Raw genomic sequence first — 115,343 nt, 5'->3', positions numbered from 1 at the left:
CAATGTGAGCGTCGATGGGCTGCCGGTGAACATGGTGTCACACGCTCACGGGCAGGGCTACGCCGATTTTCACTTTACTATTCCCGAGACGATAGAAGCCCTGAAGGTGTACAAAGGGCCGTATACGGCGCGGTTCGGTGATTTTGCTACGGCGGGCTCGGGTGAATTCATCACCAAAACCAGCCTGGAGCAAAGCCAGGTGAAGCTGGAAGTTGGCCAGTTTGACACGCGCCGCGCCTTAGTTCTGCTCGACGTGCTGCCCAAGGACAAGCATCTGTTTACGCAGAACTCCGAGAGTGCCTACCTTGCCACCGAGTACTATTTCTCCAACTCTTACTTCGACGCCAAGCAGCACTTCAAGCGCTTCAATGGCTTGGGCAAATACACCGGGCTGCTCTCCGAGCGCACGTCGCTAACGGTGTTGGGGTCCCATTTTACTTCCAACTGGGATGCCTCCGGCCAAGTGCCGGAGCGGGCTATTCGGGAGGGCACGATTTCGCGCTTCGGCAGCATCGACCCCAGCGAGGGTGGCAGCACCAACCGCACCAATGCCTCGGCGATTCTTACCACGACCTTGTCCCACGATGCCGTGTTGCGGCAGCAGGCCTACTTCGTCAACTACAATTTTAATCTGTACTCCAACTTCACCTTCTTCCTTGATAAACCCGAAGACGGCGACGAAATCCGGCAGAACGAGCAGCGCAATATTTACGGCTACACCGGCTCGTATGAGCGCGACACGCCGCTGGGCGGTCGCACGCTGCATTCGGTGCTGGGGGTGGGCACCCGCCTCGACGACCTGGACCTGGCCCTGCGCAACACCGTGAACCGGGAAGTGCGGGATACCATCGTGTCGGGGCATATCTACGAGCAGAACTTCAACGCCTACCTCGACGAAACGCTGCCGCTGACGGACCACCTGACGGTGAATGCTGCCCTGCGGGTCGATTACTTCCGGTTCAACTTCCGGGAGCAGCGCGACCCGGCGCTGTCGGGCAAAGCGGGTAAGGGCCGGGTGAGTCCCAAGCTGAACCTGTATTACGACCTGACGCCCAACGTGCAGTTTTTCGCCCGCTCCGGCTTTGGCTTTCACTCCAACGATGCCCGCGCCGTAGTCTTGGACCCGCGGGCGAACGTGCTGCCGCGCGCCATTGGCTACGAAGTCGGCAGCACCTTTAAGCCGGTGCCCAGCCTGGTGGTAAATACGGCCCTGTGGGCTCTGCACCTGCAGGATGAGCTAGTGTATGTCGGCGACGGCGGCTTCACCGAAAGCTCGGGCCGCACCCGCCGCTACGGCGTCGATCTGGCCCTGCGCTACCAGCTCACCCGCACCTTGTTCGTGGATGCTGACCTGAACTACAACCACGGCCGGCTGGTCGAAGCCCATCCCGATTCCAACCGGATTCCTTTGGCGCCTACCTTCACCAGCATTGGTGGGCTCACGCTCAAGCAGCCATCGGGCCTGAGCGCCAGCCTGCGCTACCGCCGCATCAACGACCGGCCGGCCAACGAGTTTAACTCGGTGCGCGCCCGGGGCTACTTTCTGCTCGATGCGGTGGTGAGCTACACCCGGTCCCGCTTCCAGGTAGGAGCCAGCATCGAAAATCTGCTGAACGTGGAATGGAATCAGGCCCAGTTCGATACCCAGAGTCGTCTGCCTACCGAACCGGCTGAGGGCTTTTCGGAGCTGCATTTCACGCCCGGCACGCCCTTCTTTTTGAAAGGTAACGTCAGCGTATTTTTTTAAGAGCACCGCTAACCGAAGCCCCTGCCGGGGTATAGTTGGCAGCCGAAACGCTACCTTCCGAAAAAGATAGCTGCTCGGCTGTGTGGACAGTAAGGAGAAAGAACGTCATGTCGAGCAAGGCGAGACATCGCGTGTGCTGACGTATGAGTAGTACTCCAATGACCGCACGCGAGATGCTGCGCTGCTCGCTGCATGACGTTCTTTTTCTTTACTGTCCACACGCTCTAGTGAGCCATGTCGTTGTTTCCGTCTAAATCAGCATTCTGCTTAGGGTATGCGCCCCATAAGCGGCATTTTCGGCTTCTGCTGCCGCTTGTCTTTCTGTTGGCCTTGGTAGGCTGCCAGTCGATGGGGGAGAAGGCGGGAAGTAAAGCCGCTCCCAGTCGGTCCATCCCGCAGGGACAAGCTCTGCTACCAGACACCACCGCCGTTGCCGCCGACTCTCTCCAGCCAACTGCTCTGGCGGCATTGCCCGGTCTACCCGATTCGGTGCGGCGGCAGGTGGCGGCGCTGCACCAGGCCTTAGGACCAGAAGCACGCGCCCTGCGGCTGTCGGTGCTGGAGCGGGCCTGCGTGGGCTACCTCACGCTCCGCCACGCCGGGCGCATTCGTCGGCCGGCGGTGCTGGCCGTTGCCGATATGGATTTGCCTTCCACTGAAAGACGGCTATGGGTGCTGGATCTGGCGCAAGGAAAAGTGCTGCATCATAGCTACGTGGCCCACGGCCGGGGCTCGGGCCAGCTGCTGGCCCGCCGGTTTTCCAACCGCATCAAATCGGCCTGCACGGCCCTGGGCTTCTACCGCACTGCCGACACCTACGACGGCAAGCATGGCCTCTCGCGGCGGCTGCACGGCCTCGACCCCGGCCAAAACAGCAATGCCCTGGACCGCTACGTCGTTTTGCACGGCGCCGACTATGCGGGCCAGCGCTATTTGAGCCAGCACGGACAGTTGGGCTACAGCCGAGGCTGCCCGGCGCTACCGCCCGAGCAATACCGCGCCATCATCACGGCGGTGGGCGCTGGCGCCTGTTTGTTCGTGAGTGGCCCTGGCCTGGAGTCCCGGTGGCTGAATGGCAAGGCGGCGGGGCGGCAGTTGGCTGCCAATGGGTGGCATTAGCGCTGAAAGCGTACTACAAGCTAGTTGATACATGCCCGCTCCGGTAAGCAAGCCGACCACAAAAAAGCCCCGCCGGTTATCGGCTTGTCCATACCCAAATATTTTTCCGGCTTCCCGGCGGTAATGCCAAGGACCTTTTTGTTAGCTGACCACGCTTGAAAAGCGGTAAACCAGATAGTCAACCGCACAAAAACGCCCTTCCAGCCACATGGCTGGAAGGGCGTTTGAGTTTTGGGTCAGGACAAGCCGGTTATCGGCAGCGCTTTTTTGTGGTCGGCTGCTGAAAATTACTTTAGCACCAGTTTGCGGCTAATGCCAAATTCGGCTACCGTAAGCTGATAGATGCCAGCCGGGAGTTGTTTCTGCGGAGCCAGATGCACCTGGTTGGAGCCGCTGTAGAGCCGGATGCTTTCCTGATGCACGAGGCGGCCCGTCAGGTCGAACAGTCGCACAGTGGCGGGCTGCTCGGCCGTAGTCTGCAGTACAAACTCGATGCGTTCGGCCGTGGTAGGGTTCGGATAAAGCTCCATTTCCGCTTTTGCCGTAGCCGCTGTAGCGGTAGCAGCCGCGGTGGCCAGCACGGCGCGGGCCGTCATCGAGCCCGCCACTACCGTGGGGGCCGTGTACGTAGCTTTCACGAAAGCGCGCTGGGCGGGGTTCGTCGCTACGGCGTTTTTGGCTTTCAGCATAATCCAGCCGGCGGTAGTAGGCGTGTAAGTGCCGGTAAGGTTGCCCGTGCCCGTTTTGCTGCTCACCATCGTGCCAGCGTTGTTATACAGCGCTACAGTCAGGCTGCGGGTCGCATCGGTGGGATAGAGTGCGTAGGTAATGGTCTTGTTGGCTTCCGAATAGATGCGGCCGGCCGTGCGCAGTGCCGTAGAGCTGGCGGGGAGCTGCCCGCCCTGCTTCAGCGAGCGGGCGTCGTTGTCGCCGAGGTCATCGGCCAGTTCCCACTCCTGCGAGGTAGCCATAGCGGCCCGCACGTAGTTGGTCGTGATGCCCACGGGAGCCCACACCGAGTAGCCCCGGCGACCTGCTGCCGCCGTGCCGTTGCAGGGCGGCGTATTGATGACCACCGTCTGGCTGCCGCTCACCGTTACTGTAGTCGTCCCGTTGGCTCCCGAGTAGTCCTTGAGCACCGTGCCCGGCGCGAAGTCACACGACACGGTACTGTTCTGCCAAGTGTTGAAGTTGTCGTTGATGCCAATGAGGGCCTTGGTGCTGCGCTCAATCACGAGGTGGTCGGCGGCCTGCCAGCGCACTTTATAAGCGCCGTCTTTAAAGCGCAGGTTCTGGTGGCACCAGATCAGGTTTTCCAGGTCGCTGCGCACGGGCAGGTCGGTGGTGCTTTTAGGGCTGTGCGAGTAGCGCTTGCCGGTATTGCCCACGTTAAACAGGTCCTCGAAGAAAATCTGGGGCGAGCCATCCACGGCCAGCGCGGCAGCATAGGTTGGCGAAAGGCGCGGATCAAACGGGTCGATGTGGGGCGCTAGCTCCGAGCCGGTATTCCAGCCGGTGTAGTCGCCGGCACCGCTCACCTGGGGCCGGAACGTGTCGTGGTTATTCACGAAAGGCACCGTGCGGTGCACGTATTGCCCGTTAATGAGCACCGTGCGGGTGCCTTGCTGGTAGCCGGGCAAGCTGCCAATGTCGAAGTTGCCCCCACCGCTGACAATGCTATACAAGCCATTGCGCAAAGAGAAGTCGAAGGTGCCCGCGCGGTTTTGCACGTTGCTTACCCATCCATCCATCTGGCCGCTGGAGCCCACCCATTCGCCCACGGCATACATCGTAGCGCCGCCATTGGCCCAGCCCGCATTCGACTGCATATTGTAGAGGAAGTCCTCCATGGCGAAATCGGGGAAATGCTTTACCGCATCAAGCCGGACGCCATCGAAGCCCACTTGTTTCTTGTACCACACCAGCCAGTTGCGGGTGTTGTTGCGCATGTAGTCGGCGCTTTGGGCCGGGTTGAAGGTAGCGTTGGAGCTGGTGCCGTAGGAGCCGTTGTAGTAGCTCACATCGGGGCCGAAGTACACGGCATTCCAGTCGCCGGAAGTGGAGTTGTTGCCGGGGTTAGGGTTGAAATTCTGCCAGTTTTTGGAGAATCGGCCATTACGGGCCAGGTAGTTGGCCGCCGTTTCGTCGGTGGCGGGCTTGGTGTAGCTCACGTACCGGAAGTTCTTGTATTTGCCGGTCGTGAAATCATCCCAGGCCGCCGGGTCCTGCCCGCCCTGGCCCGTGCCCGAGCCGGCATTATCGACGTGGTTGAGCACGATATCCTGCACCACTTCGATGCCGTTGGCGTGCAGAATAGCTACGCCGCGCAGCAATTCATCCTTGGTGCCGAGGCGCGTCGGCAAAAACCCTTTCTGGTACTTATCTCCGAGGTCGTAGTTGTCGAAGGGCGAGTAGCCATTGCCTTGGTTGCCATTTTTGATGGAAGGCGGCATCCAGACCGCGTCGATACCCATTGCTTTGAGGCGTGGGGCTAGATCGGCCATGTAGTTGGCCCAGCCGTTGGGGTAGTTGGTATTCCAATAGTCCCACCAGAAGCCCTGGAGCACTACTTTTTGGGCGCGGGCCGGGTTTCCGGTCAGCAGCAGGAATAGCGAGAGTGCGACCAACAGCCAGCGGCTGGGTCGGAGAGTAGAGTTTTGCATGCGTATTGTGGGAATTGGGTTGGAAAACGGAGCGAATGAAAAACGAATTACTTGCGTAATATTTTTCGATTGTAAGGTAGGAGGTTATAGGAATAAACCAATACCCATTGCTAGATAAAAGATTATGGCTTACTAGCTGCCCGCCAGTGAAGCCCACCCGGGGAATTTATTGAGTATAGATATTGTTAGATATCCTGTGCGCCGATTATGTTCACCATTGGCGTCTCTTTTGCGTATAGTCTTTTATACAAAGCTCCGGCTCTGTTGGGAGACTGTATTTTATTAACCGAAACCTATCCGTATTCATGGAAAAGCCAAGTGTAACCCAGCGTAAGCGACTCAAACTCCGGGCCCGTCGGCTGACGCGCCGGATGCTGCCGTTTGTGGCTTCGCTGTTTATGGCGACGCCGCTGGCCTCGCCCGTGGCAAACTCCACGGCTGCCGGAATGGAAACCAAGATGCCAACGGCTAAGGCTCTGCAAAACGCTTTTTTTAACCAGCGTCTGCACGATCTGTACAGCGACCTGCAGGTAGAGCAGCAAGGCCTGCGCTTCGACGTGTTCGAGAAAGCCGTGACAGGGTATTTCAACCTGAAAAATGACGGCAAGCTCAACGACAAGCAACTGCTAACCGTAGTCGATTTCACGCTTCCGTCCACTGAAAAGCGCCTGTGGGTGCTCGATCTAAACAGCAAGCAGGTTGTGTTCCACACGTTGGTGGCCCATGGTCACAACTCCGGCGAAAACGTGGCCACGAACTTCTCCAACGAGAATGAGTCGAACATGAGCAGCCTGGGATTTTACGTGACGCAGGCCGAATATACCGGCAAGCACGGTCGCTCACTAAAGCTGGAAGGCGTCGATGAAGGCTATAACACCAACGCTCTGATCCGCTCGGTAGTAATGCACGGAGCCGACTACGTGAGTGAGGAGTTCATTCGTCAGAATGGTCGCCTGGGCCGTAGCTTGGGCTGCCCGGCCCTGCCGATGGACATGCACGAGCAGATCATCGAGACGGTTGGTAACGGTACCTGCCTGTTCCTGAACGGCAACGACACTTCCTACTCTTCCAAGTATCTGAATGAGGATGTGGCGATGAGCAGCCTCCTCGGTCCCAACCAAATGATATAAGCTTTTTTTAAGCTCGGTTCTTCACAAGAAAGCCCCACTGCGTTATGCAGTGGGGCTTTTCTGGCTTTATACGGCAAGTGATTATAACACTACGCCAAACTTTTTGCCTACGGTTTCCAGATCCTGTATCACGGCGTCGAGCAGCGGGATACCGCCTAGCAAGCGCTGTTGGGCCATGATACGCTCCGGGTCGCCGGGAATAATAACCTGACGGCCCTCCACGGCTTTGGCATTGCGGAACGTGCTGATCCAGTTATCCATGTGCGCTTTAAACTCCGCTGCGGGCCGGAAAGCATCGACGCGCATGGCACCGAAAAAGTGGCCGATGCCCTGACCTACCGGGTCGGCGGGCGGCTGCAGAAAAGCCACAAAAGGCGGCACCCACGGCCCATAGTTGGCCCCCGACAGCACCGCCGAGAAAATATCCACAACGCTGCCCAGGCAGTAGCCTTTGTGCGAGCCGGTGTCGCCGCCCAGGGGGAGTAGGGCGCCGCCGTTTTTCACCGCGTTGGCGTCGGTCGAGCCGGAGCCATCGGCATTCTGCACCCAGCCTTCGGGCACGGGCAGCTGTTTGCGCTGCGCGATTTCCAGCTTGCCGTTGGCGGCGGTGGTAGTAGCGAAGTCGGCCACGAAATCGGGCTGCTCACCGGCCGGAATAGCCACCGCAATGGGATTGGTGCCCAGCAGCCGGTCGAGGGAATACGTAGGGGCCACTAGCGGGCTGGCATTGGTCATGGCCATTCCAATCATATCGTGGGCCAGGGCCTTCATGGCGTGGTAGCCGGCGATACCGAAGTGGTTGGAGTTCTTCACCGAAACCCAACCGGTACCGGCCACGCGGGCCTTCTCCAGCGCTATGTTCATCGCCTTGGGAGCCACCACCAGGCCCAGGCCTCCATCGCCATCGACCACGGCGGTGCTGGGCGTTTCATACACCACGCCTACTCTGGGCGTAGTATTGATGCGCCCGGCTTCCCAGAGGCGCACATAGCCAATAAGCCGCGCCACACCGTGCGAATCGATACCACGCAAGTCTGCCGAGAGTAGGGCTTCGGTGGCCAGAGTTGCATCTTCGGGGGGGCAGCCGATGCTGAGGAAAACGGACTCCGTGAAGGTGAAAAGCTGGTTGTAGGGAAAGGTCATTGGGGAAGAGGGGAAGGTAGGAGGCAGAACGTCCTGTCGAGCCGTAGCGAGATATCTCGCGTGCTGAAGCTGCAATGCCAGTGACTACGGTTGAGCTACCAGGAATTAGCAGTGCACGCGAGATGTCTCGCTACGGCTCGACAGGACGTTCTGTTGGCGCGTTGTTTTTAGCACTTACTGCGTCAGCATTTCCTGCAGCAGGCCTTCCTTGAGGGCATACGCCGAGGCGCGGATGTGCAGGAAGTCGTAGGTCTTGAGCACGAAGTCAATCAGCACGCAGGCCACTACAATCATGTCGGCGCGCATAGGTGTCATGCCGGGCATGGCCAGGCGCTGGTCGTGGGTGCTGTGCAGCAGATCGTGGTAGCTGCGGTAGAAGCTGTCGAGCGAAATCGGGGTTTCCGGGGGCGGGTTTGTGCCGCGTGGCTGCCCGTCGCGGGCCGCTTGCAGGTCGCCAAGCGTATCGAAGGTGCCGGACGCGCCCACCAGAGCCGACGGGCGGAAGTGCTGCACGGCGGCCGTGAGGGCCGTGAGCTGGGTGGTGAGGTAGTCGCGCAGGTCGCGCACGTCGTCGGTCGTGAGCGGGTCGTGCTTGAAGAACTGGTCGAGCAGGCGCTGGGCCCCGATTTCGAAGCTCTGCTTCCAGAAAATCGTCTCCTGGTTGGCCACGATAAACTCTACGCTGCCTCCCCCGATATCCATGAGCAAGTGCGGCTCGGTACCCAGTGGCACGGCCTGGCGCACGCCCTGGCAAATCAACTCTGCCTCGCGGGCACCGGGAATAATTTCGACCCGAATGCCGGTCTGCTCGAATATGTCGCGCACCAGCGCCTGCCCATTGCTAGCATTGCGTACGGCACTGGTGGCTGTAGCGCGTACTTCCGTTACTTGGTGCAGCTCAATTTCCTCCTGAAAAGCGGCCAGCGTGTGTAGCGCCCGGGCGTAGGCTTCGGTCGCAATTTCGCCCTTGCTGATGCCGTCTTCGCCCAGCCGCACGCCTACTTTGGTCCGCAGCAACACCACGGGCTCTGGGTGGCGGGCCTCGGGCAGCTCTACGATCATCAAATGAAACGTATTGGTGCCCATATCAATCAGGGCCAGGCGTCGGTGTCTTGTCGTAATCATTCGGGCAAGGCAATAGGCGGTAGTAGAGCTGGCGCTACGTGGTGGCGCGGGCGCAGGACAATGTACGTAGCCTCCAACTAAGGAAGCAGGATTTAGTTTCCGGTGCTGAAGCGGCAAAACGTGCCCAGCGGCAGCTTACGCTGGCTCTGGTCGTGGAGGTATATTTCCCCGATTTCGCGCTGCCCCTGCGTTTTGGGGAAAATCCCCGTCACCAGATTATCCAGAATCAGAGCCGAAAAGCCCAGGGAATACAAGTTGATAAGAAAGAAGTGGTCTGCAGGGTCGAGTAGCTGCTGGCAAAGTTTCATCAACTCGTTCAGCTCGTCTTCCAGCTGCCATTTTTCGCCGTTGGGGCCCCGGCCGTAGGCGGGAGGGTCCAGAATGAGACCCTGGTATTTGCTGCCGCGCTTCACCTCGCGCTTCACGTATTTCATGGCGTCTTCCACCAGCCAGCGCACGCCATCGAGGCCCGAGGCTTCCATGTTGTCGCGGGCCCAGAAATTGACCTGCTTCACCGAGTCGAGGTGAGTGACATCGGCCCCGCCGGCGCGGGCGGCCAGCGTGGCGGCCCCGGTGTAGGCAAACATATTCAGCACCCGTGGCACCGCGGCCCGGCGCTTTTTGGTTTGCTCGTAAATAAACTGCCAGTTGGGGTCTTGCTCCGGAAACAGGCCCACGTGCTTGAACGACGATAAACCCAGCCGAAACCGCAGCTTCAGGTCCTCCTGGCCGTAGTTGATGATCCACTGCTCGGGTGTGCCGGGCTTTATTTTCCATTGCCCGCGCTCCTGGCTGCCTTTTTCGCGGGTGAACGTGGCATCAGCCCGCTGCCACTCACTGGCCGGCAGGTGCGGGTCCCAGATGGCCTGGGGCTCGGGCCGCGCCAGAACATGCTTGCCAAATCGCTCGAGTTTCTCGAAGTTGCCCGAGTCGATGAGCTCGTAATCAGGCCAGTTGCCGGTGGTCAGAAAAGAATACATACAGATCAGCTAAAAAGCCGCGCAGCGGCTCGCCAAAGGTAGGGCATCCGCACGGAACGGCGCTCCTGCTGTGGCAACGCCAAAAGGGGAAGCGGCACGAAATGCTCGCCCACTATACCCAACCCCTCCTTTCCTACTGCCCTGCTATGAATGAAGCCCAACGAACCCAGAACTGCCTCGCCCGCGTCTTCATGTCGCCAGCTGGCCTTTGCTGCCCGTAACTCTCTGTGAAAATGAGTGGCACCAAACGCTACGGCAGCAGTGTTTGGCGTATGAGCAGCCGTTCCGGAATCTGGCGTTGCTGACCGATGACGACCACGTCAGCTGTTGTGCGGGGAGCCGCTTACCGAACCGGATGATGCCACCACGCTGCATGGGCTGTTGTGCGGTGTAGCACGACACAACTTGTACCACGCCGGCCAGATTGCCTTATTGCGTAAAGTTCCGGGCGGGTACCGCCACCCCCGCCTGCCTTCCGATCCGTCCATTCCTACCATCTTTGCAACATCATGACCCCGACCACGCTTACTTTTCATAAATACCAGGGCACCGGCAACGACTTCGTGATGCTGGATGACCGCAACCGGCAGTTCGACGAGCACGACAGTCGCCTCGTGCGCCACCTCTGCGACCGGCACCTGGGCATCGGGGCCGATGGCCTGATTTTGCTGCGCAGCCACCCTGAGTACGACTTCGAGATGGTGTATTTCAACGCCGATGGCTTTTTGGGCTCCATGTGCGGCAATGGTAGCCGTTGCACGGTGGCCTTTGCGCACTATCTGGGCGTGATACAGGAGAAAGCTACTTTCCAGGCCACCGACGGACTACACGAGGCCCACATCGACGCCGATGGGCTCGTGCATCTGCGGATGCAGGACGTGCACGGGCAGCAGGACGTGGAAGGACACGGCGTGTTTCTGGATACCGGCTCGCCTCACCTGATTCGGTTTATGCCGACCAGCTCACTGGTCGATTTGAACGTGTTTGCCGAAGGCCGCGCTATTCGCTACAGTGAGCTGTTTCGGGACAAAGGCACTAATGTCAACTTCGTGGAAACGCCCGTCGCGGCCGACCAGCCCTGGCAGGTGCGTACCTACGAGCGCGGCGTGGAAGACGAAACCATGTCGTGCGGCACGGGCGTCACGGCAGTGGCCCTGGCGGCCTCGCGGCGCGGCGCGGTGAGTCCGGTGCACCTGCGCACCCGGGGTGGCGACTTACGGGTATCCTTCGACGCCCGGCCCGATGGCTCCTTCACGAGCGTGTACCTCACTGGCCCGGCCGTGCGCGTATTCGGCGGGGCTATTGCCCTATAGGATACAAGCTCACGTTTTACACACTCAGAGGAATGCCGCAAGCCGCAAGCCTGACGCTGCGGGCGTTGGAAGAGTCGGATCTGGAGTTTCTGTACGCCCTGGAAAATGACCCTGCTATCTGGGGCGTTTCCGATACGCTGGCTCCCGTTTCGCGCCACACGCTGCGCCGGTATCTGGAGCAGGCCGGAGCCGATTTTTATGAGGTGCGGCAGTTGCGCCTGGTCATCTGTGCTTCGGCTGGCATGCCGGTTGGCACGTTGGACTTGTTCGACTTTGACCCCTTGCACCAGCGGGCGGGCGTAGGCATCACCATTCTGGCGGCGGCGCGTCGAAAAGGCTACGCCCGCGCCGCTTTGACGTTGGTAGAGGTATACGCGCGCCAAACGCTGCGGCTGCACCAATTGTACTGTACCGTGGCTGTCCCCAATAAGGCCAGCTTGCGGCTGTTTCGGCAGGCCGGCTTTCGGCGGGTAGGTATTCGCCACGAGTGGCTGCGTATGGCCTCGGGGTGGCAAGATGCCGTGGAGATGCAGTGCTTACTGCGCCACGCTCCATTAAGCGGCGAAATGACTGATCAATAGTAGCCAAGCAGCCAGGGCGCTAGTGTTGAGCTTGGGTTTTTGCCCGGTCAGACCGCCGCACCGTCGGCTGTATCCTTTTTTGGGGGCGCTGCGTAAAAGATAGACGCTGCGGAAATCAGGATTGTGCCGAACAATTTTCCGCCGTCAAATCTACCTTCCTAGCTTCTTTTCTATGCCGCTCTCTACTCCGGCGGAGGCCTCCCTGCGCGCTTCCGCCATTACCACAACCTCCTCTGCCGCCGCCGCTGAAACCAGTCTTTCCCGCTCTACCTTCACGTACTCGTTGCCTGATTTCGTCTGCTTTGCTCACCTGCACTGGGACTTTGTGTGGCAGCGTCCGCAGCACTTACTGTCGCGCTTCGCGCAGTATGGCCGCGTATTTTACGTCGAGGAGCCCTTTGTTCACCACGACCAGCTAGACCCCGGGTTTGCGCACATTGAGGTAAAGGAACGTCAGAATGGGCTTAAAGTAGTAGTGGCCCATTTGCCTGCTGGCCTTTCGGAAACGCAGAGTGACGACATGCAGGCTGCGCTACTCACGCGGTACTTTGCCGAGAATACTATCAACAAATACGTTTTCTGGTACTATACCCCGATGGCACTGAGCAAGTCGCGCCACCTGCAGCCGATACTGACTGTATATGACTGCATGGACGAGCTGGCGGCTTTTAAGTTTGCGCCGCCCAAGCTGCGTGAGCTGGAGCAGGAACTGTTTCGCAAAGCTCACCTCGTGTACACGGGCGGCCAGAGTTTGTACGAAGCCAAGAGTTTGCAGCACGCCGAGGCGCATTCTTTTCCCAGCAGCATCGATAAAGACCATTTTGGCCAGGCCCGTACTGCCCTGCCCGAGCCTGTCGACCAGGCGAGCATAGCCCACCCACGGGTTGGGTTCTTTGGGGTGGTCGATGAGAGACTGGATATAGATTTATTAGGACAATTAGCGGAGGCTCATCCGGAGTGGCAATTCGTCATTATTGGCCCCGTAGTCAAGATTGATGCTGCTGTATTGCCCCGTTCAGCCAACATTCATTATCTGGGTGGTAAGAGCTATCAGGAACTGCCTGCGTATTTGCGGGGTTGGGATGTAGCGACGCTGCTTTTCGCCGACAACGAAAGCACGAAGTTTATCTCACCCACCAAGACGCCCGAATATCTCGCGGCCGGTAAACCAGTGGTGAGTACTCCCATCCGCGACGTGGTGCGCCCGTACGGCGAGCTGAATCTGGTACAGATAGCCGCTACCGCCGATGAGTTCGGGCAGGCTATTGCCACAGCGCTCCACCAAAAAGAGGATGCCGACTGGCAAACCCGCACCGACGATTACTTGGCCACCATTTCCTGGGACCTTACCTGGCAGCGCATGGTAGAGCTTATGCAGGCTAAGCTGCAGCAGAAACCACCAGCTTAAGCCAACTGAGAATCAGCCGCGTCCGTATTGTCCTTACCTATTCTTTCCCTCACTGCCCATTTCAGCCACCAAGACACACAACGCTATGTTTGACTATCTCATCGTTGGGGCCGGGTTTGCCGGCAGTGTGCTAGCCGAGCGGCTGGCTACGCGCTCGAACAAAAAAGTGCTTATCCTGGATAAGCGCAACCATATTGCCGGCAATGCTTACGACCATTACAACGAGGATGGCATTCTGGTCCACAAATACGGTCCGCATATTTTCCATACCAACGCCAAAGACGTATTCGAGTATCTGTCTAATTTCACCGACTGGCGTCCGTACGAGCACCGCGTACTGGCGTCCGTCGATGGGCAGTTGGTGCCGATGCCCATCAATCTCGACACCATCAACAAGCTCTACGGACTGAGTCTGAATAGCTTCGAGGTAGAGCAGTTTCTGGAATCTTTGGCTGAGCAGGTGCCTGTCATCAAAACGTCGGAAGATGTGGTGGTGAGCAAGGTAGGCCGCGAACTGTACGAGAAGTTCTTTCGCAACTACACCCGCAAGCAGTGGGGTATGGACCCTTCGGAGCTGGATAAGTCGGTGACGAGCCGTGTGCCGACCCGCACCAACCGCGACGACCGCTACTTCACCGATACCTACCAGGCGATGCCGCTGCACGGCTACACCCGCATGTTTGAGCGCATGCTGGACCATCCCAACATCAGCATCATGCTGAACACGGACTATCATGACGTGATTGATTTTATCCCGTTCAAGGAAATCATATTCACGGGCCCGGTTGATGAGTATTTCGACTTCAAATTCGGTAAACTGCCTTACCGCTCGCTCGAGTTCAAGCACGAGACGCTGAACGTGGAGAAATTCCTGTCTGCGCCGGTCGTAAACTACCCCAATGAACACCTCTATACCCGTATTACGGAGTTCAAGGCTCTCACGGGCCAGCAGCATCCCAAAACGAGCGTGGTATATGAATATCCCAAGGCAGAAGGGGACCCGTACTACCCAATTCCCCGGCTCGAAAACGCGGATCTGTACAACAAATACAAGAAGCTGGCCGATGAGACGCCAAACGTTCACTTCGTAGGTCGTCTGGCTACTTATAAGTATTACAACATGGACCAGGTAGTGGCCCAGGCGTTGACGCTCTACAAGAAACTCACCGATAAAGCCGAGAAAGTAGCCGCCACGCCTTCCATCACCGGCTCCACGTCGATTATGGATAAGCTGGTGCCTCGCGACCCGGCCAAAGAGTAGGCAAAGTGGGAAGTGAGGGCTGTCTTGTGTCTTTTTCTCCCCTTCCTGCCAGCCTGCCAACATTGCACTTTTCAAAACCCCGCACACTCTTTGAGGTGCGGGGTTTTGTCGTTTTAAGGTCGTAGCGACGATATGGCCGGGAATTTCCCAAAAAACGCCGTAAATTTGAGGTACGCCCCGGCGTTTCAGTTTAAAACTAACAGCATGTTTGATTTTTTAGGGAAGACCGTCGCCAAGATTTTCGGAACCAAATCGGACCGGGACTTGAAGGAGCTTATCCCATACGTGGCACTCGTGAGTGCCGAATATGCCAAACTGGCACAGCTATCTGACGACCAGCTCCGGCAGCGCACCGATGAGGTGCGTAGCCGTATCGACGAGCGCCTGAAAGGAATCGACGACCAGATAGCCGCCCTGCACCAGCGCATCAACGACGACCCGAGCCTTGACATCACGCAGAAAGAGCAAGTTTTCGACCAGATCGACGCGCTGGAAAAGCAGCGCAACAAAGATCTGGAAGTGGTGCTGCTGGAAGTGCTGCCCGCTGCATTTGCCATCGTCAAAGACACGGCGCGCCGCTATAAGGAAAATGGTCAGCTGGTAGTAACCGCTACCGATTTTGACCGTGAGATTGCCACCCGCAAAGGCAACGTCACCATTACCGGCGAGCAGGCTGTCTGGTCGAACAAGTGGCTGGCCGGCGGGGCCGAAATTACCTGGGATATGGTGCACTACGATGTCCAGATCATTGGTGGCGCGGCGCTGCACCAGGGTAAAATTTCGGAAATGGCCACGGGCGAGGGTAAAACCCTGGTTTCGACGCTGCCCTCCTTCCTCAATGCCCTGGCGCGCCGGGGTGTGCACGTGGTGACGGTGAACGACTACCTGGCCAAGCGTGACTCCGAGTGGAATGCGCCGCTGTTCGAATTTCACGGTATCACTGTGGACTGCATCGATAAGCACCAGCCGAACACTGATGCCCGCCGCCAGGCCTACGCGGCCGACATCACCTACGGCACCAACAACGAATTTGGCTTCGACTACCTGCGCGACAACATGGCGCGCGAAACCCAGGAGCTGGTGCAGCGCAAGCATCACTACGCCATGGTCGACGAAGTGGACTCCGTGCTGATTGACGACGCCCGGACCCCGCTCATCATCAGCGGACCGGTGCCACGCGGCGACGTGCATGAGTTCTATCAGCTGAAGCCCCGGATTCAGCTGCTGGTAGATGCGCAGCGCAAGCTCGTGCAAGACTACTTAGTTCAGGCCCGTAAGCTGATCAAGGAAGGCAAGGAAGGCGTGAAGGAAGGCGAAGGCGGGTTGATGCTGTTTCGGGCCTACCGGGGCCTGCCCAAGAGCAAGCCGTTGATTAAGTTTCTGTCGGAAACCGGCATGCGCGCCATTTTGCAGAAGGTGGAAAACCATTTCCTGCAGGACAATTCCCGCATGATGCCCGAGGCCGACCTGCCGCTGTTCTTCACCATCGACGAGAAGAACAACCAGATTGAGCTGACCGAGAAAGGCATTGACCTGATTACGGCCCAGGGCGAAGACCCGCACCTGTTCATCATGCCCGATATTGGGATGGAAATTGCGGCCATCGAGAAAAACGTAGCCATCAACAACGAAGACAAGCTGCACCAAAAAGAGCAGCTCATGTCGGACTACAACGAGAAGAGTGAGCGGGTGCATACCGTAAATCAGCTCCTGAAGGCCTACACGCTGTTTGAGAAAGATGATCAGTACATCCTGACCGAGGATGGCAAGGTGAAAATCGTGGATGAGCAGACCGGCCGCGTGATGGAAGGTCGGCGCTACTCCGATGGTTTGCACCAAGCTATTGAGGCCAAGGAAAATGTGCGCGTGGAAGACGCCACCCAGACCTACGCCACCGTTACGCTCCAGAACTATTTCCGCATGTACCACAAGCTTTCGGGCATGACGGGCACGGCCGAAACAGAAGCCGGGGAGTTCTGGGAAATCTACAAGCTCGATGTGGTCGTGATTCCGACCAACCGCGGCATCTCCCGCAAAGACGAGCACGATAAGGTATACAAGACGGTGCGCGAGAAGTACAACGCCGTAGCCGACGAAATTCAGACGCTGGTACAGGCCGGCCGGCCGGTGCTGGTGGGTACCACTTCGGTGGAAATCTCGGAGCTGGTGAGCCGCATGCTTAAGTTCAAGGGCATTCCGCACCAGGTGTTGAACGCCAAGCAGAACCAGCGCGAAGCCGAAATCGTGGCCGCTGCCGGCTACCCCGGCACGGTGACTATTGCCACCAACATGGCTGGTCGTGGTACGGATATTAAGCTGCGCGAAACGTCGAAAGAGTCGGGTGGTCTGGCCATCATCGGCACGGAGCGCCACGAAAGCCGCCGCGTTGACCGGCAGCTGCGGGGCCGCGCCGGCCGCCAGGGCGACCCGGGCTCCTCGCAGTTCTTCGTGAGCCTGGAAGACAACCTGATGCGTCTGTTCGGCTCCGACCGGATTGCCAAGCTCATGGACCGCATGGGTCTGGAGGAAGGCGAGGTGATTCAGCACTCCATGATTACGAGCAGCATTGAGCGGGCGCAGAAGAAAGTGGAAGAGAACAACTTCGGCACCCGTAAGCGCCTGCTGGAGTACGACGACGTGATGAACGCCCAGCGCGAGGTGGTGTATAAGCGCCGCCGCAATGCCCTGTTTGGCGAGCGGCTGGAGCTGGACATCTGGAATATGATTTATGATGTGTGCGAAGATGTAGCCGCCATCCATAAGGTGTCAAACGACTTCGAAGACTTCAAGCTGGCCATCATCCGGGTATTCGGCTACGATACGCACCTGACGCCCCAGGAGCTGAGCGGCCTGCAACTGCCGGCCCTCACCCAGAAGCTGTACGACGAGGCCCTGGGTTATTACCAGAGCAAAAACGACCACATTGCCGGCAACACCCTGCCGCTGGTAAACGACTTGCTGAGCCAGAACGCGCCCTACGAGAATATCGCCATTCCCTTCACCGATGGTCGCAAGCAAGTGACGGCCGTGGCCAACCTGCGAAAAGCCCAACAGAACGGCGGCCACGAAGCCATCCGGGGTATGGAAAAGGTGGTGGTGCTGTCTATCATCGACGAGGCCTGGACCAAGCACCTGCGCGCCATGGACGACCTGAAACAGGTGGTGCAGAACGCCGTGTACGAGCAGAAAGACCCCTTGCTGGTCTACAAGTTCGAGTCGTTTGAGCTCTTCAAGCAGATGATTGGCAAAGTGAACGAGGAAACGGTGTCGTTCCTGTTCAAGGCTGATGTGCCGATGAGCCAGCAGGCCGGGCACGCCGACGAGGTAGAGTATTTCGTGGAAGACGACTTGCCCGCCCCGGCTCCCGCGCCCAAGCTGAAGGCGCAGAAAGAAGTTTCGTCGGTTTCGCTTGGGGCCGGCCCCGAAGACATGGGTCCCGAGCCCATGCCGGTACTGGAAAAGCAGGTGCCCGCCCGCAGCCAAAAAGTGGCCAACCGCAACGAGAAGGTGAGCGTGCAGTATATGGACGGCCGCATCGTGCGCGACGTGAAGTACAAGAGCGTGGAAGAAGACGTGCTCAACGAGCGGTGCGTACTAATTGATTAAGCCTATATGAAACGTAAAAAGGCCGGTAAATTCATTCGTGGTTACCGGCCTTTTTTATGCATCTTAATTTTGGGTTTCGCTTTTTATACAATCAGATAATACACTGCATTGCTATGAAAAACATCTATTCATGTTTTCCCGCTTCCCTTCTGATTTTGGTCCTGTTACTGCTTTGCCCCGTGGCTGTGCAGGGCCAAGCTCCGGCTTAGCAAGCCGTTGTTACGCCCACGCAGGCTTACAGCCAGAATAATACTTTTGTAAGGGCTACTACGGCCGATGACAACGGCAACGTGTATATGTTCGGGTCATTCTCGGGTACAGTGCAGTTTGGCAGCATTGCCTTGGTAAATGGTAATGCCGCTACCAGTCGTCTCTTTATTGCCAAATGGAGTAAAGCCAGTAATGCATTCGTGTGGGCACAGGCTATAAATGGTAGCAGCGCTAATATCTATGCGAATGGCCTGGCAGTCAACGGCAGCAACATATATCTTACAGGTTACTTCGCACAAGGCACCGTACAGTTTGGGACTATTACGTTGACTTTGGCGAGTTCTTTTCCAGCCAAAGCGTTATTTGTAGCCAAGCTTACAGATGCCGGTACCACAGCGAGCTTCACTTGGGCGCAGCAGTCTGCCAGCCCAAGCACAGGGGCTATTACAAGGCTCGGCTCAATCGCCGTGGCTGGTGCTAATGTGTATGTGGCTGGCACGTTGGGCGGCACCATTGACTTTGGTGGCGGAAACCTGAGTACATCCACGCCGAATGATGTCAACGCAGATACTGAAGGCTTTATCGTTAAGCACACGGATGCCGGGGCCACGGGACGTTTCGTATGGGCCCAACAGGTCGGCGGGGCATCGAGCGACTATATTACCAAAGTAGCCGTGGGCAGCGCTGGGCGCGTTTACGTATGTGGCTCGTTTGATAGTCGGGCTAACTTTGGGCCCCTGAGTCTGACCAGCGCAGGGGGCGAGGATGGGTTTATTGCTAAACTCACGGATAGTGGGACCAGCAGCAGCTTTGCGTGGGCCCAGCGCCTGGGCGGCACCGTGACAGACGCAGTAAGAAGCATGGCTGTGAGTGGCCCAGCGGTATACATTACGGGCCAAGCTCAACAAGATGCTGATTTTGGAAATATTCGTCTGAGTAATTCAGGCGCAGAAATGTTTGCGGCCAAGCTCACGGATAGCGGGACCAGCAGCAGCTTTGTCTGGGTGCAGGCCGCTTACGCAGATGCTGTTGATATAGCCGTCAAGGGTACAAGTGTTTATCTAATCGGTAAGACCCGTTTTCCAGGGTATTGGGGCACAATTTACTCCCCGCATTACACCGGAGAGATGTATCTGGCCAAGATTAGGGATAGTGGTACCACCAGTGTCTTTAGTTGGCTGCAGACCACTAGCCAAAGTTTTAATCTGACTGCGAGCAGCCTAGTCGTAAGTGGGGCAGATGTATATGCCAGTGGCCTGATTGCCGACTACGCCACGTTTGGATCTATTCCCAAGGTTACTACGGCACACTTGCAGGCGTTGAGCTTTCTGGCCTTCGTTACCGACAATACGTTACTGGCCAGTAAGGCTGCGTCCCCAGTGCACTTAGGCATCTACCCGAATCCAGCACAAGGGTCAGTGCATGTGGTCAATGCCGGTGTAGCCACCCAACTCAGCTTACTCGATAACCTAGGTCGCGCAGTACGTCAGGGCAGCGGCACCACGCTGTCTGTGCAGGGCGTTGCGCCAGGATTCTATATGCTACAGGCCACTACTCCCGGCCAAGCTACCCGTACGGCCCGCATACTGGTAGAGTAGTGTGGGCGGCCTTATCTTTGTGCCGGGCGGTTTGCCCCGCCCCAGGAACTCACCACCGCTTCCAGATCCGGCCAGCCGGAAAATGAGTAGTATTAAGTGGCAGGCGGCTTTGTAAGAAGCTGTCTGCCACTGTTTGTTTTACTTTCCACCGCTCTATGAGTCAAAAATCTACCAATGAATTAGCTGCCCGCATCGACCACACGTTGCTGCGGCCTGATGCTACCGAAGCCCAGATTGCCCAGCTTTGCACGGAAGCGGCCCAGGCGCGGTTTGCCTCCGTTTGCGTACCGCCCTGCTACGTGCGCTTTGCTGCCGAGCGGCTGCAGGGCTCCGGCGTACCAGTTTGTACCGTGGTGGGCTTTCCGCTGGGCTACCAGATTACCAAAGTCAAGTTTTTTGAAACCCACCAGGCCCTGGCCGACGGCGCAATGGAGATTGATATGGTTATCAACGTGGCCGCTTTTAAGTCGGGGCGGCTGACGGAGGTGCAGGATGAAATCGGGCAGCTAGCTGAGCTGTGTCACGTCAAAAAAGCCATTCTGAAAGTCATCATTGAAACTGCGCTGCTCACGGACGAGGAAATTATTACGGCCTGCCAACTATGCGAATCGGCGGGAGCTGACTTTGTGAAAACCTCCACCGGGTTTGCCAGCCGGGGCGCCTCCGTGGAAGATATTCGGCTGATGCGCCGCCACTTGCCAGCGCATATGCGTATCAAAGCGGCCGGGGGCATTCGGACGCGCACGGCGGCGCTGGCTTTGGTTATGGCCGGGGCCGACCGTCTGGGTTCTTCGAATAGCCTAGCTTTGCTGGAAGAAAATGATATACCTGCTTCGTAACGTGCTTTTGTTCTCCGCTTTGTTATCGTTGGCGGCCTGCGCGGCCACGGCTCCGGCCGCTACCCGCGCCGTGGCCGCTCCTGATACTACCCGCAAGCCGGCCGCACCGGTGTCGGAAGATATTAGCCGGTTTCGGCCGGTATTCTCGCCGCCCAAGGTGGTGGCTGCGCTGCCCAGCGCGGCCAGTCGCCCGCTGGTGACTCCTGCCAATCAGGTGAATGCTCAGGTAGAGCAGCGCCTGCGCGACCAGGCCTACACCAACCAGAATGTGAAATACGCGCAGGGCTTCCGCATCCAGGCCTACGTAGGGTTGGAGCGCGAGCAGGCCATGGCGATTCGTCGGGCCATTATCAGCCGCTACCCCGAAGAAACGGACTACCTCACCTTCAAGCAGCCTATCTTTCGCCTCTGGATCGGGGACTACCTAACGCGCCTGGAGGCCGAGCAAGCTATGTTGCGCATCCGGCCGCTGGCACCCAAAGCCGAGCTGGAGCCCGCGCAGGTAGTGCTCAACAAAACCTCCTTTTAACGTAAGCGCATCACTCGTTTTCTGTTTCTCCAAATCCGTTGAGGCCTGCTGCCCGCTGAAATAGTTGGTGCTGGCAGCAAGGCCTTCTGATGGGTTTACCAGGGAGTCAGAGAAGAATAAACAGGTTCTACTTTCTATTTATGCAAGACTTGCTTTCCCGCGTTAAAGCCCTCGCCGCTGACGGCGCTACCGATATCGTTGCTTGGCGGCAGCATTTGCACGCCCATCCGGAGCTATCCTTCGAGGAAGTTGCTACCGCTGCTTTCGTTACGGAGCAGCTGCGGCAGCTGGGCTTGCGGCCGCAGTCGATGGCCAACACGGGCGTAGTGGCCCTAATAGAGGGCCGGAACCCGGCAAGCCGCACCGTGGCCCTGCGCGCCGACATGGACGCGCTGCCCATTCAGGAGCAGAACGATGTGCCGTATAAGTCGACGGCCCCCGGGGTGATGCACGCCTGCGGCCACGATGTGCACACGTCATCCTTGCTGGGCACAGCCCGAATCCTGACGCAGCTGCGCAACGAGTTTGAAGGGACCGTGAAGCTGATTTTTCAGCCCGGCGAAGAGCGGCTGCCCGGTGGAGCGGCGCTGATGATAAAAGAAGGCGTACTACAAAATCCGACTCCCGCCAGTGTCCTGGGCCAGCACGTATTCCCGATGCTGCCCGCCGGCAAGGTGGGCATGCGGGCCGGGCGCTACATGGCCAGCACCGATGAGCTCTACCTGACCGTGCGCGGCAAGGGTGGGCACGGGGCCATGCCCGAGCAAAATCTCGACCCGGTGCTGGTAGCGGCTCATATCATCGTGGCGGCCCAGCAAATTATAAGCCGGCGCGCCAGCCCCAAGATTCCGTCGGTGCTGTCCTTCGGTAAAGTCATTGCCAATGGCGCCACCAACGTTATTCCCAACGAAGTCTATATCGAAGGCACGTTCCGGACCCTGAACGAGGAGTGGCGCCGCGAAGCCCACGGCCACCTGCGCAAGCTCGTAGAAGGCCTGGCCGAATCGATGGGGGCTACGGCCGAGCTGGAAATCCGCCACGGCTACCCGTACCTGGAAAACGAGCCCGAGCTGACGGCCCGCACCCGCGCCGCCGCCGAAGCATACCTGGGCATAGAAAACGTAATTGAGCTGGACCAGTGGATGGCGGCCGAAGACTTTGCCTACTATTCCCAAACGGCCGATGCCTGCTTCTACCGCTTGGGTACCCGCAGCGAAGATGGCCGCAATGCCTCGTCGGTCCACACGCCCACGTTCGATATCGACCCCAAAGCCCTGGAAGTAGGTCCCGGCCTGATGGCTTGGCTGACCCTGCAAGAGTTGGCGGCTACCATGGCTCAAAACAGGGCCACTGGCACAGTGGCTACCGCCGAAATGTCCGCTGCCGGAGCTGCCGAGCCGGATGGGATGAAATCTCATGTATAAGAACTAGTTGTGGCTTCTGGCTGCCCTGTATGAACTATATAGCGTCTTTTGGAGCTGCCGTCCTGATAGTGCTCAGCTTTTCGGCCCAGGCCCAGCGGAACAGCGTAAATAACACTTTGCTACTGCCGGAGCTGCAGGCCGAAGTTGCCCTGCACGATGACGATTACCTGCTGGTAAGCGTGCAGGGCCCCACGCGGATCGGCGGCTTTGATGGTACCCAGCTCGATCGGCTTGGCCTGCAGCTGGCTTACGAGAAGTTCTGGAGTGAGCGGTGGAGTGGGGGTGCTACGCTGCGCGGAGCCGCTTACGGCGTGTATCGGGGAGGCAGCGACGTGCAGCGCCTCTACGTCGACGGCACGCCGGAGCTGTTTGTGCGCCATTGGAATACATGGGGCAAGTTCAACTTCCGGCAGCGGCTGGGTCTGGAATACACGTTTCTGTCCGATCCGTTGGCGGAGGGCCGGGCAGTGACCCGCCTGCGCCTCGACTTGGACCGGGTGTTTGCGGTTGGCAAACTAGCGTTGCGGCCCCGTCTGGCATACGAGGCGTTTACCTACCTGCGGTTTCAGCGCGAAGAAACCGAACCCAAAGAGCGGATTATCGACTTTGGTGCCCTGCGCGCCGACCTAGGCATTCGCGTGTCGCCGCACCTGGATCTGACGCCGTGGGTGGCGAGCAACACCGCCTACCGCTTTGTGCTGGAGCAAACTGACGTGGACGGTAACGTAGTCGTGCCGGGAGGTAAATTCAATTCGATTACCCCCGTAGTTGGCCTCGACATCCGCTTCACTATTTTTCGTGGCCCTGGCGTCTTCGAGCGGCGTCAATTACCGACGCAACACTAAGTATAGGACTGTTTAAACGAGTTGCGTTGCCAAAATGGCATAGTGTATAGTTAGTGCTATCGTTTGCTTGAGGGTGCTGGGTGAAGTTTTGTCAAGGTGATTTGCGCTGTGGCGGCACGCTGTAGGTTACGTAATAGACATTCTGCCATTGCTTGCCTGCGTTGGTTCAAGTGGTATAGAATTTATGGAGTAGAGGTGTGCCGAAGCCGGTATCAGCGAGTTTAAACCTCCACTTTACTTTCTCACTACCATGGCAACTATCCTGTATAACAACCAGCCTGCAGTGCGGCCTGCCCGCGCACTCAATAAAGTACTCAACGAGTTGTTGCGCGACAAGCTGCCCACTGTGGCCGAGCCCACCCAGACCTTTGTGCCGCTGGCCGACATTCTCGAATCGGAGCAGGGCTTCGAGGTGCACCTGGCCGTACCCGGCGTGCCGAAAGAGGATATGAAGATTGACTTTCAGGACGGGAATCTCGTAATTAGCGGAGAGCGAAAAGCCCCGGTAGTCTCGGACAACGGTCCAACGTTCCGCCGCATGGAAATGGCCTACGGTACCTTCACCCGGTCGTTTCGTCTGCCCGAAACGGTTGAGATTACCGCTATTGAGGCCCAGCTTACACATGGAGTACTTCGCCTCAAGCTGCCTTTCGACAGCAAGAAGGTGACGAAACATCATATCGGGATTCTATAATCGCCTGGCAGTCTGCAAAAAAAGACATCCGGCGTGGTGTCTTTTTTGTTGGCGTACGTGTTGTAGATAAAAAGCGACCTGATGCAACCCTATACCAGCGGGCGCATCTCATGCGTTAAGGATATGCCGGGTAGGTTACTCCTTGCTTTTCTACAGTAGCTTCAACCGTTTCCTTTTCTAAAACCATCTTTTTATTCCCCATGCAAGCAAAACAAATGATGCTCGGCCTGCTCGGTTCCGCCATTCTGGGTGGCGGTGTAGCCGTGGGTGGGTATAAGCTGCTGGAGCCTGAGCAAGCCAATGCCAATCAGGTAGTAGCGGCCGACCCCAATGTGCGCTACACCAGTGAGTTGCGCAACAGTAACTACGTAGTGCCGGAAGGTCTCAACTTCGTGGCGGCGGCCTCGTCGGTAACGCCCGCCGTGGTGCACGTCATGACGGAGTACGCCCCTAAAATGGGCGGTAGCGGCAACGGCCAGCGCATGGACCCGTTTCTGCGCCAGTTCTTCGGCGACGACTACGACCAGCATCACTCGCCCCAGGCTGGCCCGCAGATGGGCTCGGGCTCGGGCGTTATTATCGCGGCCAACGGCTACATCGTCACCAACAACCACGTGATTGATAAGGCCGATAAGATTGAGGTCGTGCTCGACGATAAGCGCAAGTACAAAGCTGAGCTGGTCGGCACCGACCCCAACACCGATTTAGCCCTGCTGAAGGTGGATGCCACGAGCCTGCCTTTCGTGCGCTACGGCAACTCCGACAACGTGAAAGTAGGCGAGTGGGTGTTGGCTGTGGGCAACCCGTTCAATCTGAACTCGACCGTAACGGCTGGTATTATATCGGCCAAGGGGCGCAACATCAACATTCTGCGCCGTGAGGATAACATGGGTATCGAGTCGTTTTTGCAGACCGATGCCGTCGTAAACCCCGGCAACTCTGGTGGGGCGCTGGTGAATCTGAATGGTGATTTGATTGGTATCAACTCGGCCATTGCTTCACGCTCGGGCGCTTTCGAAGGCTACTCGTTTGCGGTGCCCAGTAGCATCGTGAGCAAGGTAATCGACGATTTGCTGAAGTATAAGGTCGTGCAGCGCGCGCTGCTGGGCGTCAACATTCGGGAAGTGGACGCCACGCTGGCCTCGGAGAAAAAGCTGGCGAGCCTGAATGGCGTGTACGTAATGGGCCTGAGCAAAAACAGCTCGGCGGCCGATGCTGGCATTAAGGAGGGCGACATCATCACCGAAATCAACGGGGTGAAGGTGAACACGTCGTCGCAGCTGCAGGAGCAGGTGGCGCGCTTCCGCCCTGGCGACAAAATCAAGGTGGCCTTGCTGCGCGGCAGCGACCCCCGCACGGTAACGGCGACGCTGCGTAACTCCACCGGCACCACCGACATCATCCGGGAGGAAATAGCCAAATCCATTAAATATGAAGGCGCTACGCTGGCTCCGGTGTCGAAGCAGGAGATGAATAAGCTTGGCATTGAGGGTGGCGCTAAAATCAGCGGCGTCCGGAGCTCCAACTTTAAAGCAACCGGCATCGACGACGGCTTCATTATCACCCGCATCGACAAGAGCAAGGTGAGCAAGCCCCAGGATGTGCAGCAATACCTGGAAGCAGCCAAGGAAAACCAGGGCGCGCTGGTCGAAGGCGTGTATCCCGACGGCCGCAAAGCCTACTACCCCATCGGGCAGGCGGAGTAAATAGCTTGTTTTTTAGCATTGAAAAAGCCTCGTCAGCTAGCTGGCGAGGCTTTTTTGTGGTACTCAGCACGGCGAGGAGGCAACATCAGTGGCAGATGTAGTACACCAGCTGCTGGCACCAGATACGTCGGTAAGCAGTGGGAGCCGCAGGGTCGTTTCTGAAGCTTGTGCCCACCCACACCCGACCTCATGATGCTTACTAGGGGTTTGCCGCGCCCGGCCCGCGCCTATTTGTTAGCTTTACGCCCCGATACCTTTCCCCCCTTTCTGAACTTCACTTCCCACCCTTACTCCACATGAAACAGGCCTTCGAAGAAGCTACCGCCACTGGCACCAACGTACAGGAACACGACTCACACGGCATCCGGCAGGTGTTGCGCGAGCTGGGCGTAGAAGCCGAAAATGCCGCCTACAGCACTGGCCTGCAGTGGGGCGGCGCGGCCAACGAAAACTCCCGGACCGTGTATTCGCCCGTCGATGGGCAGCTGATTGCCACGGTGCGCCTGGCGACTACCGCCGACTACGACGCGGTAGTAACAACGGCCCAGGAAGCCTTCAAAAGCTGGCGACTGGTGCCCGCACCCAAGCGGGGCGAAATCGTGCGCCAGATCGGCAACAAGCTGCGCGAGTATAAGGAGCCGCTGGGCAAGCTGGTGAGCTACGAGATGGGCAAACTGCTGCAGGAGGGCCTGGGTGAAGTGCAGGAGATGATTGATATCTGCGACTTTGCCGTGGGCCTTTCGCGCCAATTGCACGGCTTCACGATGCACTCCGAGCGTCCGGCGCACCGCATGTACGACCAATATCAACCCCTGGGCATCGTGGGCACCATTTCGGCCTTCAACTTCCCGGTGGCCGTGTGGAGCTGGAATGCTATGCTGGCCGCCGTGTGCGGCGATGTGAACATCTGGAAGCCGTCCGAGAAAACGCCGCTGGTAGCCATTGCCGTGCAGCACATCATCAAGGACGTATTGCGGGCCAATGAGCTGCCGGAGGGGATTTTCAACGTGGTAATCGGCGAAGCTGAAATCGGGGCCGCTATGGCCGCCGATCCGCGCGTGCCGCTGGTGTCGGCTACCGGCTCGACGCGCATGGGCAAGAAGGTAGGAGAAGTGGTGGGGGCCCGCCTGGGCCGCGCGCTGCTGGAGCTGGGGGGCAACAATGCCATTATTCTGACGCAGCATGCCGACGTAGCCATGGCCATGCGCGCCGTGGTATTCGGGGCCGTGGGCACGGCGGGGCAGCGCTGCACTACCACGCGTCGCCTCATTATCCACGACTCGATTTATGAGGATGTGAAAAGCCGTTTGCTGGCTATTTATCCCAAGCTGCCCATCGGCAACCCGTTGCAGGAAGGCACACTGGTCGGCCCGCTGATCGATAAGCAGGCCGTGGAAATGTTCACCAAGGCCCTGGCTGCCGTACAGGCCGAAGGTGGCACGCTGCTCACCGGCGGCACCATCCTGACCGGCGACCAGTACCCAACTGGCACCTACGTGACGCCGGCCTTGGTAGAAGCCCGCAACGACTACCACACGGTGCAGGAGGAAACCTTCGCGCCGATTCTGTACCTGATTAAATACAGCGGCAGCGTGGAAGAGGCTATTGCGCTGCAAAACGGCGTGAAACAGGGCCTGTCATCGTCCATCTTTACCCTCAACATGCGCGAGGCCGAAGCTTTTCTGTCCCAGACGGGCTCCGACTGCGGCATTGCCAACGTGAACATCGGCACGTCGGGGGCAGAGATTGGTGGAGCTTTCGGCGGCGAGAAGGAGACCGGCGGCGGCCGCGAGTCCGGCTCCGACGCCTGGAAAGTGTACATGCGCCGCCAGACTAATACCATCAACTACTCCGATCAGCTGCCGCTGGCCCAGGGCATCAAGTTCGACGTGTAGTAGCGGCGTAAGCATAGCAAAAAGGCCCGTCCGAATATCCGGATGGGCCTTTTTGTTGGACGACTTACCGTGCGGCGGACCGCAAGTATTGAGAACGTCATGTTGACCACCGGGAGACATCTTGCATGCTGATGGTGTAGAATTAATCTGATTATCATGGCACGCGAGATGTCTCCCGGTAGTCGACATGACAGTCGAAAAAGCAGAGAATCTCAGTCAACGCACTGCTGGACAGACTTGAGCTTACTGCTGGCGAATATGCACGTCGCCGTGGCCTTTGTAGATGAGCGTGCCGTCGGCTTTGTAGAGCACGTAGTAGAGGCGGTATTTTTGCTCTTTGGGGAACGTGGTTTGCGGAAACTGGAACGCAAGCTCGGTGCCTTTCGCTAGGGTCTGCTCGTTGGTCGACATCACCTTGTAGTTTTTATCGACCCATATCAGCCGCAATGTGCCTTCGATGGCCAGGTTGGGGCGGAATATGCCCACGCCGTCGGGTGAGATTGGGTTGGGGTAAAAGCTCATGTCGGTCGTAACGCCGGTTTGTGGGCCGTCCAGGTTCACGACCACGGGCAGGCTGAACAACGCCTTTTCGCGGCTGTTCCACTGCGCGTCGGCGGTCCAGTCGGAGGGGTCGGTGTAGGCCATCGGCACGTTGTTGGCGTTGCGGTAGGTCACGCCTTCTCCGGGGCCGAAGTCGATGGTAGAAGGCTCCGCTTCGTTATCTTTTTGGCAGCCGAAGGCCAGGGGCAATAAAAGCGTCAGGAGCAGAACTGTTTTTCTCATAAACTGGGTTAAAACCTATTGAAAAGCTCCGTAAGGTAGCGAACCGGCCGCGTAGGCCACAACTTGGGAACCAGCGTGCAACTTTCGGGCCCGTGGGTTGTCTTTCTGCTGCTTATCCGTCATCACTAGTCGCTTAGCCAGGAAAGTTGGACATTCACGATTCTCCTGATTCGAATACTTCGCCAACCAACGAGCATATGGAGGCATTTGCGTACACCGACATCAACGCCCCGCTAGTGGAGCGCTGCCGCCTGGGCGACCGGCGGGCCCAGGCCGAAATTTATAAACGGTATGCCAAGGCCATGTTTAATGCCTCGCTACGCATCACCGGCGACTACGCCGAGGCCGAGGATGTGCTACAGGAATCGTTTCTGAGTGCTTTTCGGGAGCTGCACAGCTACAAAGGCGACTCTTCGTTCGGTTCCTGGCTCAAGCGTATCGTTATCAACAAAAGCATCAATTGCCTGCGAAACCGCCGCCTGCAGCTGGTGCCGCTGGCCGACCAGCATGACTCGGCGGGCCCCGAAGCCGAGAGTGGCGAGTTCGACTCGGAGGAGCTGGGCTGGCGGGCTGATGTGGTGCGCCGCTGCGTGCAGGAGCTCCCCGACGGCTACCGCGTGGTGCTGTCGCTCTACCTGCTGGAGGGCTACGACCACGCCGAAATTGCCGGCATCCTGAACATCACCGAATCGACCTCAAAATCCCAGTACAGCCGCGCCCGCAAAAAGCTATTGGAGCTGGCCCGGCAGCACGGTCTCTAATTAACCCAACGACTCGACAGAAGGCTGCTGCTGGCCGCCACCCGCTTTATGGGGCCCGCAGGCAAACAGCTCTAAGAAGGAAACGTGCGAATAACCACCTGTATGAAACATGTCAAACCTGGTCTTGAGGACTTCGTTGAGCGCCACCGCGCCGACTTCGATACCTTCGAGCCCCGCCCGGATTTGTGGGATGCCATTGAGCGTGACCTGAGCGCGACGCCTGGCGTGGCGGTCGACGAGGCTCCTTTACGCATCGTGAAACTGCAGCCCGAGGCAGATCTTACTTCTCTGAGTATACTTGCCCCCCGCCGCCACAACTATGGCGTGGCAGCTGCTATAGCCCTGCTGATACTGGCTGGAATCGGGGCCGTTTGGTCGAAATCGGAGCAGCGCCTGGCCTGGACTCGTGCGGCTTCGGCTCCGCTGGTGTTGAGCCAAGAGCCGGAAGCCCCGGCGACTGATATAACCAACTTCGAGGCTTCTACCGTCGGCATCGAAGCGGCTAGTCCGCAGCAGCGTCTGGCCGTGGCCGTGCAGCGTATGGAAGGCTACTACGCCACGCAGATCGGGGAGAAAAAAGCGGAAATCGGGGCGCTGAACGTGCCCGCCGCCACGGCCCCGGGTGCCGACTGGAACCGGGAGCTGGCTACGCTGGACTCGACGTACAACCAGCTCAAAACCGAGCTTTACCGCAACCCTGAGCCCGATGTGGTGCTGGAAGCGATGAACCGCAACATGCAGATTCGGCTCGATATTCTCAACCAGCAGCTGCGCTTGCAGGAGCGCATGAAAGAATACACTGCCGCGCCAAATGCGGTGGTCAACAGCACCCGTAAGCCATGAAAACCAGCCCTCTGAACCCTCACACCACATGGCGGCATCTGCTACTGGCTGGGGTGAGCTTACTACTGGGCACCACAAGCGGATTTGCCCAGAAATCGACGGGCGCTTCCACGAACTACCGGCACGCCCCCGAGTCGGAAACAGAGACCGTCTGGCTGCAAAACGGGCCGGTGCAGGAGCCGCCGCAGGCCGGGCAAACCGGCCCGCATCAAGGGCCGCATGAGGACGCCAGCGCGGTGCCGGCCGTGGAAAAAAACCGTAAGCTCAGCCGAACCTACGCCGCTGCCAACCGGCCCTATAACCTCGAAACCCGCTACGGCCGCGTCCAGATCAATACCTGGAGCCGGAATGAAATTCGGACCGATGTGGACATTATCACGCGGGCCGACACGGAGGAAAAAGCCCAGCAGCTGCAGGACATGATTCAGGTGCAGATGACGGATGCTGATGCTGCTACCGGCGGTATCTCTTTCCGGTCAAAGTTCGGGGCCATGCCACGCGAGTGCTGGAGCCGCACCAAGCTCTACGAAGTAAACTATACCGTGTGGCTACCCAAAAACACCCAGATTCGGGTGTACAATACCTTCGGTGACATCAGTATTCCCAATGATCTGACCGGCTCGACCGAACTGGCCGTGGAGTATGGCGCGTTGCGGGTAGCTCGTCTGGAGGGTAGTCAGAATTTGTTGCGTGTTGGCAACGGGCAGGGCGCAATCAGCTACGTGCGCAAGGCCAGCATTGATGCCTCCTACTCGAAGCTGCGCCTCGATGCGGGCCAGACCGTGGATTTGCGCAACAACCACTCCGATATCGACGTGGGCACGGTGCAGGATCTGACGATGCACAGCAAATACGGCGACGTGGCCCTGGGCACCGTGCGCAACCTGAGCGGCTGGTCGGGCTACTCCAAGTTCAGCATCGACAAAATCAGCGAGCGGCTGGACATGACGGTGCAGTATTGTCCCTCGTTTGAGGTGCGCAACACCGGCCGCAATTTCCGGCAGATCAATGTAGATGGAGGCTACAGCACCATTCTACTCAACTTTCCCGATGGCGCGGCTTTCAATTTCGACGTAAATACCCAGCACGGTAAGCTGCTGCTCGACAAGCGGCTGGTGCGGGTAGATTCGGAAGAAAACAGCCCGTCGTCGAGCGACATGCAGGGGCAGTTTGGGGTGATGTCGGTGCGTAAGCCGGCCAGCGTCAATATAAAAGTGCGCTATGGCGACGTGCGGTTCAACCGCTAGCCTGCTAGCCCGCCATCATCGTCGCATTCCTTTGAAAAGAGCCGGCCCCGCCGGCTCTTTTTTTATTGCTTATTCTTGCCGGCCCGTGCGGCCGCTATTTCTTCCGATGCGGCGCAGGGCTTCACTTTTGCCACGCCTTAATGCGTCTTGTAGTTTCGTTGCTCATCCTGGCGCTGACCACTTCAGCCGCCGTAGCCCAACAAGCCATGTCACTTACCGCCGCCCCGGTTGCGTTGTCTTCCCCGATGCGCACGTACGCGCTGCGGTTGGGGCCAGGTCAGGATCTACGGCAGCAGCTCGCGGCCTTCACGCAGCAGCACCAGCTCAAGGCTGCTGCCATCGTGACCTGCGTGGGTAGCCTGACGACGACGACGCTGCGGCTGGCTAACCAAAACGGCCCCACCGTGTACAAGGGCCACTTTGAAATTGTGTCTCTGGTGGGTACGCTCTCCGTAAATGGCAGCCATCTGCACCTCGCGGTGGCCGACTCCACCGGGCGCACCGTAGGCGGGCACTTGCTCGATGGCAACCTCGTGTATACGACGGCGGAGCTGGTTGTCGGCGTGCTGGAAGAGCTGGATTTTCGGCGCGAACTGGACCCGGTTTCGACCTATCAGGAGCTAAAAGTGTACCCGGCTGCCAAGCCGGCACCGGGCCAGTCGGGGCGGCGGGCTTCGCCCAAAAAGCCCTAACTTCCGCCTCCGGTCTTCTCCGGCCTTGCTTATGCTACCTTCCGAAACTGCTTCCCTGGTGCCCGTGCCCACCGATATGCCCCAGGCCGCCGCTTTCCGCCGCACAATTTCCAACCCGCTAAAGCTGCGTCTGTTTATGCTGCGCAGCTTGCCGATGGCCTACCTGGCTGGGTTGCGGATACGGGAAATCACGCCGGCGCGGGCTACGGTGACGGTGCCGTTTAAGTACCTGACCAAAAACCCGTTTCGCAGTATCTATTTCGCCTGCCTGAGCATGGCCGCCGAAATGGCCAGCGGGGTGCTTGCCATGATGAATACCAGCAGCGGCGCGCCCGTGTCGATGCTGGTGGTAGGCATGGAAGCGGAGTTCTCCAAAAAAGCCGTGGGCCTGATTGCCTTTACCAGCGAAGACGGCCTGCGCATTGCTCAGGCTATTGCCGAAAGCCGCGCCACCGGCGAGGGCCGCACCGTGGTTTGCACCAGCACCGGCATCGATGAAAGCGGTGATACCGTGGCTGTATTCCGCATCACCTGGTCGTTTCGGGCCAAAAAGCAGTAGGACGCCGCGTCAGCCGGGCGGTAGCTCGGGCAAGCTGACAGTTGGCAGCGAAGACCCAACAAAAAAGCTTCAGCACCCTGATGGGCGTTGAAGCTTTTCTCGTTTTCCGGACCTCTGACTACTCCCGCTCGTGCAGGTTGTCCTTGGTAATGACATCGACTAAGCCGTCTTCGCTGACGACGATGGCCATGCACGGATACGGGCTGCTTTCCACGTAGCGGATGGCCGAGTTGTAGCGGGCCCCGCGGGTGCTGGTGCCGTGGCCCGACGCCTTGCCGTCGAGAATAACACCAATGGAGTAGCAATACGATTCCGGATCGACGAGCACGGCCCCGTCGATGGCCGTAACCAGGCGGGTGATGAGCGGAGTGAGCGGCACGGGCTCGATAAGGGTGCATTGCAGCTTGAGACGGTCGGCTTCGGCCAGCGCTTCCGTTGTGACGACGACCAGCGTACCGTGCTTCTGGCGGCTGGCTTCGAGCACTACATCCCACAGGCGCTCTACTTTTACTGGGTCGGTGAGGGCGAAGATGCGGCGCAGGTCTTTGCGAAAGTTGACCCGGTTTAGGCGCGGGCGTGGCAGACTGGGCTGGCCATAGTGGCTGCGCATCAGTACCTTACCATCGTGCTGAAACTCCCAGGCGTAGTGCGTCACGAAGTTGATCATGAACAGATCTTCGCGGCTGGCGTCGTAGGTGCCTACCATGCGGCCTAGGGCATACACGTTTTCACCATCGGCCAGCAGGCTTACGTCGGCCGTGGTCATTTCCAGCAGCTTGCGCACGGCGCGGTAGTCGGTGAGGGGCGTGGGGCAGGTGAGGGCAAATACTTCCTCCAGATTGGGGTGGCGGCGGTGGCCCAGCAGCAGCTTCCCCACTCCTTCGGCACCCTCGTAGCGCAACGACGAAATGGTGTTGCAGGTGGCAAACAGCTTGGCCGTGGACGGAATGATGCCCAGCGCCTGAGCGGGCGTATCCATGAGCAGCTTGCCAGCGGCCCGCACCAGCTCGTCGGTGTCGCGGGGGCGCACGAGCATGCCGGAGCCCGGCTCGGGCTCCGTCAAGGACTTGACGCACTCCTCATGAAAGCGCAAAACCGTGGACAGCACCAGCGACGGGGCCAGCGGCCGGCCATCGGTGTAGTAGCGGTCGGGCTGCAGCGACTGGTGCACCCGCAGCGCCTTGCGGTTGACCTGCAGCACCGTAATGACGTAATATTTGCCGATCAGAATGGGCCAGCCGGCAAAGAACTGACTTTTGCCGGGCACCGCGTCCAGCGCTTCCTGAATAGCCAGCCGCAGCCCCAGGCCGTGGTAGCGCCGTCGAATGGTTTCCTCCGTCATGTGCTCCCGGTCGGAGGAAGGCCAGTTTTCGGTGCCTTGCAGCTCCCGGCCCCGCGCCAGCACCTGGCCGAAGCTCTGGAAGTCGAGGCCGCAGTCGGTCGGCTCCAGGCAGACTATCAACTCGGTTTGCTTGCCTTGTTCCATGGGAATGCCAATCAGAAGCACCCGGGGCTCCAGATCCTCATCGATGGCGTTAAAAATGCCCTCGGCCATAGCCTGGGCAGCCTGCTGAAAGCGCGCCTGATACGGCCAGATGGTCAGCGGGCCGGCAACGGGCGGCGCGGGAAGAAGAGCAACCGGCGGGGCGGATAGGAGCGGCAACGGGGCAAGCATACGAAACGAATAGGAAGCAGGTAGAAGAAAGGAGCGAGTAGGCGGCACGACTACACCCAAGCCGGAAAGGTGCCGTGTTCTTGTGCAGTGCTACAGAATGCGCCGTAGCTGCCGCCGGAAGAGGGTCAGAGTCTTAGAGTAAGTGGAAGAGAACCGGCAGAACCATCTTTTGCTTTACCGGCTGCCCCTGATACAGGGCGGGCTCCCATTTGGGGGCGGCTTTAATGAGGCGCAGGGCTTCCTCGTCGCAGCCCGCGCCCAAGCGCTTCACCAGCTTGGCATCGGTCAGGGAACCGTCTTTCTGCACCATGAACTCGACCATGACTTTGCCCTGCACGCTCTTTTTGCGGGCCAGGGCGGGGTAGCGCTGGTTTTTCTGGAGCCAGTCGAAAAAAGCGTCGGTGCCTCCCACGGGCCGGGCGGGCTGATCGGCCTTCACTACTGTGAGGCCGGTGGCGCTTACTGCCGGCTTGCTTTCCTCCCGGTCGAGCGTCATGGGGGCGGGGCCGCCGGCACCCAGGGGCAGGTTGAAGGTTATCGGAATCGTGACCCGCTGCCGCACTTTGGCGCCTTTGTTTTCGGCCGGTGTCCATTTGGGCCCGCCTTTTATCAGCCGCAGGGCCTCGGCATCCAGCACCGGCGACACTGGTGTCTTCACCGCTAGGGAGGATACGCTGCCTGACTTTTCGACTACGAACGTTACCTCTACGGTGCCTGACTGGCCCCCTTGCAGCGCAGCGGTAGGATACTGCTGGTTTTTCTCCAGGTAGTCGGCATAGCCCTGTAGGCCGCTCACCGGCACGGCGGGCTTGGCCACGGCATCGTAGATTTCGTCGGGCTTGGTTTTGGGGTATTTCAGCTTCTGCTGGGCCTGGGCGGTGGCAAGGGAAGCGGCGCTTAGCGCAAGGAGCAGAATGAGGCGGCGAATGGTGATTAACATATTACAGCAGGGTTAAGGGGAACAGCTCCGGCAAAATGCAACAACCGCACCAGCTCAAAAACGGACGATTTAGGTACGAATTGCGTTTGAATTCGGTATTTTTGACGGTATGCAACCTGACGAAACCTCTACCGCGCACAATTCCTCCCGGGCTCCCGAGCCCGTGGGACTTTATCCGCACGCCCGTCGCGTGGGCAATCTGCTGTTTCTGTCGGGGGTAGGCCCCCGGCAGCGCGGCCAGAAAGCCATTCCCGGCGTCGAGCTGACGGAAGATAACGAAATCCGGCGCTACGATTTCGAAAGCCAGTGCCACGCCGTATTTGCCAACGTGCGCTACATTCTGGAGGAGGCCGGTTCGCGCTGGGAGGACCTGGTGGATGTGACCGTCTTTCTGACGAATATGAAGGATGACTTTGCCGCGTACAATCGGATCTATGCCGAGTACTTTCAGCACAACCAGCCCTGCCGCACCACAGTGGAAGTGAACTGCCTGCCCACGCCCATTGCCATCGAGCTGAAGTGTATTGCGGTAGTAGGAGAGGGAAAATAGATTGTTGCCAAGCGTCAGAAAAAAGAAGCTCGTGAAGAAAACGCTGCTGTTGGTACTGATCAGCCTGGTTGGCCTGGGTCAGGCGCGGGCGCAGGTGGGCCGGCCCGATACGCTGCGCATCATTGGGCTGGATGAAGTAGTTATTTCTGCCAACCGCGTGCAGGAGCGTAAAGCCGATATTCCCCAGCAGATCGACGTGCTGCGGGCCACCCAGATTCGGCTGCAAAACCCGATGAATACGGCCGAAGCCTTGGTGAATACCGGGCAGGTGTTTGTGCAGAAATCCCAGTTTGGGGGCGGTAGCCCGGTGCTGCGCGGTTTCGAGGCCAACAAGATTCTGCTGGTCGTGGACGGGGTGCGGCTGAACAACGCCATCTACCGGGCCGGCCACTTGCAGAATATTCTGAGCACCGACGCAAATTCCGTGGAACGCATCGAAATCCTGAGCGGCGCGGGCTCGGTAATTTACGGCACCGACGCGCTGGGCGGCGTTATCAGCATCCTGACCAAGAACCCCAAGCTGGCCGATAGCGCCGCTACTGGGCCCCGCGTGCACACTAGCAACCTGCTGCGCTACGGCACCGCCGCCCACGAGAAAACGCTGCATACCGACCTGAGCTTGGGCTGGCAGAAAATTGGCCTATTCACCAGCATCACCGCCTCCGACTTCGACGACCTGCGCAAGGGCCGCCGGGGCTACCAGTCGTTTCCCGGCTTCGGCGACAACCTGCGCTACGTGGAGCGCCAGGATGGCAAGGATGTGGTGGTAGAAAACGACAATCCGAATATCCAGCGGCAGTCGGGCTACCGGCAGCTCGATATCCTGCAAAAAGTACTTTACCAGCCCAGCGCCGGCCAGCAACACACCCTGAACCTGCAGTACTCGACCACCTCGGACGTGCCTCGCTACGACCGGCTGCAAACCTACCGCAACGGCGCGTTGCGCTACGCCGAATGGAGCTATGGCCCACAGCAGCGGTTTTTTGCCAGCTACCAATACCAATACTCGCGGCCCACGCGCTTCTTCGACATGGTCCGCTTCACGCCCGCCGTGCAGCAGGTAGCCGAAAGCCGGCTGGTGCGCGACTTTGGCAAAGACCTGCGCAACGAAAACCTGGAGGACGTGCGCATCGGGTCGGTCAATCTGGATTTGTTCAAGGAAATCGGGCGGCATGAGCTGCGCTACGGGGCCGAGGCCACACACAACCGCGTGGAGAGTGTGGGCCGTCAGGCCAACATTCTGACCGGACAAACCACGCTCATTGCCACCCGCTACCCCAACGGCTCGACCTACGCTACTACGGGGGCCTACGCTTCGCACCGCTGGGAAATTACGCCCCGGCTGATTCTCTCGGACGGCTTGCGCTTCAGCGCGGTGCGGTTGCGGGCGAATTTCAACCCGGAGTTTTTCAAGTCCAGCGTGCTGAATTCCGACCAGTCTTCCTCGTCGCTCAACGGCAATCTGGGGCTGGTCTGGATGCTGCCGGCGGGCTTCCGGGTGAGTGGGCTGCTGTCGACCGGCTTCCGCAACCCCAACCTGGACGACGTGGGTAAGACCTTTGAGCAGAACAACGGCACCCTCATCGTGCCGAACCCCAACCTGAAACCCGAGCAGATTTTCTACCGCGAAGCCGAGGTGTCGAATACGCTGCCCGGCAAGCTGCACGTAGCCGTCACGGGCTTTTACAGCACGCTGACCGCCGCCGTGGTAGTGCGCCCCTTCACCATGCCCGACGGGCAGACCACCACCGTCTACAATGGGCAGACGTTCGCCACAGTGGCCAACACCAATACCGGCCGCGCCCGTATTTATGGCCTGAGTGGCCGGCTCAACGGCGCTATTGGCCCGCGCTTCACCGGGCAGGCTTCCGTGACCTATACCAAAGGCCGCGACCTGAGTACCGACGTGCCGCTGGATCATATTCCGCCGCTGCATGGCCGTGGGGCCATATCGTATCAGCACCGCAAGCTGACGGCGGAAGCTTCCGTGCTGTTCAATGGCCGCAAGGGCGTCGCGGAGTACAGCCCTTCCGGCGAAGACAATCTGATTCAGAACACGCCGGTGGGCGCTCTGGGCTGGCAGACGTTCAACCTGCGCACTACCTACCAGATTACCCAAAACTGGAGCATACAGTCGGGCCTGGAAAACATCCTCGACCAGAGCTACCGGCCGTTCGCGTCGGGCATCAACGCCAGCGGCCGGAATTTTTACCTGGCGGTGCGCTTTGAACGGTAACTGAAACCGGTACAACAATCGGGGCGGGTGAGCGTGTTACTTTTGACACGCTCACCCTTTTTTGCGTCGTGCCTCTACCATCTGCCTTCCGTCCGCTTACCGTTGCTCCGGCCGAGCTGTTCACTGAAAACCTGGCGGCCCACACCGCGCGGGAAAGCTACTTTGCCACCAGGCACCGCGCCGTGGCCTGGCTGCGTGTCGTAGCCTTTGCCGCCAGCGGCGCGGCCGTATGGTGGCTATTTTCGCAGCGGCAGCTGGGCGCTGCTTTTGCGGTAGTAGCGTTGGCTTACGCCGTTTTCTTGCTGCTGGTGCACTGGCACCGCAAAGTCGGGTACCAGCGGGAGCATTACCGCCTGCTGGCCCAGCTCAATCAGGACGAGCTGAGCCGGCTGCAGGGTAACCTGGGGGCCTTCGACCCCGGCACGCGCTACCTCGACCCCGCGCACCCCTACACCGCCGACCTGGACGTATTTGGTCCTCATTCGCTCTACCAGCTGCTCAACCGTGCCACCTCGCGCCTGGGTCACGACTGGCTGGCGGGCTGGCTGCTGGCCGGCGCGGCCCCCACGGTAATAGCACAGCGCCAGCAGGCGGTAGCCGAGCTGGCACCCGACGTGGCCTGGCAGCAGGAGTGGCAGGCCCGCGCCCGGCACTACCCCAAGCAGGACATCGACCCGCGGCGCTTCACGGAGTGGCTGCGGCAGCCCGACTTCTTTCAGGGCAAAGCCTGGCTTAAAGCCCTGCTGCTGCTTTTGCCACCGTTGGCCCTGGCCAGCGTGGTGCTGTGGCTCGTTGGCTACTCGGCGCGGCCGGTGCTGGTGGCGGTGCTGGTGCTGGGCAGCCTGAACGCGGTGTTTCGGCTGGCGCGGGGCGAGTATTTCCGGCACAGCAGCTCCATGCGCGACGCCATGCGGGCCTACCACGATCAGCTGGCTTGGTTTGAAGCCCGCGACTGGACTTCGCCCCGCCTCCGCGAGCTGCAGGCTACCCTCCACACCAGCGCCGACCACCAGCCGGCCTCGGTGCTCATTGGGCAGTTGTCGCGCATTACGGGGTTGTTTTCACTGCGCGAGAGTCCGTTGGTAGCGGCCATCTTCAACAACATCCTGCTCTGGGACCTGGGCTGTATGTGGCTGCTGGAACGCTGGAAAGCCCGCCTCGGCGGCCACCTCGACGCGATGCTGGAAGTAGGAGCCGAGCTGGAAGCCTTGGTGAGCCTGGCCGGCTTCCAGGTAGCCAACCCCGACTATGCCGTGCCCGAGCTGAGCCCCACTCCGCTGGAAGTGACGGCCGAGGAGCTGGGGCACCCACTGATTTTCGCCAGCCGTCGCATCACCAACGATTTCAGTACCGTGGGCGCGGGCCATACCGGCATTATCACGGGCTCGAATATGTCGGGCAAAAGCACGTTTTTGCGAACTATCGGCCTGAATATGGTGCTGGCCCAGGCGGGGGCCGTGGTGTGTGCCCGGCGGCTACGGCTGGCTCCGGCGCAGGTGTACACCGCCATGCGCACCCAGGACAACCTGGCCGAAAGCACCTCCTCGTTTTATGCCGAGCTGAAGCGCCTGCGCCTGCTGCTGGAGCTGACGGCCACCGGCCAGCCCGTATTCTATCTGCTCGATGAAATTCTTAAGGGCACCAACTCCCGCGACCGGCACCGGGGCGCGCAGGCCCTGATCCGGCAGCTGCACCAGCGCCCGGCCAGCGGCCTCGTCAGCACCCACGACCTGGAGCTGGCGGCTATGGCCGAGGAGCTACCCGGAGCCGTGACCAACTACAGCTTCAACAGCACCATTGAGGGCGACGAAATCCGGTTCGACTATCACCTCACGCCCGGCCAGTGCCGCGAGTTCAACGCCAGCAAGCTCATGCAGCTGATGGGGATTGATGTGCGATAAGAAGATGCTCCGAAGCACCTTCTTATCGGCCACCGGGCCTGCGTGTCCGTAAGGGGAAGCGGCCCCGGTCGTAGGGGCGCGGTTTGACACCAGCTCGTCCGTTAGCTTACCATTTTACCAAATCACCTCCCGTGTACATTCGCGAAAATATTCGTTGGCGCGTTATCTGGAAATATGCCTGGCGCAGTGTGCTGCTGTTTACGCTCTACTCGACCTGCATCTGTCTGCTGTATGATGTGGTCGGGTGGAAGTTTATTGCCATTCCGTGGCAGCCGCTGGCCACGCTGGGCATTGCGGTTTCGTTCTACATCGGCTTCAAAAACAATGGCTCCTATGACCGCTTCTGGGAAGGGCGGCAGCTGTGGGGCGGCGTCGTGAATGCCAGCCGAACCTGGGCCATAAAGTCCCTGGAATACGTGACTTCCATCGTGGATGCTCCCGGGGTGCAGGCTCCCGCCGCCAGCGCCGGCGAGCTGAGCCACCGCCACCAGGCGCTGGTGTACCGGCACATAGCGTGGTGCAACGCGCTGCGCCTGACCCTGCGGCACCAGCCCGAGCTCTGGGACACTGATGTAGCGCCGTTTTTGGATGCGCAGGAGTCGGAGACGATGCGCCGCAAGCAGAACCCGGCCACGCAGCTGCTACGCAAGCAGGCGGCTGAGCTGCGGTTTTTGCGCGAGGAGCGCGGCCTGCTCAACGACTTCCAGCACGTGTCGATGGTCGAAACCCTGGAGGAGCTCTACACCCTGCAGGGCGGCTGCGAGCGAATCAAGAATACGCCTTTTCCCCGGCAGTACGCCTTTTTCAGCTACGTCTTCGTCTGGCTGTTCATTGCCTTGCTGCCGCTGGGTCTGCTGGGCGAATTCGCGAAGCTGGGGCCCACGCACGTCTGGCTCACGATACCCTTCTCAGTGCTCGTATCCTGGGTTTTCAATACGATTGAGGTGGTAGGCCACATCAGTGAGAATCCGTTTGACAACCAGATGAACGACGTACCCATGACGGCCCTGTGCCGCACGATTGAAATTGACCTGCGCGAAATGCTGGGCGAAACCGAGCTGCCGGCGCGCCTGGAACCCATCGACGATATCCTGTACTAGCGGGTGTGTGGGCAGTAATCGGAAAAGCAGTCCTGAAGGCTTTTTGAACGTTCTGTCGAGCAACGCGAGACGTCTCGCGTTGCTCGATAGGACGTTCGAAGAAGGCAAATACTACCCAAGCGCTACTGGCCATACAGCCTCAATAGTGATGTGCTGGCGGCCTGCTTGAGCTGGGCCATGAGTTTGTTATAATACATAGATTGTTAAAAATATAGCCCTGGGCTATTGGTAGCAACCGGTAGCGGACGAGCTGTGCTATAGAGTGGTGCTCAGCAAGCAATGCTTCCGGTTTTTTGAGGTTTTAAGGGCTGAAATAAGATGCCTGCTGGGTGGGATGAGGAAATTGCAATAATCGAAGCCAGGCTATGAGTATGAAACTATCGGTTTCATAATGAGCGTCTTACAACTGAAAATAGTGCTGCCCATTACGTACTATTTTCTGGGGAAAGCGTATTCAGATACCGGCATTTGCCAGCGCAGCCGCTATTCGTGCCCGTGGCCCTTTTGGTCGCCTCAACTGCTGTTGGTTTCCCGCTCCGCCCCGTTCTTTTTCTTGTCCTTCCGCCAAACCCGCAACTCATTCTACAACCTTACTCCATGGAAGTTTATCGTGAGATTCTGCCGGAAAGCTACCTGCTTATCCTGGCCGACGATGTGCTACCCTCCACCGACTACAAGGACGATGCCCTGGACCGGGCGCTGAGCCGGGCTGCCCGTAGCGGCAAGTCCAGCGTGTGGGTCGACTGTAGCCACCTGCACCACCTGCCCTCCGACGCGGCCGAGCTGCTCACCTACTATTACCACAAGCTGACCAAGCACGGCATGAGCCTGATTTTGTGCCACCTCAGCGCCGAAACTCAGCAAGAGCTGCTGGCACTGGCTCCCACCCTGAGCGTGCCCATCGTGCGTACGCTGCTGGATGCCGAAAAGTATTGTCAACACCATCACCACTCCAACGTGCGCCGGAAGCACTCCGACGCGGCTTAGTGCGCCGACACTAGCTATTTTTGGAAACGCCTCCCCAACCGCCGGGGAGGCTTTCTGCTTTCTGTGGGCTGCCACCTGGTACGAATAGCCAGCGCGGCCGCTCGGCCCTATTGCCAACAGCCCTTACCTTGTTTGCCGTATAAGGGCCGATACCAGCAACTGGCCCCCTACGACACCGCAATGAACGAGCAAACCCGAAAAATCCATTACTTCTTCTTTGGGCAGGATTTTTCCGACGGCTTGCGCATCACCTTCGCCATTCTGCTGCCCGCGCTGGTCTTTGCGCAGCTGGGGCAGTTCGAAACCGGCCTCACGATGTCTATCGGGGCGGTGTGCATCAGCATCACCGATTTGCCCGGTCCCATTGCGCACAAGCGCAACGGTATGCTCTACGGCAACCTGTGCATCTTTTTGGTTGCCATCCTGACTGGGCTGGCGCAACACTCCAACTGGCTACTGGGCGTGCAGGTAGCGGTATTGAGCTTCGTCTTCACCATGCTGCTGGTGTATGGGGCGCGGGCCGGCGCGCTGGGGTCGGCGGCGCTGCTCATCATGATCCTGCGAATGGACACGCCCCTGACGCTGGCGCAGCTGGTGCCCGACAGCGCCCTGGCCTTGGCCGGCGGCGTGTGGTATATGGTACTGAGCCTGCTGCTGCACCAGGTGCGGCCGCACCGGGCCGCTCGGCAGGCGCTGGCCCAGTGCATCCACGCCGTAGCTCAGTTTCTGACCATTAAAGCCGAGTTCTACAGCCTCGAAACCAATCTGGAGGCTGACTACCGCCACCTGATTGCCCAGCAGGTAATCGTGAGTGAGAAGCAGGATGCCGTGCGCGAAGTGCTGTTCAAAAGCCGCCAGCTCGTGAATGAGTCCACGAACCGGGGGCAGCGGCTGGTAGTCACCTTCATTGATGTGGTGGACCTGTACGAGCACATCACGGCCACTTATTACGACTATGCCGCGCTACGCACCCAGTTTGGCCACACCGGCGTGCTGGCCGACATTGCCCGCCTCATTCGCCACATGGCCGTGGAGCTGGACCATATCGGCGTGGCCATTCAGGCCAACCGGCCCTACACCAGCCGCGCCAACCTGAAAGCGCAGCTCGAAGCCCTGAAAACCCGCATCGATGCTATTGGCGAGCAGGGTGCGGCGGGCCACAGCCTGGTGCTGAAGAAGATTCTGGTAAACCTGCGTAATCTCACCCAGCGCGTCAACGACATCCTGCACTACTTCGACGAAGCTACGGCGGGCCAGACGAAGGGCCGGGAGCTGGAAATAGCGCGCTTCGTGTCGCACAAGGAATTTGACCTGAAGTCCATCCGCGACAACCTCACTTTCAGCTCTTCGGTGTTCCGCCACGCCATCCGGATGATGCTGGCCTGCTCCGTGGGCTTCCTAGCGGCCAAGCTGCTGGTTCCGGGCTACCACAGCTACTGGATTCTGATGACGACCACCTACATGCTCAAGCCGGGTTTCAGCCTGACCAAGGAGCGCAACTACCAGCGGATTTTGGGCACGCTGGTCGGTGGCATCATCGGAGTTCTGATCCTGGTGCTGCTACGGGATACCACCGTACAAATCGTGTGTATGGTGGTGCTGATGGTAATATCCTACAGCTTTCAGCGTACCAATTACATTGTCACCGTCACCTGCCTCACGCCTTTCATCCTTATTATGTTCAGCCTGATGGGCGTGGGCTACCTGGCTGTTATTGAGGAGCGCATACTTGCTACGCTTATCGGGTGCGCCATTGCCTTTTCGGCCGGCTATCTGCTGTTTCCGAAGTGGGAATCGGAGCAGTTGGAGGACTTCATGCGCGACGTGCTGCGGGCCAACAGCAAATACCTGCACAAGCTGGCCGAAAGTCTGGCGGGCGTGGCGTTCCGGCAAACCGATTACAAGCTGGTTCGAAAGGAAGTATACGTCAGCTCCGCCAACCTTTCGGCTGCGTTTCAGCGCATGCTGTCGGAGCCCAAAAGCAAGCAGCGCAGCAGCAGCGAAGTCCACGAGTTCGTGGTGCTGAATCATATTCTGGCCTCCAATATTGCGTCCATCACCTCGGCCGCTGCCCGGCAGCCGCTGGCTCCGGCCACCCGCAAGCCCTTGCGCCTGGCCCTGGCTGCCCTCACCCGGAGTCTGAAAAAGCTGGACGCCTCGGCTACGGAACCCGCTACGGAGTTTCTGGCCGTAGAAGCCGAAGCGCTGCCCAAGCCCGCCCCAACCCCCGACGAAAATATGCTACGCGAGCAGCTGGAGTTCATCCAGAAAGTGAGCAGCGACATCGGTAAAGCCACCGATGCTATTCTGGCTTAGTGTGTAGGTAACAATGAAGCTGTTTAGGAAGTCTGTCGGACGTCATGCTTCGGCAAGCGGATACCAGATGAAGCATGACAGTCTTTGTGTGCCAAATCAGCGTTTTCAGTTACTGCCATTTCCACGTCATGCTGCGACAAGCACACGCCAAGTCAAGCAGGACCCGGAAATCAGCATTCTTAACTTGGCTTTTCGTCCAGCATCGGCTGCTTTTTCACAGGCCGTGGTCGAAGGCAAACTGTAGCAGGGCGGCCATGTTGGGCAGTTCCAGCTTGTGCATGATGTTGCGGCGGTGGGTGCCCACCGTGAATTCGGATAGGGAGAGCCGGTCGGCAATGTCGCGTGTCGTGAGGCCCGTCCGAATCAGGCCCACCACCTCCCGCTCCCGTGGCGACAGTCGGTGCAGGCGCAGCAGGGGTTCCGTGGCCTCAATGCCGCCGGGCGCAACTGGCCGGGCCAGCAGTGGAAATACCTTTTCGCCCGCATGCACACTCCGGATGGCTGCCAGCAGCTGCCCGGCATCCGCCGATTTGGGCAGGAACCCCGCCGCACCTGCCGCCGCCACGCGCTCAATCAGGTCGGGAGCCGCTGCTGTGCTAAAGACCAGAACCCGTAGCTGGGGGTGCTGCTGCTGCACAATGGGCAGCAGCGTAAGGCCGTCGGGAACGGGCAGGTGCAGGTCGAGCAGCAGCACATCGGCGGGCACTGGCACCAGAGCCGCCGCCAGCCAACGCAGTAATTCCGCGCCCGAGGCCAGCTGTGCTACCACCGTCATATCAGCGTGCCCCGCCAGCAGCAGCGCCAGACTTTGGGTAAGCATCAGATGATCGTCGACGATAAGCAGGCGGCACGGAGCGGAGGACATAGGCATAAGAAAACGGGGAGAATTGTTAGCGCAAAGTTTTCAGCAGGGTATTCGTACCACGATGCTCGTGCCGTGGGGTGAGCTGTCGATGTAGACCTGGCCCCGCAGGTAGTCGGTGCGCGCCCGCACGCCCCGCAGACCAATGCCGCTGCCAGCGGTGGGTTCGGCGAATCCCTGGCCATTGTCCTCCACCAATATCTCCAGCTCGGCCGGGTGGCGCAGCAGTTGCACCGACACTTCGGTGGCCCGGGAGTGGCGGATGGCGTTGTTCAGCAGCTCGGCCGCAATGCGGTAGGCGGCCTGCTGTATGGAGGCGGCGAGCTGTTCGAGGCCAGCTCCACAATAGGTGCGTACCGTTGGGTTGCCATACATATTGTGCAGCTCGCCGAGCGCCGCCACCGATTCGGCCAGTGTGCCCGCGCCCGGCTGCACCGGTAGTAGCGTGTGGCTGTAGGTGCGCACCTCGTCGCGCAGGTGGCGGAGCAGGAGCTCGGTATGATGCGCCACGGCCATGGCTGCGGCCGAGCTGGCCAGCGCCTCGCGCATAGCCGGGCCTTGCCAGGCCATGTGCAGGGCGGCCAGGTTGGGGCCCAGCGCGTCGTGCAGCTCGCGGGCGAGCTGTACCCGCTCTTCTTCCTGGGCCGCAATGAGGCGGGCGCTTTGGGCATTGCGCTGGCGCAGCTGCCGAATGCGCAGCTTCTCATTCTGGCGTAGCGTGTGACGAAAACGCCCCGTAAGCAGGGCACTGAGCACGACCAGCTCCAGCACCAGGCCCCAGGCCAGCGCGTTGGGTTTCACGAGGCTGAAGTTGGTCAGGCCCAGATGATTGAGCCAGAAAAGTATGAACCCAATAAAGAAGAAAAGATAGGTAAGGGCGTAGTAGGCCGCCAGCTGGCGGCGGCGCGAGAGCAGCACATTGAGCAGCACCACCCAGCCGTAGGCAAATACCAGCAGCAGCAGCGCCTCCCGCGCCGCGTTCAGCACGGCGGGATAGGTGATGCCCGCCCGGATAGCCAGCGGAAATACCACGGCATACACGCCCACAAAAACCACAGCCGTACCGGCAATCCAGTTGCCGGCGCGGTAGAGGCGTGGCCACCCGGCCCGCAGGCGCAGAAACAGCTGCATAATCCGGACTCCGCAGGCCGCTGCCAGCAGCATCAGGTTAAACTGCCCCACCGACCAGATGAGGCGGTAGAAGCCCGCCGGCAGCACCCAGGCGTCAAAGCCGTCTTCCATGAGCAGGAAAAGCGTGACGCACAGCACGTAGAGCACGTACCAGATGTGGATACGGTCGCGCAGGAAGGCGAAGAGCACCAGGTTGAAAAAGGCGCTGCTCACGTAGAAACCCAGCAGCCAGATCCAGTGGCGGACAAAGGGCGCTTCAACCTCCGCGGCCAACGACTGCTCGGTAGTTTCGATGTAGGTGGGCAAGTACAGCGCCCCGGCATAGTGGTCGACGCGCAGGTAGAGCACCGCGCGCTGCCCGGCTTCGAGCACAAATGGCAGCCCCACGGCGCGACTCGGAAACGTGCGTTGGCTGGCCAGCGCCCACGAGCTGGAAGCTACCTGGCGAAACGGCCCGCCGGGCTGGGTGCGGGAATACAGCGTGGCGCTGTCGGTGAAGTTATAAATGCTCCAGACGTAGCGGCTGCGCTGGGGCGAGGTGTTGGCCACGGCGATGCGCAGCCAGACGCGCTGGTGCAGAAAGCCCAGGTTGAGCGCCCGGTGCCAGACGCCGGTTTGGAAAGCCCCGGCCCGCCAGAGACTATCGGCCCGCTCCGGGCTCGGGGCCACCGAAAACGGCTCGGTGTAGTAGCGGTAGGCTTCCGAAACGTGCGTATGATTTTCACCCTCCAAATACAGTGTATCGAGCATTGCTTGCGGCAGCTCCGGCAGCTCCGGCTGGGCCAGAGCGGGCAGCGATACGCCCCATAACAGGATACACAGAGTGAATAAGCGAAGGAGCACAGCGGAGCGGCTAGGATAGCGACGACTAAACTTACAACAGAATGGCTGTATAATGCATTTTTGCTGACCAGCGCAGCGGCGCATCATACCCGGCTGCAGGCAACAGCCGCCAAAAAAACGCTCACCTTCACGCGGAAGATGAGCGTTGGAAAAGCAGTGCCTACGTTACTTCACCGCTTGGGTCTCGGGCTTCAGGCTGCGGCCCAGCCAGTCGAAAAACACGCGCTGCCAGAGCACCGCGTTCTGGGGCTTCTGAATCCAGTGGCCCTCGTTGGGAAAATACAGGAAGCGACTCGGAATGCCGCGCAGCTGGGCCGTGCCGAAGGCCTCCATGCCCTGGCCTTCGGGCACGCGGAAGTCTTTGCCGCCGTGAATCACCAGAATCGGGGTGTCCCACTGGCCAACGAACTTCTGGGGGTTGAAGTCGGTGTAGCTTTTGTGCGGGGTAGCATCCCAGGGCGCGGCTCCGATATCGTGCTTGGCGAAGAACATTTCCTCGGTGCTCGGATACCAGCTGGTCAGGTTGTAGAGGCCGGCATGAGCAATGAAGGTTTTGAAGCGGCCCTCATGCTTACCAGCCAGGTAGTAGACCGAGTAACCGCCGTAGCTGGCACCTACGCAGCCGCGCCGGTCCTTGTCTACAAACGGCTCCTTGCTTACGGCATCAATAGCGGAGAGGTAGTCGCGGATAGGCTGGCCGCCCCAGTCGCCCGAAATGCTGTTGTTCCACTCGGTGCCGAAGCCGGGCAGGCCGCGCCGGTTGGGGGCCACGATGATGTAGCCGTTGGCGGCCATGAGCTGAAAATTCCAGCGGTAAGAAAAGCTCTGCGTAATCGGGCTTTGCGGGCCACCCTGGCAGTAGAGTAGGGTCGGATACTTCTTGCTGGGGTCGAAGTCGGGCGGGTAAATGACGTAGACCTGCATCTGCTTGCCGTCGGTGGTCGTTACGCGGCGGTTTTCCACTTTGCCCATCGTCACACCAGCCAGCTCCTCGCGGTTGATGGTCGTAAGGGGCGTTTCCTTACCGGTCTTCAGGTCCACCCGTACCAGGTCGGCCGGGCTGCTGATGGTTGTTTTGTTGGCTATGGCCGTCGTGGGCCCCGCCAGCTCGAAGGCGTTGTAGTTTTGCGCGCCCTTCGTGAGCTGCCGAATGTTGCCGCCCTTGCCCGGCACGGCGAAGATCTGGTCGGTACCCTGTAAAACGCCGTTGAAATAAATGGTTTTGCTATCGGCGCTCCACCGGATATTACCCGCCGTCTGCTCGGAGTCCTTGGTGATGTCCTCGCGCTTTTTGGTTTTAAAGTCGTACACCACGATGCCGTTGCGGTCGGCCTCAAAGCCCGGCGTGGCCATGTGTAGCCACGCTATTTTGGTGCCGTCGGGCGAGAAGGCCGGCTCCGTATCGTAGCCCTCCAGACCCAGACTCAGGTTCTCGGTTTTGCCATCCCGAATAGTGTAGAGGTAGATATCGGAGTTGGTGCTTTCGGCTTCGGCCTTGCCCGTGAGCTTGCGCGAGGTGTACGCCACCGAGTAGCCATCGGGCGAGAAAGCCAGCTGCTCGGAGCCCGCCAGCGGCTGCAGGGGCGCGTCAAACTTCTCCCCGGCCATGGCATCCTTACCGTAGCCGGTGGGCTTGCCATCGGCCCCCACGGGCTGGAAAAAGACGTGGGTGGCTTTGTAGTCGTCCCACACGTTCCAATGCCGGTAGTTGAGGTCATCGATAAGGCGGGCATCGGCCTTGGGCAGGTCCGGATACCAATCCTTCACCTCTTTACCCGTTTTCACGTCCTGGGTGTAGAGAATAAAATTGCCTTTGGGTGCGTATTTCAGGTTCGATAGTCCTTCGTCGGCAAACTCGCTGAGCTTCTGCTTGCCCGAGCCATCAGCGCCTATCACGTAGAGCTGGTCGGTGCCGCTCTCCCCCGAGAGGAACGTCAGCTTGCCGTCGGGCCGCCAGTTGAGCGTATTTTCCGAGGCAGGCGTGTTGGTAAGCTGCCGCACGGTCCCTCCCGCCACGGGCACCAGGTAGATATCGGCGCTGCCTTTGTTATCGCCCAGGCTGTAGCGGGTTACGGTAAAAGCCACCGTTTTCTGATCCGGCGATACCTGCATTTCGCCCAGGCGGCCGAGCTGCCAGAGTTTCTCCGGCGTGAGGGTATTTTGTTGGGCTGCGGTGGCCAGGGGGAGCAGCGCCAGCGCGGTCAGGAGTGGTTTTGTCATGGAAAAAGGCAGAAAAAAGGATTGCTCAGGAAAGGTAGAGAAACTCTGCCTACTCGGTGGCCGGCCTCGTTTATTTAGCGGCTCTGCCCGCCCAAACCGCCGGGCGCGTTACCTTGCGTTCATGCCCGATTTTCGTCTGCGCGTCTTTCAGTCGGTGGCCCGCCACCTGAGCTTCACCAAAGCGGCCCAGGAGCTATTCGTTACCCAGCCCGCCATTACCAAGCATATTCGGGAGCTGGAGCGCAGCTACGGGCAGCGGCTGTTTGAGCGGCGTGGCAATCGGGTCAGCCTCACCGAGGCCGGCCGCCTGCTGCTAGTGCACGCCGATGCCGTGGAAGTGCTGCACCAGCAGCTCACCGATCAGCTGCACGGGCTGCACGCCGAAGCGGCCGGTCGCTTGCGGCTGGGCGCCAGCACCACGCTGGCCCAATACGTGCTGCCACCTATTCTGCCCGGTTTTCAGGCCCGCTACCCCCACGTTGAGTTGACGCTCTACAATGGCAACTCCGAGCAGATTGCCGAGGCCCTGCTCCACGGCCACATCGATCTGGGTTTCGTGGAAGGCCAGGTAAAAAACCGCGACTTACACTACGAGCCCTTGCTGGATGATGAGGTAGTGGCCGTACGCCGCGCCACCGATGCTGGCCCCCCCAGCGAGCCCATGCCGCTGACCGAAGCGCTGCATCACCCGTTGGTGCTGCGGGAGCGGGGCTCGGGCACACTGGAGGTATTGGAATTCGCGCTGCGGGCCCACAAAGCCAAGATTTCCGACTTGCAGGTAGCGCTATATCTCGACAACACAGAGGCCATCAAGTCGTATCTGGAGGCGGCGGCAAGTTGCCTGGGGTTTGTGTCGAAGCGGGCCTTATACAAAGAAGTGGCAGCGGGCCGCCTGGAAATAGTGGCCGTGGAAAACCTGTCTCTGACGCGGCAGTTTGAGGCCGTCTGGCTGCAGGGCCAGCCGTTGGCGCTGCCGGCCCGCCGGTTTTTACTGTATGCGCAGCAGGAGTTCACTATCGAGTAGTATAACTTTAAGTTATTGGTGATAATCAATTTTGATTATCGAAAGGAGAGAGGTCAGCGTACTTTTGGGGTAGTTGTTGCTGCTGCTCCGCCCATGAAAGTTTCCCCCCATTCTCCCCCCGTACTCTCGCAGCCCGAAGATTCCCGCAGTGCCTTTTCGGCTTTTCTGAGGCAGCCGCTGGTGGTAATGGGAGTTAGCCTTACGCCCCAGAAGCTGATTTTTGGCTTGGCGCTGCTGGTATGCGTGTCACCGCTAGGGTCGCCGCCGCTGGCGCTGCTGCTGGGGCTAGTGGTAGCTTTGGGCATCGGCAACCCGTTTCAGACCCAAAGCCGGCGCGTTACCAGTAAGCTGTTGCAGTGGTCGGTAGTCGGGCTGGGCTTTGGCATGAATGCCCACGCGGCCGTGCAGGCCGGGCGGCAAGGCATTCTGTTCACTATTGCTTCTATCTGCGGCACTCTGGTTCTGGGCTACCTTGTAGGCCGCTGGCTGCGCCTCGACCCCAAAACGTCCCACCTTATTGCCAGCGGTACCGCTATTTGCGGCGGCAGCGCCATTGCCGCCGTGGGCCCGGTTATGAAGGCCGATGAGTCGCAGATGTCGGTGGCGCTGGGGGCGGTATTTATCCTGAATTCCGTGGCGCTGTTCGTTTTCCCGCTCCTGGGTCACGAGCTGCACCTGAGCCAGACCCAGTTTGGCCTCTGGTGCGCCATTGCCATCCACGATACCAGCTCGGTGGTGGGCGCGGCCAGCCACTACGGCGACCAGGCCCTCCAGATTGCCACCACCGTGAAGCTGGCCCGCGCCCTCTGGATAATCCCGGTGGCCCTGGGCACGGCTTTTCTGTTCAAAACCCCCGGTGCCAAGCTCAAGCTGCCGTATTTTATACTTGGCTTCATCGGCGCAATGTTGCTCAACACCTACGTGCCCGCCTTGCGGCCCGTGGCCCCGGTAGCGGTGATGCTGGCCAAAATTGGCCTCACGCTGACGTTGTTCCTGATTGGGGCCGGGCTTTCGGCCCAGGTGCTGCGCTCAGTTGGGGTGCGCCCCTTTGTGCAGGCCATACTGCTGTGGGCGGTCATTTCCCTCGCCTCGCTCTACGCCATCATGCACACCGTACGTTAAAAGCCTACTCGGATAGGTTCTAAGTGCTGGCAAGCGCGTTCTGACGGCGCTCCGGCGCGGAAGCCGGAAAGGGGTGGTCATAAGACGCAGGGACGCGGTGGGGAACCAGGCTGGCCCCATGGGTAGCGACACGGTAGCGGCGGGCCGGAAGGGAGTTGGGCCTTGCTGCCTATCTTCGCCCGGCCAACTACTGCTAACCCCCGCCGCCATGCGCCAGCTTGCCGATATTCCGCATCCGGAAGCCAAAATCACCCTCTTTTCCTGGAACGGGAAATACCTCATCAAGCTCGAAAAAGGTCAGCTGGAGCAAACCTATAAGGTGAGCGAAATGGATGTGACGAGTGAGGCCGATGTGCGGGCCCTGCTCGACGATGCGTTTATTGCGGCTGCTGTGTTGCGCTTCACCCACATGCGCCAGGATTTGCAAGCCGCCTTCGACCGGCACGATATTTAACGGCCTGTTGCCTGCCATTTCCCCGATTTTCCAGTAGCCTGATTTTCTGACCATGAAATTTCTGTTTTCCGCCCTTCTGCTTGTGTCCCTTACCACGCTGTCGTTTTCCGAGGCCCGCGCCCAGCTCTACGACGCCCGTACCAGCAGCGTCAATTTTGAGAAAAAGGAGCGCGCCGCGGTGAAAGTGCAGGTAGAAGGCACCGCCGCCTGGGCCCGCGACTTTTGGCAGTCGTGGCTCAAGGATACCTACAACATTCGCCTGAAAGGCGACGGAGTATTTGGCGTCGGCAAAAAAGATGTGTTGGTGGCCAAGCAAACGCCTGCTTCCAGCGTGTCGGGCAAGCTAATCGACTTCTATTCCCTCATCACCTCGCCTTCCGATACTACCTCGGAGCTGTCGGTATTCGCGGCTTTCGGCCCCGACACGTTTCTGAACCCCGACAAAACCCCGACCGAATTCGCGGCCCTGCGCAGTATGTCCCAGAGCTTTGCCGGCGCAGCCCGCCTCAAAGCGTACAAAGAGAAAATTGCCGAAGCCGAGAAGCAGCTCAAGGAAGCGGAGAAGGAAAAAGAGCGCCTCGAGAAAGAAAGAACCAGCCTCGACGCCAACACCACCAGCAACCTGGCCCGCATTGAAGCCCTAAAGCAAACCAACATCAGCAATGCCCTGAAGTCGCGCGAAGACTCGGTGAAACTCGTCACCAACGCCCAGCAGATGGATCTGCGCAAAGTGCAGCTGCAAAAGCGCCGTGACCGTCTGTCGGCTCTGGACCGTAAATAAGCCAGCTGCTCACCACCTGCCCAGCTGATTTTTATGGAAAAAGACCCTTCGCCCCTCGATACCCTTCGCCAGCTCAAAGAGTGGCTGGATGCCGGTACTATTACGCCCGCCGAGTTTGAGACGCTCAAGCGCAAGCTGCTGTTTAGCGAGCAAACGCCGCCCGTAGTTGCCGCGCCGTCCGCGCCAGCCATACCCGAGGCTACGGCCAGCGCGCCGGTCGAAGATCCTATGCTGCCGCCCATTTTGCCGCGCCCTACGCCCCCTGCTCCGGCGTGGGTGCCGCCAGCCGCGCCTTCCGATACATTCAGTCACCCGCGCGAATCGGGGCGGCCGGATGCGTCGCCGAGTGCTGCTGCCGGGGCTTATGAAGCGGCCGAAACCGTACCGCAAGAGGAGGAAGATGCCGTGTACGTAGCGCCGGCCCGTAGTCCGCTGTCTACCATTCTCATTGTGGGCGGTATTCTGGCCCTGTTGGCCCTCATTGCTTACCTCACGCTCGGCAACCGCGAGTCGGAACACCTGAGCAGCGCCACCCGCACCGAGCAAGACAGCCTGAGCACTACGCCGGAAGTTGGCCCGCAAGCCGAGACAATCGAGTTGCCACCCGCCACCGCCCCCGAAACTGTGCGCGTAGCACCGGCTCTGCCCCCAGCGGCGGCTCCGGTTTCCGATTCGGCCAGTGCCACCCCGGCTCCTGCGCCAGCCTCAGAACCGGTCGTCACACCCGCTGAAACTCCCGCCGACGATAGCGCCATTCGAACCCGGATTGAAAACACGCTGCAAGCGTATTACGAAGACCTGAAAACAGCGCCTTTCAGCGCTACGCAACACTTTTCGCCTATAGTCGAACGGTTCTATACTCTGCAAAACACGACGCCGGCAGCCATCAGCGAAGAGTTGGGCCGCAGCCATTTTCCGGAATTCCTGGAGGCATCCACGCAAATCGAGCCCGGTAGTCTTCAGATCGGAGACGTGGCCAACGATGGGTCGCGGATGGTGAACTTCCTGGAAAAAAGCCAGGCTTTCCGCCAGTCGCAGCAAAAGCACCAGCAAACCCGCGCCCAGGTGCGAGTCCGCTTCGACAGGAACTATAAAATCAAGTATCTGCGCCAGGAACGGCTGTTGGAAAACACGTTTACCGACTAGCCTGCCTAGTGCAAGTAAGAAAATAGCTCACGCAACGGGTTGCGTGAGCTATTTTTGTGTTCTCTATCCTGTTGCCAATGCGAATTTCCGTGTTTTACCGGTGTATCAGTGTGGTGTTGGTGCTGTTGGCTCTAAGTGGCCTGAGCGCCTGCCTGCAAGTAATTAAGCCTGCTAAGCAGTTTGCCGCCTACCAGCCGCCCACCATTCCCGACTACGCCCAGCCCGACAACTGGGCGGCCCAGCCTACCCGCCGCGACTCTGCTGACGTAGTGCCGCGCGGTACCACACTGCGCGATAACCAGCAGCAGGCCCTGGCCGACGTGTTCTACGTGCATCCTACCACGTTCTTTAAGCGCGAATCCTGGAATGCCGACCTCGCCGATGCGGCTCTGAATCGGTTCACCGATAATAGCACCATTCGCAAGCAGGCCACGGTGTTCAATGCCGCTGCCCGCGTCTATGCCCCGCGCTACCGGCAGGCCACGCTGTTTTCCTTTTTCGAAGACAACACCACCAATGGCCAGGATGCCCTGAATCTGGCGTACTCCGATGTCAAAGCGGCTTTCCAATACTACCTCGCCCATTATAATCAGGGCCGACCGATCATCATTGCCAGCCATAGCCAGGGTACCTTCCACGCCACGCGCCTGCTCCACGAGTTCTTCGACAACGATGCTAAGCTGCGCAAGCAGCTGGTGGTGGCCTATCTTATCGGCTTCAAAGTGAAAGCCGACGAATACCAAACCCTGCGGCCTTGTGAGGATTCTACCCAGACCGGCTGCTATGTGGGCTGGAACTCGGTGGAGTGGGGCAACGAATATCCTCCCTTCGACGGCGGTATAGCCACCAATCCGCTCACCTGGACGCGTGACACCAGCGCCGCCGCGAGCCGCCTGAACCTGGGCGGCGTCCCCCTCAACTTCAACCGTATCGATACCGCTGTAGTCGATGCGAAAGTACATAACGGCCTTCTCTGGATTCATCCGCCGAAACCCCTGGGCTACCCGCGCTTCCTGCTGCCCGGTCAGCCGCAGCTGCGCCATTCCTTCCACATCGCCGATTATTCGCTGTTTTATCTGAATCTGCGCCGCAATGCCCAGACGCGGGTGCAGGCATATGTCAGCCAATCAGCTCCACGACCGTAATACGCTTGTATGAAAAATATCAATTGGCCGCGTGTACTCATCGGCTTGCTGTTCCTGTTGTTGTTGTTTGCGCTAGTCAAGAACTTGGTGCAGGGCGTGAACAGGCGAAAAAATATGCCGCCGACCACCCAGAGCCAGTAGTGCTTCGCTAAGAGGCATGTATGGTATGCTGAAGATGGCAACAAAAAAGCCCCGCTGACTTAACGCCAGCGGGGCTTTTCATTACAACTAACCTACAACTTAGGCACCAATAGCCACGCGCTTGAAGTCGGTTACGGTCATTCCTTTCGACGTCTTGTCGAGTAGCTGAGCGATGGTCAGCGAGCCATCTTTCACGAACTCCTGGTTCAGCAAGGTGTTGTCCTTGTAGAACTTGTTGAGCTTGCCCTGCGCAATTTTCTCCAGCATCGCCTCGGGCTTGCCTTCAGCACGCGCCTGCTCTTTGCCGATTTCAATTTCGCGCTCTACTACTGCCGAGTCAACACCATCTTTGTCGACGGCAACGGGCTTCATGGCTACGATCTGCATGGCTACGTCGCGACCTACGGTCGTGGTGTCAGCATCACCCACGTTCTTCAGGCCTACGAGTACGCCTTTCTTGTTGTCGGAGTGAATGTAGGAAGCAACTTTCTCGGCCGTCAGCGTGGCGTAGGTTACGTCCAGCTTCTCGCCGATTTTGCCCATCAGATCGGTGATGTGCTCCTGCACCGACAGACCGTCGGCTTCTTTGGTCGCCAACAGGTCTTCTTTCGTGCCAGCGTTGGTACGCACGGCGGCATCCAGGATGCGCTGTACCAGCTCACGGAAGTTAGCCACTTTTGCTACCGACTCCGTTTCGCAGGCTAGTGCTACCAGCTTGCCCGTAGTGCCATCTTCGCTTACGTTCACGGCTACAAAGCCTTCCGACGTTTCGTTTTCAGCACGCTTGTCAGCAATTTTCTGTCCCTGCTTACGCAGAAGGTCACGCGCAGCTTCGAAGTCGCCATCGGCTTCGGTTAGCGCTTTTTTGCAATCCATCATGCCCGCGCCAGTCATGGTGCGGAGCTTGTTCACGTCTGCGGCGGTAATTGCGGCCATTCTTGTGAGATTTAGAGGAGGTGATGTTACGAGAATAGAATCCGGCAAAACAGGATTCTCAATAAGCAGAGAGGAGGGATGTACCTAAAGAAAAAGGGAACACCGGAGCCGAGTGCTTCGCATGTTCCCTCTTCTCATTAGATGATCAGACTATTCGTCGGCAGCCAATTTCTCTTTGATGCCTTCGTCTTCCGACTGTTTCTTGTCAGCTTCGTCTTTGTCAACCTTGCGCTCCGACAGACCTTCTTCGATAGCCTTGCTGATGATACCTACGATCAGCGAAATCGACTTCGAGGCGTCGTCGTTAGCGGGAATTGGGAAGTCTACCAGCTCGGGGTTCGAGTTGGTATCACATACCGCGAATACTGGGATACCCAGCTTCTGTGCTTCTTTAACGGCAATGTGCTCACGCTTCACGTCTACCACGAACAGGGCAGCGGGCAGGCGGCTCAGGTCGGCGATGCCACCCAATACACGCTCCAGCTTCTCCCGCTCCCGCGACAACATGAGACGCTCACGCTTGGCAAGTGCTGCGTAGGCCGTGTTTTCCTTCACCATCTTGTCGATGGTGCTCATTTTCTTCAGCGACTTGCGAACCGTGGCGAAGTTGGTGAGCATACCACCCAACCACCGGTCGGTGACGAATGGCATCTTCAGGCGCTTGGCCTCTTCGGTTACAATTTCCTGCGCCTGCTTCTTGGTAGCTACAAACAGTACTTTCCGGCCGCTTTTGGCGATATTCCGGATAGCTGAAGCAGCCTGCTCCAACGAAACCAGCGTTTTGTTCAGGTCAATAATATGGATGCCGTTCTTCTCCATGAAGATGTACGGCGCCATTTTAGGATCCCACTTGCGCGTAAGGTGACCAAAGTGGGCACCTGCGTCGAGCAGTTCTTTATAGGTGGTGGACTGAGCCATGATAAGGTTCCTCTGGGTTTAGCGTTTCGAGAACTGGAACGAGCGACGAGCTTTACGCTTGCCGAACTTTTTACGTTCCACCATGCGGGGGTCACGGGTCAGGAAGCCTTCTTTTTTCAGGGCGGGACGCACTTCGGCGTTGTCGCCTACGAGGGCTTTCGAGATGGCCAAACGGATGGCTTCGGCCTGGGCCGAGATGCCACCACCGCGCACGTTTACCTTGATATCATACTGGCCGAGCTGCTCGACAGTATTCAAAGGCTGGTTCACGATGTTTTCCAGGAGTTCATTGCCAAAATAGGCTTTCATTTCCCGGCCGTTGATAGTGATATTCCCTTGCCCGGCTTGCATGTAGATGCGAGCCACCGAGGTTTTTCTTCTACCAGAGGTGTTGGAGATTTCCATTAATGAAAAATTAGAGAAAAAAGGACAGCTAACGAGTAGCTTACAGGTTCTTCATGTCAACAGCGGCGGGCTGCTGAGCTTGGTGGGGATGCTCGGCACCTTCGTACACGAACAGGCTACGGAATTGCTCCCGGCCCAGACGGTTGTGCGGCAACATACCGCGCACAGCGTGCTCGATAACGCGGGTTGAGGATTTCTCCATCACCTCACGCATTGACTTGCGCTTCTGACCACCGGGGTAGCCGGAGTGCGACACGTAAATTTTTTCGGTCATCTTTTTACCGGTCACGCGCAGTTTGTCGGCGTTGACAACGATAACCGAATCGCCGCAATCAGAGTTGGGCGTGAACGAGGGCTTGTGTTTGCCGCGCAAGATGTTGGCAATTTGACTGGACAGGCGGCCCAGCGTATTGTCACCAGCATCAACCACGACCCAGCCCTTGTTGGCGTTGGCTTTGTTGACGGACACCGTCTTGAAGCTCAGATGATCCATTGGGGAGTTGAGTAAGCGTTTGAAAATGAGAGAGAACCCAGCAAGGGTTCGGGAAAAACGGACACAAAGTTACCTTCTTTTGCTTACGAAACAAAGGCATTGGCGGAATTATCCGCTTAAAAGCCTTGAACTTACCTCTCCGGACCGGGTAGGCGCGCGCAAGTTGCAAGCCGAGGACATGACGCTAGCAGTGGCCTGAAGCTGCCGCTAGCTGTACTGCCGCAGCGTATCGACCAGCACCCGGAAGTCTTTGGGGTAGGGTGCTTCCACCGTCACTTCTTCCCCATTGAGGCGGGCAAAAATGAGCTTGGCAGCATGCAGCGCAAAGCGTTTGATGAAGGGCTGCTCGGCTTCGCCTTCCTTCATATTAAACTTCTTCTTCAGTGTAGACAGGTAAAACTCCTCGCCCCCGTAGAGTCCGTCGCCCACAATTGGAGCCTGCAGATACATCAGATGCAGCCGGATCTGGTGCATGCGGCCCGTGACAGGAACGCACTGCACCAGCGTGTGCCGCGCAAAAGACTCCAGAGTAGTGAAGTAGGTTTCGGCGGACTTGCCTTTGTAGGCGAGCCGGGCTTTGCCCTTGGTGGTAGTCTCGATGCTGCGGTCGACCAGCTTGTGGTCGAACTGATGCGCGCCCCAGGCTACGGCGTGGTAGAGCTTTTTGACCTCACGGTTTTCGAACTGCATAGCCAAATGGCGGTAGGCCTCCGGGTTTTTGGCCAGCGCCAGGGCACCCGAAGTCTCCTTATCGAGGCGGTGGCAGGCCTGCATATCGGCGGAATACTCGCGGGCCATGCGCAGAATATTGGGGGCCCCGCCAACCCGCTCGTCGAGCGTGGCCAGAAAGGGCGGCTTGTTGATGACCACGAAATCGTCGTCCTCAAACAGGATCAGGTCTTGAAAATCTACATGCTTCATAGCGGGCCGCAAAGGTACGCCGAAGTCTTGGGAAGCCTAGGCTTCGGGCGCACTTACTTCGGCGGCGGTGCGGGGACCCCGGGGCTTGGGCAGCTTAAACTCCAGCGTGGTGCCCACCCCGACCTCACTACGCACCCTGATTACCGACTTGTGGGCTTCAATAATATGCTTGCTGATAGCTAACCCCAGGCCCGAGCCGCCCGAGTCGCGGGAGCGGCTTTTGTCGATGCGGTAAAAGCGTTCGAAGATGCGGTTTTGGTGCTGCTTCGGGATGCCGGCTCCGTCGTCGCGCACCGCTACCCGCACTGTTTTGCTCGATTCGATGAGGCTGACGGTAACATGGCCGCCGTCTTTACCATATTTGATGGCATTGTCGATCAGGTTAATCAGCACCTGCCGGATGCGGTTGCGGTCGGCCAGCACCAGCAGTGCTTGTGCCTGGAGCGCGGGCGGAAACAATTCGAGCGTCACGCTACGCTGGGTGGCCTTTGATTCTACTTGCTCAAAAATCTCCTCCACCAGCGCTACCAGATCGAAGCTCTGCCGGCGCATCCGGACCACTCCTTTTTCCAGCTGCGAAATGGTAACCAGATCCTGCACCAGCGCATCGAGCGTATCGAGGCTGGTGGCGGCTTTGTTGAGGAATTTCTGCCGCAGAAACTCATCGTCCATATCCCCGTCGAGCACGGTATGCAGAAAGCCCTGGGCCGCGAAAATGGGCGTTTTCAGCTCGTGCGATACATCGGCCAGAAACTCCCGCCGCAACACCTGCAGGCGCTTGAGCTCGTCGATTTCCTGCTGCTTCCGCTCGGCCATTTCCAGAATCTCGTCGCGCATGCGCTTGAGAGGCTCCGGTCGGAACAGAAACTTGTTGGACATTCGGCGGAATTCCTTGCGCTTGATGTTCTCCAGACCGGCGTAGATGTTATTGATTTCCCGAAAAATCAGCGCCTCAAATGACAGATACACCAACAGAAAGCACGCCGCTACCGTGATGCCGGTAGCCAGCACCGCTTGGCGAAAAGGCAGCGTTGGCGCTATCCAGGCAAACGTGGTGAGGGCTCCCGCCACGAGCAGCGCAATAAGACTGGCAATAGTGCGGGACGAAAGATTCACGCGGAACACGGGGAAAGGGTGGGATATAAAAATACGACTGTCATCCCAGGAAAAGAAGGATGACAGTCGCTGGTGAGGTGTGGGCACAGAAAAAGCTAGTCGGCGTTGAACTTGTAGCCAACGCCCTTGATGGTCTGGATGTGGTGGTCGCCGACCTTCTCGCGCACTTTGCGCACGTGCACGTCCACGGTGCGGGCCAGCACAAACACATCATTGCCCCAGATATTCTGGAGCAGCTCTTCGCGCCCGAATACCTTATGGGGCGAAGCGGCCAGGAAAGCCAGCAGCTCAAACTCCTTCTTGGGCAGGGAGATTTTCCGGCCTTCCTGAAACACGGCGAAACCCGTGCGGTCGATGGTCAGGCCGTTGATTTCAATGGTTTCCGAAACGGCTTGGGTATCATGGTCGCGGCGCACGTAGGCAGCCAGGCGGCTCATCAGGGCCCGGGGCTTGATGGGCTTCGCAATAAAATCGTCGGCTCCGGCATCGAAGGCGGCGACTTCCGAAAATTCCTCGGCCCGCGCCGTCAGGAATATGATGTAGGTTTCCTTGAAGCGCGTCATGGCGCGCAGCTGCCGGCAGGTATCGATACCATCGAGGTGGGGCATCATCACGTCGAGCAGAATAATGTCGGGGCCAAACGGCGGGGCGATTTCCAGGGCTTTGCGGCCGTCGGGGGCGCTGGCTACGTGGTAGCCTTCTTTGCGCAGGTTATACTCCAGCAGTTCCACGATATCCGGGTCATCGTCGACTACCAGAATCTTGTAGGCGTTGGGGGAAGGGGTAGGATGCACGGGCCGTGGGGTTTGAGGGTAAAAGAAGATGCGCGACGACAAAAATACCGGCTGCCGGGCAGCAGCCGGTGTTACCTTTTTGTGAACTGCGGATGTGGGTACCACTAGTTGCCCCGAAGTATAGGGCAGAAAAAAGACCAGCTAGTTGCCACATGAGCGGCTACTGAGAACAAGGCTAGCAACATCAGCATCAACGGAAAGGAGTGGGAGAAGGGCATAAAAAAAGCGACTCTTGCGGAGTCGCTTTACAGAAGAAAAATCAATTGTTGGGGACCAGATTCAATCGGTTTTTCAAGCCTTGATATTTATACATATCGACTTTCACGGAGCCAACAAACATTTCGGCTTGAATCATGACCGGAATCTTGTTTCGGTCGTCGGAGAGGTACAGGGAAATGGCATTCTCACCCCGGAACAGCTTGTTGTCCGGCATCTTGGGTACCAGCCGTATCGTGCGGATGGTGCCGGCTTTGGTTTCCACCGTTTCGCGGCCTTTGTAGGTAACGTCCATATTAAAGACCTCATCGTCGAAGAAGCCCTGCACCCGGATAACCTCGCCTACTTTACGGTTGTCGTAGTTCAGCGTCCGCAGGAAGTAGAAGCCGCTCACGATATCCTGAATATTGTCGGGCGTTTTGAAGGAGCCTTTTTTTGGCGGGTCCTGCTTACGGCGGGTTTCTACCTGCACCATATTTTTGTGATGGTCAAAGTCCATCGTTTCCTTTTTGCGGAAGCTATTCTCCTCAATACTCTGAAAAAAACGTTGCGGCAGAATGCTGGTGGTGTCGATGTAAGAGCGCCACGTATCCCGGATGCGCAGGAAGAAGTCGAAGGAGCCGGTCGTTTTGCCCGTTACAGTCGCCTTGAAGCAGGGCCGGTCATTCACGCGGTGAATCTCATCGGAAAGCTCCACGGTGGCGTCAGCGGCGTTGATGAGGCCATAATGCACCTTGTAGCGCAGCACTTCGCCTCTCGTAAAGCTGTTATTGGGGACACTGCGCACGTTTGAGGCCGTAGTGAACGACCACAGCAGGGCACAGAGGGAGAGAAGCAGCGGGGAAAGCAGGAGCCAGCGACGGTTCATGGAAAACGGCAAAATGGTGTTAGCCGGTGCTTATTCAAAACAGATGCCAGCAAAGATACCGGTAACCGCATAAACTCGCATCGTACTTCGGCAAAAGGAACGCAAATGGGCGTATTGAGTTCCTTGTCAGAAAGTTGGCAGAGCGGGATAAGTACAAAAAAAGCCTCTCTACCGAAGCAGGGAGGCTTTTTTCAACAGGGAAAATTCAATCTATTCGTCGTCTTCGTCCGTCGATTCGTCGGTCGGAATGGCTGCCAGCGCCGCAACGGGCTCACCTTTCACCATGTCGCGAATCTTCTGCTCGATTTCGTCGGCCAGCTCGTGGTTGTCCAGCAAAATCTGCTTGACACCCTCGCGGCCCTGGCCCAAGCGGTTGCCGTTGTAGGAGAACCAGGAGCCCGACTTGGCAATGATGCCCATATCGACGCCCAGGTCGAGAATCTCGCCGACTTTGCTGATGCCTTCGCCGTAGATGATGTCGAACTCAACTACCTTGAACGGCGGCGCTACTTTGTTCTTCACCACCTTCACCTTGGTGCGGTTGCCGGTCACATTGTCCTTGTCTTCCTTGATCTGGCCGATCCGACGAATGTCGAGGCGTACCGAAGCGTAAAATTTCAGGGCATTACCACCGGTGGTCGTTTCGGGGTTACCGAACATTACACCGATTTTCTCGCGCAGCTGGTTGATGAAGATGCAGCAGCAGCCAGTTTTGTTGATGGTACCGGTGAGCTTCCGCAGAGCCTGGCTCATCAAGCGAGCCTGCAGACCCATCTTCGAATCGCCCATGTCGCCTTCCAGCTCGCCTTTCGGCACCAGGGCAGCCACGGAGTCAATGACGATGATGTCGATAGCCCCCGAGGAAATCAGGTGGTCGGCGATTTCCAGCGCCTGCTCACCGTTGTCGGGCTGAGCAATCAGCAGGTTGGTAGTGTCGATGCCCAGCTTTTCGGCGTAGGCGCGGTCAAAGGCGTGTTCGGCGTCGATGAAGGCTGCAATGCCGCCTTTCTTTTGGGCTTCGGCAATGCAATGCAGCGTAAGCGTGGTTTTACCGCTCGATTCCGGTCCGTAGATTTCCACGACCCGGCCACGGGGAAGTCCGCCGATGCCAAGCGCAATGTCCAGGCCGAGAGAGCCGGTGCTGATGGCCGGAATATCGACCACTTTGTTGTCGCTCAGCTTCATGACGGTGCCTTTGCCATAAGCTTTGTCGAGCTTATCCATCGTGAGCTGAAGCGCCTTCATCTTCTCGATGTTGGTATTGGCAGCTTTATCAGTGGTGGGTGCAGCCATTAGAATGGGGTTAGGGATAAATGCTTAGGTTTGGTGAATGTAGGCGTTTTGAGCCGCTAAAACAATCCGCCAGGGCCTTTTACGGCATCCGAAGCGGGGTGTTCTTGGTCGGCAATGGGTAACAGCAGCGGACTATATTTTGTCCCCGCAATGCTAAAAAAATTTGCTGAATTTCGGAATAACACAAGATGCTAAAATTTTTGTCAAAGCTAGTGCCTGAGTGCCAGCCAAAACGGGGTTGGACGACGGTCATTGGCTTGTTTTTTATCCTGACGGCGGCTTCCGAGAGTGGAGCTCAACTGAACAACCGGGCCTTCTCGCGGCCTGTCACCATCAAGCCCGAATACGACCAGCAGCTACGCCTTGATGTTGGGGCGCTGCTGTTCAATAAGGACAACGAGTACTTCAATAAGATCGATGAGGGCCGCACGTACTACGGGGCGCAGTTCGCTCCCCGGCTGGTGTACTTTCCTAGCCCGAAGCTGCGACTCGAAGCCGGAGTATTTCTGCTGAAAGATTATGGCACCGACCGGCTGCGACAGGTGCGGCCTTTGTTCACGGCTATTTATGAGAATGGGCCGCACCGGATTCTGTTGGGCAACATTCAGGGCAACCTGCAGCACGGCTACATCGAGCCGCTGTTTGACTTCGAGCGGGTGATGACCCGGCCTTTGGAAGAAGGCTCGCAGTACCAGTTCACCACGCGCCGCCTCAAACTGGATGCTTGGGTGGACTGGCAGCGGCAGCAGTACCGCTTCAGCAACTTTCAGGAAGAGGTAGCAGGCGGGCTGGCAGCCGAGGCCACAGTGTATGAGGACTCACTGGGCTGGCGGCTGGGTATTCCGTTTCAGTTTACCGGCACCCACCGCGGCGGGCAGATTGATACTGTAGACCGGCCACTACAGACTATTTTCAACCTAGCCAGTGGCGTGCGGCTCCGGAAAAAACTGCCTTCCGAACTATTCCGGGCGGTACATTTTGATGGATACGTAACCCAGTTTATCGACTACTCCTTTACCCGGGAGCTGGCTTTTACCAAAGGCTACGGCCTCTATCTGAACGCGGGGGTCGACACTCATCTGTCTAATCTGCAACTGGCTTACTGGCAGGGCAACGGGTTCTACGCGCCGCTCGGCGGCCGACTATACAGGTCCATTTCCTCGACCGTAAGCAACCCGGACTATACGGAGCGCCACCGGAAACTACTGATTCTGCGTGTTCTGCGCGACTATCAGCTCGCCGATAATCTGGTGCTGACCACGCGCTTCGAACCCTTGTATGACCTTGCCAACAAGGCAATTGACTTCTCTTTCGCGCTGTACATCAATTTCAACCAGGATTTCCTGTTGACCACCCTCCGCCGCAGTAAATAGGAGTATACTATTCAATTGGGTTGGCGCTGGATAAGCTGTAATAATGAATTTCGGCCGGGGTACGCAACGGCCACAGGCGCGGCCGGGCGGGCAAGCGCTGGAACCCAGCCCGCTCGGCCACCACTGAGCTGCGTGGATTGGTAGCATAGCAGCGGATAGTGAGCCTGGCGGCACCAAGCGGGGCCTGGAACCCAAATGCTACCGCTGCCGCCAGGGCTTCGTAGGCATACCCCTGGCCTTCGGCAGTGGCACTAAGATAGTAGCCGATTTCGGCCGTCACCTCCCGGTGCCAGGTCGGCCGGAGGCTAATATCGCCCAGGTAAGCACCAGTTGAGCGGTGCCAGATGCCAAAAACGAACAGGCGCCGGGTGTGCCAGTCCTGGGTGTAGGCAGCCACCACCTGCCGGGCGTCGGCCAGGGTTTGTACCGCTGCCACGCGCGTGGGAAAGGCTGGACGGAGCCGTTCCCGCTCCTGGTCGATAACGGTGAAAAAAGCGGCTGTATCAGTGGGTTCGTAGGGCCGCAACACAAGCCGCGCAGTGAGCAGAGGCGTGCGGGCAGGAGCTAAGGGCAGGGCAGCAATACTCATAAGGAAATGGCCGAAACAGCTTTTGCTACACGTAAACCCCGAACGGAAAGTTGATGGGAGGTCGCCGCAAGCGGCAATTCGCCAGCACCGACTACGCCTGCTTTCCATCCCATAGCTATTTACTACAGAGCAGATAACGACATTGTTTGGTGAAGCTACCTGGCACCTGGCAACATGCAAAAGGCCACCCGCATGGGTGGCCTTTTGCATGTTGTAAATCTGTTGGCCTCCTATTTTTTCAATGCTACCCCGGTGCTCAAGTGGGGATGGTTGTACTGCACGGGGCTACCCAAAGACTGTTGTGTGCGCATCACGTTTACAAGTCGGGCCGTCTCGTTGAAGTACTCTAAGCGGCGAATCAGCATCTCCTTCGTCAGCACCCGGCCTTCGGGCGTGCGCATAAAGGACTTTTTATCTTCCAGCACGCGGCGCATCAGCGCTTCGGTTTCGGCCTCCTGCCGCAGATATTGCTCTTCAAACTCAGGCAGCCGGGCCAGCCCTTCCGTGTTCAGGCGGTACTGGGCCCCGCCTTCGTTCAGTACCTCGCACAGAACGTAGACTTCCAAAGGGAGGGAGATTTCTAACGGAGTAGTGCGCAAATCAAGACCGGAACGCAATGCATCGAGAACGATGCCGATGTTACGCTCGAACTGCTGATAGTAGCCAAGAACTTCCATGTGTTGTGTAGTGGGTAACGAGTGTTTTGTGCCTCCGGCACTGTGGGCAGGTAGGTCACGGCTGCGGGCCTGCTGCCAGTACCTGCTGGCTGCGGAAAAGCGCCCTACAATAATTCTTTTACGATCTGGTCGATGCTGATGCCTTCAGCTTCGGCTTTGAAGTTGCGCACCAGCCGATGACGCAAAATAGGCAGCGCAATAGCTTGTACATCTTCAATATCGGGCGAATACTTGCCGTTGAGCAAGGCATTGCACTTGGCCCCCACGATGAGGTGCTGCGAAGCTCGTGGCCCGGCGCCCCACTCCAGCAGCTGATTCACCCGGGGAGCGGCTCGGTCCGTGTTGGGCCGGGTTTTGTGTACCAGGCTCACGGCGTATTCCACTACATTGTCGGCTACCGGCACGCGGCGCACCAGGTGCTGAAAAGCCTGAATATCGTCGGCGTGCAGGATTTTGCTGACTACCGGCTTCTTATCGGAGGTAGTGTTTTTTACGATTTGCAGCTCGGCCTCGTAGCTGGGGTAGTCCAAGGAGATATTGAACATAAACCGGTCGAGCTGCGCCTCGGGCAGCGGATACGTGCCTTCCTGCTCAATCGGGTTCTGGGTGGCCAGCACGAAGAACGGGCGCTCCAGCGCGTAGCGATGCCCAGCTACCGTCACGGCATATTCCTGCATGCTCTCCAGCAGCGCCGCCTGCGTTTTAGGCGGTGTGCGGTTGATTTCGTCGGCCAGTACGATGTTGGCAAATACCGGCCCGCGCACAAACTGGAAGTCACGCTGCTGATTCATCGTCTCGGAGCCCACGATATCCGAAGGCATCAAATCGGGCGTGAACTGAATCCGGTTGAAAGACAGGTCGAGTGAGTCGGCAATGGTCTGAATCAGCAAGGTTTTGGCCAGGCCCGGTACGCCAACCAGGAGGCAGTGGCCTTGCGAAAAAACCGCCGTGAGCACCAGCCGAACAACCTCATCCTGCCCAATAATAACTTTGCCGATTTCCTGGCGCAACGTATGATAGGAGGCAGCCAGCGCATCGGCGGCTTCTTTATCGGAAGAAAAGGTGCGCATCTGGTAGTGAAATAGTGAATTTGTGAAAAGATGAAGTGGTGAAAAGGAGAGTTGTCGTTGCGCCGGTGCTGGTAGGCACTCGCCGAACATCAACCTCCCCATTTCACCACTTCACCCTATCACGCTTTAATATACGGCGTCCAGCAGCTTGCAGTCGACATACTGCGGATCGGCTTCGAGGTATACGGAGCCCCGATTTTTGACAAACCACTCGTCCAGCGCCTTGTTTTTCTTCTCGTTTAACGCCGCCTGGGATATTTTCTGGTAGTCGTCTTTCAGGTTGGCCTGGTGCGGGGGCGTGTTCGACTTCAGCCAGATAATGCGCATCGCGTCCTTGCCATCGTCGGTGCGGTAGGGCAGAGGCGGAGTGATATTGCCCACTTTCATGGTATCGATGGTGAAGAAAATAGCCGGGTCCAGCTTGTCGAGGGGCAGGTAGCTGCCACCGTCCTGGCGGTTAGCCAGCAGACCGCCGTTGCCGCTGGTAAGCTTATCGTCGGAGTTATCCTTGGCGGCTTTGGCAAAAGTGAGGCTGTCGGCCAGAATACGCCGCCGCAGCTTGCCAAGCTGACCGGCCGCTTCGTTGACGTCGGTGCCACCGGCGGTGGGCTTGAGTAGGATGTGCCGGGTGCTGTAGGTTTCACCCTTGCGCTCAATGAGCTGAATCAGGTGGAAGCCAAACTGCGACTCTACGATGGGCGACATCTGACCGGGCTCCAGCTTCAAGGATGCTGCTTCATACTCAGGTACTAATTCCCGGCGCTTGAAAAAGCCTAGATAGCCACCCTGGGCCCCGGAACCCGGATCTTCGGAATACTGCTTAGCCAGAGTTTCAAAACTCTCGCCAGCCTGAATCCGGGCGCGAATGTCGTTGAGCTTGGTAATGGTTTCCTGCTTGGCCTTGGGGTTCACCTGGGCCAGCTTAATAATCTGGCCTACCTCAACCTCAGTAGAGAAATACGGCAGACTGTCTTTGGGAATGCGGCTGAAATACTGGCGTACCTCGCGCGGCGTCACAGTGACTTTGCCGGCAATGTTTTCCTGCATTTTCTGCTGAATCAGCTGCTCTTTCACCTGCGGGCGCAAGTCGTCCTTGAGCTGCTTGAGGGGCTTGTTGTAGTACTCTTCGAGCTTTTTCTCCGAGCCAATCTGCTGCACGAAATAAGCCATGCGGCGCTCCAACTCATTCTTCACCTGAGCATCTTCTACCACCACGGAGTCGGTTTCAGCCTTGGCCAGCATCAGCTTGTTGAGCACGATACTTTGCAGGATTTTGCAGCGCAAATCGGCAGGAAGAGGTTTGCCCTCGGCCTGGGCTACTTGCTGGGCGTAGGCATTTTCCAGGTCGGAGCGCAGCACAATCTGGTTATCGACCTTCACAATGATGCCATCGACAAGCTGACGGCCGGCCGGGCGGCCAATGCCCAACTGGGCAAACCCAGTACTAACTGTGCCAGCCAGCAAACCCATGCCAAGCAGGGCCACGCGGGCCGACGAACGAATGAAGTGAATCATGGAATCAAAGAGGGTAATGCCCCGCAAAAGGCTGAAAAGCCATTCGCCGAAGCCAGTCGACTTCTGAAACGCAGAAAGCCGCCCGTAAATTTCAACATAAATCCTTTCTCCGGCAAAAACAACGCTTCCGGTAGGCGCTGGCGGCGCGAAGTACCCTAGAGAGTCGGGTAGGGGCCGGTGCGTTGCATGCGGGCAAAGCCAAAAAAGAAGCCTCGGTTGGGGCCGAGGCTTCTGGAGGAGTCGTGCCGCAGCAGACAGAACTTATTTGGTTACCAGCTTGTCGACTTCGCTCTGGTTTAGTTTCACTGGATACTGGTCGCGCAGCTGCGTAATCCATTGTTTCTCCAGGTAATTCTGGTAATCGGAAGTGGCTTGACCCCGGGCTTCAGCCAGCGTTTTGGGGCCGGCTGGCAACACTTGGTTGATGGTAACGGCATAGTAGCGGCCATCTTTGGTGACCGTGTAGGTACCGGGGCCTTTGTCGCTAAGCTCGTCGACCACTTTATTATCCCCCTTCGGGAAGCTGCGCTGTAGAACTTGCACCGCCAGCGGATTTTGTTCGTTCAGGCTTTCCTCCAGCGCCGTGGTGCTGGTGCTGGTCAGGGCTAGCAGCGCCGTGCCATCGGCGGCGGCTTTGGTAGTAGTCGTGGTGATGCGCCGCGCCGGCACACCCTTGGTCGACAGATACGTTTTGATGCTAGCGGCCCGGCGGCTGGCCAGGGCGGCGGCTTCGCCACGCTTGGTGCGGCCCGTGATGGTCAGGGTCAGGGTCGTGTCGGTTTGCAGGCGGCTGGCCAGACGGTCGAGGCCCGCCCAGGCACCGTGAATTACGTTGGTTTTACCCGTCAGGAAGGTAACGGTCTGGGGATTCACGCGCTTTACTTCGTAGCGACCAGCCTTCAACTGGGTCTGGGCCTGGCTCAGCAGCTGCGGCGTAGCAGCGCTGATGACCGTGCCCTGCACCCGAGGCTCCCACTGGTATTTGCTCTGGTTCTCGGCAAAAAACTTCTGCAGCCCGGTCGTATCCTCAATGGCTTTCGACCATACTTTCTCGTCCATCAGCTGAAAGAGCAAAATACCGTCGCGGTACTCTTTCACCAGCATGCGGTAGTCTTCGTACTTGTTTTCGAGGTTGGCTTTCTCGTAGTCAGTCAGCGTCTGGTCCACGTACTGGGCGTAGAGCTGCTGCATGCTGTAGCGGGGGGCGGCACCGGCTTTGGCTTTCTGGTTCTGCTGGGCATACAGCAGAAAGTCTTTCACCAGGTACGGCTTTCCCTTAATAGTAAAGAGCGGCGAGTTATCACCCACCGTTTTGCTGGCCTTCGCTACCGCAGGCGGCGCGGTGTACTTGAAACGGCCGTTTACCAGCGCCGTATCGGCTTTGGTAAACACATACTCTTTGCTGGCTTTGTTCTCGGCAAACTGGTTTTCCGTCCGGATGCGCTTCAAAAAGGCCGTCCGGTTGAGCTCCGAACGGGAATCTTTCGATACTTTACCTTTCAGGGAAGCCTCCATGTCCTCAAACTTGGGCACGGGCTGCTTCTCGATGAGCTTGATGATATGCCAGCCATACGGCGTCTGCACGGGCGTCGACAAATCACCGGCTTTCTGCAGCTTAAAGGCCGATTCTTCGAAAGCCGGAATCATGCGGCCGGTGCCAAAGGGCGGCAGCTCGCCACCGTTGGCCGCCGAGCCGGCGTCTTCCGAAAACTGAGCTACGAGCTTCTCCCATTCTTCTTTGCGCTGCAAGCGGCTGTAAATCTCGTCAACCTTCTTTTTGGCCGTTACTGAGTCTGCCTTAGGCATACCGGGCGTCGCCCGAATCATCAGGTGCGCTACTTTAATCTCGCCCTGGGCCGTACGTACGTCGTTTACCTTGATGATGTGATAGCCAAAGCGGGTGCGCACCGGCTGCGACACCTCGCCCACCTTGGTGCGGTAGGCCGCCGACTCGAACGGGTACACCATCTGCATGGCCGTGAAGTAGCCGAGCTTGCCGCCATTGTCGCGGGCCGATGGGTCTTCGGAAGTCTCGGCCGCCACCTTATTAAAGTCTTCGCCGCCCGTCACGCGCTGGCGCAGCGCCATTATTTTGTTGTAAGCGGCCAGCGTGTCCTGCGGAGCAGCGTCGGGGGCAAGGCGTAGCAGGATGTGGGAGGCGCTCACCTCCTTGCTCATCCGGTCGTAGGCCTCGCGCACCAACTGGTCGGTCACGCTTTTCTCGGTGAGGTAGGGCTGGGCCAGCTGCTGCTTGTAGCCTTCCAGCTCGCGCTGGAAGGCCTGGGTGGTGTCGAGGCCGCGCTTCTCGGCGTCCAGCACTTTCAGCTTGAAGTTGGTATACAGGTCCAGGTATTCCGCAACGCTGGGCTTGGTGCCAAACTCCGGGGCCGAGCTATTATTTTTCCGGTACACATACGCAAACTCCCCGGCCGGCACCTCGTAGGTGCCCAGCGTTTCGATAACGGGTTGTTTGGCAGTGGTAGTCGATTTGGTGGTCTGGCAGCCAGCGGCCAGCAGGGCAGCGGCCAGCGGGCCGGCGTACAAAATGCGTTTGTGCATACGAAAAATAAGATACTACAAAGCGTACAGCCTTCGCAACAAGCTAAGACGGAAGGCTGCCCGATGCAATTTTACGCATTTTTTTTTGGCTCCCGCTGCCCGCGCAGGTTGCAAGAGGCATAAAAAAAGCACTTCGCTTCCGAGGTGCTTTTTCGTAGAAGTTTCAGGTGTATTAGGCAAGGCGCTTGTACAAGCGGCAAACATTATGAGTGCCGGTGGTGGTGAATTCTACCCGGTCCATAATCCGGTTGACCAGCGTCATGCCCACCCCGCCTTTTTTGCCGGTCCGGATGTGTTCCTGCAAATCCGGCTCGCGGTATAGAGAAGGTTTGTAGGAAGAAACGCTGTCGTCTTCGATTTCGATTTCGAACACCTGTTGCTCCACCGTTACCCGCAGCTCCAGAAACTGCGACTCATCCTCGTGGTTGGCGTGGATAATCAGGTTGGCAACCACCTCATCAACGGCCAGGATAATCTGGTTGAGATGCAAATCCGACAAGTCGTAGGCAGCCAGATAGGTGCTTACGAAGTCGCGCACTACTTTCAGGTTGTGCCGGCTGCAACTGATGCGGATTGCGTTTTTCATTCCCTCCTAGGCCCCCTGTAATTCTAAATAGCAGTGGCTTCCGCCTCCGAGGGTACGATGGTCATCAGGGTATCGAGGCCCAGAATCTCAAACACATTGTGCACTTTCTCCTGCATGTTGAAGAATACCAGCTTGACGTTGGCGTCCTGAAAGCGCTGCAAGTGGGAGATAAAAACGCCCAGACCCGCCGACGAAATGTAGTTCAGACGCTGGCAGTCAATCAGCACTTTGCGGTAGTCGAGTACTTCCGGTTTGGTGAGTTCGGTGTCGAGCAAAACCGAGGAGCTGGCATCCAACTCTCCATCCAGGCTAAGCGTGAGGGTATTTTCGGTAGTTTGTTGCGTTATTTTCATGCCTCCACTGTACGTTAGATATTTGCTTCTGGTTGAGCTGCTTTGAACTTGATGACCAAAAGCGTTTGGTCATCATGCATCGGCTGGCCTTTGCTGAACTCGTTGAGGTCGTTCAGAATCTGCTGCTTGATTGCGTCCGCCTCCAGATAGTAGGTGTGCTCCAGCATCTGCTTGAGCCGCTCTTCGCCGTACTCTTCCTGGTCGGCACCGCGTGCTTCCACAATCCCGTCGGTGTAAATCACCATCACATCGCCGGGGTTATAGTCGTAGAATTGATTCTTGATGTGCTTCTCGTAGGAGTCGTTTCGAATAATGCCCAAGCCCAGGCCAGCCGTGCGGAAATACGATACCTCCTCCTTGATGGAGTGGTAGTAGAGCGTGTGGCAATGGCCGGCGCGGGCAAACACGAACCCGCCGTGCTCGTAGTCGACGATGTAGAGCGCCGCCGTGATAAAAGACGACTTTTCCAGGCAATGGGTCAGGGCCCGGTTGGCCATCGACATGAACTTGCTGGGTACCGGAAATTTTTCCCGATCGTCTTTTGCCAACGGATTTTCCTGCATCAAGGCGTGGAAAATGCCTTTCATCTGGGCCATGTGGAAGGCCGCCGTGATGCCCTTGCCCGATACGTCGCCGATTAGGATGGCGAGGCGCTTGCCGGGCAGGTGCAGAAAGTCATAAAAGTCGCCGCCGACTTCTTTGGCCGCCAGCGCGTGCGAACCAATCTCAAACCAGTCGTCGATGGGCAGGTCTTTCGGAATCAGGCTGTCTTGGACGGAAGAAGCAATTTTCAACTCCTCCTTCACCCGCTCATTCTGTAGCGAAGCCGTTACCAGCTGTAGGTTTTCGATGCTCAGCACCGTCTGGCTCGTAAAGGTTTGCAGCAGGCTCAGGTTTTCCCGGTCAAAGCTCTGCCGCTGCTCTTTCAACATATACAAGGCACCGTAGTGGCGCTTGGCCGAGCGCATCGGCATCACGATGAGGGAGCCGTAAGGTAAATCGAGGCTGCGGAAGCCGCTGCTGTTGGGTAAGTCGTTATTGAGGTATTCAATCTGACCCAGGTTATAGTCGGTTAGCAGCGTACGGATAGCCTCTACGTGGGCCTCGCTGATAACATGACGCTGCCCGGTATGTAGCGCTTCATCGGTTTCAATATCGAGCCAAGCCGCGTCGGCTTCCACCGTCTGAATGGCGGCTTCGAACAACATCTGGTACACTTCTTCCTCGCTCTGGCCTTTCTGTATAAGTTGGGTCAGGCGCTGCAGGCCGAGGATTTCTTCCCGTTTTTGCTCAAAAACACCCACTGTGGGCAAATTAAAAAATGTGACCAGAAGCCCCGCCAGCGCATAAAATCCAGCGAAGAAAACCATGAGCAGCAAGAAAGAGTGCTGGGATTCGGGGGCTACTGATTGAGTATCTTGGCCAATACGCAGAAAATACAGGGTGAAGACCCCCAAGCACAAGAGCAGCGTCAACTGCATGAACACTACTTCCCACTTCTGGCGGCGGTTCAGGTAGGCCACCCATTTCTGGTTGCCGCTCATATAAAAGCCGAACACGGCTACTCCACCCAGAATAAAATACGCGACGGGAGCCGGAGGCGTCCAGCCAAATAGCCGAAACAGCAGCGTGGTGCCCAGCAGTATCTCAAACCAAACCCAGTCGCGGCGCAGACGAGGCGTGGAGCGAAAGAGTACCAACGACCGCCACGCGTAATTGGCGTAGGCCAGGAACACGATGAACAGCCCCAAATTGATGGTATACACGCCGGCAAACAGTAGTCGGTCGGCACCAGGCTGCTGATACTGTACGAAGCGCTCGAACAGATGCAGGCCCACGCATGCCGCCGCCAGCAAGCCCGGCCCCAGCACCAGTTGACGAAGCAGCCCTACGAAGTCGGTACCACGGAGCGGATCGGGGCGGCTGCGCTGGTGCAGGAATACGCCAAGTACAAAAAAGGCCTGAGCCAGCAGCGTCACCCACTCCGGCGGCAACCCTACGCGGGCAGCAGCAGCAGGGCTGGCATGCAGCAGGGTACTGGTCAGCAATATCAGCCAACTCAGCAGTGTGAAGGGCAGGATAATAGCTTTCAGCTTCTGATGAAAGGGCATGAATAGAAGTAAAATGCTAACGGTCGTGCCTTGTGTGGGGCACTCCGTGATGTAGCCGCAAGGTACGGCCTGATTGGTAAATCTGCCCGCGTACTTTGCCTGGCGTATTTGCCGTACGAAGTTGCGAAAAAAGAAGCCAACTGTCTAGCATGACAGTTGGCTTCTTCTACAAGGTATAGTAGGAAAGCTTAGCGACTGCTATAATTCGGGGCTTCCCGGGTAATCTGCACGTCATGCGGATGACTCTCGCGCAGGCCCGCGTTGGTGATGCGCACCATGCGGGCCTGTTGCAACTCCTCAATCGTGGCCGCGCCGCAATAGCCCATGCCCGCCCGCAGACCGCCGGCCAATTGGTAGAGGACTTCACCCGCTCCGCCTTTGAACGGCACCCGACCCACGATTCCTTCCGGTACCAGCTTTTTTACGTCGTCTTCGGCATCTTGAAAATAGCGGTCCTTAGAGCCGTCCTCCATGGCTTCTACTGAGCCCATGCCGCGGTACGACTTGTATTTGCGACCTTCGTGAAGCGTTACTTCCCCGGGAGCTTCTTCGGTGCCAGCCAGCAACGAGCCTACCATGATGGACGAAGCACCCCCGGCCAGGGCCTTCACCGCGTCGCCGGAAAATTTTACGCCGCCGTCGGCAATGAGGGGCACACCGGTGCCTTCCAGACCCCGCGCCGCTTCCATCACGGCCGTCAGCTGGGGCACCCCAATACCAGCAATGATGCGGGTGGTGCAGATCGAGCCCGGTCCTACGCCTACTTTCACGGCGTCGGCTCCGGCGTCGGCCAAGGCACGAGCTCCTTCGGCGGTGGCTACGTTGCCGGCTATTACATCGAGCTGCGGAAACGTAGCCTTGATGCTGCGTACGGCATCGAGCACGCCTTTGCTGTGGCCGTGGGCCGTATCGACGCTCACGACGTCAACGCCAGCCTCGACCAAGGCGGCTACGCGTTCCAGCAAGTCGGGCGTGACGCCGACGGCGGCTCCTACGCGCAGGCGGCCAAACTCATCTTTGCAGGCGTTGGGGCTGCGGCGGCGCTTGCGGATGTCACGGTACGTTATCAGGCCCACCAACCGGCCTTCGGTGTCTACTACCGGTAGTTTCTCGACTTTCGAGTCCTGTAGGATTTCTTCCGCGCGCGCCAGTTCCGTACCGGCGTTGGCGGTCACCAGCTTATCCTTGGTCATGACCTCGGATACGGGCCGGTTCATGTCTTTCTCGAAGCGCAGGTCGCGGTTGGTCAGAATGCCTTTGAGGCGTCGCTGGGCGTCTACAATCGGGATTCCACCGATTTTATTGTCGCGCATCAGGCGTTTGGCATCCCCCAGGGACGCGTGTTCTTCCAGCGTAAATGGGTCCAGAATCATTCCGCTTTCCGAGCGTTTCACCCGCCGAACCAACTCGGCTTGGGCCCGGATACTCATATTTTTGTGGATGATACCGATTCCTCCTTCCTGCGCCACGGCGATGGCCATTTCGGCTTCGGTCACGGTATCCATCGCTGCCGAAACGAACGGGAGCTTGATGCGGATGTTGCGGGTAAGCTGGGAGCTGGTGTCCGCGTCGCGGGGCAATACCTCCGAGTAGGCAGGTAGCAGCAGGACGTCGTCGTAGGTGAGAGCCTCGAAGACGATTTTGGGTAGCACGTTGGCCATGGCAATAAGATGATTAGGTACCGCTTATTGCCGGGTAAAGCTACGAGGAAAAGTTTGGTAAGCGTGTGTTAAGGTTTAACATAGCTGTCCTGCTATCGGACCAGCGGGCGACTTTATTGTGTAGCTGCTGCCGCAATAGTGGGTATGGGCCGAAAATCAGGGCTGTAAGCGAAGCCCAACTGTAGAGCATGGGTGGTTTTCGTCGTCGTCGCCGCACGCTTCTGCACTAGCTGGTTGAGATAGCCGACTTCTACTGCCAACGATTTCGTGGCCTGGTAGCCCAGCGCGGCATAAGCACGGTTTTGATCGAAGATAGTACGCCCCGCATTGGCTCCGAAGCCAATAAAGAGTTCATCGGCCGCCACCAGATACGATACTCCCGGCTTAATCCTGGGAGCGAAGAGCGGCATTGCCAGCCGAAGCTGGTAGCGCACTCGATTCAGGTACGTGAAGGATTGCTGGGGCCCAAACCGCACCCAGCGCTGCTCCAGCCGGTAGCGGTGCTGCACATGCAGCCGCTCCTGCGAGTCGGTGAGTTGAACCTGTTGGTACGTGCGGTGCTCCGGCATCCGCACGGTCGAAAGGTTGTCGCCGGTCGGAAACGGAAGCGCATATGCGTAGCCTCCGGTGAGTTGTAACGCCGGACTGACATGATAGTTGACGCCTACCCGCAGAATATTCTGGCCAGTGGCATCCACTCCTTTCGCCTGCCGCCACTGGGCTTCCGCGTGCCAGCCCCAGCGGTTGTTCAGGCGGGTATCACTAAACAGCATTAGCCAAGCCGTAGTATTCGTCGCTTGCGTTCGGGGCAGCGTGGAGCTTTGTGCCCACCCGTTGGTGGCCAGCAACATGAAGACGGTTATAAAAAAGGCTAAGCGGACACTGTGCAACATATACTAATGTTACGCAATTGTTACCCGCATTACCAAATTGTTACTATTGTATTTTGGGGGCGAAAACTGGTTTTTCGAAATGATAACATTGGACCACCAAATTGCCCGGTCTATGCAGTACAAAGGCACTGTTTGGCACCAGCAAGGCTGCGCATACCAGCCGCAAGTGTAGTGCAGGAGAGCGGTAAGCCTCTCGTGACCTCTTAAATGCTAGCCTGGGCGCTTCTTCGTGCCACGAGTGGCCGGGGCTTCCAGCGGGTTATCGGGCCAATGGTGTTTGGGGTAGCGGCCCCGCAGGTCTTTGCGCACATCGAAGTAGCCGGTGGTCCAGAAGCTACGCAGGTCGCGGGTAACCTGCACTGGCCGGCGAGCCGGCGACAACAAATGCAGGGTAAGCGGAACCCGACCTCCGCCCACCAGCGGGGTATCGAGCAGGCCAAACACTTCCTGCAAACGCACGGCCAGCGCTGGGGCCGCCGGGTTGGCATAATCCAAGGCAATAGTGGAGCCGCTGGGGACTTGCCAGTGCGAAGGGGCCAGCCGATCCAGCTCCTGGCGCTGCGCCCAGCCGCCGGGCAGCCAGTGAAGTAGCGCTTCGACCAGCGGTAGCCGGTTTATGTCGGCCGCATTACGCACCCCTTCCAGATAGGGGCCGAGCCAGCCTAGCAGTTCCGTTAGCAAGGTCTCATCCGACACGTCAGGCCACTCGGCTGGTTGCAAATGATGCACGAAGGCCAGCCGGTCGCGAAGCTGCCGGGCTTCGTCGGTCCAGGGCAAACGTGCGAGGCCGCCAAGTCGCAAGCCTTCCAGCACGGCTGCGGCCACGGCTGTCGTAGCTGGTTGCGTGAGGGGAGACTCAGAAAGGGCGAGGGCTCCCAGCCGCCGAATGCGGCGTGCCACCACCCGACCGGCAGAAGCATCCCAGCGTACTTCTTCCACAGTTTCGATGAGGCCCGCAAAATGCTGCTCCAACTCTTCGCGCTCCACCGGGGCTGCCAGAGCGGCCCGGGGAGCGTGAGGTGGGCCATCGAGATGAGCAATGGCGAAAAAGGGAATTCCTTGGCTGTAATGCTCCGCCGGCAGAGCCGCGCGCTGTCCCGTAATCAGGCGCACGCGCTCAGCGGTTTCACGCTGCGCCAGCCGATCGGGATACGCTAGGGCAGCCAGCAAGCCGGCCGCGTCCGGCTCCAGGGGCGTGTCGCGGATGTGGGTCCGGTTGCGAAGCACGGCCGCCGCCTCGCGCACCCGCCGTACCGCCCCGGCATCCGGAATAAGCCCGGGCAGTGGGGCGCGCCCCGTGCTTAGGGCTTCTAGGCGCAGGCGTAGGTCGGGGGGCGGGGGGGTGCCGTCCGGTAGCCGCAGAATATCCCGCTCAGTAAGTAGCGCGGCCAGTGCGCAGGCGGTGGCACCGTGCCCCACTTCTTTGCCTTTAATCACCAGATGGCCCAACCGGGGAACTAAGCCTAAGCCCGCCAGCTGGCGGCCATGTGCCGTGGGCTGCCCCTCGGCGGTAAGCGCGCCAAGGCGTGCCAGCAGCTCCCGGGCTTGCGCCAGCGCAGGCCCAGGAGGCGCATCGAGCCAGCGGAGAGCTGCCGGGTCGTGCGTACCCCACAGAGCAAGCTCCAGAGCCAGGGTACTCAGGTCGGCAGTAAGAATTTCGGGTGGCAGATAGGCGGGGCGCAGGGCATGTTCGGCTTCAGTCCAGAGGCGGTAGCAGGTGCCGGGGCCCAGGCGGCCCGCCCGGCCCCGGCGCTGGTCGGCGGCGGCCTGGCTGACTGGCACGGTGGCTAAAGTGGTGAGGCCAGTGCGGGGCTCAAACTGGGGTACGCGGGCATAGCCGCCATCTACCACAATCTGCACGCCCTCAATGGTAAGGCTGGTTTCGGCGATGCTGGTAGCCAGCACTACTTTACGTCGGCCGGGGGGCGCCGGGCGCAGAGCGGCGTCCTGCTGCTCGGCGGGCAGCTCACCGTGCAGCACATGAATATCGGTGGTGGCGGCAACTACGCCAGCCAGCCGCTCAGCGGTGCGCCGCTGGTCGGCGAGGCCGGGCAAAAATGCCAGCACATCGCCGGTGGCATGTTGGGCCAGGACTTCCCGAATAACGGCCGGCGTTAAATCCGCTAGCCGCTCGCTGGGCCGGCGGCCAGCAGCCGCCACCCGGGCCGGTGACAAATACTGAGTGGTAACGGCATAGTGCAAGCCCGCGCTGCGCACAACGGGAGCCCCCAGCCAGCTGCCCAGCCGCTCGGCGTCCAGCGTGGCGCTCATAATGAGCAGGCGCAGGTCAGGACGCAGTACTGCCTGGGCATCGAGGGCCAGCGCTAAGCCCAGATCAGCTTGTAGGCTACGCTCGTGAAACTCATCAAAAAGCACCGCCGCTACTCCTTCCAGCGCCGGGTCGTCCTGAAGCATGCGGGTCAGAATTACCTCCGTGGCGACTTCAATGCGTGTTTGAGCCGATATGCGGCTTTCCAATCTGACGCGGTAGCCGACGGTTTGTCCTACGGCTTCGCCCAATAGGCTAGCCATGCGAGTGGCGGCAGCCCGCGCCGCCAGACGGCGTGGCTCCAGCACGATGATACGGCCCGCGGGCGGCATCCAGGTTGCTTCCAGTAGCGCCAGCGGCACTACCGTGGTTTTGCCGGCCCCAGGCGGGGCTTGCAGCACGGCGCAGTTGGTAGCGGCGAGCGTGGCAAGCAGCTCGGGCAAAGCCGCACGGATGGGCAAGTCGGGCAGGCGCACAGGTATCGGAATAAGGGAAGCTGAGAAAAATAAGGCGCTATTGCCACTTAATAAACTGCTACCGACGGATCGACGCGCACGGACCAGGCGTGAATGCCGCCGCGCAGGTTCAGCAGGTTGGTCAGGCCGTGGCGGTGCTGCAGAAAGGCCAGGGCCTGGGCCGAGCGCACGCCGTGGTGGCAAATCAGCACAACTGGCCGGTCGGTGGCCAGCTCTTCCCAACGCCGGGTAATTTCCCCCAACGGAATAAGCTGGCTGTTGGGCAGGTGGCAGTAGTCGTACTCCATCGGCTCCCGCACGTCGAGCAGCTGCAGGGTTTCGCCGTGCTGCAGACGGGCGTGCAGATCTTCAGGAGTGATATCGGGGAGCATAAGCAAGGAATGTAAAATTGTGGGCCAGCCCGTAAAATTAGCGGGTGACTGGTTAGCTTTGGCTCCCATCGGGCTGCAGTATCCCGATTATTCTGAATTCGTCACCAATCCTTACTCTCTTTGCTACACTCCCTGTACGAGTTCTGGACCGCTGCCGCTGGTGGCACTCCGCTGGAGTGGGTGGCCGTCCTGACCGGGTTTGCCTGCGTCTGGCTGGCGGCCCGCGAATCGCTCTGGAACTTCCCGGTGGCGATTGTAAGCTGCGGGCTGTATATCGTGGTCTACTACCGGGCGCAGCTCTACGCCGACTGCCTGCTGCAGGGGTTCTTCATTGCCATGGGCTTTTATGGCTGGTATGCGTGGCGGTATGGCGGTGCCAAGAGCACGGCGCTGGTCGTGACGCGCACCCGACTTTGGGAGTGGGCCGCCGTGGCTGGCGGCGTGGCGGCATTTACGGCGGCTTTCGGCTACTACCTGCAAACCTATACCGATGCTTCGCTACCGCACTGGGACAGCTTCACGACGGCCGGCAGCCTGGCGGCGCAATATCTGCTTACCCGGAAGCGTCTCGAAAACTGGTTGCTCTGGATTGTAGTTGACCTGATATACGTGCCTATTTTGTGGTATAAACAGCTATATCCGACCAGTGGTTTGTATGCCGCTTACCTTATCCTGGCTGTGTATGGCTACGTGGTATGGTACCGGGCCAGCCGTGTGGCGACTTCCACCGAAACCATTTCTGCCTGATGCTGCGCATAGCTCTCACCGGCCCCGAATCGACGGGTAAAACAACGCTCAGTCGCCAGCTGGCCCAACACTATGCCACAGCCTGGGCCCCGGAATACGCCCGCGAATACCTGGAAAAAAACGGCCCCAGCTACACACTGGCCGATCTGGAGCTTATCGCGCGCGGGCAGGTGGCGGCCGAGGAAGCGGCCGCCGCGCAGGCCAACCGGGTCGTGTTCTGCGACACCGATCTGCTGGTTATTCAGGTGTGGGCCGAACATGCTTTTGGGCAGTGTCCCGAATGGGTGAAACAGCGTATTCAGCAGCAGCACTACGATTTGGTGTTGCTGCTCGGCATCGATATTCCCTGGGAGGCCGACCCGCTGCGGGAACACCCCAACCACCGCCAGCACTTTTACTCCATCTACCACACCGAGCTGAGCAGTCAGATGTCCAACTTCGCCGAAATCAGCGGCTCGCCCACCGAAAGGCTGGCCCAGGCCTGCTATTTCGTGGATGCGATGCTGGCCGATGCCATCCATGCCGTGCCACCGGCCGTGGTGCCCTAAGCGCGGGCCCAAGCCTGCTGAACAACTATACGTATGACCTATTTCCTCGAAAACGACCAGTGCCGCGTGGCCGTGCAAGCCCACGGTGCCGAGTTGTGCAGCCTGGTGCGCAAAGACCTGCCGGATACCGCCCCGCTGGAATACATGTGGCCCGCCGACCCGGCGGTCTGGGGCCGCCATGCGCCCGTGCTCTTCCCGATTGTGGGCCGGCTCCCCCAGGATACGTACCAGCACCAGGGCCAGGAGTACCGGCTGCCGCAGCACGGTTTCGCCCGCGACCGGGAGTTTGCTCTGGTGCGGCAAACCCCCGAGGAGCTAACCTTCGAGCTGCGGGCCGATGCCGCCAGCCGCGTCCTGTATCCCTTCGATTTTGTGCTGCGCATCACCTATCAGCTGCGCGGCGCTACGCTCACGGTGCGCTGGGAAGTACATAACCCGGATGCCGCCGCCGACTTGCTGTTCAGCATAGGCGCCCACCCCGCGTTTCGGTGCCCGCTGCTACCGGAAGAGAAGTTTGAGGACTATTCGTTTCAGTTTGACCATCCCGTTTCTGTGGAGCGCTACCTGCTGGCGGAAGGCCTGCTAACCGGCGAAACCGAACCCCTGCTGCGGCAGCAAGCCGAGCTGCCGCTTACGTATGCGCTGTTTGCTCAGGATGCGCTGGTGCTGAAGCAATTCGATTTTACGCACCTCACGCTACGCCACGCAACCTCGGGCCGCGCCGTGCGCATGCGCTTCGATGGGTTTCCGTATCTGGGCCTGTGGACCAAGAGCGCGGGAGCCGGCTTTGTGTGCATCGAGCCCTGGCAAGGCATTGCGGGCAGCGTGGGGGAGCCAGTGGAGTTGGCCGATAAAGAAGGCATCCTGACGCTGGCACCCGGCCAGCGCTACACCGCCGACTATTCGATTACGGTAGCGTAGCTGGGCATGCGCATCGAAGGGTTGGAAATCAGGTCCATATCTGCCGCCGATACCTATCCGCTTCGGCATCTGGTGCTGTGGCCGGCCAAGCCCTACCACTACGTGCAGCTGGAGGATGATGCCACGGGCAAGCACTTCGGGGGCTTTGTGAAAAATGAGCTGGTGGCCGTTATTTCGCTTTTCGTCGAGGGGCCGGAAGCCCGCTTTCGTGAATTTGCCACTCACCCCAGTTTCCGAAAACAAGGAATTGGCTCCCGCTTACTGCTTCACATACTTGCCGTTGCGCAAGAGGTGGGAGCCCATAGCCTCTAATGTGATGCCCGACAGGATGCTACAGCTTTTTACCACCGATTCGGTTTGCGGGCAGAAGGCCCGGGTTTCTACAAAGACCACGTTGCGTACCGGCGTATGTGCAAAGAAGTATAGCCGCAGTCAGCCACAATAAAGTGGCTCTTCTGCCTTCCTGCTGCTGGTGTCACCCACGATGTGCCAACGGCAGGCAAAGGCAGGAGGGCCGCTTTTCGGCAGGAAAAGTCTACAGCAATATCGGCTCGATGGGCCGGACTGGCTTAGAGGGCCGGCCGTAATCCGGTTCCCAATCGTTGATGGGGCGCGAGATGCCCGGCGGCAGGTCTAGGTCGGGCAGGCCGTCATCAAGCGGCTCCCCGCCATCATCGTCGCCATCGGAGTGGGGTGGCTGCTGGTAGCGGTGGCGGGGGGCAATGATGAAGTAGGCCAAGATGGCAAATACTACGAGGGTGTAGATGAGGCTGATCATGACCACAGAAGGTGAAGAGGCGACGGAAAGGCAATAGGCAGCAGAAGGCTAACGGTGAAGCGGGGCGGGTTGTTTGAGGAGGTTGAAATTTTTACGCCTGGTGAATGCTAGTCTAATATAGTTGATTGTCAAGCGAAAGTAAAGCGTCGGCACGCCCGATTTGGAACTCCCCGCCGGGCGCTCTAGCTTTGCAGCATAGTTTAGGGGTGCCCTGCCAGCAAGTTGCTGCCGTGGGGCTGAGATCATACCCATTGAACCTGATCCGGGTAATGCCGGCGAAGGGAACAAACGATCCGCGAACGTGCAAGCCTAATGCGCCGACCCCTGGCGTAGGGCCCGTTCCACTTTTTCTTTTTTTTACTCTTGAAAAATGTACTGGTTTTAGGGGCCGCCGCCTTGGCACTGCCCCTGCTCGCGCCCGTTGCGGCGCGCGCCCAAGGTGCTGTATCCGGCACCGTGAACGACGCCCGCTCGGGCGCTCCGCTACCCGGTGCCACCATCGTACTCGATGGAATGGTAGTAGGCGCTACGGACGCTATCGGGCGCTTCGCCGTGCCGGCCGTGCCGGCCGGCTCGCACGAGCTGCGCATCACGTTTTTGGGCTACGAGGCGCTGGCGCGGCAGGTGCAGGGCCAAGCGGCCGCGCAGCAGCTGACTACCGCCCTACAGCCCGGCGGCGTGCTGACCGGCGAAGCGCTGGTAACGGCCACCCGGGCCAACGAGCGCACGGCTACCACCTACACCACCGTGACGAAGGAAGAGCTGGAAAAGCGCAATTTCGGCCAGGATTTGCCGTATCTGCTCGACCAGACGCCATCCGTGGTCGTCAGCTCCGACGCGGGCACGGGCATCGGCTACACCGGTATTCGGGTGCGCGGCACCGATATTGCCGGCATTAACGTCACCATCAACGGGGTGCCGCTGAATGATGCGGAGTCGCACGGGGCCTTTTTCGTGAACCTGCCCGATCTGGCGTCTTCGGCCAGCAGCATTCAGGTGCAGCGCGGCGTGGGCACCAGCCAAAACGGCGGCAGTGCTTTCGGAGCCAGCATCAACATCGGAACGCTCGATTTCCGGCGCGAGGCCTACGGCGAAACCCAGAACACCCACGGCTCTTACAACACCTGGAAAAACAACGTCTCGTTCGGCACCGGCCTCATTGGGGGGCGGTTTACGCTGGACGGACGCCTTTCGCGCCTGCGCACCGACGGCTACATCGACCGGGCCGAGTCGGATTTGAAGTCGTACTACTTCGCGGCCGGCTACCAGCAGAAGGGTACCAGCCTGAAGTTTATAACCTTCTCGGGCCGCGAGAAAACCTACCAGGCCTGGAACGGCGTGCCCGAAGATTCGCTCCGAACCAACCGCCGCCACAACGACTTCACCTACGACAACCAGACCGATAACTACCAGCAAAACCACTATCAGCTGCATTTCTCGCAAGACCTGGGGCCCGACTGGAGCCTGGGCGCGGCCCTGCACCTGACGCGCGGCCTGGGGTATTACGAGGAGTATAAAACAGAGGAAGCCCTAGCCGACTACGGCATTGCTCCGCTGACGCTGGGCGGTACGGTAATTGAGAATTCCGACCTGATTCGGCGCAAGTGGCTGGATAATTACTTCTACGGGGCCACGTATGCTCTCAACTACCAGCCCGCCCAAACCGACGGCCGCCTGAGTGCCACGCTCGGTGGGGGCTGGAACCGCTACGACGGCGACCATTACGGCGAGGTTATCTGGGCGCGCTATGCCGGCACTTCCGAAATTCGCCAGCGCTATTACTTCAATGAGGCCCGCAAAACGGACTTCAATGTGTTTCTCAAAGCCACCTACCAGGTGATGCCGCGCCTGGGCCTGTTCGGCGACGTGCAGCTGCGCACCATCGACTACCGCATCAAAGGCCTCGACGACGACCAGCGCGACGTAACTACCCGCGCCGAGTACACTTTCTTCAACCCTAAAGCCGGGCTGACCTACACGCTTTCCGAAACCCAGAATGTGTACGCCAGCTTCGCCGTGGGCCAGCGGGAGCCCGTGCGCACCGACTTCACTGACCGCCCCGCCACCGACCGCGCCAAGGCGGAACGCCTGCACGACGTGGAAGCCGGCTACCGGTTTCGCAGCATCCGCAGCACCGAAACCAGCCCGATGTGGCGGGCCGAGCTGACGTACTTTTTCATGGACTACCGCAACCAGCTGGTGGCTACCGGGCAACTCAACGACGTCGGCACCGCGTTGCGAACCAATATTCCGAGCAGCTACCGCACCGGTATCGAGCTGAGCGCCGGGGCCGGGTGGCTACAGAACCGCCTCACGCTGAGCACAACTCTGACGGTAAGCCGCAACCAGCTGCGGGAGTTCCGCGAAGTGGTGGCCATCTACGACGAAAACTACACCGTGGTGGGCACCCAGGAAACGGAGCTGCGCAATTCCACCATTTCCTACTCGCCCGCCGTGGTATCGGGCAGTAGCGTGGAAGGCGAGCCGCTAAAAGGGCTGCGCGTAGCCGTGCTCTACAAGACCGTGAGTCGCCAGTTTCTCGACAACTCTGCCACCGACACACGCAGCATCAAGCCCTACCAGGTGGCCGATCTGCGAGTGCGCTACACGCTGCGGCCAGCCTGGGTGAAGGAAATCGAGTTGGGGCTGCTGGTCAACAACCTGTTCAGCCGCGAGTATGTGGCCAATGGCTACACCTTCGGCGGTATTTACCAGCCCGGCACCGACCGCCAAAGCTTCAACTATTTCTACCCCCAGGCCACCCGCAACTTCCTGGCTTCCGTCGGGGTGAAGTTCTAAGCAGCCGGCCCCGACGAGCAGGTACCGCTTGCGGCTTGCCGGAAAACCAGCGGCCGCGCGCCCGAACCAACGGCGCAGACCGGCTGTTCTGCATGCTGAAACTTCTATCTTTGAGGCTGATTCCCACCCAACAACTCTTTTATGTCTTCTCAAGCTGACGTACTCTCGCCGAAAGCCAAAGCCGCAACCCACCACGGCTCCCTGAACGCCGCCGGCTTCACCGATTACTACGATATCGACGGCCTGCTCACCGAGGAGCACAAGCTCATCCGCCAGAGCATTCGGGATTTCGTGAAGAAGGAAATCAGCCCCAGCATTGAGAAGTGGGCCCAGGACAATCATTTTCCCTCCGAAATCGTCAGGAAGTTCGGTGACGTTGGCGCGTTTGGCCCCACCATCCCGACCGAGTACGGCGGCGGCGGCCTCGACTACATCAGCTACGGCCTCATCATGCAGGAGATTGAGCGCGGCGACTCCGGGATGCGCTCTACGGCCTCGGTGCAGGGCTCGTTGGTGATGTACCCGATTTACGCCTACGGCTCGGAGGAGCAGCGCAAGAAATTCCTGCCCAAGCTCGCCTCCGGCGAGTGGCTCGGCTGCTTCGGCCTCACCGAGCCCGACCACGGCTCGAACCCCGGCGGCATGACCACCAACATCAAGGACATGGGCGACTATTACCTGCTGAACGGGGCCAAGCTCTGGATCAGCAACTCGCCCGAGTGCCAGGTGGCCGTAGTGTGGGCCAAAAACGAGCAGGGCCGCATCAAAGGCATCATCGTGGAGCGCGGCATGGAAGGCTTCACCACCCCCGAAATTCACAACAAGTGGAGCCTGCGTGCCTCCTGCACCGGCGAGCTGGTGTTCGACAACGTGAAGGTGCCCAAGGAAAACCTGCTGCCCAACGTGGAAGGTCTGCGTGGCCCGCTCGGCTGCCTCGACTCGGCCCGCTACGGCATTGCCTGGGGTGCCATCGGCGTGGCCATCGACTGTTACGAATCGGCTTTGAAGTACTCGCTGGAGCGGGAGCAGTTCGGCAAGCCGATTGCCGGCTTCCAGCTCCAGCAGAAAAAGCTGGCCGAAATGATTACCGAAATCACCAAGGCCCAGCTGATGGTGTGGCGCTTAGGCATGCTCAAAAACGAGGGCAAAGCCACCACCGCCCAGATTTCGATGGCCAAGCGCAACTCCGTGGATATGGCCCTGCACGTAGCCCGCGAAGCCCGCCAGATTCACGGCGGCATGGGCATTACGGGCGAGTACCCCATCATGCGCCACATGATGAACCTGGAGTCGGTGATTACCTACGAGGGCACCCACGATATCCACCTGCTCATCACCGGCGCTGACATTACCGGCATTCAGGCGTTTAAGTAAGAGTACCCGGAACGTCATTCCGAGCGGAGCGAGGAATCTCGCGTGCAATGGTAATCAATAGCTTTGCAACGTTAGCACGCTAGATTCCTCGCTTCGCTCGGAATGACGTTCTAACAAGTCCCCAAGTAGCCACAGTAAAAAAACGGCCGTTCTGGAAGCAGAATGGCCGTTTTTGGTTAGTATCAACATGAAAATGAAATTTCACGCCACGCTTGCCTGCCTGTTTTGTGGCCTGCCCCAGGCTGTGGCCCAACCGGTGCCGGCCAAACAGCGGGATGCGCTGGTCAGCGTGATTCTGGAAGAGCTAAAGCCGCAGGAAATGGTTTCGGTGGAGCGTGGCCCGGATGGCAAGTACCATTACCGGCCGATGCAGCGGGTGCTGCAAATCCGGGGTGCTGGTTTCGGTCTGCTGCATCTGTAACCGCCTATGGCCCAATAGGTCACAGGCGATACCCCACGCGAAGTGAATAGAGGAGATGCAACCGATCAAGGTGGCCGCCATCGGGAGGCGGGAAACTCAGGCGCCACTCTTGGTTCAGGTACTTGTACGTTTGGGCAGAGTCGGCGGGCTGTTCGTTGCGGATGCGGGAGTAGCGGCTCGGCACGCGGCGCATCCCCAGGCCCACGGCCGTTTCCAGCCACCAGCGTCGGCGCGGACCAACGAACCAATGCCAGCCATACTTCAGGCTGCCGCCCCACGTGCGGTGCATGATGCGGGCTTCGTCGTAAGTGAAATATGTGCCATTGCGCTCCAGAATGCCATGTTGCTGCGTGTAAACATAGGGCACGTAAAATCCTTCGACAGCAATAAACTCCCGTTTCTTCCAGCCCGTAGCCCGCAGGTAGTAGCGGCCCTCGACCCGAAAGGTGTGGTGGCGCACCTGCTGCTCGGGTCGGCTGTAGGCCTTGAACAGCACCAGGCGCGTACCAACGTCGGCACCCACGCTAAACCCGTGCCCCAGGAAGTACTCTGCCCCCAATTGCAGCGTGGGGCGAACGGGGTCGGCCAGCGACAGGGGTGCCCAGCGCGGGGCCCAGCGGCGGAGCGTATCGGCGGGCAAAACCAGGCAGGCTGCCGAGCCGAGGGCGCATATAGCTACCGTATGAATCATATAAAAAAGAGTTTTATAGGCGGCTACTCTCCATGCACTGTTGCTTGGCCCGCCAGATACTTATTTTCATCCCAACTCTGCAAACGAATACTGCGCCCCGCTCCAGAACTCATCCAGCGCCATTAGGCGGGGCTTGAAAAAGGATATCAGCGCGGGCCAGTCGTCGCGGCTGAACATGTTCACCGGGCTCAGCTCCCGGTAGATGCGGCTGCGCGGCTGGCCGTGTTCATCCACTGCCTGCTGCTCCCAGGTCCACGCCTCGCCCAGATTTTCCTCCAATAGCTTCTGTAGCTCCCGGAACTGCTCAAAATACAGCTCCCGCACCGCTGCGTCGGGGTGAGTCAGCTCGATGCTGATGGTGGCGTGGCGCACGTCGGCATGCAGGCGGAAGTACACGTGCTTCAGGCCGGTTTTGTAGTTAATCCAGTTGGTAGGCCCGCCCTCCGCCGACGGCACCGGCGCCATATACTGCCCAAAGGTGGTCCAGAAGGCTTGGCGCAGCTGCGTCGCTTCGGTTTTGTTATACATCGGGTTAGGCGGTACAACGAGTGAGTGGAGAGTACGGTATACGAGGCATCGGCAGGAGCTGCAACGTTCTGCCTGCTGGAATGAGGCCACAACCTGGTCGGTGGTTCCTCACAAACCAGGCTATGCGAAAAGCAAATGAAGCTGTTTAGAAAGTCAAAAGAACGTCGTGCTGATTAGGGTTGGCGACTTTCTAAACAGCAAATAAAAAGAGAACATCATGTCGAGCATTCTGCGCAGCAAGCAGAGAACGAGACATCTTGCGTGCCATCGTAATCAGTTACTGCAGCGGTAGCGAGGCTTCGGCAAGCGCAGCATGGCATTCGAAGAAGGTAAAATGCCCCCGCCTTACTGCCCACAGGCACTGGCCGAGTGGCACAAACGCCGAGCCGCGCAGGAGCGCGTCCCTGCACGCTGCTCGTGCCATAAGCCTCACCGCGTCACTTCCAGCAGCCAGTCTTCACCGGCGCGGGTCAGGAAGTAGTAGTGCCGACCGCCAGCACGCTCCCCGGCCAGCAAGCCAGTGGCAATCAGCTCCGGCAGGGCGCGGTAGAGCGTGAGGCGGGTGGTGTAGGCCGCCGCCGCCAGTACGTTGCTGTGCAGCCGGGGGTGGCCCATCAGGGCGTAGCACACCCGCGCAAACGTGCGGGTCCGGCGCGGATCCAGATACTGAAAGCGGGAAAGCAGAGCCGCCGCAATGCACCCTTCCAACGACTCCTGGTCGTAGCCGTGGGGCGGGGGAGTGGGTGATATATCCCGGGTGGCCACGCGCTGCGCAAACTGCTCCAAAAATGCCGGCCCATCAGTCACGGGCTTGGTTTCAGTTGGTAGAGCCATTAGTGGTAGAGACATTGAAGCTGTTTAGGAAGTATGGTTGAACCCACCAGATCGTCATGCTGAGCATTCTGCGCATAAAGCAGAATGCTCAGCATGACGATCTGGTTTTGTTGACTTCCTAAACAGCTTCATTAAGTAAAGAGGAGAGGGAGATAGATACTGCTTGATAATGTATCGAAACTTCACGAAAATGGATCAAAATATGGGCATAATGGATCAATAGTTACCTACCGTGGATAAGAGGATAGATTAAATGGATACCTGTATGCCAACCGTGGATATAAATGTCCCTACTATGGATTAGTAGTTCTTCAGTATGGATAAGTAGCTGCCCACTATGGATCAAAATCGGGTAATGAAGGATCAGAAACTCGCCAATAAGTATCCAACCAGCTGCTTTGTGGTAGAAATTCACCGGGCGGAAGCATTGCCCAGAATCGGGCATACTTCAAAACCGGCGGCATCCCTGTACATTGGGGTCATGAACACTCCTTCTGCTACGCCCACGTCCGGTTTGGTTTTGCTCGAATGCCTGGTGGCTGGCACCACCCACCGCGAAAATCTTCGTCAGCACGAACCCGCGCTCTACCTGGGCCAGCTGCTGCAGCTCGTGCGCGAGGCCGACAGCAAGTACGACGACTGGGCCGTGAAGGTGCTCACCGCCGAGGCCGAAGCCGGGGTGTGGCTGGGCTACCTGCCCGAAGTGCGCAACGAAACTGTGGCCCGCCTGCTCGACGCCGGCTACCCGTTGCAGGCCCGGCTCACCCACAAGGCTTGGGATGAGGATTGGCTACAGCTCGAAGTAGAGGTAGTGCTACTGAGCCAATAGCCCCGCGTGGCGGCTCCGGTCGGCGCGGTGCCCTCCCCCGTTACACCAGGTCCGTGAGGTCGGCAATTTGCTGGCGGGCCTGCTGAATCGCCGCTTCCTCGGCAAAGTTGGCCTGCACCCACTCCGTGAAGCCGCTCACCATTTCGCCCACCGCTTGGCGGCTGCTCATCGGCGCAGCCGTATCGGCGGCCGGGGTAGCGGTATCGGGTGGCCCCGTCATAAATTCTTCCAGCCCCAGCGTGGCCAGCACGTCAGACACGAATACCAAGCCGCATACCTGCATGGCCTGGTAGAGCTGCACCAGCTCGGGCATCGTCAGCGGTAGCTGGTGGCCGGCTGGAAGGCTGCCCAGTCGCTCCATCAGTGGTTCGAGAGCTGCCGGGCGCAAAGCTGCCAGCCGCTCCACGGCCTGGAGGAAAGGCTGCCCGGCCGCTGCCGGCAGACCATGCACCAGTAGCACCGCCAGCCGGATCATTTGCAGCTGGGGCTCGTTAAAACGCACCGTGGCCACTGTAGGCAGTAGCGTGGCTCCGGCTGCCTGGCTGTGGCTATGGCTGAAAAATGCTTCCTCCAGCTGCAAGCGGTGCTGGCCCAGGCGGCCCGCCGTAGAGCGGTCGGTTTCGGCCAGATGCTGCTCCACCGACGCTAAAAACGTGTCGCTCAGCTCCAGGCAATAGGCTTTAAGTGCCTCCATCTGGACTTCCGAGATATTCATTTGCTGCCGTACGAAGCGCAGCACCGGCTCGGCCAGGGATGTATCGAGTCCGAGCCGGCCCAGTACCAGCAAGTCGTATACCTGCCCAGGCCGCTGGTGCAGAGCGGCCACTAGCTGCTCCTGGCTCTGAATAGTATTCAGCTCGCCCACTACCGCCGCATCCACGGTCGAAAGCAGGGCCAGCTGCCCCACCAACGCAGAATCGGGCCGGCTGAAAAGCTCGGTGCAGACCATGCCGTGTAGGGAAAGGCAGTGCGCCAGCTGGTCGTAAAAATCGGCGGGGAGCTGGGCGAGCCAGGCGTCGGAAAGGGAGAAATGCATCGGTAGCGAGTAATACGGCCGCAAAGAAGCTAAGAAAGCGCTGGTGCAGCGGTACTCAGGGCCTAAAATTGCCTCTATACTAATATAAGTAGTAAGATTAGCGGCGTGGAGTTGAAATTTTGCTAAAAATCGGGACCATTTTAGCCTCCGAAAGCGTTACCTTTATTCAACGCAATACCTGAATATAGCCCCGCTATGCGCGAAACATTTCTGACTGGTGGCACCGACCACATGGACTCCGGCGAAAAGGAGATTGACAAGGCCCTGCGCCCGCTTAGCTTTGCCGACTTCACGGGCCAGGCCAAAGTGGTCGATAATCTGAAAATCTTCGTGGGTGCCGCCAAGCAGCGCGGCGAAGCCCTCGACCACGTGCTGCTGCACGGCCCTCCCGGCCTGGGCAAAACCACGCTTTCCCACATCATTGCCAACGAGTTGGGCGCCGGCATCAAGATGACCTCGGGCCCGGTGCTCGACAAGCCCTCCGACCTGGCGGGCCTGCTCACGAATCTGGATCCGCACGATGTGCTTTTTATCGATGAGATTCACCGGCTCAACCCCGTCGTGGAGGAGTACCTGTACTCGGCCATGGAGGACTACCGCATCGACATCCTGCTCGATTCGGGTCCGAATGCCCGCTCGGTACAGATTTCCCTGAGCCCTTTCACGCTCATTGGCGCCACTACCCGCTCGGGTATGCTCACTTCGCCGTTGCGGGCCCGCTTTGGCATCAGCTCCCGCCTCGAATATTACGACGCCAAGCTGCTCACTGACATCGTGATGCGCTCGGCCGAAATCCTGGCCACGCCAATCTATGAGGACGCGGCGTTCGAAATAGCCCGCCGCTCGCGTGGTACGCCCCGCATTGCCAACAACCTGCTGCGCCGTACCCGCGACTTCGCTCAGATGAAAGGTACCGGCTCCATCACGGTCGATATTGCCCAGTTTGCCCTCAACGCCCTCGACGTAGACCACCACGGCCTCGACGACATGGACAAGCGCATTCTGAACACTATCATCGACAAGTTCAAGGGTGGGCCGGTTGGCATCAGCACCATTGCCACGGCTTGCGGGGAAGAAGCCGAAACTATAGAGGAAGTGTACGAGCCCTTCCTGATTAAGGAAGGCTACCTCAAGCGCACCTCCCGGGGCCGCGAAGCTACCGAGGCGGCCTACAAGCACCTTGGCAAGCTCATGCCCCAGCACCTGCGCGGCAACTCTCCCGGCGACCTGTTTGGCGCGCAGGAGTAGCAGAGTGCGGCGTTTTTTTCGCATGTTATTCTACAACACCTGTCATGCTGAACGCAGCGAAGCATTCCGCGCATCAAGCGGCGATGGATAAACTGCTTCCGCTGAGGGCCTATCCGAATAGGCGGTCATGCTTCGACTGCGCGGACGCCAGATGAGCATGACGTTCTTTTTTTCTATTCGGACAGGCCCTAAGTGACGATGTGGATTACCTGTGCTAGAGCCCTTTCCCGTCGGCACGGTAAAGGGCTTTTCGCGTTAAAGAAAGTTTCGTAAGGTTAGGTCAGGAAGATCCTTTATTTCACTCCGCTGCGTTCAGGATGACAGGCGTTACGGGCTGACAGATGGGAAAGGAATGACAACTTTCAATGCCGTATTTTTGTAGTCCGCCATTCGCAAAATCATGCTTCCCACTGCTCAGTACACTGCTTTCATCAAGCGCCGCGCCACGGAGCTGGGCTTCATGTATTGCGGTATTTCCAAGGCTGGGTTTTTGGAAGAGGAAGCGCCTCGGCTCGAAAAATGGCTCAGCCGGCAGATGAACGGGCAGATGGGCTACATGGCCAACCACTTCGACAAGCGCCTCGACCCACGCCTGCTCGTAGATGGTGCCAAATCAGTGATTTCGCTGCTGCTCAACTACTACCCGGCCCCGGAAGACCAACAGCCGGACGACACGCTTAAAATCAGCAAGTATGCGTACGGCCGCGACTATCACTTCGTCATCAAGGATAAGCTGAAAATTTTGCTGGCCGATATACAGGCGGAAATCGGTGAAGTAGGGGGCCGGGCTTTTGTCGATTCGGCTCCGGTGCTCGATAAAGCGTGGGCCAAAAAAAGCGGGTTGGGCTGGGTGGGCAAAAACTCCAACCTGATTACGCCGGGTGTGGGCAGCTTCTACTTCATTGCCGAGCTCATCGTGGATTTGGAGCTGGACTACGACGGCCCCATCAAGGACTACTGCGGCACCTGCACCAAGTGCATGGATGCGTGCCCCACTGATGCTATTACCGAGCCCTACGTGGTAGACGGCAGCAAATGCATCAGCTACTTCACCATTGAGCTGAAGGACCAGATTCCTCGGGACGTAGCCGGTAAGTTTGGTAATTGGGTCTTCGGCTGCGACATCTGCCAGGACGTGTGCCCCTGGAACCGATTCGCCAAGCCGCACACCGAGCCGCAATTTCAGGCTCACCCACAGCTACCGCAACTCAACGCCGTCGACTGGCAGGAAATCACGCACGAACTGTTCACGGAGTTATTCCGGCAGTCGGCGCTAAAACGAACGGGCTACGCCGGCCTGACGCGAAACATCCGCTTCGTGTCGGAAACAGAAGGCCCCGCTGGGTTTGAAGAGGAATAGGAGCGGTAAGGGTGTTGACTTCTGGTGTATATGCGGGCAGCTAGGCGGCCGTAGCGAATACACGGTTCAGGATGCGCCGATAGATTTTTGCAAACTGTTGGTAGCACCATGCCTTTAGTTCAACCAACTCTGTCGGAACGAGCATGCGAAATCCTTTGCGCAGCTCTTTCTCAAAAAGAATTTTGTCGAAGCTGACTTTTAGCAGGATGGTTTTAACGTATTCCAGCATCGGTCAAGTTTGTTTTAGGTAGGTTGGGTGGGGTGGTGTAGGGTAGCAGAATCTGTATACGAGAGCCGCTGAAAAAGCTGCGGCTGCGGTGTCATTTGGAGGTGATTTTAACGAAAGATACAAGAATAAATTTTCATAGTACAAGCATTATAGTGCTTTTTAACCCTTTCTTAATACAAAAAAAGAACGGCCGAAGCCGTTCTTACTAAGAAGTTCAAGGAAGTTGCCGAAGTGCTACGCGTAGATAAACAGGCTCGCAATGCTGCTAGCTGCCGCCGCCGTCATGGGCTCGTCGAAAGCTTCTCCCAAGCTGATAGCAACCTGCTCTTTGGTGCCCGTGAGAATCTGCGTGGTAGGGGTCGGAAAGAAGGTAACCAGATCGGGCAGCAGCTGCTTATCTATGTTTTCGCCGGCATACACCGCATCCGTGACGTTAGGAGTCGTAATGACTTCATCTTTGGCGCTAATCCAGTAGCGCACATTGGCTTTCAGAGCCCGGCGCATGCCCCGAATGTGTGCCGCGTGGCGCGCTTCGACGGCATGAATACGTAGAGCTGCTTCAAGCAAGTCATTTTCGGTTATCAGTACATCTACCTGGCCCTTATAGGCACGTACACCGGTATCTTCCAGCAGTTGGGCTACCTTCAGGAAGGTGCCAAAATCCTGGAAAACGGCTGGGTATAGAGCAGGGGCTGTGCCATTCTTGCTGCCCGTGAAGTCGAACTTGGGCTTTGCCGGTATAACGGCTCCCGATGCTGTCAGCGTTGCTTGCAGGAAAGAGACATGCTCTTGCTCATGCTTGGCAATAAGCTGAATAACGGACCTGGTGTTGCCCGGAAACGTCATGGACGAAGCCAGCGCCTGCTTATAAAACTCACTTTCCAGATACTCTAGCGTGAGGGCCAGCGTGAAAGTATCGAGAACAGTAGCCGACTGACGGCCATATGCTTTTTGCAGCACCGCGCCGAAAGCCAGCGGCACCGCCGCTGCTACTGCTCGCCGGCCTGTCTGGCCCAGGCTCGCCAAGACCCCACGACGGCCACTGATACGCTCGTAGGAGTCTGGATCGACGGCCGCGAGGTCAGCAAGTAGTTTGAGAATATTCATGGTAAGTAGTCGTCAGGAAAAGCAGCTGCCTAGGCAGTCGGTAAGTCAGAAACAAGAATGGTATAGGGGAAAAACTTGGCGGCGGCTTCAATCACCTGCGCGGGCGTGAGCGTGCGGCCCAAACCGGCGAAAGCGCCGGTAGTTTCCACGGCATCGGCGAAAGGGTCGGCCTGCAGCAGGTCGCGGATGAAGGCCGCATGACGAGCTTCTACCGAAGCTATTTTGCCGACTAATACCAGCGTTGCTTTGGTAGAAAGCAGCTTTCCGGCGCCGTTGTAGGCGGCTACTCCCAGGTCCTCAAACGTACGAGCGGCGGCCAGTACGCCGGCGCGGGTCGTAAACGTAATGGAGCTGAAGTTGAATTCGAGCGTAGGAATGGCACTGGTACCGAGCAGCTGCTTGAAAAACTCCCGGTGAATCACTTCGTGGTCACGCAGCTCGGTAAACGATGCCAACTCCCCAGCCAGAAAGTCGGAGGGTGGCGAGTCCAGCACTTTCTGGTAGAAGGCAGCTTCGAGCTGCTCGAGCAGATACGCGTAGTTGGCTACCCCGATTTCCCCTTTGCCCAAGCTCAGCGTTGTGGGGGGCAGTGCAGGCTCGACGGTCGTATCATCGCCGCAGCCAGCCAAGAGTAGCGTAGAGGCAGCCACTGTAGCGCCGGCTGCCTGAAAAAAAGAGCGGCGGCGCATGGTGCGGGCCAAAAAGGAGGAAGTAGAAGCAGATTCAGACATTAGCTAGAAATACGCCAGCGGAAAGAAACAGCCGCTTAAGCGAAATAAGCAGCCTAGACAAAGGTACTCCTATAAACCGGGATGCACCACTGGCAAGAGTACGGCACGGGTGGAAAAGTTGCGTTGGCCAGCGCAGGAAAACTGCTACAACGCAAAAGGCTGACCCCCACCGGGAGCCAGCCTTTGCAGTATACAACTACTAGGAATGCTTAAGCGCCAATCAGGCCGCCGGCACGCGAAGCATCAGTTACTTCTGCCATCGTCAGGACTTCATCGAACGAAGCCGCTGCATCGTTGGCCGAGTAGGGATTAGCCAACTGGTTGGTGATGTTGACGTTTGACTGTACGACGTTGCTTTCGCGAATAGCACCCGTGTATGCGGGGCCCAGCGGAGCCGGCAGGCTGGAGTCTGCGGCCTGGATCCAAGCCGTTTGCTGGCGCATGCCCCGAATGTGTGCCGCGTGACGGGCCTCCACCGAGTGAATTTGCAGCGCTACCTGGAGCAAGTTGGTAGTGCCAGCCATAGCACCCATCAGGTTGCCGGCCTGGCCTTTGTAGGCCCGAACACCGGTGTCTTCCAGGGCCTGAGCTACTACCAGTTGCGTGGCGTAGTCAGCAGGGAAAGCGGAAGTTTTGAACTTGATGCCGGTTACCGGAGTGCCACCGAGTGCTTTGATAGTAGCATCGAGCAGCTTTACGTGGGCCGACTCGTGCTTCAGGATCAGGTCAATGGCCGCTTTAGGAGCACCGGTCGGAATTTGACCAGCGGCTACCATCTTCTTGTAGAAGTCCTCTTCCAACAGCTCAAGAGTTTGAGCGTAGTTCAGAACTTCGACGACGGTAGGCTTGGCCGTTTGACCGTAGGCTTTCTGGAACAGGGAAGCTACGAAAACCGGCGCGGCGGCCAGAGCACCACGCTTGGCCGTAGAGCCCAGCGTTTTGAAGACTGCCCGACGAGAATCGAAGCGGCCCAGGGTGTCGGCATCTACCTCCGACAATTGCTCAATGATGCGAAATATGTTCATGATAAGGAGTCGTTAAACGGAGGAGAGAATTATTTGCCGACGTTGGTGGCATCCAGCTTTTCCTTGATAAAGCCTTGGGCTGCGGCAATTACTGCCGTTGGCTCCAGTGCTTTGTCGAGGCCGGTGATAGGGTCGATGATGCTATCATCAGCGAAGCTACCGTTCGAAATCAGGTCACGCACATACGCGGCGTGGCGAGCTTCCACCGAAACGATCTGTCCGGCAATAACCAAGTAAGCAGGCGTTTTGAGGTATTTACCAGCGCCATTGTAGGCCTGCACACCCAAGTCCTCGAAGGTGCGGGCAGCACTCAGTACGGAGGCACGCTTGGTGAAGTCGATAGTATCGAACACCGGCGTCAGGTCCTGAATGATCTTACCGGGAGCATCACGGTTGATGGCGGCCTTGAAGAAGTCACGGTGAATGGCTTCGTGAGCAGCTACCTGCACGAAATAGTCTTTTTCGGTAGCCGAGAAGTCGCTGGCTGGGCTGGCTTTTACGCGAGCATAGAAAGCCGCTTCCAGCTGCTCCAACGCATAGGCAAAGTTCAGGACACCGACGTCGCCGGCACCCAGATTAACCATGCCGGCAGGTGTTACACCGTTGTCATCATCATCGCTGCAGCCCGAGAGCAACAACGCCGTAGCACCAGCCGTGGCACCAGCGTACATGAAGAAGGAACGTCTTTTAATCGGAACGTAGAGAGGCTTGGCGAACTCAGCTTCGTCCCCACCGGAGTTGATGATCTTGGACATGGGAGGAATTTGTAAGGGTGAAAAGGAGAGTAAAGACAAGAAATTGCTCGCACGGCCCCAAAAGCCGCTTTCCGCGAATGACAATCCAGTAGTCTGTGTGTATTTGGGGGCATTTACGGCCCAAATGAAAAAACGGATTGGTATTGTCACGTTTTTTATTTATAACAAGTACTATATATAGAACCCGATAAGCAGCCGCGTAGCCCTCTGCCATACTGACAGAGGGGTTTTTGCGTAGCTTTGCGGCCTCCTTTTTTATGTTGGATGGCCGGTACACTCCGCTTACTATTTCTGCTGCTGCTGTGCTGGTTGGGCCTGAGCCAAGCGGTGCAAGCGCAGGCAACAACTGCTCAGGCAGACATCGTACTGGGCCGGGCAGCGTTTCCGGTCAACGAGTATTTCACCATCAGCTTTCGGCTGCGTGGCGCGCCCCTGGAGCGCTATTCGCCTTTTCCCGATATCGAGGGCTTCAAGAAAAGCAGTAAGTCGAGCACCACTACCACCCGCATCGTCGGCGGGCAGTCGACGACGGAGCTCTCTATAACGCAACGCTATGCGGCCTACGCGGAGGGTACTTTTGAGCTGAAGCCGTTTACGATGACCGTGAATGGGCTGGCGGTGCAGTCGGTGGGAGCTACGCTGCAGGTGGGCCCGCAGCAGGCCGCGCCCACCGGCCCTGCCGCCGGCAGCGGGGCCGTGCAGGGGCTGGGCCTGTTGGATAAGCTCTTTGGCAAGCCCAAGCCCCAGGACTATGTGGAGCCCCGCGACAACGCTTTTCTGGCCTTGGTGCCCGATAAGACGACGATATATGTGGGCGAAGGTGTGCACCTAGGCCTGTACTTCTACCTCACGCCTAGCGACCAAGGCTTGCTCAGCTTCTACGACTTTGGGGGCCAACTCCCCAAAATAGTGCAGCTGCTACGGCGGCGCACGGCTTGGGAAGAGCCGTTTGACGAACAGGAAATAGTGCCCGAAACCGTAACGGCGGGCGGCAAAACCTACCTGCGCTACCGGCTCTACGAGGCCCAGTATTACCCCCTCAACGCGCAGCCGCTCGTCTTCCCGGAAGTGGCGCTGCAAATGATAAAGTACAAGGTGGCCAAAACGCCCGAAGCCGGCCTCGACAACCGGATGGAGAGCTTCAAAACCTACCGCAGTGTGGCCCGCACCATTGCCGTGAAGCCCCTGCCGCCCCACCCGCTGCGCGACCTGGTACCGGTGGGTACCTATCAACTGCGGGAAGCTATTGACCGTACCACGTTCCGAACGGGGCAGGCTTTCACCTATTCTTTCGTGGTGGAAGGCGAGGGCAACTTAGCCGCGCTGGCCGCGCCGGTGCCACTGCTGCCCGCCGGACTGGAAGTTTACGGCCCTGATACGGAGCTGGGCATCACCCGGCAAGCGGGCCGCGTGGGCGGCAGCAAGTGGTTTCGCTACCGGCTCATTGCCCGGCAGCCGGGCGTGCTAGCGCTGGATAGTGTGTTTTCGCTGGTCGTTTTTAACCCCACGACCAGCCGCTACGACACGCTGCGCGCCGGGGTGCGGCCCGTGGTGAAAGGGGCTAGCCCCGCAGCCACTGCCTTCAACACCCACCCCGACGACCAATTCTACCAGGAAGTACTCAACACGGCCGATAACACCGTGCAGCGCCTCGATGTCTATAAGGATACACACCGCTACGCCAACTATATCCTGCTGGCGCTGGCGGTGCTGGCTGCGTTTGGGTGGTGGCGCAGTGGACGTTGAGAAGCTGTTGTGGACTGCACACAACTGCTAATTCTGTCCTGCCTGATCGGGCATGACACGAAAATTGAAATCCGAAGCCTGTTCCACTAGCGTGTGTGGTATTTTGCTTTTTGTGTCCTGCTGCGCGCAGTCGAAGCATCTCTCCCGCACTGGTAAAGTCAATTACTACTGCGGGGGAGATGCTTCGACTGCGCTCAACATGACGGAATCAACTGTGTTGAAAATTCCCAAACACGCTCTACGGCTCCGGAGCCCGCGCTAATCCACTTTTTAACGGTTCCTTTACGGCACCAGATCTGATTTTTTCGCTTATGAATACCTTCGGTACCTTATTCCGCATCACTACGTTTGGCGAATCGCACGGGCCCGGTATCGGGGTAGTGCTCGATGGGTGCCCGGCGGGCATCCCGGTGGATATAGCCACCATTCAGGCCGCGCTGGACCGGCGGCGGCCGGGGCAGTCGGAGCTGACGACACCGCGCCGGGAGGCCGACCAGGTCGAGATACAGTCCGGCATCTTTGAGGGCCAGACCACGGGTACGCCCATCGGGCTGTTTATCCGCAACCAGGACCAGGCCAGCCACGATTACTCCCACATCGAGCACGCCTACCGCCCCTCGCACGCCGACTACACCTACGATGCCAAATATGGCCGGCGCGACCACCGGGGTGGGGGCCGCAGCTCGGCCCGCGAAACGGCGGCCCGCGTGGCGGCCGGAGCCGTAGCCGCGCAGCTGCTCGCGCATTATGGCATCAGGGCCCACAGCTATGTGTCGCAGGTAGGGGCCGTGGCCGTGCCCGTGGGCTACGAGGCGCTCGACCTAAGCCTGATTGATAGTAATATGGTGCGCTGCCCCCACCCCGAAACCGCCGGGCGCATGACCGAGTTGATTCGGCAGACCCGCGACCGGCACGACACGGTGGGCGGCATCGTGACGGGCGTGGTGCTGGGGGTGCCCGCCGGCCTCGGCGAGCCGGTATTCGACAAGCTGCACGCCGAGCTGGGCAAGGCCATGCTGAGTATCAACGCGGTAAAAGGTTTCGAGTACGGCTCCGGCTTCGCGGGTACGCTGCTGTTTGGCACCGAGCACAACGATGCCTTTTATACCGACGATCAAGGCGCGGTCCGGACGCGTACTAATCATTCGGGCGGCATTCAGGGCGGCATCAGCAATGGGCAGGACATTTACTTCCGCGTCGCCTTCAAGCCCATCGCGACCATTCTGCAGCCCCAGGCTACCATCAATGACCAAGGCGAGGAAATAACGCTGGCCGGCAAAGGCCGTCACGACCCCTGCGTGCTGCCCCGCGCCGTACCCATCGTAGACGCCATGACCAACCTGGTGCTGGCCGACATGCTGCTGCGGGCCCGCGCCAGTAAGGTGTAAGAGGCACTACCAAAAAAGTTGCGGGCGAGCGTAGAACGCACAACTCAACAGTTGGCTCAGGCGGAACCCACTGTAGTCGCCTGCCGCAGCTGAGCAGTTCCTGCGTACCTTTGCAACATCCGGCGCACGGCACGGTTTTACCGCCGATAGTGTTTGCTTTCCTAGCGCCGTTGTCGCGTTTTCTTATTCGTCTCCAAGTCTTTCAAACATGGCTGATACCCTCACTTCTCCTGCTGCGCCGGTTTCCATCTACGCCGAAGCCAGCCCCAATCCCGAATCCATGAAATTCGTGCTCAATACCCATTTGCTGAGCGATGGGGTGAGCGTGGACTATCCGAACCTGGAAGCGGCTACCAACTCGCCGCTGGCGCAGGAGCTGTTCAATTTCGACTACGTGGGCCGCGTCTTCATTGCCGCCAACTTCGTTACCATCACCAAAACCTCCGACCTGACCTGGACGCACCTCATTCCCGAGCTGCGCACCTTCCTGAAGTCGTATGTGGAGGCCGGCGGCCCTCTTTTCACCGTCGACCCCGCCGCTGAGCAGAAAGCCGCCCAGCATGCCGCCGCTACCGGCGACGCTTCCGAGCAGGACCAGCAGATTAGTCAGAAGGTTATCGATCTGCTCGAAAACTACGTGCGCCCGGCCGTGGAGCAGGATGGTGGCAACATCACCTTCCGCTCGTACAAGCAAGGGGTGGTAACGGTAAACCTGCAAGGCTCGTGCTCGGGCTGCCCGTCGGCTACCGTCACGCTGAAATCCGGCATTGAGAACCTGCTCAAGCGTATGGTTCCCGAAGTAACCGAAGTAGTAGCGGAAGGTATTACCGTGTAGCTACCGTGCCCCTGGCCCACGCAAGGTGGGTTGATGGTGCTTCTTTTTCCAAGTGAATCGAAGGCTCCGCCCCATTAGGGTGGGGCCTTTTTTGTGGCCTTGCCGGCCCCGGTCCAAGCAGCCAGGGCGTAGCAGTCGTGTGTGCAGGAATAGGAAGACGGTGGGATACGCCGACTCAAAACCACTACAAGAGCGTGTTTGGGACTTTTCTTTTTGTGTCATGCTTGATCTAGCGTCCGCTTGTCGAAGCATCTCTACCGCCACAGTAATCTGATTGCCATTGCAGTAGAGATGCTTCGACAAGCGGACGCTAGATCAAGCATGACGGACCAACTTTTTGAAAGTTCTCAAAAACCGCTACGACGCCGCCCCCAGCCATAAAAAAAACGCTCCGGCCGCAGGCCAGAGCGTTTTTTGTGGGTAAAGCGAAGCTCAGGAAGCCAGGCTTTCTCCGATGAGTAGCCAAAGACCTTATTGCACGGTCGTCGACAGCTTGGGGGCGTCGGCATCGGCAATAATGGTGGTGGTGGTGGTGCCGCGCTCACGGGCTTCCTTGCGACCGTAGGTATCCAGGATAATCGGCGTCGCGATGAACAGCGACGAGTACGTACCGAAGATAACGCCCACAATCATGGCGAAGGAGAAGGAGCGCAGTGTTTCGCCCCCGAAGATGTAGAGCACCAGCACGACCAGGAACACGGTGGTGAACGTAATCATGGTGCGCGAGAACGTGCTGTTCAGGGCCGGGTTCACCACCTGTGCAAACGTCAGGTGCGGATTCTCCCGCAGGTATTCCCGGATTCGGTCGTAGATAACAACGGTGTCATTCATCGAGAAGCCAAGTACGGTCAGCACGGCGGCCACGAAAATCTGGTCCATTTCGTAGTTCAGGCCAAACAGACGGGCAATCGGGTAGGCCGCTATTACGAGTAGCGCATCGTGGAACAAGGCTACCACGGCCGCCATCGAGTACTGCCACTTTTCGAAGCGGAATAGTACGTAGACGAAGATGCCCAACAGCGTGAGGGCCAGGCTCAGCACCGACGTTTTCTTGATATCATCGGCAATAGTAGCGCCGATTTTAGCCGAGTTTGGAATGTTGGCTTTGGTGATACCGTAAGGCTTCAGGCCCTGCAGCAGCGCCGATTCTACTTTCTGGTCGGCGGCTACGCTTTCGTCGGCGGCCAGATAGCTGGTCGTTACGCGCAGGCGGGTAGGGCTGCCAAACGTTTTCACTTCCGTGCCCGCGCCCTGGAACTCGTCGGCCAGCGCATCGTGCACTTCCGAGGCTACCTGGGCTTTAGGGAAATCGATGATGTAGCTGCGGCCACCGCGGAAGTCAACGCCCAGGTTGGGGCCGCCCTGTACCGCCATCAGTACGAAGCCGATGATGATAACCATGGCCGAGAACAGGTAGGCGATTTTACGCTTGCCTACGATGTCAAACTTCACGTTCTGGAACAGATTGCGCGAAATAGGCGTGCTGAACGAGATGCTCGTGGTATCCTTGCCCCGGGTGAGCCACTCGATGATGAGGCGCGACACATACACCGCCGACAGGAACGAGGTCAATACCCCGATACCAAGCGTGATGGCGAAGCTTTGCACCGGACCAGTGCCGAAGAAGCCCAGAATCACGGCAATCAGCATGGTCGTTACGTTCGAGTCAAAGATGGCCGTGAAAGCGCGGGCATAGCCCTTGTTGATGGCGTCTTTCACGCTGAGCCCGTGGTTCAACTCTTCCCGGATGCGTTCGAAAATCAGTACGTTGGCATCCACCGACGAGCCGATTACGAGAATCAAGCCAGCAATGCCGGGCAGCGTGAGGGCCGTACCGAACTGGGCTAGCACGCCCATAATCAGGAACATGTTGAAGAGCAGCGCCACGTCGGCTACCAAGCCTGCCTTACCGTAGTACAGGGCCATGAACACCATGATGATCAGCAGACCAGCCAAGGAGGAGTACAAGCCCTGGTTGATGGCTTCCTGACCCAGCGACGGGCCCACAACGGCTTCTTCCACAATGCGGGTAGGAGCAGGCAGCTTACCGGCTTTCAGTACGTTGGCCAAATCCTGAGCATCTTCAATCGTGAAGTTGCCCGAGATGCTCGACGTGCCGCCGGAGATTTCAGCCTGCACAACGGGAGCCGAATACACGTAGTCATCCAGTACGATAGCCACTTGGCGGCCAATGTTGGCGGCGGTCAGCTTTTCCCATTTGCGGCTGCCGGTTGGGTTCATCTGCATGCTCACCTCGGGGCGGCCACCCTGGTCGTAGTCCTGACGGGCATCCGATACCACTTCACCGCCTAGAGGCGCTACTGCGTCGCGGGTTTTGCGCACGGCGTACAGCTGCAAGTATTCCTGCCCCTCGATTACGTCGGGCTTCACGCCCCACAGGAAGGTCAGGTTGGCAGGCAGGACTGACCGTACCTCCTGCGTTTTCATCAGGGAGTTCACCCGGGCCGTGTCGCGCACGTTGGAGCCCAGCGCACCGGGCATCGTGAAGAGCTTGGCGAGCAAGGTGCTTTGCTGCGGACCGGCCGAGTCAGCCTTGGCAGTGGTAGCGGGCGTCTTTTTGGCCAGCTGGCTGGCCAGCGAAGAAGAGTCTCCGGCAGCAGCAGTAACGGCAGTGGCCGTCGTGTCGGTGGTGCTGGTAGCGGCGGTGGCCGTGCCAGTCAGTTTTTCGGAGGCTTCTTTAGCCGTCAGAATTTCGTTGATCTGGTTGAAATACGGTGCGAACTCATCGTTACGCCACACTTCCCAGAATTCCAGCTTGGCTTGGCCCTGGAGCAGCTTGCGCACCCGGTCCGGGTTGTCGACGCCCGGCAGCTCAATCTGAATGCGGCCCGTGCCTTTCACCCGCTGGATGTTGGGCTGGTTCACACCGAACTTGTCGACGCGGGTACGCAGGATGTTGAAAGAGCGGTCAATGGCTTCTTCCTCTTCCTTGTCGATGGCGGCAATTACCTTGTCGTTGCTCGAATTGATATCGATGCCCCGGCTCTTGTTGGTGGTATTCGCAAAAATGCGGGCCAGCTTGTCGTTGGGCGCAATGGTGCGGTAAGCCTGCGCAAACAGCGCCGTGAAGGGCGTCGAAGGGCTGGTTTTCTGCTGCTCCTGAGCCTGGGCCAGCGCTTTGTTGAAGTTCGGGTCTTTGGAGTTGCCCGACATAGCCCGCACGATTTCCACCGGCGAAACTTCCAGCGTTACGTGCATGCCGCCTTTCAGGTCGAGGCCCAGGCCCAGCTCCGAAGCGCGAACGTCGCGGTAGGTGTAGGGACCGAATACGGGCGCGCGCCACACCGAGTCGAGGTAGTGCTGGCGCTGGCGCTCGTTGAACTGGCCATTGGTGGTAGCATAGGCTACGGCATCCTTCTGCACCCCACGGGAAATGTAGGTGAAGAAGAGAAAGTACGCGCACAAGGCCGAAACGACGACCGTAAGCGCGATAATAAGTCCTTTATTACGCATCGAAAAAAAATAAAATGGATTCGGGAAAAGCAATCCGGAAAGGCGGCTCAACCAACAGCACACACCGCTACCACACTACACAAGCACGCCGGCTACCGGGAGCCGCGCATCAGCACCGGGCCCGCTACGGCGCGTGCGGCGACAGGGCCGCTACCAGCAGCCGGGAACGGAACAAATCGGGGACGGCGCTGGGCCGGGGCCGCAGCACGGCTATGCGCCGCGCCTGCCGGGGCCATACCAGCGCCACGTGGTTGGGCTGCCACACATCGGTAGCCGGGGCCAGCCACAGAGCCAGCGGAGCCGTGGCTTCCAGGGTCACTTTCTGCTTGACGACGGCCGCTTTCGGCCCCACTCCCACGCGCGCGGCCTTGCCCACCGGAGTGCGGAAGGTGGCAACGGCCTGGTGGTTCAACGACAGCACGAACAGCAGCGTAGCTGTGAGCAGCGTGAAGCGCAGGCGGGGAAATAAGGTGGAAATGAAAACCGACATTCTTACAGCAATGGCTACAAATATAGCCAAATGGCCCGCTTCTGGAAAGAAGCGGGCCATTTAGTGTTTTGCCGGCGCGGAAAGCAGCTTCCTGCGCCAGTCGGTATTCGTGGGTAGCTGCCTGGCAGTTGCTCGGTATGTCTACGTTAGTTGGGACAGTTGGAGAGTGTCCAGCCGTTGGAGCCATGCTGTAGCATACCGCAGCCGTTCGCTATTACGTAGTTTTTGACACATCCTGCGAATGCCCAGGTAACCTGCTTTGAGCTACACACGGTTTTAGCTTCCGTAGCCGGTTCAACTAGCTCATCGGTCACCAGCGAGAAAATGGTGCCGCCATCAGCCTTCTTGATGAATATGTGCTCCTGATCAGTCATCATCGAAGCCGCTCCTTCCAGCACCTCACCGAACATTTCTTCGGATACTACATCTTCTCTTCTAGCATTTTGCTCGCCTAAAACTACTTTTTCGCGAGGTGCAGCTTCTTTATTTTTTTCGCATCCGCCTAGTATTCCGGTTCCCAACAGCAGCGCTACGGCAGATAGAATGGTGGTGTAGCTTCTTTTCATTTTTACTAATAGTTAAGTGGTTGATTATTCACCTTCCTTAGGTAAGATTCTCCTGCCACAAACATAGAAGGCCTATACCTGCTTACAAAGGACATTATATAGCCAATTGTGACTTGAATAATAACTGCCTTGTGTGGTGCTATTCCGTTGCAGCGTACGCGTGCCAAGAGAGCAGTAGAACACGAAAACACGGCTGCACACAGGCTAATGGCTGTTGATGCCGTGCCGTGGCAGTACTTTTATTCGTTTCAGGGATGCTGAGAAACAACAAAACAGCCAGCGGTTGTGACGCGGTATATGCACGCATTGCTATACTCGCCTGATGCCACTGCAACGGGCAAAAAAACACCCTGACTGCCTCTGGGCTAGAGGCGGTCAGGGTGGGGCCTGGCAGTGGTGTTTGCTAGGGCCGGCCTTCCAGTACTTTGCTTTTCAGGAACGATACCAGCACATCCAGCCCCCGGTCGAACTGCCGGTTGTTCGGAATGACGATGTCGGCGTCTTGCTTGAAGGGCTTGATGTATTTCTCGTAGGTGGGCGCTACATGGTTGGTGTAGCGGTAGAGCACGTCTTCCAGGTCGTAGCCTCGCTCGTCCCGGTCGCGCACGATGCGGCGCTGCAGCTTCACATGCTCCCGGGCATCGATGTATACTTTCAGATCGAGCAGCTTGGCCACCGCCTCAAAGTAGAATACGAAGATGCCTTCTACCACCACGATGGGCGACGGGGTAAAGACGAGCTCTTTGGGCTGGGCGTTCGGGTTGTTGAAGGTGTACTCCAGGCGGCGTACTTCCCGGCCCTGGCTGATTTGCAGCACGTCGGCCGCATAGGCGGCGGAGTCGATAGACGAAGGCAGGTCGAAATTAGTGACTCCGTTTATATCAATCTGCTGCGTTTCACGCGGGTGGTAATAGTTGTCCTGAGAAATCAGGCAAATATCTTCTGCGGGAAACGAGGACAGCAGGCGCCGCAGAAAGGTGGTCTTGCCCGAGGCGCTGCCGCCCGTAATACCGACGATGAAAGGATGTTGCATGGGGGTGGGAAGTGGCCCGTACCGGCAGGGCCAACCCTGCAAAAGTAACAAAATGACGTATGCCGGAGCGGATAGTGGCCGTCGTTTGGCCGAATATTTCCACTTTCCTTATTTTTTGCCCGCGTTAGCCTGCAAAAAAACTAATAGCTGCTCTACTGCCCGCGCCCGGTGGCTGAGTGTGTTTTTCTCGGCCAGCAACATCTCCGCGAAGGTCACCTCGCGGTCCTCGGGTTGAAAAATGGGGTCGTAGCCAAACCCATCCGCACCACGCACAGCCTCCGTAATCCGGCCCTCTACGGCTCCGGCAAACTCGTGCCTCGTTCCATTGGGCAGCACCAAGGCAATAACGGTTCGGAACTGGGCCCGGCGGTCAGCTTGGCCGTGTAGTTCCTGGAGCAGCTTGGCCACATTATCGGTTGCGCTGCGCTGCGGGCCCGCGTAGCGGGCCGAGTACACGCCCGGTGCCCCAGCCAGGGCCGCTACTTCCAGGCCCGTATCATCGGCAAAGCAGGACGTTTGGTAATGCTGCCATACATATTCGGCCTTTTGCAGCGCATTGCCTTCCAGCGTATCCTGAGTTTCGGGCAGTTCTTCGTGGCACCCGATTGCGCGCAGACTGACCAGCTCAATGCTGGCCGGCAGTAGGGCCCGGACTTCGGTGAGCTTGTGCTCGTTATTGGTAGCAAAACAGATTCGCATGCGGTATAGCGGTGAAAGGATGAAGCTGTGAAAAAGGCTGGGTCAAAGATACGAGCACAAAAAAAGCTGACCAGGACGGCCAGCTTGCATACCTCACGAATGCATCACTCTTCCAGTCGCCGCTAGCGGAACATCGATTTGATGCTGCCCCAGGAACGCTGCACGGCGCTGGGCGTGGTGCTGAGTACGCTCGTGTAGTTCTGGTCGCCGGTGGTGGTGTGCACCGTGAGGCGGTACGTGAACGGCCCACCGCTGGTGGTGCCCGACACGCCCCGGTAGATATTGGTATCCAGGTACTGATACCGGTGCTGACTGCTGGGCTGCACTGTTATCATGTGCGCAAAGGCGGGCTCGTTGTTGGCTTTGCGCCAGAGGTCGTAGGTCTGTACGCCGGCCTCACTACTTACTTCCCACTCCACGCGCACATTGCTCCCATCGAAGGTAGACTGAAAAAGCGTGATGGTGGCTCCGTAGGCCAGCGTAGCCATCAGCAAACCCAAAACTGCGAGTAGAGTAGCGGTACGGGCCATAGAGCGGACAATAGGTGGGATAGGGAATAGTCGGACGGGAACCAAAAATAAACATTTTCCAGTTCTATCAGCTAGTAGTACACCCAGAAAGTAGAAAAGAAGGTTCGCGTTTTTAAAATCCGGAGCTAACGTGTACTTTTGCAGTCCCTTCCGCAAAATCGGCAGGGCCAGAAGGTTTTAACGGCATCACCGACCATGAGAAAAGACATCCACCCCGAGTATCGCCAAGTTGTGTTCCAGGACACGTCGAGCGACTTTAAATTTATCACCCGCTCGACGATGAACTCGACCGAGACCATCACGATGGAAGACGGTAAGACTTATCCCGTTATCAAGGTGGAAGTTAGCAGCGCCTCGCACCCTTTCTACACCGGCAAAAATGTGTTTATTGACACGGCAGGCCGCGTGGAGAAATTCCGCAACCGCTACCAGAAGAAGTAGTTCTGGCCAGTGGCCGCAAGCGGATGCCTGCAGCTTACTATATTTTGCGAAACTCCTTTCGGCCCCGCCGGAAGGAGTTTTTTGTTGGCTTTCTTCTCCGCCGGCCGGTCGGTGTGGGGCGCAAAGTTAGAGTTGCCACAACCGGTTCTACGCCTCAGGCGCTAACTTGCCACCTCATATCGGTTGCCTTTTTCTGCTCATCGTTTCTTCTGCCTCGCATGACTGTTCTGCTCTTCGACGACCCCGCCATCCGGCCCCAGCTGCTGCCTTTCACGTTTACGCGGCCCGTGGCGGCCCTGCGCTGCGGTATTCTGACGGTAGCCGAAAAATGGCAGCACCGCCTGCAGCAGCCCGTCCATTACCTGACCCAGCAGTACTTGCAGGCCAAGTTTCCCGCTGGTCCGGTGGGTGGCCCGGCCCTGGTCATCAACGGCGCGGTGTGCCCCGACGACCTGCTGGTTCGGCAGGTGCAGGGCCTGGCACCCGGCCAGGCACTGCTCGACGGCGACCTGCTGGTGGCGGCCCATCTGGCGGATGCGGCCAATATTGCCGAGCTGATTCAGGACGGCTTCACCGACACCCGGCAGGTAGCCGAGCCGGTTGTGGCCCTGCGCGAAGTATGGCACTTGTTTTTGCACAACGGAGCCGAAATTCGCCGCGACTTTGCTCTGCTGACCCACGGCCGGGAATCGCAGCCCATCGGCGACCCGCACACTATTGTGTACGCGCCCGAAAACATCTTTATTGAAGAGGGCGTCCGGATTCGGGCGGCTATTCTGAATGCTGAAGATGGCCCTATTTATCTGGGCAAAAACTCGCAGGTGCACGAGGGCGCTATCATCAAAGGCCCCTTGGCGCTGGGCGAAGGCTCACACATCAATGCCGGCGCCAAGATGCGCGGCGACAATACCGTGGGGCCGCACTGCAAAGTAGGGGGCGAGGTGGGTAATTCCATCCTGATGGGCTATTCCAACAAGGGCCACGATGGCTACCTCGGCAACTCCGTAATCGGGGAGTGGTGTAACCTGGGCGCTGATACCAACACATCCAACCTGAAAAACAACTACGCCCCGGTCAAAATCTGGAGCCACAGCGCGGGCCGCTTCGTGAATACCGGCCAGCAGTTCTGTGGCCTCATGATGGGCGACCATAGCAAGTGCGGCATCAACACGATGTTCAACACGGGCACCGTGGTGGGAGTGGGGGCGAATATTTTCGGGGCAGGTTTTCCACGCACCTTTATTCCGTCGTTCAGCTGGGGTGGGGCCGCAGGCTTCGAAACCTTCAAGATGCCGAAAGTAGCCGAGGTAGCGGAGCGCGTTATGGCGCGGCGGCACCTGGCCTACGACGCCACCGAGCAGGCCATCATGCAGCACGTGTTCGACGAAACGGCCAAAGACCGGATCTGGGAAAAAGCACCTGTCAGGGATACGCCTGCCCTGAATGCGGAATAAGGCTTACGTGCAGTAAACAACCCACCAATGCGCTTTTCTGAGATACCAGGTCAAGCGGACGTAAAGCGCGTGCTGGTCCAAACGGTGCACCGGCAGCATGTCGCGCACGCCCAGCTGTTTCGGGGTGCCGAGGGCTCGGCAGCGCTGGCGCTGGCGCTGGCCTACGCTACGTTTCTGAACTGCGAGCAGCGCGCGGCCGACGCCCAGGATTCCTGCGGGCAGTGTCCGGCGTGTCAGAAAAATGACAAGCTCATTCATCCCGACCTGAACTTCATCCTGCCCGTAACGACCACGAAGGCAGTAGCCAAGGATGCCGTCAGCAGCAAGTTCGCCACCGATTGGCGCAGTTTCGTGTTTGCGAATCCGTATCAGGGCCTCAACGACTGGATGCAGCATATCGGGGCCGACAACAAGCAGGGCAGCATTTCGAAAGAGGAAAGCCTGCAATTGCTCAAGCTCGTGTCGCTCAAAGCATTTGAGGCGCAGTTCAAAATCGTGATTATCTGGCTGCCCGAGCTCATGCACCCGGCCGCGTCCAATGCCGTGCTCAAGCTGCTGGAAGAGCCACCGCCCGCTACTGTGTTTCTGTTGGTGAGCTTCGCGCCCGAGCAACTGCTGCCCACCATCATCAGCCGGGTGCAGCCCGTGGTGGTGCGGCCCTACGCCGAAGCGGAAGTCACGGACTTTTTGCGCGACCAGCACAACATCCCCGAGGTGAAAGCCCGGCAGATTGCCCAGCTGGCAGAAGGCAACCTGGGCGCGGCGCTGGCCGCCCGTGAGGCCTCCACCGACAACGACTATTTCACCTTCTTCGTGGAGTGGATGCGCCAGTGCTACGGCTACAAAGTCGACCTGATACTGAGCAAAACGGACGAATTTCAGAAGATGGGCCGCGAAAACCAGAAGGAGTTTCTGCAGTTCGGACTTGGCATTCTGCGCAAGGTACTGCTGTTTGGTATCGATGCGCAGTTTGTGCCGCACCTGCCCGCCAGTGAGCAGCTATTTGTGTCGGGCTTCAGCCGCTTCGTGCACCGCGCCAATGCCGATGCCCTGACCCAGGAGCTGAACGATGCACACTACCACATCGAGCGCAATGCCAACCCCCGCATGGTGTTCGTTGATATGTCGCTTCGGATTGCGGAGTTACTAAAAATGCCAGCCTGAGGGCTGAAAACGCAGAAAGTATAGCATGCTAATTTAGTATAGCAGGCGCTAAAATTGCTATAGTCCGCGCGGGGCCGGTCGGGGTTGTACCTTCGCCGAATCAATAATGCGCAGCTTGCCGTCGGATTCCAAAACAAGATTTGGGCAACCGTTTTTTGCTAAGCACTTCATCCGGGCCGCTGGCCGCCCTTTCTCTTTTCCATGGATTTCAATCGTCCTATTCGTATCGGTACCCGGGGCAGCCGGCTGGCTTTGTGGCAGGCTCATCACGTAGCGGCTTGCCTGGAGCTGGCCCAGTTGACTACCGAAATTGTCATCATCACCACTACAGGCGACGTGGTGCTGGACCGCTCCCTCGATAAGATAGGAGCGAAAGGAGTTTTCACCGAAGAGCTGGAGGAAAGCCTGCGCTCCGGTGCCATCGATATTGCCGTACATAGCGCCAAAGACGTGCAAAGCACCATTCCAGCCGACCTGGAATTGCTGGCGTTCATGGAGCGCGAAAAGGTGAACGACGTCATCGTCAGCTTCGACCCCGCGCTGTCGCTAGACCGCCCTGACCTGATACTGGGTACCAGCAGCACCCGGCGCAAGGCCATGTTGCGCCGGTTTTATCCGCATGCTACTACCGCCGAAGCCCGTGGCAACCTGCAGACGCGCCTTCGCAAGCTGGAGGAGGGCCAGTATCATGCCTTGGTTCTGGCGTATGCTGGCGTCCACCGCATGGAGTATGACCAGCTTATTCGGCACATATTGCCCGAAACGCAGTTTGTACCCGCCACTGGGCAGGGTAGCGTGGCTATTGAATGCGCCCGCAGTCTGGAGCCGGCACTGAAAGTGGAGCTGCAACGTGTGCTAAACCATGAGGCTACCCAAACCTGCCTGCTGGCCGAACGCGCCTTTCTGCGCACAATGGAAGGCGGCTGCAGTATTCCCTCCTTCGCGCTGGCCACTTTCACCAGTGAAGGCCACATTCAGCTGCACGGCGGCCTCATCAGCCTCGATGGGCAGCAATACCTGGAGGAAACGCTGACCGTGGCTGACAAACAGGAAGTCGAGGCAATGGGTACCGAACTGGCGGAGCGGATCCTGGAGCGGGGCGGCCGTCAGATTCTGGCGGATATCCGTAGCCAGCGGGACGCGGGCGAATAACGCCCGCTTACCAGCATGCGCAATCAGAAATACGCTTTGGCTGGGCCTGCTGCCGGATTCACCAAGAGAACCACGTTTAAGTAGTACGCTCGAAAAACCGGGACCGGAGCCAGTACAGGAATAGCGCAAAAATGGCTCCGCTGGTATCGGCCAGCATGTCTTTCTGCGCATCCCAAATGTCGCCCTGGCTACCCAAAAAGGCCGCGCCGGCGTCGCCGCCGGCTGTTTCGGCATATACCCACTCGATAAGCTCGTAGGTCATTGCCACGGTTCCAATCACGCAGAGCGGAAATAGATAGGCGATTGCCCGGACTCGGATAACCTGATACCGGTCGAGCAGCTCCAGAATGGCGAAGGCGTAGAACCCGACGCTAACGTGGGCCACCCGGTCGTACATGTTGCGCTCGAAGCCAAAGAGGCCATTGAACCACGCAAAGGGTACTTTCTCGAAGGTATAATGCCCGCCAATAGTGTGCATAAACAGCAGTACGCTCATCAGCAGATAGGCCAGATTAGAAAACTGCACCCCGCGCAGGTAGAGAATGACCAAAGCAGCGGTAATGGCAACGATGGGTACGTTTTCGGCCACCCAGGTGCCGCGCTCCGCCGGGTGAACCGCCAGCACGGCAAATAAAACGATGTAAGCCAGCAGTAGTAGCTTCGGAAACCAGTGTGGCGGCGGTGCGATTGGGCGGAGGGCAGACATACGGAGAAGGTGGAGCAAATAAGACTGGAACACCATACGGATCTGTAATCGGTTCGCCGATTTTGCCGTCAAAAAGATGGTTGCCTGAGCTGCGGCTGCCTCGTAGGTACCGTTCTTGCTTTTCCAGGTATGTTGCTGGTATAAAGCTTGCTGCCAGGCCTCACAATGCTACCTGTCCATCGTCATGTGCGCCTGTTTCGCGCAGATATGTAGCGCCGGCTCCCGAAACAACGTAGTTTTGCTCATCTACTTTTCACGTACCTCTGCTATGAAGTGTATTTCCCGCGCTACGGCGCTCTGTTGGCTGCTGGTTTGCTTGCTGACTCCCGCTCTGCACGCGGCCAAAGGCCCCAAAAAAAGTAAGAAGGATCAACTCGTCACCGTCAGTACCTCCCAGGGCGACATCAAGCTGATTCTGTTTGATGAAACCCCCCAGCACAAAGAGAACTTTCTGAAGCTGGCCCAGAGTGGCGTGTACAACGGCACTACGTTTCACCGCATCATTGAGAACTTCATGATTCAGGGCGGCGACGTGAATACTAAGGACGCCGACCCGTCCAATGACGGCGCGGGCCAGCCAAATGAAAAAACCATTCCGGCCGAAATTCGGCCGGAGTTCTCGCACAAGTTTGGGGCCGTAGCCGCTGCCCGGCAAGGCGACATGGTTAACCCCACGAAGGCCAGCAGCAACTCGCAGTTCTATATCGTGCAAAACCACAGCGGTACCGCCCACCTCAATGGTGGCTACACCGTTTTTGGACAGGTTATCAGCGGCCTTGATGTGATAGATAAGATTGCGGCCCAGCCCAAAGACATGCGCGACCGACCCACTACCGACATTAAAATGACGGTGAAAGTGGAGAAGCTGAAAAAGAAAAAAATTACGGAGCTCTACGGCTATACCTACCAATAGTACCGCCCTAATCATGACCAAACGCATCTTAATAACTGGGTCTAATGGCCTGCTGGGCCAGAAACTAGTCGAGTTGATTCGGCAGCAGCCCGGCGTGGAGCTTATTGCTTCCTCGCGCGGCACCAATAAGCTGGCTGCCCTGTACCCCGATCTGCACTTCGTACCGCTCGATGTGACCGACCGCGCCCAAGTGCAGTCTGTGCTGGCTGCCGAGCGCCCTACCCACATAGTGCATACCGCCGCCATGACCAACGTGGATGAGTGTGAGCTAAACCAGGAGCCTTGCTGGCTGCAAAACGTGACGGCCGTCGAGCACTTAGTAGAAGCCTGCGAGCAGCTCTCCATCCACCTGACGCATGTGAGCACCGACTTCATCTTCAGCGGTGAGCAGGGCCCGTTGAGCGAAGAGGCAGTTCCGGGCCCCGTCAATTTTTATGGTGAAAGCAAGCTGGCAGCCGAGCGTGCCGTGCAGGCCAGCACGGCTCAGTGGGCCATCGTACGCACGGTGCTGGTCTACGGAATTGCCCACGACTACGGCCGCACCAATATCGTGCTCTGGGTGCGCGACTCATTGCGGGCCGGCAAACAAATCAATGTGGTGGATGACCAGTTTCGGACCCCTACCCTCGCCGAAGACCTGGCCCAAGGCTGCTGGCTCGTAGCCAAGAATGATGCCGCCGGTATTTACAATATCAGCAGCAGCGAACTGCTTACGCCCTACCAAATGGCGCTGCAGGTCGCCGAGTATTTTGAGCTTGACAAAGATTTGATTGTAAAAGCGGATGGCAGCACCTTTTCTCAGCCCGCCAAGCGTCCGCTGCGCACGGGTTTTATTATCACCAAAGCTCAGCAGCATCTTGGCTACCACCCTCATACCTTCGAACAGGGTATTGCCCTTTTAGCCCAGCAGACGGACGTAAGTTAAACTAGGGCGTGTTCTCAATTTAGCCAGAGCATGATGGCGCGTAGTTGGACAAACGCGGCGTAGGAATCGGCGAGCTTATCGTATCGAGTGGCCACGCGCCGAAACTGTTTGAGGCGGTTCATGAGCCG

General features: G+C 58.6%; 102 protein-coding genes, 1 pseudogene and 1 riboswitch (1 of these 104 running past the window's edge). Of the genes and pseudogenes, 54 read left to right on the top strand and 49 right to left on the bottom strand.

From position 1 onward, the window contains the following. Positions 1-1,747: the 3' portion of a TonB-dependent receptor gene (locus E5J99_RS01860; RefSeq protein WP_167851937.1), read on the top strand. 548 nt of this gene lie to the left of the window's left edge; only the last 1,747 of its 2,295 coding nucleotides appear in the window; the start codon falls outside the window, past its left edge; it ends in the stop codon at positions 1,745-1,747. Between the two features lie 468 nt (positions 1,748-2,215). Further along, positions 2,216-2,866, top strand: a complete 651-nt coding sequence (locus tag E5J99_RS01855; RefSeq protein ID WP_167851936.1) for a murein L,D-transpeptidase catalytic domain family protein — start codon at positions 2,216-2,218, stop codon at positions 2,864-2,866. A gap of 287 nt (positions 2,867-3,153) precedes the next feature. On the opposite strand, the gene E5J99_RS01850 is transcribed toward E5J99_RS01855, so the two are convergent. Continuing rightward, complete coding sequence (locus tag E5J99_RS01850; RefSeq protein WP_135496013.1) at positions 3,154-5,529, bottom strand: alpha-amylase family glycosyl hydrolase; 2,376 nt, start codon at positions 5,527-5,529, stop codon at positions 3,154-3,156. A 305-nt stretch (positions 5,530-5,834) separates the two neighbouring features. On the opposite strand from E5J99_RS01850, the gene E5J99_RS01845 reads away from it, so the two are divergent. Further along, positions 5,835-6,659: a murein L,D-transpeptidase catalytic domain family protein gene (locus tag E5J99_RS01845; protein WP_135496012.1), complete on the top strand. Its 825-nt coding sequence runs from the start codon at positions 5,835-5,837 to the stop codon at positions 6,657-6,659. Positions 6,660-6,740: 81 nt separating this feature from the next. On the opposite strand, the gene E5J99_RS01840 is transcribed toward E5J99_RS01845, so the two are convergent. From E5J99_RS01840 to E5J99_RS01830, 3 genes are all read right to left on the bottom strand, one after another. After that, a complete protein-coding gene (locus tag E5J99_RS01840) occupies positions 6,741-7,802 on the bottom strand; it encodes an Ldh family oxidoreductase (RefSeq protein ID WP_135496011.1) in 1,062 nt (353 codons plus the stop codon). 174 nt (positions 7,803-7,976) lie between these two features. Further along, positions 7,977-8,927, bottom strand: a complete 951-nt coding sequence (locus E5J99_RS01835) for a Ppx/GppA phosphatase family protein (RefSeq protein WP_135496010.1) — start codon at positions 8,925-8,927, stop codon at positions 7,977-7,979. A gap of 92 nt (positions 8,928-9,019) precedes the next feature. Further along, a complete protein-coding gene (locus tag E5J99_RS01830; RefSeq protein ID WP_135496009.1) occupies positions 9,020-9,907 on the bottom strand; it encodes a class I SAM-dependent methyltransferase in 888 nt (295 codons plus the stop codon). Between the two features lie 509 nt (positions 9,908-10,416). On the opposite strand from E5J99_RS01830, the gene dapF reads away from it, so the two are divergent. The 13 genes from dapF (at position 10,417) to amaB (ending at position 27,816) form a co-directional block, all read left to right on the top strand. Beyond that, complete coding sequence (gene dapF, locus E5J99_RS01825; RefSeq protein WP_135496008.1) at positions 10,417-11,220, top strand: diaminopimelate epimerase; 804 nt, start codon at positions 10,417-10,419, stop codon at positions 11,218-11,220. Positions 11,221-11,252: 32 nt separating this feature from the next. Beyond that, a complete protein-coding gene (locus E5J99_RS01820; protein ID WP_135496007.1) occupies positions 11,253-11,801 on the top strand; it encodes a GNAT family N-acetyltransferase in 549 nt (182 codons plus the stop codon). Between the two features lie 172 nt (positions 11,802-11,973). Continuing rightward, the gene (locus E5J99_RS01815) at positions 11,974-13,209 is read left to right on the top strand and encodes a glycosyltransferase family 1 protein (RefSeq protein WP_135496006.1); all 1,236 of its coding nucleotides are present in this window, start codon (positions 11,974-11,976) and stop codon (positions 13,207-13,209) included. A gap of 85 nt (positions 13,210-13,294) precedes the next feature. Beyond that, positions 13,295-14,470, top strand: coding sequence for a UDP-galactopyranose mutase (gene glf, locus E5J99_RS01810; RefSeq protein ID WP_135496005.1), 1,176 nt, complete (start codon positions 13,295-13,297; stop codon positions 14,468-14,470). A 204-nt stretch (positions 14,471-14,674) separates the two neighbouring features. After that, positions 14,675-18,076 (top strand): preprotein translocase subunit SecA, encoded by a 3,402-nt coding sequence (secA, locus tag E5J99_RS01805; RefSeq protein ID WP_135496004.1) that lies wholly within the window; start codon positions 14,675-14,677, stop codon positions 18,074-18,076. A 320-nt stretch (positions 18,077-18,396) separates the two neighbouring features. After that, a complete protein-coding gene (locus E5J99_RS01800) occupies positions 18,397-19,884 on the top strand; it encodes a T9SS type A sorting domain-containing protein (RefSeq protein WP_167851935.1) in 1,488 nt (495 codons plus the stop codon). A gap of 155 nt (positions 19,885-20,039) precedes the next feature. After that, entirely contained in the window at positions 20,040-20,723 is a 684-nt protein-coding gene (deoC, locus tag E5J99_RS01795) for a deoxyribose-phosphate aldolase (protein WP_135496002.1), read from the top strand. Between the two features lies 1 nt (position 20,724). Continuing rightward, positions 20,725-21,252: a sporulation protein gene (locus tag E5J99_RS01790; protein WP_210114394.1), complete on the top strand. Its 528-nt coding sequence runs from the start codon at positions 20,725-20,727 to the stop codon at positions 21,250-21,252. Between the two features lie 140 nt (positions 21,253-21,392). After that, positions 21,393-22,676 carry a M20 metallopeptidase family protein gene (locus E5J99_RS01785; RefSeq protein ID WP_135496001.1) on the top strand — a complete coding sequence of 428 codons (1,284 nt, stop codon included), beginning with the start codon at positions 21,393-21,395 and terminating at the stop codon, positions 22,674-22,676. Positions 22,677-22,705: 29 nt separating this feature from the next. Further along, the gene (locus E5J99_RS01780) at positions 22,706-23,521 is read left to right on the top strand and encodes a hypothetical protein (protein WP_135496000.1); all 816 of its coding nucleotides are present in this window, start codon (positions 22,706-22,708) and stop codon (positions 23,519-23,521) included. 250 nt (positions 23,522-23,771) lie between these two features. Further along, positions 23,772-24,215, top strand: coding sequence for an Hsp20/alpha crystallin family protein (locus E5J99_RS01775; protein ID WP_135495999.1), 444 nt, complete (start codon positions 23,772-23,774; stop codon positions 24,213-24,215). A gap of 200 nt (positions 24,216-24,415) precedes the next feature. Then, entirely contained in the window at positions 24,416-25,921 is a 1,506-nt protein-coding gene (locus E5J99_RS01770) for a Do family serine endopeptidase (protein WP_245318670.1), read from the top strand. Between the two features lie 296 nt (positions 25,922-26,217). Next, complete coding sequence (gene amaB / locus E5J99_RS01765; RefSeq protein WP_135495998.1) at positions 26,218-27,816, top strand: L-piperidine-6-carboxylate dehydrogenase; 1,599 nt, start codon at positions 26,218-26,220, stop codon at positions 27,814-27,816. A gap of 243 nt (positions 27,817-28,059) precedes the next feature. On the opposite strand, the gene E5J99_RS01760 is transcribed toward amaB, so the two are convergent. Then, on the bottom strand, positions 28,060-28,599 hold the full coding sequence (locus E5J99_RS01760; protein WP_135495997.1) for a hypothetical protein: 540 nt from the start codon (positions 28,597-28,599) through the stop codon (positions 28,060-28,062). A 197-nt stretch (positions 28,600-28,796) separates the two neighbouring features. Between E5J99_RS01760 and E5J99_RS01755 the strand changes: the two genes are divergently transcribed. From E5J99_RS01755 to E5J99_RS01735, 5 genes are all read left to right on the top strand, one after another. After that, a complete protein-coding gene (locus E5J99_RS01755) occupies positions 28,797-29,360 on the top strand; it encodes an RNA polymerase sigma factor (protein ID WP_135496096.1) in 564 nt (187 codons plus the stop codon). 102 nt (positions 29,361-29,462) lie between these two features. Continuing rightward, positions 29,463-30,203, top strand: coding sequence for a hypothetical protein (locus E5J99_RS01750; protein ID WP_135495996.1), 741 nt, complete (start codon positions 29,463-29,465; stop codon positions 30,201-30,203). After that, positions 30,200-31,450: a hypothetical protein gene (locus E5J99_RS01745; protein WP_135495995.1), complete on the top strand. Its 1,251-nt coding sequence runs from the start codon at positions 30,200-30,202 to the stop codon at positions 31,448-31,450. Before E5J99_RS01750 ends, E5J99_RS01745 begins: the two co-directional genes overlap by 4 nt. Before the next feature lie 140 nt (positions 31,451-31,590). Beyond that, a complete protein-coding gene (locus E5J99_RS01740; RefSeq protein WP_245318669.1) occupies positions 31,591-32,142 on the top strand; it encodes a PPC domain-containing DNA-binding protein in 552 nt (183 codons plus the stop codon). A gap of 31 nt (positions 32,143-32,173) precedes the next feature. Beyond that, positions 32,174-32,701 carry a DUF4442 domain-containing protein gene (locus E5J99_RS01735; protein ID WP_245318668.1) on the top strand — a complete coding sequence of 176 codons (528 nt, stop codon included), beginning with the start codon at positions 32,174-32,176 and terminating at the stop codon, positions 32,699-32,701. 118 nt (positions 32,702-32,819) lie between these two features. Here the strand turns inward: E5J99_RS01735 and E5J99_RS01730 are convergent, their stop codons facing one another. Continuing rightward, positions 32,820-34,376 carry a DNA integrity scanning protein DisA nucleotide-binding domain protein gene (locus tag E5J99_RS01730; protein ID WP_135495994.1) on the bottom strand — a complete coding sequence of 519 codons (1,557 nt, stop codon included), beginning with the start codon at positions 34,374-34,376 and terminating at the stop codon, positions 32,820-32,822. Positions 34,377-34,509: 133 nt separating this feature from the next. Next, positions 34,510-35,316 carry an energy transducer TonB gene (locus E5J99_RS01725; RefSeq protein WP_135495993.1) on the bottom strand — a complete coding sequence of 269 codons (807 nt, stop codon included), beginning with the start codon at positions 35,314-35,316 and terminating at the stop codon, positions 34,510-34,512. A gap of 109 nt (positions 35,317-35,425) precedes the next feature. Between E5J99_RS01725 and E5J99_RS01720 the strand changes: the two genes are divergently transcribed. From E5J99_RS01720 to E5J99_RS01695, 6 genes are all read left to right on the top strand, one after another. Beyond that, positions 35,426-35,866, top strand: a complete 441-nt coding sequence (locus E5J99_RS01720; protein ID WP_135495992.1) for a RidA family protein — start codon at positions 35,426-35,428, stop codon at positions 35,864-35,866. A gap of 31 nt (positions 35,867-35,897) precedes the next feature. After that, complete coding sequence (locus tag E5J99_RS01715; RefSeq protein ID WP_167851934.1) at positions 35,898-38,102, top strand: TonB-dependent receptor; 2,205 nt, start codon at positions 35,898-35,900, stop codon at positions 38,100-38,102. A 68-nt stretch (positions 38,103-38,170) separates the two neighbouring features. Then, positions 38,171-40,003, top strand: a complete 1,833-nt coding sequence (locus E5J99_RS01710) for a MutS-related protein (RefSeq protein ID WP_245318667.1) — start codon at positions 38,171-38,173, stop codon at positions 40,001-40,003. 131 nt (positions 40,004-40,134) lie between these two features. Beyond that, positions 40,135-41,103, top strand: a complete 969-nt coding sequence (locus E5J99_RS01705) for a bestrophin family protein (RefSeq protein WP_135495990.1) — start codon at positions 40,135-40,137, stop codon at positions 41,101-41,103. 597 nt (positions 41,104-41,700) lie between these two features. Further along, positions 41,701-42,090 (top strand): STAS domain-containing protein, encoded by a 390-nt coding sequence (locus E5J99_RS01700; protein WP_135495989.1) that lies wholly within the window; start codon positions 41,701-41,703, stop codon positions 42,088-42,090. 180 nt (positions 42,091-42,270) lie between these two features. Then, positions 42,271-44,406, top strand: coding sequence for an FUSC family membrane protein (locus tag E5J99_RS01695; RefSeq protein WP_135495988.1), 2,136 nt, complete (start codon positions 42,271-42,273; stop codon positions 44,404-44,406). A 214-nt stretch (positions 44,407-44,620) separates the two neighbouring features. On the opposite strand, the gene E5J99_RS01690 is transcribed toward E5J99_RS01695, so the two are convergent. The 3 genes from E5J99_RS01690 to E5J99_RS01680 form a co-directional block, all read right to left on the bottom strand. Next, positions 44,621-45,271 carry a response regulator gene (locus tag E5J99_RS01690; RefSeq protein WP_167851933.1) on the bottom strand — a complete coding sequence of 217 codons (651 nt, stop codon included), beginning with the start codon at positions 45,269-45,271 and terminating at the stop codon, positions 44,621-44,623. Positions 45,272-45,310: 39 nt separating this feature from the next. Then, entirely contained in the window at positions 45,311-47,242 is a 1,932-nt protein-coding gene (locus E5J99_RS01685) for a sensor histidine kinase (RefSeq protein ID WP_167851932.1), read from the bottom strand. Between the two features lie 165 nt (positions 47,243-47,407). After that, positions 47,408-49,462, bottom strand: a complete 2,055-nt coding sequence (locus E5J99_RS01680) for a S9 family peptidase (RefSeq protein ID WP_135495985.1) — start codon at positions 49,460-49,462, stop codon at positions 47,408-47,410. A 121-nt stretch (positions 49,463-49,583) separates the two neighbouring features. Between E5J99_RS01680 and E5J99_RS01675 the strand changes: the two genes are divergently transcribed. The 7 genes from E5J99_RS01675 to E5J99_RS21975 all read left to right on the top strand — a co-directional run bounded on the left by E5J99_RS01675 (position 49,584) and on the right by E5J99_RS21975 (position 55,275). Then, positions 49,584-50,486, top strand: coding sequence for a LysR substrate-binding domain-containing protein (locus tag E5J99_RS01675; protein ID WP_135495984.1), 903 nt, complete (start codon positions 49,584-49,586; stop codon positions 50,484-50,486). A gap of 93 nt (positions 50,487-50,579) precedes the next feature. Further along, positions 50,580-51,608, top strand: a complete 1,029-nt coding sequence (locus E5J99_RS01670; RefSeq protein WP_245318666.1) for a YeiH family protein — start codon at positions 50,580-50,582, stop codon at positions 51,606-51,608. Between the two features lie 208 nt (positions 51,609-51,816). Continuing rightward, positions 51,817-52,062: a hypothetical protein gene (locus tag E5J99_RS01665; protein ID WP_135495983.1), complete on the top strand. Its 246-nt coding sequence runs from the start codon at positions 51,817-51,819 to the stop codon at positions 52,060-52,062. Between the two features lie 52 nt (positions 52,063-52,114). Next, the gene (locus tag E5J99_RS01660; RefSeq protein WP_167851931.1) at positions 52,115-52,843 is read left to right on the top strand and encodes a hypothetical protein; all 729 of its coding nucleotides are present in this window, start codon (positions 52,115-52,117) and stop codon (positions 52,841-52,843) included. Positions 52,844-52,876: 33 nt separating this feature from the next. After that, positions 52,877-53,989: an SHOCT domain-containing protein gene (locus E5J99_RS01655; RefSeq protein ID WP_135495981.1), complete on the top strand. Its 1,113-nt coding sequence runs from the start codon at positions 52,877-52,879 to the stop codon at positions 53,987-53,989. Positions 53,990-54,066: 77 nt separating this feature from the next. Further along, positions 54,067-55,134, top strand: coding sequence for a DUF3089 domain-containing protein (locus E5J99_RS01650; protein WP_135495980.1), 1,068 nt, complete (start codon positions 54,067-54,069; stop codon positions 55,132-55,134). 9 nt (positions 55,135-55,143) lie between these two features. Next, on the top strand, positions 55,144-55,275 hold the full coding sequence (locus E5J99_RS21975; protein ID WP_262712957.1) for a hypothetical protein: 132 nt from the start codon (positions 55,144-55,146) through the stop codon (positions 55,273-55,275). A gap of 99 nt (positions 55,276-55,374) precedes the next feature. On the opposite strand, the gene tsf is transcribed toward E5J99_RS21975, so the two are convergent. From tsf to recA, 9 genes are all read right to left on the bottom strand, one after another. Then, a complete protein-coding gene (gene tsf, locus E5J99_RS01645) occupies positions 55,375-56,211 on the bottom strand; it encodes a translation elongation factor Ts (protein ID WP_135495979.1) in 837 nt (278 codons plus the stop codon). 150 nt (positions 56,212-56,361) lie between these two features. Continuing rightward, on the bottom strand, positions 56,362-57,129 hold the full coding sequence (gene rpsB, locus E5J99_RS01640) for a 30S ribosomal protein S2 (protein ID WP_135495978.1): 768 nt from the start codon (positions 57,127-57,129) through the stop codon (positions 56,362-56,364). Between the two features lie 18 nt (positions 57,130-57,147). Beyond that, the gene (gene rpsI, locus E5J99_RS01635; RefSeq protein WP_135495977.1) at positions 57,148-57,534 is read right to left on the bottom strand and encodes a 30S ribosomal protein S9; all 387 of its coding nucleotides are present in this window, start codon (positions 57,532-57,534) and stop codon (positions 57,148-57,150) included. 40 nt (positions 57,535-57,574) lie between these two features. Continuing rightward, positions 57,575-58,027 (bottom strand): 50S ribosomal protein L13, encoded by a 453-nt coding sequence (gene rplM, locus E5J99_RS01630; RefSeq protein ID WP_135495976.1) that lies wholly within the window; start codon positions 58,025-58,027, stop codon positions 57,575-57,577. 207 nt (positions 58,028-58,234) lie between these two features. Continuing rightward, positions 58,235-58,948 carry an RluA family pseudouridine synthase gene (locus tag E5J99_RS01625; protein ID WP_135495975.1) on the bottom strand — a complete coding sequence of 238 codons (714 nt, stop codon included), beginning with the start codon at positions 58,946-58,948 and terminating at the stop codon, positions 58,235-58,237. A 36-nt stretch (positions 58,949-58,984) separates the two neighbouring features. Beyond that, entirely contained in the window at positions 58,985-60,064 is a 1,080-nt protein-coding gene (locus tag E5J99_RS01620; RefSeq protein WP_135495974.1) for a sensor histidine kinase, read from the bottom strand. 95 nt (positions 60,065-60,159) lie between these two features. Further along, positions 60,160-60,858 carry a response regulator transcription factor gene (locus E5J99_RS01615; RefSeq protein ID WP_135495973.1) on the bottom strand — a complete coding sequence of 233 codons (699 nt, stop codon included), beginning with the start codon at positions 60,856-60,858 and terminating at the stop codon, positions 60,160-60,162. A 259-nt stretch (positions 60,859-61,117) separates the two neighbouring features. Next, positions 61,118-61,942, bottom strand: coding sequence for a DUF3108 domain-containing protein (locus E5J99_RS01610; protein ID WP_135495972.1), 825 nt, complete (start codon positions 61,940-61,942; stop codon positions 61,118-61,120). A gap of 210 nt (positions 61,943-62,152) precedes the next feature. Then, on the bottom strand, positions 62,153-63,235 hold the full coding sequence (gene recA / locus E5J99_RS01605) for a recombinase RecA (RefSeq protein WP_135495971.1): 1,083 nt from the start codon (positions 63,233-63,235) through the stop codon (positions 62,153-62,155). A 200-nt stretch (positions 63,236-63,435) separates the two neighbouring features. Between recA and E5J99_RS01600 the strand changes: the two genes are divergently transcribed. Further along, on the top strand, positions 63,436-64,608 hold the full coding sequence (locus tag E5J99_RS01600; protein WP_135495970.1) for a hypothetical protein: 1,173 nt from the start codon (positions 63,436-63,438) through the stop codon (positions 64,606-64,608). Positions 64,609-64,615: 7 nt separating this feature from the next. Here the strand turns inward: E5J99_RS01600 and E5J99_RS01595 are convergent, their stop codons facing one another. The 12 genes from E5J99_RS01595 to E5J99_RS01540 all read right to left on the bottom strand — a co-directional run bounded on the left by E5J99_RS01595 (position 64,616) and on the right by E5J99_RS01540 (position 79,738). Beyond that, entirely contained in the window at positions 64,616-65,197 is a 582-nt protein-coding gene (locus tag E5J99_RS01595) for a GNAT family N-acetyltransferase (protein WP_167851930.1), read from the bottom strand. Between the two features lie 230 nt (positions 65,198-65,427). Continuing rightward, positions 65,428-65,874: a hypothetical protein gene (locus E5J99_RS01590; RefSeq protein WP_135495968.1), complete on the bottom strand. Its 447-nt coding sequence runs from the start codon at positions 65,872-65,874 to the stop codon at positions 65,428-65,430. 104 nt (positions 65,875-65,978) lie between these two features. Continuing rightward, a complete protein-coding gene (locus E5J99_RS01585) occupies positions 65,979-66,944 on the bottom strand; it encodes an AAA family ATPase (protein ID WP_135495967.1) in 966 nt (321 codons plus the stop codon). Between the two features lie 126 nt (positions 66,945-67,070). Then, positions 67,071-68,459, bottom strand: a complete 1,389-nt coding sequence (locus tag E5J99_RS01580; RefSeq protein ID WP_135495966.1) for a peptidylprolyl isomerase — start codon at positions 68,457-68,459, stop codon at positions 67,071-67,073. Positions 68,460-68,720: 261 nt separating this feature from the next. Continuing rightward, positions 68,721-71,018: a peptidylprolyl isomerase gene (locus E5J99_RS01575; protein WP_135495965.1), complete on the bottom strand. Its 2,298-nt coding sequence runs from the start codon at positions 71,016-71,018 to the stop codon at positions 68,721-68,723. A 172-nt stretch (positions 71,019-71,190) separates the two neighbouring features. Continuing rightward, positions 71,191-71,604 (bottom strand): ATP-binding protein, encoded by a 414-nt coding sequence (locus E5J99_RS01570; protein ID WP_135495964.1) that lies wholly within the window; start codon positions 71,602-71,604, stop codon positions 71,191-71,193. Between the two features lie 23 nt (positions 71,605-71,627). Then, complete coding sequence (locus E5J99_RS01565) at positions 71,628-71,957, bottom strand: STAS domain-containing protein (RefSeq protein WP_135495963.1); 330 nt, start codon at positions 71,955-71,957, stop codon at positions 71,628-71,630. A gap of 14 nt (positions 71,958-71,971) precedes the next feature. Beyond that, on the bottom strand, positions 71,972-74,068 hold the full coding sequence (locus E5J99_RS01560) for a PP2C family protein-serine/threonine phosphatase (protein ID WP_135495962.1): 2,097 nt from the start codon (positions 74,066-74,068) through the stop codon (positions 71,972-71,974). A 188-nt stretch (positions 74,069-74,256) separates the two neighbouring features. Continuing rightward, positions 74,257-75,729 (bottom strand): IMP dehydrogenase, encoded by a 1,473-nt coding sequence (gene guaB / locus E5J99_RS01555; protein ID WP_135495961.1) that lies wholly within the window; start codon positions 75,727-75,729, stop codon positions 74,257-74,259. Between the two features lie 113 nt (positions 75,730-75,842). Beyond that, entirely contained in the window at positions 75,843-76,502 is a 660-nt protein-coding gene (locus E5J99_RS01550) for a DUF2490 domain-containing protein (protein ID WP_167851929.1), read from the bottom strand. Between the two features lie 330 nt (positions 76,503-76,832). Further along, positions 76,833-79,367 carry an ATP-dependent helicase HrpB gene (gene hrpB, locus E5J99_RS01545; RefSeq protein WP_135495959.1) on the bottom strand — a complete coding sequence of 845 codons (2,535 nt, stop codon included), beginning with the start codon at positions 79,365-79,367 and terminating at the stop codon, positions 76,833-76,835. 47 nt (positions 79,368-79,414) lie between these two features. Continuing rightward, a complete protein-coding gene (locus tag E5J99_RS01540) occupies positions 79,415-79,738 on the bottom strand; it encodes a rhodanese-like domain-containing protein (RefSeq protein WP_135495958.1) in 324 nt (107 codons plus the stop codon). 120 nt (positions 79,739-79,858) lie between these two features. On the opposite strand from E5J99_RS01540, the gene pnuC reads away from it, so the two are divergent. From pnuC to E5J99_RS01520, 4 genes are read left to right on the top strand one after another with little or no spacing between them, the layout of a single operon-like run. Continuing rightward, positions 79,859-80,485, top strand: a complete 627-nt coding sequence (gene pnuC, locus E5J99_RS01535) for a nicotinamide riboside transporter PnuC (RefSeq protein WP_167851928.1) — start codon at positions 79,859-79,861, stop codon at positions 80,483-80,485. Beyond that, positions 80,485-81,033, top strand: coding sequence for an AAA family ATPase (locus tag E5J99_RS01530; RefSeq protein ID WP_135495956.1), 549 nt, complete (start codon positions 80,485-80,487; stop codon positions 81,031-81,033). The genes pnuC and E5J99_RS01530 overlap by 1 nt, the downstream gene beginning before the upstream one ends. Positions 81,034-81,066: 33 nt before the next feature. After that, positions 81,067-81,954 carry an aldose 1-epimerase family protein gene (locus tag E5J99_RS01525; protein ID WP_135495955.1) on the top strand — a complete coding sequence of 296 codons (888 nt, stop codon included), beginning with the start codon at positions 81,067-81,069 and terminating at the stop codon, positions 81,952-81,954. A 6-nt stretch (positions 81,955-81,960) separates the two neighbouring features. Beyond that, positions 81,961-82,266: a GNAT family N-acetyltransferase gene (locus tag E5J99_RS01520; protein ID WP_135495954.1), complete on the top strand. Its 306-nt coding sequence runs from the start codon at positions 81,961-81,963 to the stop codon at positions 82,264-82,266. Positions 82,267-82,489: 223 nt separating this feature from the next. Here E5J99_RS01520 and E5J99_RS01515 read toward each other — a convergent pair whose 3' ends face one another. Further along, entirely contained in the window at positions 82,490-82,732 is a 243-nt protein-coding gene (locus E5J99_RS01515; RefSeq protein ID WP_135495953.1) for a hypothetical protein, read from the bottom strand. 192 nt (positions 82,733-82,924) lie between these two features. Then, a riboswitch (TPP riboswitch) is annotated at positions 82,925-83,035 on the top strand. 60 nt (positions 83,036-83,095) lie between these two features. Between E5J99_RS01515 and E5J99_RS01510 the strand changes: the two genes are divergently transcribed. The 3 genes from E5J99_RS01510 to E5J99_RS01500 all read left to right on the top strand — a co-directional run bounded on the left by E5J99_RS01510 (position 83,096) and on the right by E5J99_RS01500 (position 87,326). Further along, positions 83,096-85,531: a TonB-dependent receptor gene (locus E5J99_RS01510; RefSeq protein ID WP_245318665.1), complete on the top strand. Its 2,436-nt coding sequence runs from the start codon at positions 83,096-83,098 to the stop codon at positions 85,529-85,531. Between the two features lie 141 nt (positions 85,532-85,672). Beyond that, positions 85,673-86,905, top strand: coding sequence for an acyl-CoA dehydrogenase family protein (locus E5J99_RS01505; RefSeq protein ID WP_245318664.1), 1,233 nt, complete (start codon positions 85,673-85,675; stop codon positions 86,903-86,905). Between the two features lie 193 nt (positions 86,906-87,098). Beyond that, the gene (locus tag E5J99_RS01500; protein WP_135495952.1) at positions 87,099-87,326 is read left to right on the top strand and encodes a hypothetical protein; all 228 of its coding nucleotides are present in this window, start codon (positions 87,099-87,101) and stop codon (positions 87,324-87,326) included. Positions 87,327-87,345: 19 nt separating this feature from the next. Here the strand turns inward: E5J99_RS01500 and E5J99_RS01495 are convergent, their stop codons facing one another. The 3 genes from E5J99_RS01495 to E5J99_RS01485 all read right to left on the bottom strand — a co-directional run bounded on the left by E5J99_RS01495 (position 87,346) and on the right by E5J99_RS01485 (position 89,379). Beyond that, positions 87,346-88,017, bottom strand: a complete 672-nt coding sequence (locus E5J99_RS01495) for a DUF3575 domain-containing protein (RefSeq protein ID WP_135495951.1) — start codon at positions 88,015-88,017, stop codon at positions 87,346-87,348. A gap of 66 nt (positions 88,018-88,083) precedes the next feature. Continuing rightward, complete coding sequence (locus tag E5J99_RS01490; protein WP_135495950.1) at positions 88,084-88,545, bottom strand: DUF4268 domain-containing protein; 462 nt, start codon at positions 88,543-88,545, stop codon at positions 88,084-88,086. 429 nt (positions 88,546-88,974) lie between these two features. Then, positions 88,975-89,379 (bottom strand): hypothetical protein, encoded by a 405-nt coding sequence (locus E5J99_RS01485; protein ID WP_135495949.1) that lies wholly within the window; start codon positions 89,377-89,379, stop codon positions 88,975-88,977. Between the two features lie 481 nt (positions 89,380-89,860). Between E5J99_RS01485 and E5J99_RS01480 the strand changes: the two genes are divergently transcribed. Continuing rightward, positions 89,861-90,208, top strand: coding sequence for an HIRAN domain-containing protein (locus E5J99_RS01480; protein WP_167851926.1), 348 nt, complete (start codon positions 89,861-89,863; stop codon positions 90,206-90,208). Between the two features lie 40 nt (positions 90,209-90,248). On the opposite strand, the gene E5J99_RS01475 is transcribed toward E5J99_RS01480, so the two are convergent. Then, the gene (locus E5J99_RS01475) at positions 90,249-91,244 is read right to left on the bottom strand and encodes a hypothetical protein (protein ID WP_135495947.1); all 996 of its coding nucleotides are present in this window, start codon (positions 91,242-91,244) and stop codon (positions 90,249-90,251) included. A 195-nt stretch (positions 91,245-91,439) separates the two neighbouring features. Here E5J99_RS01475 and ruvB point away from each other — a divergent pair, with 195 nt between their 5' ends. Both ruvB and queG read left to right on the top strand, forming a co-directional pair. Beyond that, positions 91,440-92,492, top strand: a complete 1,053-nt coding sequence (gene ruvB, locus E5J99_RS01470; RefSeq protein ID WP_135495946.1) for a Holliday junction branch migration DNA helicase RuvB — start codon at positions 91,440-91,442, stop codon at positions 92,490-92,492. A gap of 400 nt (positions 92,493-92,892) precedes the next feature. Then, complete coding sequence (gene queG, locus E5J99_RS01465) at positions 92,893-93,852, top strand: tRNA epoxyqueuosine(34) reductase QueG (RefSeq protein WP_135495945.1); 960 nt, start codon at positions 92,893-92,895, stop codon at positions 93,850-93,852. A 40-nt stretch (positions 93,853-93,892) separates the two neighbouring features. Here queG and E5J99_RS01460 read toward each other — a convergent pair whose 3' ends face one another. The 5 genes from E5J99_RS01460 to E5J99_RS01440 all read right to left on the bottom strand — a co-directional run bounded on the left by E5J99_RS01460 (position 93,893) and on the right by E5J99_RS01440 (position 97,699). Continuing rightward, on the bottom strand, positions 93,893-94,081 hold the full coding sequence (locus tag E5J99_RS01460; RefSeq protein ID WP_135495944.1) for a hypothetical protein: 189 nt from the start codon (positions 94,079-94,081) through the stop codon (positions 93,893-93,895). A gap of 234 nt (positions 94,082-94,315) precedes the next feature. Then, complete coding sequence (locus E5J99_RS01455) at positions 94,316-95,188, bottom strand: ferritin-like domain-containing protein (protein WP_135495943.1); 873 nt, start codon at positions 95,186-95,188, stop codon at positions 94,316-94,318. 29 nt (positions 95,189-95,217) lie between these two features. Next, positions 95,218-95,919, bottom strand: coding sequence for a ferritin-like domain-containing protein (locus tag E5J99_RS01450; RefSeq protein WP_135495942.1), 702 nt, complete (start codon positions 95,917-95,919; stop codon positions 95,218-95,220). 209 nt (positions 95,920-96,128) lie between these two features. After that, positions 96,129-96,944 (bottom strand): ferritin-like domain-containing protein, encoded by an 816-nt coding sequence (locus tag E5J99_RS01445; RefSeq protein ID WP_135495941.1) that lies wholly within the window; start codon positions 96,942-96,944, stop codon positions 96,129-96,131. Between the two features lie 29 nt (positions 96,945-96,973). Continuing rightward, positions 96,974-97,699, bottom strand: a complete 726-nt coding sequence (locus E5J99_RS01440) for a ferritin-like domain-containing protein (RefSeq protein ID WP_135495940.1) — start codon at positions 97,697-97,699, stop codon at positions 96,974-96,976. 264 nt (positions 97,700-97,963) lie between these two features. Between E5J99_RS01440 and E5J99_RS01435 the strand changes: the two genes are divergently transcribed. The 3 genes from E5J99_RS01435 to E5J99_RS01425 all read left to right on the top strand — a co-directional run bounded on the left by E5J99_RS01435 (position 97,964) and on the right by E5J99_RS01425 (position 101,668). Beyond that, positions 97,964-99,445 carry a BatD family protein gene (locus E5J99_RS01435; protein ID WP_135495939.1) on the top strand — a complete coding sequence of 494 codons (1,482 nt, stop codon included), beginning with the start codon at positions 97,964-97,966 and terminating at the stop codon, positions 99,443-99,445. A gap of 311 nt (positions 99,446-99,756) precedes the next feature. After that, complete coding sequence (gene aroC / locus E5J99_RS01430; protein ID WP_135495938.1) at positions 99,757-100,833, top strand: chorismate synthase; 1,077 nt, start codon at positions 99,757-99,759, stop codon at positions 100,831-100,833. Between the two features lie 208 nt (positions 100,834-101,041). Beyond that, complete coding sequence (locus E5J99_RS01425) at positions 101,042-101,668, top strand: NifU family protein (protein WP_135495937.1); 627 nt, start codon at positions 101,042-101,044, stop codon at positions 101,666-101,668. A 471-nt stretch (positions 101,669-102,139) separates the two neighbouring features. Here the strand turns inward: E5J99_RS01425 and secDF are convergent, their stop codons facing one another. The 6 genes from secDF to E5J99_RS01395 form a co-directional block, all read right to left on the bottom strand. Beyond that, positions 102,140-105,142, bottom strand: a complete 3,003-nt coding sequence (gene secDF / locus E5J99_RS01420; RefSeq protein WP_135495936.1) for a protein translocase subunit SecDF — start codon at positions 105,140-105,142, stop codon at positions 102,140-102,142. A 124-nt stretch (positions 105,143-105,266) separates the two neighbouring features. Next, a complete protein-coding gene (locus E5J99_RS01415) occupies positions 105,267-105,632 on the bottom strand; it encodes a hypothetical protein (RefSeq protein ID WP_135495935.1) in 366 nt (121 codons plus the stop codon). A gap of 146 nt (positions 105,633-105,778) precedes the next feature. Then, entirely contained in the window at positions 105,779-106,198 is a 420-nt protein-coding gene (locus E5J99_RS01410) for a hypothetical protein (RefSeq protein WP_135495934.1), read from the bottom strand. Positions 106,199-106,601: 403 nt separating this feature from the next. Further along, positions 106,602-107,231 carry a uridine kinase family protein gene (locus E5J99_RS01405; RefSeq protein ID WP_135495933.1) on the bottom strand — a complete coding sequence of 210 codons (630 nt, stop codon included), beginning with the start codon at positions 107,229-107,231 and terminating at the stop codon, positions 106,602-106,604. A 108-nt stretch (positions 107,232-107,339) separates the two neighbouring features. Next, complete coding sequence (locus E5J99_RS01400; protein WP_135495932.1) at positions 107,340-107,930, bottom strand: non-canonical purine NTP diphosphatase; 591 nt, start codon at positions 107,928-107,930, stop codon at positions 107,340-107,342. Positions 107,931-108,052: 122 nt separating this feature from the next. Next, the gene (locus E5J99_RS01395) at positions 108,053-108,460 is read right to left on the bottom strand and encodes a hypothetical protein (RefSeq protein ID WP_135495931.1); all 408 of its coding nucleotides are present in this window, start codon (positions 108,458-108,460) and stop codon (positions 108,053-108,055) included. 195 nt (positions 108,461-108,655) lie between these two features. Here E5J99_RS01395 and E5J99_RS01390 point away from each other — a divergent pair, with 195 nt between their 5' ends. The 4 genes from E5J99_RS01390 to hemC all read left to right on the top strand — a co-directional run bounded on the left by E5J99_RS01390 (position 108,656) and on the right by hemC (position 112,671). After that, positions 108,656-108,901 carry a type B 50S ribosomal protein L31 gene (locus tag E5J99_RS01390; RefSeq protein ID WP_135495930.1) on the top strand — a complete coding sequence of 82 codons (246 nt, stop codon included), beginning with the start codon at positions 108,656-108,658 and terminating at the stop codon, positions 108,899-108,901. 218 nt (positions 108,902-109,119) lie between these two features. Next, positions 109,120-110,355: a GlmU family protein gene (locus tag E5J99_RS01385; protein ID WP_135495929.1), complete on the top strand. Its 1,236-nt coding sequence runs from the start codon at positions 109,120-109,122 to the stop codon at positions 110,353-110,355. 27 nt (positions 110,356-110,382) lie between these two features. Continuing rightward, entirely contained in the window at positions 110,383-111,519 is a 1,137-nt protein-coding gene (locus E5J99_RS01380; RefSeq protein ID WP_135495928.1) for a DNA polymerase III subunit, read from the top strand. A gap of 201 nt (positions 111,520-111,720) precedes the next feature. After that, on the top strand, positions 111,721-112,671 hold the full coding sequence (gene hemC / locus E5J99_RS01375; protein ID WP_135495927.1) for a hydroxymethylbilane synthase: 951 nt from the start codon (positions 111,721-111,723) through the stop codon (positions 112,669-112,671). Positions 112,672-112,747: 76 nt separating this feature from the next. Here hemC and E5J99_RS01370 read toward each other — a convergent pair whose 3' ends face one another. Then, positions 112,748-113,377 carry a DUF2238 domain-containing protein gene (locus tag E5J99_RS01370; RefSeq protein WP_135495926.1) on the bottom strand — a complete coding sequence of 210 codons (630 nt, stop codon included), beginning with the start codon at positions 113,375-113,377 and terminating at the stop codon, positions 112,748-112,750. A 316-nt stretch (positions 113,378-113,693) separates the two neighbouring features. Between E5J99_RS01370 and E5J99_RS01365 the strand changes: the two genes are divergently transcribed. Both E5J99_RS01365 and E5J99_RS01360 read left to right on the top strand, forming a co-directional pair. Further along, positions 113,694-114,290: a peptidylprolyl isomerase gene (locus tag E5J99_RS01365; RefSeq protein ID WP_245318663.1), complete on the top strand. Its 597-nt coding sequence runs from the start codon at positions 113,694-113,696 to the stop codon at positions 114,288-114,290. A 13-nt stretch (positions 114,291-114,303) separates the two neighbouring features. After that, a complete protein-coding gene (locus tag E5J99_RS01360; protein ID WP_135495924.1) occupies positions 114,304-115,215 on the top strand; it encodes an SDR family oxidoreductase in 912 nt (303 codons plus the stop codon). Between the two features lie 14 nt (positions 115,216-115,229). On the opposite strand, the pseudogene E5J99_RS01355 reads toward E5J99_RS01360, so the two are convergent. Beyond that, a pseudogene (locus E5J99_RS01355) lies at positions 115,230-115,343 on the bottom strand (IS5/IS1182 family transposase); the annotation flags it as partial.

Source organism: Hymenobacter elongatus (genome assembly GCF_004745955.1).
Classification (GTDB): Bacteria; Bacteroidota; Bacteroidia; order Cytophagales; family Hymenobacteraceae; genus Hymenobacter; species Hymenobacter elongatus.
The sequence above is the reverse complement of the archived record's forward strand: the minus strand, read 5'-3'. Positions and strand labels throughout refer to the sequence as shown.

Excerpts from the sequence above, each read along its gene's own strand:
- E5J99_RS01850 (WP_135496013.1), bottom strand. The coding sequence starts at position 5,529 with ATGCAAAACTCTACTCTCCGACCCAGCCGCTGGCTGTTGGTCGCACTC.
- E5J99_RS01845 (WP_135496012.1), top strand. The coding sequence starts at position 5,835 with ATGGAAAAGCCAAGTGTAACCCAGCGTAAGCGACTCAAACTCCGGGCC.
- E5J99_RS01840 (WP_135496011.1), bottom strand. The coding sequence starts at position 7,802 with ATGACCTTTCCCTACAACCAGCTTTTCACCTTCACGGAGTCCGTTTTC.
- E5J99_RS01835 (WP_135496010.1), bottom strand. The coding sequence starts at position 8,927 with ATGATTACGACAAGACACCGACGCCTGGCCCTGATTGATATGGGCACC.
- E5J99_RS01830 (WP_135496009.1), bottom strand. The coding sequence starts at position 9,907 with ATGTATTCTTTTCTGACCACCGGCAACTGGCCTGATTACGAGCTCATC.
- dapF (WP_135496008.1), top strand. The coding sequence starts at position 10,417 with ATGACCCCGACCACGCTTACTTTTCATAAATACCAGGGCACCGGCAAC.
- E5J99_RS01820 (WP_135496007.1), top strand. The coding sequence starts at position 11,253 with ATGCCGCAAGCCGCAAGCCTGACGCTGCGGGCGTTGGAAGAGTCGGAT.
- E5J99_RS01815 (WP_135496006.1), top strand. The coding sequence starts at position 11,974 with ATGCCGCTCTCTACTCCGGCGGAGGCCTCCCTGCGCGCTTCCGCCATT.
- glf (WP_135496005.1), top strand. The coding sequence starts at position 13,295 with ATGTTTGACTATCTCATCGTTGGGGCCGGGTTTGCCGGCAGTGTGCTA.
- secA (WP_135496004.1), top strand. The coding sequence starts at position 14,675 with ATGTTTGATTTTTTAGGGAAGACCGTCGCCAAGATTTTCGGAACCAAA.
- deoC (WP_135496002.1), top strand. The coding sequence starts at position 20,040 with ATGAGTCAAAAATCTACCAATGAATTAGCTGCCCGCATCGACCACACG.
- E5J99_RS01785 (WP_135496001.1), top strand. The coding sequence starts at position 21,393 with ATGCAAGACTTGCTTTCCCGCGTTAAAGCCCTCGCCGCTGACGGCGCT.
- E5J99_RS01780 (WP_135496000.1), top strand. The coding sequence starts at position 22,706 with ATGAACTATATAGCGTCTTTTGGAGCTGCCGTCCTGATAGTGCTCAGC.
- E5J99_RS01775 (WP_135495999.1), top strand. The coding sequence starts at position 23,772 with ATGGCAACTATCCTGTATAACAACCAGCCTGCAGTGCGGCCTGCCCGC.
- E5J99_RS01770 (WP_245318670.1), top strand. The coding sequence starts at position 24,416 with ATGCAAGCAAAACAAATGATGCTCGGCCTGCTCGGTTCCGCCATTCTG.
- amaB (WP_135495998.1), top strand. The coding sequence starts at position 26,218 with ATGAAACAGGCCTTCGAAGAAGCTACCGCCACTGGCACCAACGTACAG.
- E5J99_RS01760 (WP_135495997.1), bottom strand. The coding sequence starts at position 28,599 with ATGAGAAAAACAGTTCTGCTCCTGACGCTTTTATTGCCCCTGGCCTTC.
- E5J99_RS01755 (WP_135496096.1), top strand. The coding sequence starts at position 28,797 with ATGGAGGCATTTGCGTACACCGACATCAACGCCCCGCTAGTGGAGCGC.
- E5J99_RS01750 (WP_135495996.1), top strand. The coding sequence starts at position 29,463 with ATGAAACATGTCAAACCTGGTCTTGAGGACTTCGTTGAGCGCCACCGC.
- E5J99_RS01745 (WP_135495995.1), top strand. The coding sequence starts at position 30,200 with ATGAAAACCAGCCCTCTGAACCCTCACACCACATGGCGGCATCTGCTA.
- E5J99_RS01740 (WP_245318669.1), top strand. The coding sequence starts at position 31,591 with ATGCGTCTTGTAGTTTCGTTGCTCATCCTGGCGCTGACCACTTCAGCC.
- E5J99_RS01735 (WP_245318668.1), top strand. The coding sequence starts at position 32,174 with ATGCTACCTTCCGAAACTGCTTCCCTGGTGCCCGTGCCCACCGATATG.
- E5J99_RS01730 (WP_135495994.1), bottom strand. The coding sequence starts at position 34,376 with ATGCTTGCCCCGTTGCCGCTCCTATCCGCCCCGCCGGTTGCTCTTCTT.
- E5J99_RS01725 (WP_135495993.1), bottom strand. The coding sequence starts at position 35,316 with ATGTTAATCACCATTCGCCGCCTCATTCTGCTCCTTGCGCTAAGCGCC.
- E5J99_RS01720 (WP_135495992.1), top strand. The coding sequence starts at position 35,426 with ATGCAACCTGACGAAACCTCTACCGCGCACAATTCCTCCCGGGCTCCC.
- E5J99_RS01700 (WP_135495989.1), top strand. The coding sequence starts at position 41,701 with ATGGAAGTTTATCGTGAGATTCTGCCGGAAAGCTACCTGCTTATCCTG.
- E5J99_RS01695 (WP_135495988.1), top strand. The coding sequence starts at position 42,271 with ATGAACGAGCAAACCCGAAAAATCCATTACTTCTTCTTTGGGCAGGAT.
- E5J99_RS01690 (WP_167851933.1), bottom strand. The coding sequence starts at position 45,271 with ATGTCCTCCGCTCCGTGCCGCCTGCTTATCGTCGACGATCATCTGATG.
- E5J99_RS01680 (WP_135495985.1), bottom strand. The coding sequence starts at position 49,462 with ATGACAAAACCACTCCTGACCGCGCTGGCGCTGCTCCCCCTGGCCACC.
- E5J99_RS01675 (WP_135495984.1), top strand. The coding sequence starts at position 49,584 with ATGCCCGATTTTCGTCTGCGCGTCTTTCAGTCGGTGGCCCGCCACCTG.
- E5J99_RS01670 (WP_245318666.1), top strand. The coding sequence starts at position 50,580 with ATGAAAGTTTCCCCCCATTCTCCCCCCGTACTCTCGCAGCCCGAAGAT.
- E5J99_RS01665 (WP_135495983.1), top strand. The coding sequence starts at position 51,817 with ATGCGCCAGCTTGCCGATATTCCGCATCCGGAAGCCAAAATCACCCTC.
- E5J99_RS01660 (WP_167851931.1), top strand. The coding sequence starts at position 52,115 with ATGAAATTTCTGTTTTCCGCCCTTCTGCTTGTGTCCCTTACCACGCTG.
- E5J99_RS01655 (WP_135495981.1), top strand. The coding sequence starts at position 52,877 with ATGGAAAAAGACCCTTCGCCCCTCGATACCCTTCGCCAGCTCAAAGAG.
- E5J99_RS01650 (WP_135495980.1), top strand. The coding sequence starts at position 54,067 with ATGCGAATTTCCGTGTTTTACCGGTGTATCAGTGTGGTGTTGGTGCTG.
- E5J99_RS21975 (WP_262712957.1), top strand. The coding sequence starts at position 55,144 with ATGAAAAATATCAATTGGCCGCGTGTACTCATCGGCTTGCTGTTCCTG.
- tsf (WP_135495979.1), bottom strand. The coding sequence starts at position 56,211 with ATGGCCGCAATTACCGCCGCAGACGTGAACAAGCTCCGCACCATGACT.
- rpsB (WP_135495978.1), bottom strand. The coding sequence starts at position 57,129 with ATGGCTCAGTCCACCACCTATAAAGAACTGCTCGACGCAGGTGCCCAC.
- rpsI (WP_135495977.1), bottom strand. The coding sequence starts at position 57,534 with ATGGAAATCTCCAACACCTCTGGTAGAAGAAAAACCTCGGTGGCTCGC.
- rplM (WP_135495976.1), bottom strand. The coding sequence starts at position 58,027 with ATGGATCATCTGAGCTTCAAGACGGTGTCCGTCAACAAAGCCAACGCC.
- E5J99_RS01625 (WP_135495975.1), bottom strand. The coding sequence starts at position 58,948 with ATGAAGCATGTAGATTTTCAAGACCTGATCCTGTTTGAGGACGACGAT.
- E5J99_RS01610 (WP_135495972.1), bottom strand. The coding sequence starts at position 61,942 with ATGAACCGTCGCTGGCTCCTGCTTTCCCCGCTGCTTCTCTCCCTCTGT.
- recA (WP_135495971.1), bottom strand. The coding sequence starts at position 63,235 with ATGGCTGCACCCACCACTGATAAAGCTGCCAATACCAACATCGAGAAG.
- E5J99_RS01595 (WP_167851930.1), bottom strand. The coding sequence starts at position 65,197 with ATGAGTATTGCTGCCCTGCCCTTAGCTCCTGCCCGCACGCCTCTGCTC.
- E5J99_RS01590 (WP_135495968.1), bottom strand. The coding sequence starts at position 65,874 with ATGGAAGTTCTTGGCTACTATCAGCAGTTCGAGCGTAACATCGGCATC.
- E5J99_RS01585 (WP_135495967.1), bottom strand. The coding sequence starts at position 66,944 with ATGCGCACCTTTTCTTCCGATAAAGAAGCCGCCGATGCGCTGGCTGCC.
- E5J99_RS01580 (WP_135495966.1), bottom strand. The coding sequence starts at position 68,459 with ATGATTCACTTCATTCGTTCGTCGGCCCGCGTGGCCCTGCTTGGCATG.
- E5J99_RS01575 (WP_135495965.1), bottom strand. The coding sequence starts at position 71,018 with ATGCACAAACGCATTTTGTACGCCGGCCCGCTGGCCGCTGCCCTGCTG.
- E5J99_RS01570 (WP_135495964.1), bottom strand. The coding sequence starts at position 71,604 with ATGAAAAACGCAATCCGCATCAGTTGCAGCCGGCACAACCTGAAAGTA.
- E5J99_RS01565 (WP_135495963.1), bottom strand. The coding sequence starts at position 71,957 with ATGAAAATAACGCAACAAACTACCGAAAATACCCTCACGCTTAGCCTG.
- E5J99_RS01560 (WP_135495962.1), bottom strand. The coding sequence starts at position 74,068 with ATGCCCTTTCATCAGAAGCTGAAAGCTATTATCCTGCCCTTCACACTG.
- guaB (WP_135495961.1), bottom strand. The coding sequence starts at position 75,729 with ATGGCCAACGTGCTACCCAAAATCGTCTTCGAGGCTCTCACCTACGAC.
- E5J99_RS01550 (WP_167851929.1), bottom strand. The coding sequence starts at position 76,502 with ATGCTGTTTAGTGATACCCGCCTGAACAACCGCTGGGGCTGGCACGCG.
- E5J99_RS01540 (WP_135495958.1), bottom strand. The coding sequence starts at position 79,738 with ATGCTCCCCGATATCACTCCTGAAGATCTGCACGCCCGTCTGCAGCAC.
- E5J99_RS01530 (WP_135495956.1), top strand. The coding sequence starts at position 80,485 with ATGCTGCGCATAGCTCTCACCGGCCCCGAATCGACGGGTAAAACAACG.
- E5J99_RS01525 (WP_135495955.1), top strand. The coding sequence starts at position 81,067 with ATGACCTATTTCCTCGAAAACGACCAGTGCCGCGTGGCCGTGCAAGCC.
- E5J99_RS01520 (WP_135495954.1), top strand. The coding sequence starts at position 81,961 with ATGCGCATCGAAGGGTTGGAAATCAGGTCCATATCTGCCGCCGATACC.
- E5J99_RS01515 (WP_135495953.1), bottom strand. The coding sequence starts at position 82,732 with ATGATCAGCCTCATCTACACCCTCGTAGTATTTGCCATCTTGGCCTAC.
- E5J99_RS01505 (WP_245318664.1), top strand. The coding sequence starts at position 85,673 with ATGTCTTCTCAAGCTGACGTACTCTCGCCGAAAGCCAAAGCCGCAACC.
- E5J99_RS01500 (WP_135495952.1), top strand. The coding sequence starts at position 87,099 with ATGAAATTTCACGCCACGCTTGCCTGCCTGTTTTGTGGCCTGCCCCAG.
- E5J99_RS01495 (WP_135495951.1), bottom strand. The coding sequence starts at position 88,017 with ATGATTCATACGGTAGCTATATGCGCCCTCGGCTCGGCAGCCTGCCTG.
- E5J99_RS01490 (WP_135495950.1), bottom strand. The coding sequence starts at position 88,545 with ATGTATAACAAAACCGAAGCGACGCAGCTGCGCCAAGCCTTCTGGACC.
- E5J99_RS01485 (WP_135495949.1), bottom strand. The coding sequence starts at position 89,379 with ATGGCTCTACCAACTGAAACCAAGCCCGTGACTGATGGGCCGGCATTT.
- E5J99_RS01480 (WP_167851926.1), top strand. The coding sequence starts at position 89,861 with ATGAACACTCCTTCTGCTACGCCCACGTCCGGTTTGGTTTTGCTCGAA.
- E5J99_RS01475 (WP_135495947.1), bottom strand. The coding sequence starts at position 91,244 with ATGCATTTCTCCCTTTCCGACGCCTGGCTCGCCCAGCTCCCCGCCGAT.
- ruvB (WP_135495946.1), top strand. The coding sequence starts at position 91,440 with ATGCGCGAAACATTTCTGACTGGTGGCACCGACCACATGGACTCCGGC.
- queG (WP_135495945.1), top strand. The coding sequence starts at position 92,893 with ATGCTTCCCACTGCTCAGTACACTGCTTTCATCAAGCGCCGCGCCACG.
- E5J99_RS01460 (WP_135495944.1), bottom strand. The coding sequence starts at position 94,081 with ATGCTGGAATACGTTAAAACCATCCTGCTAAAAGTCAGCTTCGACAAA.
- E5J99_RS01455 (WP_135495943.1), bottom strand. The coding sequence starts at position 95,188 with ATGAATATTCTCAAACTACTTGCTGACCTCGCGGCCGTCGATCCAGAC.
- E5J99_RS01450 (WP_135495942.1), bottom strand. The coding sequence starts at position 95,919 with ATGTCTGAATCTGCTTCTACTTCCTCCTTTTTGGCCCGCACCATGCGC.
- E5J99_RS01445 (WP_135495941.1), bottom strand. The coding sequence starts at position 96,944 with ATGAACATATTTCGCATCATTGAGCAATTGTCGGAGGTAGATGCCGAC.
- E5J99_RS01440 (WP_135495940.1), bottom strand. The coding sequence starts at position 97,699 with ATGTCCAAGATCATCAACTCCGGTGGGGACGAAGCTGAGTTCGCCAAG.
- E5J99_RS01435 (WP_135495939.1), top strand. The coding sequence starts at position 97,964 with ATGGCCGGTACACTCCGCTTACTATTTCTGCTGCTGCTGTGCTGGTTG.
- aroC (WP_135495938.1), top strand. The coding sequence starts at position 99,757 with ATGAATACCTTCGGTACCTTATTCCGCATCACTACGTTTGGCGAATCG.
- E5J99_RS01425 (WP_135495937.1), top strand. The coding sequence starts at position 101,042 with ATGGCTGATACCCTCACTTCTCCTGCTGCGCCGGTTTCCATCTACGCC.
- secDF (WP_135495936.1), bottom strand. The coding sequence starts at position 105,142 with ATGCGTAATAAAGGACTTATTATCGCGCTTACGGTCGTCGTTTCGGCC.
- E5J99_RS01415 (WP_135495935.1), bottom strand. The coding sequence starts at position 105,632 with ATGTCGGTTTTCATTTCCACCTTATTTCCCCGCCTGCGCTTCACGCTG.
- E5J99_RS01410 (WP_135495934.1), bottom strand. The coding sequence starts at position 106,198 with ATGAAAAGAAGCTACACCACCATTCTATCTGCCGTAGCGCTGCTGTTG.
- E5J99_RS01405 (WP_135495933.1), bottom strand. The coding sequence starts at position 107,231 with ATGCAACATCCTTTCATCGTCGGTATTACGGGCGGCAGCGCCTCGGGC.
- E5J99_RS01400 (WP_135495932.1), bottom strand. The coding sequence starts at position 107,930 with ATGCGAATCTGTTTTGCTACCAATAACGAGCACAAGCTCACCGAAGTC.
- E5J99_RS01395 (WP_135495931.1), bottom strand. The coding sequence starts at position 108,460 with ATGGCCCGTACCGCTACTCTACTCGCAGTTTTGGGTTTGCTGATGGCT.
- E5J99_RS01390 (WP_135495930.1), top strand. The coding sequence starts at position 108,656 with ATGAGAAAAGACATCCACCCCGAGTATCGCCAAGTTGTGTTCCAGGAC.
- E5J99_RS01385 (WP_135495929.1), top strand. The coding sequence starts at position 109,120 with ATGACTGTTCTGCTCTTCGACGACCCCGCCATCCGGCCCCAGCTGCTG.
- E5J99_RS01380 (WP_135495928.1), top strand. The coding sequence starts at position 110,383 with ATGCGCTTTTCTGAGATACCAGGTCAAGCGGACGTAAAGCGCGTGCTG.
- hemC (WP_135495927.1), top strand. The coding sequence starts at position 111,721 with ATGGATTTCAATCGTCCTATTCGTATCGGTACCCGGGGCAGCCGGCTG.
- E5J99_RS01370 (WP_135495926.1), bottom strand. The coding sequence starts at position 113,377 with ATGTCTGCCCTCCGCCCAATCGCACCGCCGCCACACTGGTTTCCGAAG.
- E5J99_RS01360 (WP_135495924.1), top strand. The coding sequence starts at position 114,304 with ATGACCAAACGCATCTTAATAACTGGGTCTAATGGCCTGCTGGGCCAG.